Source organism: Paenibacillus monticola (genome assembly GCF_009664975.1).
GTDB lineage: Bacteria > Bacillota > Bacilli > Paenibacillales > Paenibacillaceae > Paenibacillus_AQ > Paenibacillus_AQ monticola.
In genome coordinates, this window is sequence record NZ_WJXB01000013.1 from 1 (window position 1) to 115,343 (window position 115,343).

Annotated in this window: 81 protein-coding genes, 2 pseudogenes and 1 riboswitch (1 of these 84 running past the window's edge); of the genes and pseudogenes, 16 read left to right on the forward strand and 67 right to left on the reverse strand. The window is 46.1% G+C overall.

What is annotated here, in order from left to right; all coding sequences use genetic code 11:
• Positions 1-314: 314 nt before the first annotated feature.
• The 11 genes from GJB61_RS24985 to GJB61_RS25035 form a co-directional block, all read right to left on the reverse strand.
• On the reverse strand, positions 315-3,056 hold the full coding sequence (locus tag GJB61_RS24985) for an alpha-mannosidase (RefSeq protein ID WP_154121757.1): 2,742 nt from the start codon (positions 3,054-3,056) through the stop codon (positions 315-317).
• Between the two features lie 22 nt (positions 3,057-3,078).
• Positions 3,079-6,234 (reverse strand): beta-galactosidase, encoded by a 3,156-nt coding sequence (locus tag GJB61_RS24990; RefSeq protein ID WP_338116110.1) that lies wholly within the window; start codon positions 6,232-6,234, stop codon positions 3,079-3,081.
• Complete coding sequence (locus GJB61_RS24995) at positions 6,231-7,550, reverse strand: glycoside hydrolase family 125 protein (protein ID WP_154121759.1); 1,320 nt, start codon at positions 7,548-7,550, stop codon at positions 6,231-6,233. The genes GJB61_RS24990 and GJB61_RS24995 overlap by 4 nt, the downstream gene beginning before the upstream one ends.
• Before the next feature lie 32 nt (positions 7,551-7,582).
• Positions 7,583-10,714 (reverse strand): alpha-mannosidase, encoded by a 3,132-nt coding sequence (locus GJB61_RS25000; protein WP_154121760.1) that lies wholly within the window; start codon positions 10,712-10,714, stop codon positions 7,583-7,585.
• Positions 10,701-13,016 (reverse strand): glycoside hydrolase family 3 N-terminal domain-containing protein, encoded by a 2,316-nt coding sequence (locus GJB61_RS25005; RefSeq protein WP_154121761.1) that lies wholly within the window; start codon positions 13,014-13,016, stop codon positions 10,701-10,703. Before GJB61_RS25005 ends, GJB61_RS25000 begins: the two co-directional genes overlap by 14 nt.
• Before the next feature lie 38 nt (positions 13,017-13,054).
• Positions 13,055-13,969 (reverse strand): carbohydrate ABC transporter permease, encoded by a 915-nt coding sequence (locus tag GJB61_RS25010; protein ID WP_154121762.1) that lies wholly within the window; start codon positions 13,967-13,969, stop codon positions 13,055-13,057.
• Between the two features lie 24 nt (positions 13,970-13,993).
• Entirely contained in the window at positions 13,994-14,923 is a 930-nt protein-coding gene (locus tag GJB61_RS25015) for an ABC transporter permease (protein ID WP_154121763.1), read from the reverse strand.
• Positions 14,924-15,012: 89 nt separating this feature from the next.
• Positions 15,013-16,497 (reverse strand): ABC transporter substrate-binding protein, encoded by a 1,485-nt coding sequence (locus GJB61_RS25020; RefSeq protein WP_154121764.1) that lies wholly within the window; start codon positions 16,495-16,497, stop codon positions 15,013-15,015.
• A 338-nt stretch (positions 16,498-16,835) separates the two neighbouring features.
• Complete coding sequence (locus GJB61_RS25025) at positions 16,836-18,356, reverse strand: response regulator transcription factor (RefSeq protein ID WP_154121884.1); 1,521 nt, start codon at positions 18,354-18,356, stop codon at positions 16,836-16,838.
• Complete coding sequence (locus GJB61_RS25030) at positions 18,349-20,172, reverse strand: cache domain-containing sensor histidine kinase (protein ID WP_154121765.1); 1,824 nt, start codon at positions 20,170-20,172, stop codon at positions 18,349-18,351. Before GJB61_RS25030 ends, GJB61_RS25025 begins: the two co-directional genes overlap by 8 nt.
• Positions 20,172-21,557: a purple acid phosphatase family protein gene (locus tag GJB61_RS25035; protein ID WP_154121766.1), complete on the reverse strand. Its 1,386-nt coding sequence runs from the start codon at positions 21,555-21,557 to the stop codon at positions 20,172-20,174. Before GJB61_RS25035 ends, GJB61_RS25030 begins: the two co-directional genes overlap by 1 nt.
• 133 nt (positions 21,558-21,690) lie before the next feature.
• Between GJB61_RS25035 and GJB61_RS25040 the strand changes: the two genes are divergently transcribed.
• Positions 21,691-21,819 carry a DUF4023 family protein gene (locus GJB61_RS25040; RefSeq protein WP_154121767.1) on the forward strand — a complete coding sequence of 43 codons (129 nt, stop codon included), beginning with the start codon at positions 21,691-21,693 and terminating at the stop codon, positions 21,817-21,819.
• Positions 21,820-22,006: 187 nt separating this feature from the next.
• Positions 22,007-22,372 (forward strand): S-layer homology domain-containing protein, encoded by a 366-nt coding sequence (locus tag GJB61_RS25045; RefSeq protein WP_154121768.1) that lies wholly within the window; start codon positions 22,007-22,009, stop codon positions 22,370-22,372.
• Between the two features lie 197 nt (positions 22,373-22,569).
• Here GJB61_RS25045 and GJB61_RS25050 read toward each other — a convergent pair whose 3' ends face one another.
• Both GJB61_RS25050 and GJB61_RS25055 read right to left on the reverse strand, forming a co-directional pair.
• Positions 22,570-23,697, reverse strand: a complete 1,128-nt coding sequence (locus tag GJB61_RS25050) for a hypothetical protein (protein ID WP_154121769.1) — start codon at positions 23,695-23,697, stop codon at positions 22,570-22,572.
• Positions 23,698-23,812: 115 nt separating this feature from the next.
• Positions 23,813-25,156 (reverse strand): aminotransferase-like domain-containing protein, encoded by a 1,344-nt coding sequence (locus tag GJB61_RS25055; RefSeq protein WP_154121885.1) that lies wholly within the window; start codon positions 25,154-25,156, stop codon positions 23,813-23,815.
• 136 nt (positions 25,157-25,292) lie between these two features.
• Between GJB61_RS25055 and GJB61_RS25060 the strand changes: the two genes are divergently transcribed.
• Together GJB61_RS25060 and GJB61_RS25065 are read left to right on the forward strand one after the other, a co-directional pair.
• The gene (locus GJB61_RS25060; protein ID WP_154121770.1) at positions 25,293-26,222 is read left to right on the forward strand and encodes a DMT family transporter; all 930 of its coding nucleotides are present in this window, start codon (positions 25,293-25,295) and stop codon (positions 26,220-26,222) included.
• A 92-nt stretch (positions 26,223-26,314) separates the two neighbouring features.
• A complete protein-coding gene (locus GJB61_RS25065) occupies positions 26,315-27,457 on the forward strand; it encodes a stalk domain-containing protein (protein ID WP_154121771.1) in 1,143 nt (380 codons plus the stop codon).
• 70 nt (positions 27,458-27,527) lie between these two features.
• On the opposite strand, the gene GJB61_RS25070 is transcribed toward GJB61_RS25065, so the two are convergent.
• Positions 27,528-28,049, reverse strand: a complete 522-nt coding sequence (locus GJB61_RS25070) for a GNAT family N-acetyltransferase (protein ID WP_154121772.1) — start codon at positions 28,047-28,049, stop codon at positions 27,528-27,530.
• Positions 28,050-28,548: 499 nt separating this feature from the next.
• Between GJB61_RS25070 and GJB61_RS25075 the strand changes: the two genes are divergently transcribed.
• A complete protein-coding gene (locus tag GJB61_RS25075) occupies positions 28,549-30,141 on the forward strand; it encodes an acetate--CoA ligase (RefSeq protein WP_338116123.1) in 1,593 nt (530 codons plus the stop codon).
• Positions 30,142-30,252: 111 nt separating this feature from the next.
• Here GJB61_RS25075 and GJB61_RS25080 read toward each other — a convergent pair whose 3' ends face one another.
• Positions 30,253-30,834, reverse strand: a complete 582-nt coding sequence (locus tag GJB61_RS25080; RefSeq protein WP_154121773.1) for an SMI1/KNR4 family protein — start codon at positions 30,832-30,834, stop codon at positions 30,253-30,255.
• Between the two features lie 771 nt (positions 30,835-31,605).
• On the opposite strand from GJB61_RS25080, the gene GJB61_RS25085 reads away from it, so the two are divergent.
• Positions 31,606-31,881, forward strand: coding sequence for a helix-turn-helix domain-containing protein (locus GJB61_RS25085; protein ID WP_229522442.1), 276 nt, complete (start codon positions 31,606-31,608; stop codon positions 31,879-31,881).
• 139 nt (positions 31,882-32,020) lie between these two features.
• Here the strand turns inward: GJB61_RS25085 and GJB61_RS25090 are convergent.
• The 6 genes and pseudogenes from GJB61_RS25090 to GJB61_RS25115 all read right to left on the reverse strand — a co-directional run bounded on the left by GJB61_RS25090 (position 32,021) and on the right by GJB61_RS25115 (position 42,440).
• A pseudogene (locus GJB61_RS25090) lies at positions 32,021-33,195 on the reverse strand (IS3 family transposase).
• 250 nt (positions 33,196-33,445) lie between these two features.
• Positions 33,446-35,215, reverse strand: a complete 1,770-nt coding sequence (gene thiC / locus GJB61_RS25095; RefSeq protein ID WP_154121775.1) for a phosphomethylpyrimidine synthase ThiC — start codon at positions 35,213-35,215, stop codon at positions 33,446-33,448.
• 101 nt (positions 35,216-35,316) lie between these two features.
• Positions 35,317-35,423: riboswitch (TPP riboswitch) on the reverse strand.
• Positions 35,424-35,474: 51 nt separating this feature from the next.
• A complete protein-coding gene (locus GJB61_RS25100; RefSeq protein ID WP_154121776.1) occupies positions 35,475-35,915 on the reverse strand; it encodes a HEAT repeat domain-containing protein in 441 nt (146 codons plus the stop codon).
• Between the two features lie 301 nt (positions 35,916-36,216).
• A complete protein-coding gene (locus GJB61_RS25105) occupies positions 36,217-40,584 on the reverse strand; it encodes an AAA family ATPase (protein WP_154121777.1) in 4,368 nt (1,455 codons plus the stop codon).
• Positions 40,585-41,078: 494 nt separating this feature from the next.
• Positions 41,079-41,918: an Rpn family recombination-promoting nuclease/putative transposase gene (locus GJB61_RS25110; RefSeq protein ID WP_154121887.1), complete on the reverse strand. Its 840-nt coding sequence runs from the start codon at positions 41,916-41,918 to the stop codon at positions 41,079-41,081.
• 78 nt (positions 41,919-41,996) lie between these two features.
• Positions 41,997-42,440: a hypothetical protein gene (locus GJB61_RS25115; protein WP_154121778.1), complete on the reverse strand. Its 444-nt coding sequence runs from the start codon at positions 42,438-42,440 to the stop codon at positions 41,997-41,999.
• Between the two features lie 106 nt (positions 42,441-42,546).
• Between GJB61_RS25115 and GJB61_RS25120 the strand changes: the two genes are divergently transcribed.
• Positions 42,547-42,768, forward strand: a complete 222-nt coding sequence (locus GJB61_RS25120) for a helix-turn-helix domain-containing protein (protein ID WP_154121779.1) — start codon at positions 42,547-42,549, stop codon at positions 42,766-42,768.
• Positions 42,769-42,779: 11 nt separating this feature from the next.
• Here the strand turns inward: GJB61_RS25120 and GJB61_RS25125 are convergent, their stop codons facing one another.
• The 6 genes and pseudogenes from GJB61_RS25125 to GJB61_RS25150 form a co-directional block, all read right to left on the reverse strand.
• Positions 42,780-45,212: a DEAD/DEAH box helicase family protein gene (locus GJB61_RS25125; RefSeq protein WP_154121780.1), complete on the reverse strand. Its 2,433-nt coding sequence runs from the start codon at positions 45,210-45,212 to the stop codon at positions 42,780-42,782.
• A complete protein-coding gene (locus tag GJB61_RS25130) occupies positions 45,196-45,522 on the reverse strand; it encodes a nucleoside triphosphate pyrophosphohydrolase (protein WP_154121781.1) in 327 nt (108 codons plus the stop codon). Before GJB61_RS25130 ends, GJB61_RS25125 begins: the two co-directional genes overlap by 17 nt.
• Positions 45,523-45,819: 297 nt before the next feature.
• Complete coding sequence (locus GJB61_RS25135; RefSeq protein WP_154121782.1) at positions 45,820-46,599, reverse strand: SWIM zinc finger family protein; 780 nt, start codon at positions 46,597-46,599, stop codon at positions 45,820-45,822.
• A 22-nt stretch (positions 46,600-46,621) separates the two neighbouring features.
• Positions 46,622-48,547, reverse strand: a pseudogene (locus GJB61_RS25140) (DEAD/DEAH box helicase); the annotation flags it as partial.
• A gap of 851 nt (positions 48,548-49,398) precedes the next feature.
• The gene (locus GJB61_RS25145; RefSeq protein WP_154121784.1) at positions 49,399-50,298 is read right to left on the reverse strand and encodes an aminoglycoside phosphotransferase family protein; all 900 of its coding nucleotides are present in this window, start codon (positions 50,296-50,298) and stop codon (positions 49,399-49,401) included.
• 22 nt (positions 50,299-50,320) lie between these two features.
• On the reverse strand, positions 50,321-51,583 hold the full coding sequence (locus GJB61_RS25150; RefSeq protein ID WP_338116112.1) for an MFS transporter: 1,263 nt from the start codon (positions 51,581-51,583) through the stop codon (positions 50,321-50,323).
• A gap of 139 nt (positions 51,584-51,722) precedes the next feature.
• Here GJB61_RS25150 and GJB61_RS25155 point away from each other — a divergent pair, with 139 nt between their 5' ends.
• Complete coding sequence (locus tag GJB61_RS25155) at positions 51,723-52,799, forward strand: copper amine oxidase N-terminal domain-containing protein (protein ID WP_229522444.1); 1,077 nt, start codon at positions 51,723-51,725, stop codon at positions 52,797-52,799.
• On the opposite strand, the gene GJB61_RS25160 is transcribed toward GJB61_RS25155, so the two are convergent.
• The 9 genes from GJB61_RS25160 to GJB61_RS25200 form a co-directional block, all read right to left on the reverse strand.
• Positions 52,764-53,771, reverse strand: a complete 1,008-nt coding sequence (locus GJB61_RS25160; RefSeq protein WP_154121786.1) for an HD domain-containing phosphohydrolase — start codon at positions 53,769-53,771, stop codon at positions 52,764-52,766. The genes GJB61_RS25155 and GJB61_RS25160 overlap by 36 nt on opposite strands.
• Positions 53,772-53,837: 66 nt before the next feature.
• The gene (locus GJB61_RS25165; RefSeq protein WP_154121787.1) at positions 53,838-54,314 is read right to left on the reverse strand and encodes a GNAT family protein; all 477 of its coding nucleotides are present in this window, start codon (positions 54,312-54,314) and stop codon (positions 53,838-53,840) included.
• A gap of 146 nt (positions 54,315-54,460) precedes the next feature.
• Positions 54,461-56,821, reverse strand: coding sequence for a beta-galactosidase (locus tag GJB61_RS25170; RefSeq protein WP_154121788.1), 2,361 nt, complete (start codon positions 56,819-56,821; stop codon positions 54,461-54,463).
• 85 nt (positions 56,822-56,906) lie between these two features.
• Entirely contained in the window at positions 56,907-58,487 is a 1,581-nt protein-coding gene (locus tag GJB61_RS25175) for an ABC transporter substrate-binding protein (protein WP_154121789.1), read from the reverse strand.
• Between the two features lie 63 nt (positions 58,488-58,550).
• A complete protein-coding gene (locus tag GJB61_RS25180) occupies positions 58,551-59,480 on the reverse strand; it encodes a carbohydrate ABC transporter permease (protein ID WP_154121790.1) in 930 nt (309 codons plus the stop codon).
• A gap of 17 nt (positions 59,481-59,497) precedes the next feature.
• Positions 59,498-60,418: an ABC transporter permease gene (locus tag GJB61_RS25185; RefSeq protein WP_154121791.1), complete on the reverse strand. Its 921-nt coding sequence runs from the start codon at positions 60,416-60,418 to the stop codon at positions 59,498-59,500.
• A gap of 176 nt (positions 60,419-60,594) precedes the next feature.
• Positions 60,595-62,166, reverse strand: coding sequence for a response regulator (locus GJB61_RS25190; RefSeq protein ID WP_338116113.1), 1,572 nt, complete (start codon positions 62,164-62,166; stop codon positions 60,595-60,597).
• Between the two features lie 30 nt (positions 62,167-62,196).
• The gene (locus GJB61_RS25195; RefSeq protein WP_154121792.1) at positions 62,197-63,933 is read right to left on the reverse strand and encodes a sensor histidine kinase; all 1,737 of its coding nucleotides are present in this window, start codon (positions 63,931-63,933) and stop codon (positions 62,197-62,199) included.
• A 167-nt stretch (positions 63,934-64,100) separates the two neighbouring features.
• The gene (locus GJB61_RS25200) at positions 64,101-64,784 is read right to left on the reverse strand and encodes a helix-turn-helix domain-containing protein (protein WP_154121793.1); all 684 of its coding nucleotides are present in this window, start codon (positions 64,782-64,784) and stop codon (positions 64,101-64,103) included.
• Between the two features lie 181 nt (positions 64,785-64,965).
• Between GJB61_RS25200 and GJB61_RS25205 the strand changes: the two genes are divergently transcribed.
• Entirely contained in the window at positions 64,966-65,583 is a 618-nt protein-coding gene (locus GJB61_RS25205; protein ID WP_154121794.1) for an NAD(P)H-dependent oxidoreductase, read from the forward strand.
• A gap of 75 nt (positions 65,584-65,658) precedes the next feature.
• Here GJB61_RS25205 and GJB61_RS25210 read toward each other — a convergent pair whose 3' ends face one another.
• Positions 65,659-66,198, reverse strand: a complete 540-nt coding sequence (locus GJB61_RS25210; RefSeq protein ID WP_154121890.1) for a DUF1003 domain-containing protein — start codon at positions 66,196-66,198, stop codon at positions 65,659-65,661.
• A 418-nt stretch (positions 66,199-66,616) separates the two neighbouring features.
• On the opposite strand from GJB61_RS25210, the gene GJB61_RS25220 reads away from it, so the two are divergent.
• Positions 66,617-68,341: a cellulase family glycosylhydrolase gene (locus tag GJB61_RS25220; RefSeq protein ID WP_154121795.1), complete on the forward strand. Its 1,725-nt coding sequence runs from the start codon at positions 66,617-66,619 to the stop codon at positions 68,339-68,341.
• 97 nt (positions 68,342-68,438) lie between these two features.
• Here the strand turns inward: GJB61_RS25220 and GJB61_RS25225 are convergent, their stop codons facing one another.
• Complete coding sequence (locus GJB61_RS25225; protein ID WP_154121796.1) at positions 68,439-69,155, reverse strand: DUF554 domain-containing protein; 717 nt, start codon at positions 69,153-69,155, stop codon at positions 68,439-68,441.
• 111 nt (positions 69,156-69,266) lie between these two features.
• Between GJB61_RS25225 and GJB61_RS25230 the strand changes: the two genes are divergently transcribed.
• Complete coding sequence (locus GJB61_RS25230; RefSeq protein ID WP_154121797.1) at positions 69,267-69,767, forward strand: hypothetical protein; 501 nt, start codon at positions 69,267-69,269, stop codon at positions 69,765-69,767.
• A gap of 21 nt (positions 69,768-69,788) precedes the next feature.
• On the opposite strand, the gene GJB61_RS25235 is transcribed toward GJB61_RS25230, so the two are convergent.
• Genes GJB61_RS25235 through GJB61_RS25260 form a run of 6 tightly spaced genes read right to left on the reverse strand, consistent with a single transcriptional unit; the run spans position 69,789 to position 74,375 of the window.
• Positions 69,789-70,442, reverse strand: coding sequence for a M48 family metallopeptidase (locus tag GJB61_RS25235; RefSeq protein ID WP_154121798.1), 654 nt, complete (start codon positions 70,440-70,442; stop codon positions 69,789-69,791).
• Positions 70,443-70,477: 35 nt separating this feature from the next.
• Entirely contained in the window at positions 70,478-71,275 is a 798-nt protein-coding gene (locus GJB61_RS25240) for an ABC transporter permease subunit (RefSeq protein ID WP_154121799.1), read from the reverse strand.
• A 33-nt stretch (positions 71,276-71,308) separates the two neighbouring features.
• Complete coding sequence (locus tag GJB61_RS25245) at positions 71,309-72,106, reverse strand: ABC transporter permease subunit (protein WP_154121800.1); 798 nt, start codon at positions 72,104-72,106, stop codon at positions 71,309-71,311.
• A gap of 6 nt (positions 72,107-72,112) precedes the next feature.
• Complete coding sequence (locus GJB61_RS25250) at positions 72,113-72,997, reverse strand: ABC transporter ATP-binding protein (RefSeq protein WP_154121801.1); 885 nt, start codon at positions 72,995-72,997, stop codon at positions 72,113-72,115.
• Positions 72,998-73,018: 21 nt separating this feature from the next.
• Positions 73,019-73,810: a TetR/AcrR family transcriptional regulator gene (locus GJB61_RS25255; RefSeq protein ID WP_338116115.1), complete on the reverse strand. Its 792-nt coding sequence runs from the start codon at positions 73,808-73,810 to the stop codon at positions 73,019-73,021.
• A gap of 22 nt (positions 73,811-73,832) precedes the next feature.
• The gene (locus GJB61_RS25260; protein WP_154121802.1) at positions 73,833-74,375 is read right to left on the reverse strand and encodes an STM3941 family protein; all 543 of its coding nucleotides are present in this window, start codon (positions 74,373-74,375) and stop codon (positions 73,833-73,835) included.
• Between the two features lie 162 nt (positions 74,376-74,537).
• Between GJB61_RS25260 and GJB61_RS25265 the strand changes: the two genes are divergently transcribed.
• Positions 74,538-75,719, forward strand: a complete 1,182-nt coding sequence (locus tag GJB61_RS25265; RefSeq protein WP_195724474.1) for a nucleotidyltransferase domain-containing protein — start codon at positions 74,538-74,540, stop codon at positions 75,717-75,719.
• A 451-nt stretch (positions 75,720-76,170) separates the two neighbouring features.
• On the opposite strand, the gene GJB61_RS25270 is transcribed toward GJB61_RS25265, so the two are convergent.
• The 17 genes from GJB61_RS25270 to GJB61_RS25350 form a co-directional block, all read right to left on the reverse strand.
• The gene (locus GJB61_RS25270; protein ID WP_154121804.1) at positions 76,171-77,967 is read right to left on the reverse strand and encodes an ABC transporter ATP-binding protein; all 1,797 of its coding nucleotides are present in this window, start codon (positions 77,965-77,967) and stop codon (positions 76,171-76,173) included.
• A gap of 13 nt (positions 77,968-77,980) precedes the next feature.
• Complete coding sequence (locus tag GJB61_RS25275; protein ID WP_154121805.1) at positions 77,981-78,439, reverse strand: lasso peptide biosynthesis B2 protein; 459 nt, start codon at positions 78,437-78,439, stop codon at positions 77,981-77,983.
• Positions 78,436-78,735 carry a lasso peptide biosynthesis PqqD family chaperone gene (locus tag GJB61_RS25280; RefSeq protein WP_229522445.1) on the reverse strand — a complete coding sequence of 100 codons (300 nt, stop codon included), beginning with the start codon at positions 78,733-78,735 and terminating at the stop codon, positions 78,436-78,438. The genes GJB61_RS25275 and GJB61_RS25280 overlap by 4 nt, the downstream gene beginning before the upstream one ends.
• A 4-nt stretch (positions 78,736-78,739) precedes the next feature.
• Entirely contained in the window at positions 78,740-79,672 is a 933-nt protein-coding gene (locus GJB61_RS25285) for a phosphoenolpyruvate carboxykinase (ATP) (RefSeq protein ID WP_154121806.1), read from the reverse strand.
• A 120-nt stretch (positions 79,673-79,792) separates the two neighbouring features.
• On the reverse strand, positions 79,793-79,918 hold the full coding sequence (locus GJB61_RS25290) for a paeninodin family lasso peptide (RefSeq protein WP_154121807.1): 126 nt from the start codon (positions 79,916-79,918) through the stop codon (positions 79,793-79,795).
• A gap of 29 nt (positions 79,919-79,947) precedes the next feature.
• Positions 79,948-81,873: an asparagine synthase-related protein gene (locus GJB61_RS25295; RefSeq protein WP_154121808.1), complete on the reverse strand. Its 1,926-nt coding sequence runs from the start codon at positions 81,871-81,873 to the stop codon at positions 79,948-79,950.
• A 256-nt stretch (positions 81,874-82,129) separates the two neighbouring features.
• Positions 82,130-83,152 (reverse strand): ABC transporter ATP-binding protein, encoded by a 1,023-nt coding sequence (locus GJB61_RS25300; protein ID WP_154121809.1) that lies wholly within the window; start codon positions 83,150-83,152, stop codon positions 82,130-82,132.
• Positions 83,149-84,165: an ABC transporter ATP-binding protein gene (locus GJB61_RS25305; RefSeq protein WP_154121810.1), complete on the reverse strand. Its 1,017-nt coding sequence runs from the start codon at positions 84,163-84,165 to the stop codon at positions 83,149-83,151. Before GJB61_RS25305 ends, GJB61_RS25300 begins: the two co-directional genes overlap by 4 nt.
• Positions 84,132-85,079: an ABC transporter permease gene (locus GJB61_RS25310; RefSeq protein WP_154121895.1), complete on the reverse strand. Its 948-nt coding sequence runs from the start codon at positions 85,077-85,079 to the stop codon at positions 84,132-84,134. Before GJB61_RS25310 ends, GJB61_RS25305 begins: the two co-directional genes overlap by 34 nt.
• A 68-nt stretch (positions 85,080-85,147) precedes the next feature.
• Positions 85,148-86,119: an ABC transporter permease gene (locus GJB61_RS25315; RefSeq protein ID WP_154121811.1), complete on the reverse strand. Its 972-nt coding sequence runs from the start codon at positions 86,117-86,119 to the stop codon at positions 85,148-85,150.
• Positions 86,120-86,244: 125 nt separating this feature from the next.
• Positions 86,245-87,975, reverse strand: a complete 1,731-nt coding sequence (locus GJB61_RS25320) for a peptide-binding protein (protein ID WP_154121812.1) — start codon at positions 87,973-87,975, stop codon at positions 86,245-86,247.
• A 571-nt stretch (positions 87,976-88,546) separates the two neighbouring features.
• The gene (locus tag GJB61_RS25325) at positions 88,547-94,804 is read right to left on the reverse strand and encodes a GH92 family glycosyl hydrolase (RefSeq protein ID WP_154121813.1); all 6,258 of its coding nucleotides are present in this window, start codon (positions 94,802-94,804) and stop codon (positions 88,547-88,549) included.
• 26 nt (positions 94,805-94,830) lie between these two features.
• Entirely contained in the window at positions 94,831-96,468 is a 1,638-nt protein-coding gene (locus GJB61_RS32445) for an S-layer homology domain-containing protein (RefSeq protein ID WP_154121814.1), read from the reverse strand.
• 26 nt (positions 96,469-96,494) lie between these two features.
• Entirely contained in the window at positions 96,495-99,944 is a 3,450-nt protein-coding gene (locus tag GJB61_RS25335) for a PA14 domain-containing protein (RefSeq protein WP_338116118.1), read from the reverse strand.
• A gap of 541 nt (positions 99,945-100,485) precedes the next feature.
• Entirely contained in the window at positions 100,486-101,232 is a 747-nt protein-coding gene (locus GJB61_RS25340) for a PIG-L family deacetylase (RefSeq protein WP_154121815.1), read from the reverse strand.
• Positions 101,229-101,540: a DUF1806 family protein gene (locus tag GJB61_RS25345; protein ID WP_154121816.1), complete on the reverse strand. Its 312-nt coding sequence runs from the start codon at positions 101,538-101,540 to the stop codon at positions 101,229-101,231. Before GJB61_RS25345 ends, GJB61_RS25340 begins: the two co-directional genes overlap by 4 nt.
• A gap of 18 nt (positions 101,541-101,558) precedes the next feature.
• Positions 101,559-103,946 (reverse strand): GH36-type glycosyl hydrolase domain-containing protein, encoded by a 2,388-nt coding sequence (locus tag GJB61_RS25350; RefSeq protein ID WP_154121898.1) that lies wholly within the window; start codon positions 103,944-103,946, stop codon positions 101,559-101,561.
• 108 nt (positions 103,947-104,054) lie between these two features.
• On the opposite strand from GJB61_RS25350, the gene GJB61_RS25355 reads away from it, so the two are divergent.
• The gene (locus GJB61_RS25355) at positions 104,055-104,633 is read left to right on the forward strand and encodes a class I SAM-dependent methyltransferase (RefSeq protein ID WP_154121817.1); all 579 of its coding nucleotides are present in this window, start codon (positions 104,055-104,057) and stop codon (positions 104,631-104,633) included.
• Positions 104,634-104,931: 298 nt separating this feature from the next.
• On the opposite strand, the gene GJB61_RS25360 is transcribed toward GJB61_RS25355, so the two are convergent.
• From GJB61_RS25360 to GJB61_RS25380, 5 genes are all read right to left on the reverse strand, one after another.
• Positions 104,932-105,312, reverse strand: coding sequence for a hypothetical protein (locus GJB61_RS25360; RefSeq protein ID WP_154121818.1), 381 nt, complete (start codon positions 105,310-105,312; stop codon positions 104,932-104,934).
• A gap of 100 nt (positions 105,313-105,412) precedes the next feature.
• Positions 105,413-106,402, reverse strand: coding sequence for a hypothetical protein (locus GJB61_RS25365; RefSeq protein ID WP_154121819.1), 990 nt, complete (start codon positions 106,400-106,402; stop codon positions 105,413-105,415).
• A 50-nt stretch (positions 106,403-106,452) separates the two neighbouring features.
• Complete coding sequence (locus tag GJB61_RS25370) at positions 106,453-107,082, reverse strand: hypothetical protein (protein WP_154121820.1); 630 nt, start codon at positions 107,080-107,082, stop codon at positions 106,453-106,455.
• Between the two features lie 3 nt (positions 107,083-107,085).
• Positions 107,086-108,213: a S8 family peptidase gene (locus GJB61_RS25375; RefSeq protein WP_154121821.1), complete on the reverse strand. Its 1,128-nt coding sequence runs from the start codon at positions 108,211-108,213 to the stop codon at positions 107,086-107,088.
• A 389-nt stretch (positions 108,214-108,602) separates the two neighbouring features.
• On the reverse strand, positions 108,603-109,970 hold the full coding sequence (locus tag GJB61_RS25380; RefSeq protein ID WP_154121822.1) for an amino acid permease: 1,368 nt from the start codon (positions 109,968-109,970) through the stop codon (positions 108,603-108,605).
• A gap of 184 nt (positions 109,971-110,154) precedes the next feature.
• Between GJB61_RS25380 and GJB61_RS25385 the strand changes: the two genes are divergently transcribed.
• Complete coding sequence (locus GJB61_RS25385; RefSeq protein ID WP_154121823.1) at positions 110,155-111,954, forward strand: stalk domain-containing protein; 1,800 nt, start codon at positions 110,155-110,157, stop codon at positions 111,952-111,954.
• A 190-nt stretch (positions 111,955-112,144) separates the two neighbouring features.
• Positions 112,145-112,372: a putative holin-like toxin gene (locus GJB61_RS31955; protein WP_267490846.1), complete on the forward strand. Its 228-nt coding sequence runs from the start codon at positions 112,145-112,147 to the stop codon at positions 112,370-112,372.
• On the opposite strand, the gene GJB61_RS25390 is transcribed toward GJB61_RS31955, so the two are convergent.
• Positions 112,327-114,564 (reverse strand): ATP-binding cassette domain-containing protein, encoded by a 2,238-nt coding sequence (locus GJB61_RS25390; RefSeq protein WP_154121824.1) that lies wholly within the window; start codon positions 114,562-114,564, stop codon positions 112,327-112,329. The two genes, GJB61_RS31955 and GJB61_RS25390, sit on opposite strands and share 46 nt — an antisense overlap.
• Before the next feature lie 244 nt (positions 114,565-114,808).
• Here GJB61_RS25390 and GJB61_RS25395 point away from each other — a divergent pair, with 244 nt between their 5' ends.
• On the forward strand, positions 114,809-115,343 hold the 5' portion of the coding sequence (locus GJB61_RS25395) for a DUF4003 family protein (RefSeq protein WP_154121825.1). 452 nt of this gene lie beyond the right edge of the window; only the first 535 of its 987 coding nucleotides appear in the window; the start codon lies at positions 114,809-114,811; its stop codon lies off the right edge, out of view.

Here is a 115,343-nt window from a genome sequence, read left to right on the forward strand (position 1 = left end):
TTTCGTAAAATCCCACTCACTCGTTGTTCAGTTTTCAAAGATCAAGTTCTCGTTGTCGGCGTTTAATGTCTCACCAGCAACTCTTATAATATATCATATTCATTCGTGTAATGCAAGCACTTTTTTTTATTTCATTTTCGTGCTCGGCGTTGATGTCTCTCGGCCGGACTTAGAATATATCATGATTGGAGAAGCATTGCAAGCTTTTTCTAAAATGACTTTCACTTAACTGTTGTGTACGCAAACACAAATAGAAAAGGCAGATACAAAAATGACCTTGGCATTTCTGCCAAGGTCTCTTTTGCTGCTTCTGGTTAGTCTCTTAGTTGAATACCAAACGTAGCTATTTCACAAGGACCTATCTGTATAGATTGTTTCTCCTTCTCTTCCTTCAAAGACAAAGGCATACGCTCTTCTAGAATATTCGTCTTGTATAGATGTACATGTGGAAGCTCCAGGCTCAGAGCAAGCTGTGTTGATGAGTCGCTCATGTTATACCAGCGCAACAGCAGATCATCTGTGATCTCGTTCATTTTCAAGGAAGAGAACGCGACTTCAGGACTCTCCCACTGAATAGGCGCATACCCCGAAGCCAATGTTCCAGCATGAATGCCTGTCTGGCATACCGTCCAAGATATCTGGAATTGATAAGCCTCAGCATAAGCACCGGAGGATATGCCGTCCATGCCATGTGGGATCAGCTTCAGACTTACGGTGTGCTCTCCCAAGCATTGAGCCTCTGGTGTCGGGAACCAACCCCAATCTCCAAGCTCGCCTACACTGCGCAGCAAAGTAACAGCAATGGTATTGCGTCCGTCACGCAGAACCTCGTACTCATTCAGCCCAAGATTGGCCACTGTTAGACCTACCTTGTCATTGCTGACATCAACAAAAGCCTGCTGGTGCTGGGTGTTACTTGGATTCAGCCATTCCGAGGCTGGCACGTTATCCCGCTTGGCTATTTCGAACATCGAATCCACGTGGTGAACAGTGGTTTGAAGATCAGTGGGGAACAACATCCGAACCCGGTGATCCTTCGCCTGATTATTGATGGCGGAATCGATTTGCAGCCCTTTACCGGCACGCTCCAGCGAAATAACTGTACGGAGCTTCAAGATGACGGTATTCTGGCTCCGCTGTGCCTTACGCTCCGGATAATAAACCAGTGAGCGCTGCTCTGCATCCAGTCTCTCATCCGCTGCTGCCGGAATCTCCCAATCGTGCTGTATCTCAATCGCAGCCCGGTAAGGTGTATCTTCCAGTACGCGAATAGCTGCAGCATGCCCTTTGGTAGTCAGTGCAGTTTCTCCTTCGGGCTGCTTGTACATGTATTCATTACCGATGTCTCCTGTGTTCTCATAAATACCAAGATCCTGGTATAAGACACCGTTTTGCTTATCCAGCAGGGTAAATGAACCATCAGGGTCAATTTCCACTCTGAGGCCGGCATTCTCCATTACGTATTCCCCATTAAAAAGGGAGTTGTATTCAGAAGCAGCGCTCGATGATTCAACCCAAGCATAGGTGCGAAGTCCAAGCGCAGGTACTTGCGGGGCTTCAAAGGTCAGGCGGACCTTGCGGCACATATATGACTGCCGGAATTTATCATCTGGCAGATCGTAGCCGAATTGCAGACCTAGGTCTTCTATAGAGCAAGCCAGCATCAGGCCACTTTCATCCACCAATATACGTCCAGAGAGCTTAATCTCCTGCATTCTGCGGGCGGTCTCTTCCAGCGTATGGCCTTCGCGCAGGTATAATCGGGCAACGTCCAGCTCAATAACGATGGTGCCTGTCCGGCTCCAGCCCGTTGTATTCATCACTACAAACGGCACTGCATTATCCCCATACTTGCTAAAAGCTAACGTATCAACAGCATCCGCAATGAAGCTTGCGCTATCTTCTACGATACTTTCGGCTACATGGCGGCTCTTATCGAAGCGAGTCACCATCTCGCGGTGCACTTCATCTATACTGCATCCGCAAATACTATCATGCGGATGATTCTGCATTAATGTCTTCCAAGCATAAGTGAACAGATGATGCGGGTAAGGCTTGCCCGCAAGATGAGCAATCGAGGCGAGCGGTTCTGCTACTTTCTCAAGTAATGTCTGCCCCTGCTGGTTCATCTGCTTCAGATAGATGCGGGCTGAAGCTGTATTCACCAGGGTGCCCCAGCCGTCCGTGCGCTGACTGCGCAACTCGCCAATAACAGAGGATAATTCACGCTTTTCAGAGGCTAGGTCTGTTTGCAGTGCAGCCAGATAATCAGGAAAGTTGGAATGGATAAACTCTATATCCGGGTACAACGCTTGTGCCGTGCGGATAGCCTCAGGCAAATCCAGTTGCAGCGGCTGATGATCGCACCCATTCATGAACAGTAACTCGCCCGTTGAGGCATATTTCTCCGCATCAGCCAGCTTGCGATCCCAGAATTCGCGGGCCGCCACTTCGTCTACAGGAATCTCGTTGCCGTTGGAGTACCAATTAGCAAATAAAATACCGAGTATTCGCGAGCCATCCGGTCCTTCCCAGATCAGCTCGGAGAAGGAAGACTCGTAGTCGCCGTCTGAGACGGTATTATTGAAGCCCGTTGGCTTAACGCCACGCCCGAAGAAGGCATTGGTAATACCGGATTGAACCATCAGCTGCGGTGTCTGTCCGACCAGTCCGAAGGTGTCGGGGAAATAGCCGATTTTGGAGGGTTCACCATATTTAATTGCATCCTGATGTCCGATCTGCATGTTGCGCACATTAGCCTCGCCGCTTGTAAGAAAGGCATCCTGCAAAATATACCATGGTCCGATCAAAATCCGGCCTGCACTGATATACTGTTCAAGCTTCTCTTTTTTCTCCGGCCGCACCTGAAGGTAATCCTCCAGAATAATCGTCTGTCCATCCAGATAAAAGCTGCGAAAAGCCGTGTCGCTGTCCAGCTTGTCCAGCAGTGCATCTACGAGCTGAACCAGCCGGACATGATGCTTCTCATAGGGCAAATACCATTCCCGGTCCCAGTGGGTGTGGGAAACAATATGCGCTGTTTTTTTCTTAGTCATAAGGCACTCTCTCCTCTATTATTCAGCTTCTATGAAGGGAAATAGCTACTTCTGCTGGTCTGTATACCGACACTAGCTGTCCTGCCATATCCGTCGCGAACAGTACAGAACGTTCTTGTTCCAACCTGAAGGTGTAGCTAATGCTTGTGTCGGGATCTCTGACCTCGATCTCTGCATCCCAAGCGTACTCCGATACAAAGATATAGAGCGATCCTTCCGCAAAGCTTAGCTTACGTCCGTATACTCCTGGTAAATCCCCACCGACAACCCACTCTAGCTCAGTCTCAATACCGGATGCTTCCACCGCATGGCGATACAGTTCGACAATAGGTTCGTCCCGCTCATTCAATTCCAAGGGAAGCGGGCACCAGATGAGACGTCCTTTACCCAAAGGTAATTCCACTACAGTATCACCAGGTTGAAGATTAGGAGTTTGAGTCGAAGCAGTTTGTACCGCTACTTCTTTCACCAGCTCGGCAATTCGGCGTTGTCCGTAAGACACGGCGAAGGTGCTGCCGCCAAGATTCAGCAATTCCTCCCGCCGCACATTGCGGAGTTCACGTTGTCCTAAAAGGTTATTTAAACGGTCGGACGGCTGCCAATAGGCGTTAATTCCTAATGATCCGGTTACCAGTAGTACTGCACCCGTCTGCTCGACAATGCTGATTAGCTTGTCCATAGCCTCATCATCAAGATTGTGCGCGCTTGGCAGTAGGATCAACTTAGGCGGTTGTGCCTCCAGCGCCTCAAGGCCGTATTCCGAAACAGCTCGGAACGGCAGATGTAACTGATAGGATAGGATACGCGTCAACCGTGTAGTGGCATCAAAGGCCAGCTTCCGGTTCGATAGATCATTTGAATAGGGAAAAATAACAGCAATCTCTTCGAGCTTACGCTCAGCAAACAGCTCTCCAGCTTCACCTATAAAATGACCAAATTCGTAAGAGACGTCAGCTTCCGGTTTCTCGGTACCATCTGCCCGGACAGCTCCGATCTGTGATTCATTAGCATTATCCATATAGAAGTTCGTGTTCCAGATCCACTGGATGGCACCGGCTCCACCTGAAGCAAACGCATAAGCATACTTGCGTTCCAGCATGGCCCGCAGCTCTTCTTCACTGCGTTTCGCCCGCCCGTCCGGTGTCTCCACGTACATAATTCCGGTCTCCTGCACCAGATTAGGCTTATTTGCTGTTTTGGCAAATATACCGCTCCACAGCAAGTTATCGTTCAGCCACCAGGTATGGACCGTCGTATAATCGACAGCCTCTTCATAAAAGAATGGCGACGGTCTTTGTGCGCCAAGCGCTTCATCTTGCCCTACCGTAACTAATTGGTTAGGACTCAGCTCTTTAATCGTTCCGTACAGCTCTTTGGCCCAGACGTTGTGCATATCCATTGAGAACAGGCAATAATCCAGCCAGCGTGTACCACGTTTGCCTTGATGCACATCCTGTATGCTGAAATTAATCTCTTCACGCTCAGGTGGCAGGGCTGCTGTAAAGTCCGGCAGCTCGAGTGGTGTCATATTCCAGCGTTCCTGAAGAACGGAGATGCTGCCATGACGGGTCTCCAGCCATGACGAGAAGGCCTGCCGCTCATATCTATCATTCGCCGTGCTTGGTCCATCTGAGAAAATACGCGGTGGATCAAACATGGAAGGTTCATTGATCAGATCCCAATCCACGTGGCTCGTATTGCGGTGCCGGGAAACAATGGAGCGGATGAAGCGTTTTTGCGCCTCTATACTGCGTGGATCAAGGTAAGGATTACGCCCCTCCCAAGTTTCTGGTGTAAAGGAGAAAAAGGTGAAGGTTACCTGCAGGTCATGTTTTTTGGCAGTTTGTAGAAAAGCATCAATCGCCCGCAGTACTTCCTCAGAGGCATGTCCGTCCACTTGCATCACATTCCGGTAAGCGGTCCAAATACCGGTCCGAATCCAGTTAATACCGGCCTTCTTCATCTGCGCCATATCCCGGTCCCATACCTGCGCATTCGGCAGGAATAGGAACTTACGCGCCACATCTGAAGTCATATAGGTCATGCCTACTACCGGCAGTGGCTTGCCTTCTTTTATAAAGTAGTCCCGGCCAGCGGTAATCGATTCCCCTTCCGCGAGCAGATCGGCATCATAACTCCAGAAGCCCTGACGCAGCACACGCACTTCTCCATCTTCAGCTTCGGCTTGACAGATAAGGCGGTACAATCCGGCTTGCAGTTTCACCGGCATTGAGAACCGATGGATATTATGTTCTCGGGTTACTGTCAGCTGACATCCATATTCAAAACACGCTGCGCTCTCCCCATCCTTTTGCAAAGTGAACTTGAGCTTCCACTCTACCGACGACTCTGTGGTAGGCTGACGGCTGAGGCGCTGACTTTGCAGGCTGATTAGGGGCTGTTCACCTTGTTCGTAAGAAGCGTAATTGGGCTTCATCCAGAGCTCGGTTACGCCCTTGGCGATAAACGCTGCTAAGCGGGTCAGCACTTCTGCACCACCGTTGCTCCAGAAGGCCTGCTCGAGCGGCTGGCCTACAAAAATCCAGCGCCCACCCACGAAGGGGCCGCCGACATGCTCCCACAGAACGACAGGTGCGGAAATCTCGCGTCCCTCTGCTGTAACACCTTTTAAGAGTGGATATATCCGTGTATCCATCGGACCGCTTGCGCCCATTTGCTCCGGTAAATCACTGCTCTTGGTCACATGCGGTACTAGATTCCAGGTATCCGAGGGGCTCAGCAGCTGTTCTTGACCAACGAAGAGCGGGATATCCTGTAATGCAGCATAGGTATGAACGCGGCTGCCATTCACGCGCAGCGCTTCATGGATATGCAGCTGCCGGTGATAAGCGGTCTGCTCGGTTTCTATCTGCCACGTGCCGGACTGCTGCCGCACCGGATGCTTAAAAGGTGCGCCGCCGATGCTGAGCAGGCCGCCGCCTTTTTGCAGGAAGGAGACAATGGAAACCCAAGCTTCCTTCGGGAAGTAAGGGGGATGCAGGTTGATAAATACGCCACCCGCTTCTGCAGTATCCAGCGCCTGCGCCAATTGTTCCGCGCTGACGACGTCGCCCAACCCTTTTAGGTGTGCTGATAGCAATCCACCCGTTGCATCCTCTGTTGCAGGGCCACCCGGGAATGCTGGATCGAAGAACAGAATCACTCGACCCGCGCTCACAGAATACCTTCCTTCATCGCCCGGTACACCAGTTGTGAGAACAGACTGTTCGACCACGCGAACCAGCTGCGGGTAAAAATGCTTGGATCATCCGCATGGAAACCCTCGTGCATAAATCCGGTTCCGGCATCGGTGCTCTCCAGCAGGGCAATCAGCTCCAGCTTCTCTTCCGCTGTCTGTGCTGTAATTCCCTGCATCGACAAGGCCATATGCCAAATGTAATTCTCCGGGGTATGTGGACTGCCGATACCTTTGGCAGCTTTACCTTCATAATAGAAGGGGTTCTCTGTGCTTAGCGCAAACCGTCGTGTATTCTGGTAGATTGGATCCTCCGCAGAAGCGTAGCCCAAATACGGAATAGAGATCAGTCCTGGTGTCCCAGCATCATCCATCAGACAGTAGTTGCCAAACCCGTCGGTCTCATAGGCATAGATAGGCCCAAACAGTGGATGGCGGTAGATTCCGTATAGTTTAATCCCGTGATCCACTTCAAATTCCAGTTCTTTTAGCTCGGCCAGAAATTCATAGTCGCGGAACACCCACTCGGCGAATTCCTGCATCTGGCGCAAGGCGACAACGGCGAACATATTGCCAGGAATGTTGTAGTGGAAGTCGCAGGCATCGTCGCTGGAACGGAAGCCGGACCAGATCATCCCGGTATAATTCACCGGCATCCCTAGTCCGTTATTGCGCAGCGAATCTTCAGGAATGCCGTTATTCCGCGTGAAGCGGTAAGGCGATTGCTCGAAGTGGTGTTGCTCTCTTTTGAACAGGTCAGTGATAAGTCGCAGTGCCGCTTTGAATTCAGCATCAAAGAAGTCCGTAATTCCGGTTTCTTTCCAATAGGTATAAGCCAGCCGTACAACAAAGCACAGGGAATCAATCTCAAACTTCCGCTCCCACACCCAAGGCGACATGTCCGTAATATCATTGGTACTCCAGTGCCAGTCACTAGCCCGCTCGTTAAACGCATTGGCATAAGGATCAATATGGATATAGTGAATATGACGTTTGATCAATCCACCGATGATCCGCTGCAGATCAGGGTCATTCTTCGCCAGTGGCACATATTGAATCACCTGTTCGACTGAATCACGCAGCCAGGAAGCCGGAATATCTCCGGTAATAACAAAGGTTGTTCCGTCATCAAGCAGCTTCGTTGTGGTCTCCAGCGTATTGGGAAAACAGTTCTTGAACAACTGCAGCAGCTTGGGGCGATGGGCCAACTTCTCCTCGGCTTCGGCAAGTACCTCTTGTATGGCCTGCGGCAGTTCGAGCTTCGGCATTGCTATTTTGGGTAGTCTGAATTGTTCCAAGAGAGGTCCACTCCTTTATTCATATATTGATATCATCTGATATAGATTGTTTTGATCTCATAGGGTGTAAATTGCAGTTCAAATCCGCTCTCATTGTACGTAATAGGCTCCAGTTCTTCCTCTAAGGCATTGGACAGAAAAACTTCACTCAAAGGCTGCTTCCAACTGAGCTTTACAGTTTCACGCCCGCCTGATGATTCGTAGAAACGCAGGACGGTTCCCCGGCCATTCTCAGCCGGCTTAATCGTATCTAGCACTACATGCTGACCGCTAAATCCGGCAAAAGAAGCTGCAGCTGGCAGTTGGCCGAGCTTCGCTTCAGCAGCTACTACACAAGGTTCGAGGTTCAGCTCGGCTGCCTTACGTGAAGTATGTGCAGCGCGCCAGTCTCCCTGATGCGGATACAAGGAATAGGTGAAGTCATGCTCACCTAGATCTGCAGTGATATCGGGCCATTTCGGAGCGCGCAATAAGGATAAGCGGATCACGCTACCTTGAATGTCATAACCATATTTAGAATCGTTCAACAGGCTGACCCCATATCCGTGCTCGGAGACATCTGCGAAACGATGGCCGCAGACCTCATACTGCGCCTGCTCCCAGCTCGTATTGCGGTGCGTCGAGCGCTCCAATGTGCCGAAGGGAATTTCATAGGTCGCTTTTTCCGCTACAACATCGATGGGGAACCCTACCTTTAACAGCTTATGGGCTTCATTCCAGCGAACATGTGTCTTGAAGTCAACCCTCCGGTCCTCATGGTAGAGAATCAGATCTTGGGTAATCTCGGATTGATTAAGCTTCCAGCGGAATCTCAGCACATCCTTCACAAGACCTATGTGTTGGACGCTTGCCTCCATAAGCTCGGCTTCCCCGGCAGGTTGTGCTTCATAACGGCTATCGATATCCCAAGCATCCCAAAGTGTTGGGCGGTCGTGGAAAAAGTGAAAGCGATTCGCACGTTCTCCCGGCTGCACGATTTCGCGATCCACTATTTTGTCGAACAAGCTGACGATTTCTCCCCGCTCATTAAATGTGATTCGGTAGTATTCCGTCTCCCAGCCATCTGTAAGCATATCTGTGCCAAGAGTTCTCTTAAGTACTTCTGTGTTCCGCGCAGCCACAACATCCTGACTTTTCAGCCAAATGGTCTTATAACCAAGCGCCGGAACAGCAGGCACCCGGACAGATGCTACCTTACTGCCAGAAGCTTCTACTAGAAGATCTACAGAAAGAGAAACCCCGTTCTCTTCACAGGCTGACGGAACAGTATTAGTCAACTCACTATCTGTTAAAGGAATCTCAATTACAGCATCCCGCGCCCATCCCAGACTGTTGAACACAATATAGGGTCTGCCTTCTCCCAGCGTTGTCACTTGAGCTGCCAAGGCTATAAGTCCCGGCTGCAGCCCGGAATTTCCGTATTTAAAAATCTCCTGATATTCTTTCTCCGAGGTCTCATAGGCTTCAGTAATCGCCGAGCCAGGAATAATATCATGAAACTGGTTAAGCAAAATTAACTTCCAGCCTTTATGCAATTGTTCGGCATTCTCCAGCCGCTGCTCTTGACTCATATAATTGGTGGCCATGACCTGCCACAACTCCGCTTCACGATAAAGAATTTCTGCTTTGCGGTTGTTCCATTTATTGCGGCTGTGCGTAGTATAGGTTCCTCGGTGCAGCTCAAGATATAGATCTCCCCGCCATTCTGGAAGCTGCGGCTCTTGCTGTGTAATCCCTGCAAAAAAATCTCCCGCATTACTGTACTTACTAGCTGGCTCTCCGACCATCAGATCAGCCCGCTGAATATACTCCAACATCTCGCGGGTCACCCCGCCGCCACCGTCACCGTGTCCATACAGCAGCATTTGTTCGTTATGCTTGCTCTTCTCGCGGAAGGACAACCAATGATCATGCACATCAATCGGCAGCGTGTTCTCATTAACACCGTGATTCAAATAGGACAACATCGAGGTTCCATCAATTCCAACCCAATGAAACAGATCGTACGGGAATACATTGGTATCATTCCAGCCAAGCTTGGTCGTCATAAAATAATCTACACCGCCATGCTTCAGAATCTGCGGAAGTGAAGCACAATAGCCAAAGGTATCTGGCAGCCACTCTATATTCGAAGTTCGACCGAATTCTTCAAGGTAAAAACTCTGCCCGTAGAGCATTTGCCGCATCAGCGACTCTCCACTCGGAATATTCAGATCAGGTTCAACCCACATTCCGCCAACAAGCTCCCAGCGACCTTCCCGAATTCGCTCTTTCACCTTGTCATAGAGAACCGGATCATTCTCTTTCAGATAAGCGAACAACTGCGGTTGGCTCTGGGCGTACTGATAATCCGGGTATTCGTCCATTAAGGCAGTGACGGTGGAAAAGGTGCGGCTGGTCTTGCGGACCGTTTCACGTGTCGGCCACAGCCAGGCGATATCGATATGTGATTGACCAACCATATGAATGGTGCCTTCCGAATTACTACCGATTTCCCTGATGCTAATTCTTAGCTTCTCTTCTATAGAAGAGACCAAGTTGCCCTCGCGAATCTCTGCCTCTCCTATATACAGAAACTCATCCATCGCCAGATATAGAGCTTCCAGCATCCGAGTGCGGCGCAGATCCTGCTCCGGCAGCAGAATTGCCGAGTCACGGATGACCGTAGCCGTGTACATTAAGCTCTGCACTGGCTGGTTCACCAGTACTAGCTGACTGCGAATCGCCCGGATCGGGGGTTGAATGACTGCCTGAGCGTTCAAAGGATCGACCGGCTCGGGAATGGGATCAAACAGTTCAATTTCCAGCTCCAGTGAACGTCCATCCTGATTCCCCTCCAGCGTAACGAATGTATGATTCCTATCCAGGCCTTGGCGGGATTCCCCATTTACACGCAGTAATCCCTCCCCGCCGGATTCAAAAATCAATCCAGTCTGGCCCGCCGTCCACGCAAGCGGAATCTCCAAAGAGCGGCGAAAGAAATAGGTCGTTCCCTGTACACTCGGAAATAAAGCGAAGTTTCCACCCTCTGTATACGGCTGTAAATGGTCATATTGTCCTGGCACAACATAATTGGAAGACTGAATATCCCAGTCCCCCAGCTCGCGTTGCTCCAGCCATTGATGCTCTGACAACTCGCGAATAAACCGTTTAATTCGTTCCATATGAATCCTCCCTTACGTACAAGTCCGCGCTCAGAGTGTCATTCACCTGCCGGCCCACCCGAATTTTGAAGGCTCCCGGCTCCACAACCGGCTGATAATCAGTGCCGATATATTGCAGTTGTTCCGCACCCACTTTAAACTCTACCGTCCGCGATTCTCCAGGAGCCAGTTTAATTTTGCTGAAGCCTTTCAATTCCTGGGCGGGTCTTGTCACTTTACTGGCGATGTCGGAAATATATAGTTGCACGACTTCGGAACCTTCACGCTCACCTATATTCTTCACCTCTACGGTGACCGTCGCAGTTTCGTCCGCGGCAATCACTTCAGGCTCCACGGTTACGGCGGAGTAGCTGAAGTTGGTATAACTAAGTCCGAAGCCAAAGGGATAACGGGGCTGTGAATCCTCCTCCAGATATCTTTTGCCACGGGATCGCTTGCCATTGTAATATACCGGCAGTTGCCCAACATGCTTCGGTATAGAAATCGTCAGCCGGCCCGACGGGTTCACATCGCCGAACAGAATGTCCGCAACCGCATGACCGCCTTCCTGTCCTGGATACCAGGCTTCCAGAATGGCATGAGCATGCTCATCAATCCAAGGCTCGGTGACCGGACGACCGTTAATATAGACCACGATTACGGGCTTGCCGAGTTTGTATATTTCCTGAATAAGTTCAAGCTGTACACCGGATAGCTCCAAACTCAGCCGGTCTATCCCTTCCCCACAATCCATATCACTCCATGAATGTTCTGTTACTTTGGATGCACCTGTCTTGAGGTCAATGCTGCCTTCGCCAAAATCACGCGCACTGGAGCCGCCAACAACCATCACAATGGCATCTGCCTGCTCCGCGCAGGATATAGCGGCAGCAAAACCTTCTTTTGAATCGCCTTTAATCCGGCAGCCAGGGGCATAAAGCACCCGTTCCGGTTCCTGCGCAAGCCTGCTGAGAATACCACCTAACACAGTAGTCACTTTGGAACGCTCCTGTGGAGATGTATAATCTCCGAGCTGATTATAGCCCGCATCAGCATTGGGGCCGATGACAGCAAGGGTTCCGGAAGTTGTGGACAACGGCAGAAGATTTCCTTCATTCTTCAGCAGAATGATGCTCTCCCCTGCCATCTGGCGGGCAAGCTGTTGATGCTCTTCACAGCCGATGACCTCTTGTGCTCGCTCAGGATCTGCGAACGGTTGCTCGAACAAGCCCAGCCTGAACTTCAGTGTCAGTACTCGCCGAACTGCACGGTCAATAACGCTTGTATCCAATCTGTTCATCTCTACAGCCTCTACTAAATGCTTGCTAAACATTTCGCCGGACATTTCCATATCTATCCCTGCTGAAATGGCCTGTACAGCTGCATCCAGTCCGTCCTCAGCCACATCATGACCTGCTGCCAGCATCTCAATGGCACCGCAATCGGTTATAATTAAGCCGTCGAAATCCCAAGCCTGGCGGAGAATATCCTCTAGTAACTGTGTATTCGTCGTACAGGGAACTCCGTCTATTTCGTTATAGGCGGGCATCACAGACGCTGCACCAGCCTCAATTGCTTTCTTGAACGGCAGCAGATCCACTTCATGCAGCTCGCGCCAGCCCATATGTACAGGCCCGGCGTTCCGGCCGCCCTCGGAGCTTCCATAACCGACAAAATGCTTCACTGTAGCAGCCACACTCGACTGGCTGTCTAGTGATTCTCCCTGCAAACCTTCCACTGAAGCCACGGCAAGCTCGCTGATTAAATACGCATCTTCACCGAAGCATTCCTCGGTCCGTCCCCAACGCGGGTCGCGTACGACATCAAGCACCGGAGAATAGGTTACTGCGCCGCCTTGGCTGCGCGTTTCCAACGCAACCGCCCGGCAAATTTCCCGATATAGATCTACATTCCATGAGCTGCCAAGGGATAGCGGCACCGGAAATACCGTCGCGCCGATCGCCATATGGCCGTGCGAGCACTCTTCCCCAATCAGGATCGGAATCCCGAGCCGGGAATGTTCCATCGCATACCGCTGGACTTCATTGACAGCCTCAGCGCCTTGTTTGGCAGATAGACCGTTAGCGAGCGTTACACCCGTCCAAGGATCTGCACGAAGCATGCCATACAATGAGCCAATACCTGCTTGCTCAATCTGTTGCTTAAAATTCTCAGTAAGTGTGATTACTCCGTCTCTATGCTCATAGGCCTGCCAGCCAAAAGGCTGGATCAACTGACCGACCTTCTCTTCCAAAGTCATCAGTCCGAGCAGATGATCAACCCGCTCTTCAGTTGGTTTCGTCTTGTCTTTGTAGATCAGCATCTCCACTTCTCTCCCATCATTCTAACGTGATGTTGTTGTTATTCCTTGACGGCACCTAAAGTGAGACCTTGAACAAAATAACGCTGGAAGAATGGATAAGCGAAAATAATCGGCAACGTCGCCAAAACCACCATCGCCATGCGGGTAGTATCCTGTGGTATGGTTTGAAGTGCTGCCATACTGAGCGAGCTGTTCTTTGAGTTTTGAATAAACTGGATACTCGATTCGATCCGCATCAGCATGGATTGCAGCGGCACCAGATTCGGATTATCGATGTACAGCAAGGCGCTGAACCAATCGTTCCAGTAACCGAGCGTGCTGAACAAACCGATGGTAGCAAGACCTGGCAGCGACAATGGGAGCACAATTCGCAGAAAAATAAAGAAATCGCCTGCCCCATCAATCCGGCCTGATTCGATAATTGCTTCTGGAACGCTGGTAATATAAAATGTGCGCAATATCATAATATAAAAGGCATTCATAGCCAGTGGTAGAATCAAGGCCCAAAGCGTATCTTTCAGACCCATCAGTTGGGATACTACCATGTAGGTCGGAATCATTCCGCCGTTAAATAGCATAGTCACGATCGCAAACACAGAGAAGAATCCCCGATAACGGAAGCTCTTCCGTGAAATGGCATAGGCATACAGCGACATGAGAATCAAGCTGAATATGGTTCCTATCACTGTGACCAGAATAGTCACCCCGTAAGCACGATACAGCGTATCCCCACTTTGAAATACAAAACGGTACGCCTCCAAACTCCACTTGGCCGGGAAAACCCGATATCCGTCCGTTGCCAGTGTTTTCTCATCGGTAAGGGAAATAATCACTACGAACAAAAAAGGGAAAATACATATAAAGGAAAATGCTGCCGCAATAATATTCAAAATGATATTCCAGCCACGCGAAACATGATGGAAATCTTGTATTTTTCTTTTTACCTCTGCCATAAACTGACACTCCTTTCAGCTTTTCTAGAACAAGGCGCTGTCTTTATCCATTCTGCGCACAATGAAGTTAGAAATCATAACGAGTATAAATCCTACAACCGACTGGTAAAGGCCGGCAGCCGTACTCATGCCGATTTCTCCGGTCGTTTTGAGACCACGATATACATATGTGTCAATTACGTTGGTTACGGAATAAAGTGTGCCCGAATCTCGGGGAACCTGGTAGAACAATCCGAAATCGGCGTAGAAAATCCGACCAACTGCAAGCAGTGTCATAATAATAATGATTGGAGAAAGTAGCGGGAGCGTAATGTTAAAGATTTGTTGCCTTTTGCTGGCACCATCAATCATGGCCGCTTCATAAAGCGATCTGTCGATTCCCAGAATAGAGGCCAGATAAATAACGCTGTTGTAGCCGATAGCCTTCCATAAGTTGACGAAGATCAAAATGTAAGGCCAGTATTTAGGATCGGAATACCACTGCACTCGCTCGACACCGAACCAGCCCAGGATTTGATTGACCATACCGCGGTCCATACTCAGGAAGCTAAATGCAAAGTATCCGACAATAACCCAGGAAAGAAAATAGGGAAGAAACATTCCGGTCTGATAAATCTTAGCCAGCGTTTTGCCGACCAGCTCGGACAATAAAACAGCCATCGCCACGGATAGGACTAATCCGACCACTATAAAAGCGATGTTGTACAGCAACGTATTTCGCGTAATGATATAAGCATCACTTCCGTTAAACAGGAACTTGAAATTGTCCCATCCCACCCACTTGCTAGTCACGATACTAGCCCAGAAGCCTTCTCGATTGAAGCGGTACTGCTTGAAGGCTACCACGGTGCCAATAAGAGGCAGATAAGAAAAAAAGAAAAACCAAATGGCACCAGGCAGCACCATGAATAGCATGACTTTGTTTCTGACAAGGTTTTTGAATAACGCGGCCATAGTGTTTCCCTCCTGAAATATAATGAAAAAGGATCGGGCGCAGCTATCACCCGCCCGATCCCAAGAATGGTACTTATCTCTATTATTTATTACTTGTTATTCGCAGTTCTCCATGCATCAAGTTGAGTTTGGGCTTCAGCAATTACCTTGTCGAGACCCGCCTCTTTGAATTTTTCGATCGCTTTCGGCAGATATTCATCAGGATCCACAGTTCCAGTCATCAACGATGCCCAGAATTGCTCCTTCACGTTCTGCACCGCCGCCATCTCGGTTGCTACTTTTGTGCCATCAAAGTTGAAACTCAAGATTGGGGAATCTACGCCTTCTGCATTAAATTTCTTAAATTGCTCCCATTTGTCGCTCTGGTCATTCGGGTTAAGATACAACAACATGTTGTTTCCTAAGGAATAAGAAGGCATATCATAACTTTTTGAGGCTGGCAGATTTTCCATATGGGTATCATCAATCTTCTTGTAATGTTCTCCTTCAATACCGGAGTCAACCATGTTGCGAAGTACAGGATCCGTATTGAGCAGGTTCAGAAATTCCATAGCTTTTTCTGGATGCTCGGAGTTGGCAGAAATCGCCATGATCGAACCTTGAACGGAGTTGTTATTAATGATTGAATTACTTGCAGGCGTAGATACTACTGGATATCCGTAACTTGCTGACCATAAATTATCGGCAAGCGGCTGAGTCTGCGCCATGTCAGCGAACCAATTTCCAGAGGTTGTCAGATCATTCGTCGAACCCGTTGTTGCCGCTTCAGGAGCGATATATCCGGCTTCATAATATTTATGCATTGTAGTAAGGGCTTGCTTCATTTCAGGAGTTTCGAGAATATTCACAATTTTATAATCTGTCGTGTCCAGCTTAACAGCCATTGGCAGATTTTGAATAACGTAATCATAAGGAATATTGGGAAGGAAGTTTTTGTCCATACCAAACGCAGTTACGTTAGGTTCTTTTTCTTTAATTGTCTTCAGCAAAGGCTCCAAGCTTTCCAGGGAGCGCACACTCGAAATGTCTAGATTATATTTATCGACGAAATTTTTGTTGAAGCGCCACACATTTTCCTGTGGGAGTTCCTTATTAGCCGGAATACCGTAATTGTGTCCGTCAACTTTGGAGCCTTCTAGGAAAGCAGGATCAATGGTGTCTTTGATGCCCTTTCCATATTTTTCAAGCAAGTCATCCATTTCCATGAATGCGCCTTTTCTGGCGTTCTGTACATAGTCGAATCCACCGGAGGCTGTGAAAATAATATCCATAGGTTCACCGGAGGCTACGTTAACTTGCAGCTTCTGTGGATAGTCGCCCCAGTCAACCATTTTCATCGTAATTGTGGCGTTAATTTTCTCTAGCGTATACTTGCTGACTGCTTCCATAACTTTGTCAACGTCTTGTTGCGGCGTACCAATCGTATACCAAATCAGATTAACAGGCGCTTCTACTGCTGGTTCGTTGCTGTTGCCTTCAGCATTGTTTTTACTGCCACCGCAGGCGCTAAGAACGAGCACAAAAGCCATTAGCATTGCAAGCACGAACGAAAAACTTCTTCTACTCTTAATCATGTGTGTTCCCCCTTTTAAATACCTTGACTTGCTTTACCTTCTGTTATTCTCTTGATGTTTTAACTACCTTAACCTTACCGGATGTAAGAGTTTTCAAATAGAAGATAAACTTAATAAATTGAGGTACAAATTAAAGAAAAGGATGAATGCCCTGGATGAAACAGTTAATTATTGATAAAACGTTTACATCAGTTGTTATATCCATGTTATTTGCATACCTTGCTCAGATTTATCGCTCTATATCCTTCCAAACAGCAATAGGCTAAAGACAAGAAGACTCCCTAACCCAAAGAATGGTTTTAGGAGTCTAATTCGGGTCTTTTTCTTAGTACTTCATTTCAGCAGAGCGCTTTATAATCCGTTGGGGAAATCCCCACATATTTTCTGAATTGCTTATAGAAATAACCGGTTTCCCAATAACCCACATTGCGAGCAATTTCATGTACCTTCAAGTTGGTATTCTTCAGCTGCTCTTTCGCTTTTTCAATACGATATTTGTTGATATATTCCGCAAAGGAATCTCCGGTCTCCTTATGAAACAGCTGGCCCAGATACACGGGATGAATATGATATTGTACCCCCAGTGTCTTCAGCGACAGCTCATTAGCATACTGGCTGTGAATAAAGCCAAGCACCTGATTCACAACCGGGTTCTTGATATCCTGCAGCAGCGAACCGACCGTTTCTTTCGCCACATTCTGGATAGATTCCACCAAATCGGCTATCTTTGCGCTGCTTCGAACTCTGGTGAGGCCTCTCTTGAAGATGTCCGATTCGTCCGTATATTTGATATGCTCCAATTCCATTTTGAATCTTACCACAAGCTCTAACGCCGCATTTTGCAAATCCTCAGGCTGAACGCCTTCAACCTTCTGCATCTGTTCAAAATCGTTTCGGATTCGATCCGTCAGAGCTTCCTGATCCCTGGCAAGAATCAGCTTGGCATATTCCTCCCACTGGATAGGGTATTCGTGGCCCATGCCGCCATCTGCCTCAAACGATTGATATTCGATGATTTGGCGATCCGGGTGAATCATATAGTATTCCAGGGCCCGTTTGGCTTCGCTATAGCTGAGAGAGGCTTCTTCGGGCAGTTGGCTTACACTTCCGATCCCAATTTGAACGAACCGGTTCGATTCCGCCAGCTCACGGGACAGTTGCTCAAGCAACGTAACAAATTCCCTTTTTCCTTCGGCCCAATTCTGTAATGAACTGATCATAACTATTTCTCTGTCAACATCGCGAAAGAGTGTAATCTCATGCTCGTCCCTGAGTCGCTGGCGAATCCATTCGAAGCTTTCCGTCGGGTCGCCTTCCACCCGAAGAACGGCAACCACAATATATGGCCCGTTTAACATGAGGCCAATCAGCTCTGCCCGTTCCGCAAACTCAGCTGCGGCGATCTGTCCGGTCAACCAGCGATACAACGTATTATCCTTAAGGATCTGAACGTCAAACGCGCTGTACTGCTCTTCCGACCTCACGCTGTCCAGCTTCTCCACCGTATTGCGCAGGGTGGATTCCAATTCCTCTATGTTAATGGGCTTCAGAAGATAGTTCTCAATCCCAAGCTTCATGCCTTCTTTAAGATAATCGAATTCATTGAAGCCGCTAAGGATAATGACTTTCAGCTCCTCATGTAATTTCCGAGCTTCCGAGATCAGGGTAAGTCCGTTCATGATCGGCATGGATATATCGGTTATAAGCACATCTACAGGGGTAGAGGCCAATAAATCTAACGCCTGCCGCCCATTCTCCGCGTGTCCGACAATTTCCAGACCGAGCGATGGCCAATCCAGGATATCGTATAAACCCTCAATGATAAATGGCTCATCATCAACAATAAATATTTTATACATCTTCAGCATCTGTTCCTTCCCTTAACGGATAACGTACTTTGATGGATGTTCCTTCACCAGGTCGGCTCTCTATCTCAATCCCGTAAGATGGGCCATACAAAAACCGCAACCGGCTGTGAACGCTGCGAAGTCCAAACATTTGTCCGTTCTCTTCTGGTTTCTCCAGTTCCTCACGGATTTCCGCCATTCTTTCCGGTTCAATACCTTTTCCATTATCGGTAATCACGGCCACAAGTGCATTGCCCTCTTCCGCCACATCAATCGCCAGTCGGTTGTCAAACCGCTCTGTTTCGATGCCGTGGACGATAAAATTCTCGATGAGAGGTTGGAGCGAAAGCTTTATGATCGACTTGCTGTCCAACCTTGAATCAGCCGTAATGGTGTAACTGAATTTATCCTTGTAACGGATTCTGAAGAGCTCCAGATACAACCGGCAAGCCTCCAACTCGTCTTTTAGCGTATAAATCTTTTTCTGCTGCACCAGGCTTTTAAATAACACAGACAAGCTGTAGATCATTTCGCCTACATCCTTCGCCCCTTGGGAGATTGCCCTCATCCGGATAACCTCAAGCGTGTTATATAGAAAGTGGGGACTAATCCGCGCCTGCAGCGCTACAAGCTCTGTCTGCTTCTGTTTGATTTCTGCTTTATATACCCTTTCAATATACAGATTAAGTTCGTCCAGCATATCGTTGAAGCTTTTGGAAATCTGTCCAAGCTCATCATCCCGAATATCGGTAATCCGCGCTGCTAAATCGCCGTTTCTCACCTTTCTGGTAAAGCGGATGATTCCATGCGTCCGCTTGGCGAAATTGCTGATGAACAACGAAGGAATCAGAATGGCAAATAAGATACAAATAGAGCTTATCGTCAGAATCGTATTCTGTAATCCACGATAGGTCTTAGCGAGATCCCGCTTGGGCACCGCACTCAACACCGTAAATCCCCCTTGGCTTTGCGTCAGTTTGGTAAAGGTCATCCCTTCTTCCATGACACCGTTATCATAGACGGAATTAACCTGCTCGATATACGGATATTTCCGTCCATAATAAGCGCCTGAAGAATCAAACAATACTTCACCGTCTCCCGAAAGCACGAGGATCGATCCTTTTAAGTTCTCTTTAGAACTAGCCAGGCTATTCCATATCTTCTGCGTATCAAAATAAACGACCAATTGGCCGATATTACGCAGCGACTGCTCATTGTTAATCGGCATGCGAATGGAGTACATCGGCAGATCAAGCAATCCGACCGTTTTCCGTACCCAAATGTTCGAACCGGAAACGTTGGAGCTTTCCTGCGGATACATAACGTCAGGCACAAAAGAACGAACAGCGTTGGTGGAAATGATCTTAAACTGCTTCCTGCTGTTGTAGACATACAGTTGCTGTTGATCGGCACTGTATAATATCAAGCTGCGGATATCAGGATCATCATCCACCTTATTTTGAAAATAGGTCATCGTATCGGTGGGTGAACTGTTCTCCTTATAAAAACGGTCTAATCTGTAGTTCACATAGTCTTGGTACGGATGTTCCAGGAAATAGGAGGTGTTGGCAGCGAGTTCGTTGTCCCTATAAATATCCCGCATCGTCGTCTGTACCGATTCATATTTGCCTCCGATGTAATTGCCAACACTCTCAATTGCCTGCTTCTGCACTTCCATTTGTCTCTGTACGGCCGCCTCCGACATAACCTTAAACATCAAATAGGAGAATGTAATGATCGTTACCACTGCGATGGCTGAGAACAACAGAATGATTTTCATAAATACATTGTGTTTAAGATATTTCCTGTAAATATTCCCCGGGAGCATCAGAAGCCTCCTTTCCTTGTTAGCGTAGTCTTGCGAATACTATACTGATCGTACAGCTCGGTCGTCCCTTTCAAAGTTGTTGTGTAAGCTTGAAAGGAGAGCTCTTCGTCCGTAACGGTCACACCCGTGAACATCTCCTTGTCCGGCTGCCCATATTTAGCGGCAAATGGGAAAGGCCCGTCGGCTATAGTATATCTTTTATTGCCTGCTGCATTGGTCAGTAAATACAAAGTGCCTGCGGGATTCACTACGGTCCCCATTGCATCTGGAACAATATTCGTCAACGGCTTATTATTGTACATTTGGTAGCTTCTGGAGTAGGTATGATCATGCCCGCCAATGACCATATCAATCCCCAGGTCATCAAATACCTTCGTTAATTGCGTTCGGAAAAATAATACATCGGCGTCTTGTGTATGAAGAGCGACCGAATAAGGCGATTTGTGAAGAAAAACAACCTTCCATTTCTTATCCGAGGTTGCCACTTCACGGCGGAGCCACTCCACCTGTTTCTTATAGAACGCAGCAACCTCAGCATCTGAACTGCCACCATAATATTCGGTATTCATCACCATAAAATGTGCTGGCCCATAGTCTAGCGAATATACGGAGCCAGCCGGTTTTGCGCCCGTGTTCGAATCATTCGGCAGGTTGAAATGGGCGCTGTAGTTCGTATAGCCACTGCTTTCGTGGTTGCCTACCAAGGGAACCAGCGGGATATTCGCCAATATCCCCTGTGGTTTGTTAAAGAACCACGACCACTGCTCTTCAATATCTCCGTTATCTACCAGATCACCAGCAACGAGAATGAACTTACTCTCCGGAAATTTAGCCATGCCTTGTTGAAGGGTATGATTCCAGATTTCGAAGTCCTTCTCAGTGGTTCCTTGGGAATCTGTGGTATACAGAAATTGAAAGGCTTTAGTTGCTGGACTCTCTGTTTCAAATGTACCGATGGCGCTCCAATGATCAGCTTGTCCATCACCGGCACGGTAAGCATACAACGTTCCCGGCTTCAGGTGATCCGCGATAACCTTATGGTTTCTCTGTATTATCACACGTCCGGTTACTTTATCTGCCTTTGACCTATAAACGCTTGTCGTATCTGCTGTTCCTTCGTAGGCTTGAACTCCGGCTTTCGGAAACTCAGCGTTAATTAATTTCGCCGCTTCAATGACTTCCAGCCTGGTTCCTGTAATCTTGTCCGGAGCCATCCAGGTAAAGGCCATACGGTTCTGCGGACTGCCATTAAAGGTTAACGCTATGGATTCAGGTTTCCCTTCATCTCCTGTGTGCACCCTAAATACTACAGCCAGCACAAGACCCATCACGACGAGTACCACAACTATCTTGATGGAACCAAGTTTTCGAAATAACTCAAACATGTTCTTTTCCCTTCCTGCTCATCGTTAGTTGAATTGATTATACACTTCTCAGCCGAATCATGTTTCAAGCATGCATGAATTTAAGCAGAAGTGGTTACAGTAACAACAAGGTTCTGAATCTAGGAGGTTGAACATGGATGATACTCATGAATTCGTAGAGAAACTACACGATACCCAAAAGAAAGATGATAAAAATAGACAGAAGCATGATGAACCCGCCAACGAAAAGCTCCCGACCAAGCAGCATGGGACGAATAAATAGCATAGCAATAGCTCATTATTAACTAATCAAGAAGAAATGTAAGGAAAAATACCTAAACAGCAGGCTCCCGTATAAGGGGGGGACCTGCTGTTTAGGTGTTTGTAGTTCACTAGTTGTCCCCGAATTATAAATTACTGAAGCACGAACCTCCGAAATCATTGTTGGAGTTCCGGTAACCGCAATAACGTTGAATAACGCAACACTTAGCTTAACGGTAGGCCAATCCGATACATTATCGGCAACAGTGGAATCGACAGCAACGCCAGTACCTGCTGGCAACGATAGTAATAACGTAACCCCTACAAAGCAATTCACTGACATTCCTGCAGGGTATTGGGCTGTAACTGCCATTAATGAATTGATTTCGAAAGGGATTTTGAATGGCATGAGCAGTACTTCGTTTGAACCCGGACGAAGTGTAACACGTGCTGAATTCACTGCGATGCTGGTTAGAGCCTTACAGCTTACAAAAACAAGCGATGTGGCTTTCACCGATGTGAAAGCGGGCATCGCACAAGGTAAGAGCACTACGATATTCGGCGCAACTGCATAAATTACCCGTGAAGATGGACGCGGTGAGAATACCTTCAAACCTAGTGGAATTACAACCCGTGGTGAAGCCGCTCAAGTCATCTATAATCTGTTGAATAAATAATTAAAAATCTAGATATCTAGCCTAATCACAATTAAAAACAGCTGGGCTATCCGTAATGGACACCCCAGCTGTTTTTAGGTTATTCAGAATCCTTATTAGTTACTCAATTTCGCTACACTTACAGCTACTTTCTCCAGCTGCGCTTTGCTCAAAGCCTTATCCGGCGAGCTGATCGTTACAAAACGGTCCGCCAATTTAAAGGTCAACATTGCTGTATCACCAGAAGGACTATACCATTTCGCTTCCGTTCCGTTCGAGAGTTTCACGGTATCTCCATCATAACTGTAAGAGTAATCCCGTGGTGACACGTTAACATTCATATGATTGAACAGGAAGCTTACGCCATCCTCCCCGCCAGCTACCTTCACGAAAGCATCTCCGCTAATCATTTGGACTGGAGCATAGGCTGTTTCAAACCCTTGGAAATTGGCAAAAGCTTTGGTGATCGCTTCTTTTTGTGCAGCACTGTATTGAACAGCGGCTACAGTGATAGCAGAATCAGAGCCATTACTCAATTTCGCTACACTTACAGCTACCTTCTCCAGCTGTGCTTTGCTCAAAGCCTTATCCGGCGAGCTGATCGTTACAAAACGGTCCGCCAATTTAAAGGTCAACATTGCTGTATCACCAGAAGGACTATACCATTTCGCTTCCGTTCCGTTCGAGAGTTTCACGGTATCTCCATCATAACTGTAAGAGTAATCCCGTGGTGACACGTTAACATTCATATGATTGAATAGGAAGCTTACACCATCCTCGCCACCAGCTACCTTCACGAAAGCATCTCCGCTAATCATTTGGACTGGAGCATAGGCTGTTTCAAACCCTTGGAAATTGGCAAAAGCTTTGGTGATCGCTTCTTTTTGTGCAGCGCTGTATTGAACAGCCGCTACAGTGATAGCAGAGCCAGAACCTGGAGTTGTGCTTCCTGAGTTAGTCCCGAGAATGACCTGATTAGTGGCAGCATTGAAGGTTACAGGAACCTTTAATACGTCAGCCAACGCACGAACAGGCAGGTAAGTCGTATCATGATATGTGATTGGCGCTAATGTTTTTCCATTATTGTCCACTGGCGTATATGCTGCTCCATTCACTTTGAAACCAATGCTGTGATTGAGATAAGCGCTGATTTTCTGCAGATTAGTTCCTGCATACACACCTGCTGAGCCTGTAACTGCCATTCCGAATACCATTGTTGCTATGATCATTTTTTTGCTTTTCATTATTATCTTCTCCTTGTAAGTTCATGTTTTGTTCATGCTGTAGTTCTATTTAACCATTAACTTGTTTCCAACTTATCTCCAGATTGTAAAGAACTATCTCTGTCAGGAAACAGCACTACCAGCTGCTCCCGCGCTTCACTTCTTCTACTATGGCCCTGACGCCTTCATCGATCTGTTCAAGTTGGGCCCGAGAAATGCTGATCCGCAAAAACTTATCGCGCTTCTGTTCATTAGACAAATAGAACCCCTTGCCAGTTACGACATTGACCTTCCTCAATGCAAGCCGCCTAATCAGACGCTCCAAATTGACCGTTTGTGGTAGTTTAAATTGCATATAGACACCAGAACTAACAGCAGCCACTTCGATCAAATTATCAACATTGTGCCTTTTCAAGGCTGCATACAATGCATCAATCCTTGCTGCATACAGCTCGTATATTTTGTGCTTATGGCGCTCGTACATCCCATTCTTTATATACACCTCGAGTGCAGCCTGTGACAAGAGTGAGGTGTCAGTATATCCTTTGCCGGCTTCGAAAGCCTTCAATAGCGTTTCCGGTATAACCGCAGCACCCAGCCTTAAGCCTGGAAAAATGATTTTGGAGAAGCTTTTCAAATAAACAACGTGTGCGGTCTGGTCGTAGGCATAGATGGGCTCGAACCGCCGCTCTGCACCCAAATCAGCCATATAATCATCCTCCACGATGTACACATCGTATTTGCCAGCCATTGCGGCGATTGCCTTACGATCCTCTGTATGAAGAGAGCTGCCCAGCGGATTGTGATATCTTGACATCGTGTAAAAAAATTTGATATCCCCACTTCTGAATTTCTCTTCCAGTTCCTGCAAATCAAGCCCTGCGCTCGAGCGGGTGATGCCGCAAACGGGTATGCCCTCTGCCTCCAAAAAACGCAAATAAATATCGTAGCTTGGCTGTTCAACCAATATGACAGCGTGCCCGTTCGGAAAGGGCATCTTCGCCAAAATCCTGAGCGCCTGCTGAATACCCGAAGTGATGATGACCTGCTCCACCTTGGCAAACACCTGATCACCAGCCAAATGAGAAACCAATGTTCTCCGCAGCGTATCCAACCCCAGTGCATCACCATATGTAAACAGATTGTACTTATAGGTATCAATCGCTTTATTCAAGCAATGCTGGAAATCTAAATATGGAAACACATTCAAATCCGGCGATGCCGAAGCGAAATCAATCGTTTGGTTGTCCGTATCCTTACGCCAGTCCTCCGGCCTCTCGACCGTATAAAATCCACTTTGCGGAATGGAATAAATGGCATGGTTTTTTTCGAGTTCTCCATAGGCACGTATGATTGTACTGACACTGCACCCGTAGAACTCCGCAGCACGACGAACGGAAGGGAGCTTCTGACCCGCCTTATATTGACCTTCCCGGATTTTATGCTCCATATCAGATAAAATCGTATAATACTTTTTCATCATATCCCCCTGTTCTGTTCTTTGTTCAGTATACAGGATTCGAGAACTGTATCGGTACAGTATAAATAAACAGACGTTGTTAGTATTCGCATTTCCCCCTAAATTTAAAGTAACAGAAAGAGAGGAAGATGAACCTATGCTGCCTAAAGGAATAAAGCTTGCCTATATATTTGCCGTGTCTAATGCGGTGATTATCGGATTTTCATTCTTATTCACCAAAATAGCGCTCGGCTATGCCGAACCGCTCGATACACTGACCTACCGCTTTGCCGCTTCATTTATCATGATCTCAGTCCCGGTCGCCTTCGGCTGGGTCAAGCTGTCCTATCGTGGTAAGCCACTGTATAAATTGCTGCTATTAGCAACAATGTATCCACTTGGGTTCTTCACGCTTCAAGCATTTGGACTACAGCGCTCCACCTCTGCCGAAGGCGGCATTTTATATGCATTCACGCCTGTCGTGACATTGCTCCTCGCCTCCCTTTTTTTGAAAGAAAGAACAACCCTACCGCAGAAATTATCCATCTTCCTGTCCGTATTCGGCGTTGTGTTCATTTTTATCATGAAGAAAAGCAGCTTCGATCTGTCGAACATTATGGGGATCTTGCTGCTGTTCCTGACATGTGTAGCTTTTGCCGGATATAGTGTATTAGCCCGTTCACTAGTGCAGCAGTTTAGCCCGGCTGAAATCAGTTATTTCATGATGACTGTCGGATTCGCGACTTTTCTGGTGGTCTCAATGATCAGCCATGCTACCCGTGGAACACTCGGTGATTTGCTCCATCCATTATCCAGCGGTACATTTATCACAGCTATACTATACCTTGGCGTAGTAGCTTCACTTGTCACAACACTGATGACCAACTATATTTTGACCCAAATTGAAGCTTCCGTAATGAGTGTGTTCACCAATCTGGCGGTCATTGTCTCCATCGCAGCCGGGGCAATCTTCCTCGGAGAGGGAGTTACCCTCTATCATTGGATCGGATCGCTGCTCATTATAGCAGGGGTTATTGGTACGAATCGTTTGGGACAAAAGAGGAATAGGACCTGCAATAAACTCTGATCTGGGGGCGTCTATAATACTGGTAAACGATTACCGCTAGGCGTGAAAGTGTAATGATCTACTCAAATATGTAACAACAGGAGCGAACGCACATGACTACATTTATTCACAAAACAAATAGAATCACAGCCCTGGCTGCGGCAAGCATGATTATTCTGGCAGGTACGCAGGGTTCACAGGTACAGGCCGCCCCGCCTGATAATGTACCCGCAGCAAATGTTCCAATCAGCATTGTATCCCGAACCCCTGTATTAGAACCTGCAACGATCACGATCAAGAAAGTAACAGCCAGAGACGACACTTATCAAGCAGATCTGAACCTGCCAGTCATTTCTGGGATGCTGGATACGCAAGCTCAGGAAGAATGGAATACCTTAATTGAAGCAAATGCCACAAAAGAGCTGGAGGTATTGAAGGCAACCGCTGCAGAAAACAAAAAGAATGCTACAGCACAGGGATTTCCTTTTCACGCCTCCGAGCTGACCAAGACCTTTGATGTGACCTCAAATGGAGTAGCTGGCACAGGCGGTATTCTTTCCCTTCACATCACCACTTACACCTTCAGCGGGGGAGCAAACGGGTTCACTAGAATAGATACTTATAATATAAAAAACGAAGCTACAGCAACACGCGTAACGCTGAAGACACTATTCGGCGACAAGTACCAGAAGATTATTAATACGCAGATTAGTGCGGCTATGGCTAAAGATGCCGCTAATTATTTTGCAGAGGATTTCAAAGGGGTAAACGAAGAGAGTTCCTTCTATATAAAAGGTAGCTCTATTTATGTAATCTTCCAGCAGAACGAAATCGCTCCACATTCTACAGGCAACCCGGAATTCAAAATTGCGCTGCCCACTAATTCTACAGCTGGGGACCTCAGCTCCATGGGCCTGGTAGTGAATGGCAAAGCTCTTTCAGGAGTAAAGCTTAGTCTCAATGACTCTGGAGTCGTATTGGCACCGATACGCGCGATTAGTGAAGCCTTGGGCTATGAACTAGCCTGGAACAAAGAGACAAGCTCGCTCGAACTCAACATGGGTGCTCACTGGACGCTTGTCACTAAGAATAAAGACAGTTATATTTACAACCGGATGGCCCCGATCACACTTGGCACTGCTCCCGTTATTAATCACGAGGGTAGCATGTATGTGCCGATGTCCTTCTTTACCGAAATTCTAAAAGCCAGCGTCCAATATGAATCCGGCAGAGTCAGCATTTCTTCAGAGTCTTGAGCTGAATGGTTCCTGAACAAATACAACAGCCCGCTATATCCGTAATGGATTAAGCGGGCTATTCTTTAAATTAACTCTTATATGGCACGTTGACCTTATATACTTCTGTGTACAATATCTCCCTGAAAAGATGAAACTCCTGCTCCTGCAACAGTCTTGGGTAAGTCATGATAAGCAGCGGCAAATCAGCTTGTCCTTCACGCAAAGGGGGCTGCACATAGGGAAACGAATGAAGATGGAAGCCCAGCCGCTCATAAAATCCGACTCTACGTTGTTCCAATACACCACTAGGCGGTTCTACCTCCAACAGAACAGGCTTGTCCGACTGCTTGAGATAATCCTCCATTAACTTTTTTCCAATGCCGCTTCCCCTAATGCTCGGATCGACCGCAATGTGCTCCACGAACCGGAATAAAGAAAACTCCCAACAGGCCAGAAAGGCTATTGTTCTGTCACTGGAGTCCTTCTCCACAATTAGTCGATAATGCGGAATTTCCAGTAGCCCACGCTGTCCGGTATAGGTCCGAATCTCAGAAACTGGAAAAGAAGCTTCCATTAGAGTAAATACTTCATTAAAGGTTGTATCGTTCATAACTTGCTTCTCACTTTCTTGAATAACTTATTGAAGATTGAACAAAAGATTAGCCGTACTGGCTATATGCTCGAAAGCGCAACTTAATTCCTACAAGGGCTGTGGGTAACCAAACACCTCTACGAATCTTTTTTTCAGAGCAGTATAATATTCGGCTGAGACGACCGGCTCTGCGCCACGCAAAATTTCCTTCATATAATGTGTGGGAGGCGCCAGCTCACTTTCTTTCTTTATTTACAACCACAAAGATTACGGCTTCTCTATGAATTCCGTCCATACAGCTGCCATAAGCAGCTTCGTACAAAGCTGGCTGCGAGGGCATACTAAGCTTCCTGCCGTTGCTTCCCCCTCTATTCTTAGCATAATACCAAAATAGTCACAGAACATTCTCTAAAGTGGAGGGGTCCACTTAGCATCTGGTACTAGGAGAACGTGCTATACTATACTAAGCTAAGTAAGATAAGCAGCTACACTCATCTTGATCATATAGGAGAGGTTCATTTTGGATAATCAGCATTGGATCGCACCTGAATACTACAATCTCACTTCGGAAATGGAACATCATCCTTCCGGTAAGGTTGCGCTTAAATTTGTGAATGAACAGGATCATTGCGAGGAGATCAGCTACGGCGAACTCCTGCAGCAGGCTAACCGGCTGGCTGGAGGGCTCCACAATCTTGGACTTCAGCAAGGGGACAAGGTTCTAGTCATGGTTCCACGCAGAATTACGGCATATGCCATCTATCTAGCTTGTCTGAAGCTTGGACTAGCTGTTATTCCTTCATCAGAGATGCTTCGTGCCAAGGATCTATCCTATCGTCTTCGCCATTCCGAGGCACGGGCGGTCATTGCCTGGTCTAAGGTTGTTAATGAAGTAGATAAAATCAGCGACGACCTGCCCTCTTTGGATTTCCGCATTGCCGTTTCTGAAGATGGTTCTGCAAGTGCAGGTTGGCTTGACCTGGAGGACCTTATGATTGGACAGCCGGATCATCGAACGGCGGTAAACACCCACCGCGATGATATCGCGATCCTGGCTTATACCTCGGGAACAACTGGTAATCCAAAGGCCGTCGTGCATAGTCACGGTTGGGCTTATGCTCACCTGCGGATCGTTTCTTCCCTTTGGCTGGATATCCGCGAAACGGATATCGTCTGGGCGACCGCTGCTCCAGGTTGGCAAAAGTGGATCTGGAGCCCGTTCTTAACCGTTCTTGGAAACGGAGCCACCGGCTTCGTCTATACGGGCGCCTTCCATCCTGATCGATTTCTGCAGCTGTTGCAGGATCATTCCGTTCAGGTCTTGTGCTGCACACCTACGGAATATCGCCTAATGGCCAAGACCGAAGGATTACATCAGCATGACTTGTCCAAACTACGGTGTGCAGTTTCCGCCGGAGAACCTTTGAACCAGGAAGTTATTGACACCTTCCAACGCAATTTCGATATCACCATTCGGGATGGCTACGGACAGACAGAAAGTACACTGATCATCGGTACGCTTAAGGATACTCCTATCCGGGTCGGCTCCATGGGTAAATCCATTGCTCCAGGACTTGTAGAAGTCGTAGACGAAGACGGCATTCCGGTCCCTCCGGGCGTGGTTGGAGATATTGCTGTACATTTGAGCATGCCAGCCTTGTTCCATGCCTATTACAAAGACCCTGAGCGCAAAGAAAATGGCTCACATGGAGAATTCTTCGTAACTGGTGACCGGGCACGCAAGGATGAGGATGGCTATTTCTGGTTTGAAGGGCGCGGCGATGATATCATCATCAGCTCAGGCTATACTATTGGCCCCTTTGAAGTAGAAGAAGCACTTATGAAACATGCTTCCGTTAAGGAATGCGCAGTTGTAGCAAGCCCGGATGAAATCCGCGGCCATGTCGTTAAAGCATTTATCGTGCTTAAAGATGAAATAGCCGGATCTCCCGAACTTGTGAAGGAACTGCAAGCCCATGTCAAAGAATGGACAGCGCCTTATAAATACCCGCGCAAAATCGAGTTTATCAGCGATCTCCCGAAGACAACCTCGGGCAAAATTCGCAGAATAGAGCTGCGCGAGCAGGAAGATAGAGCTGCGCAGGAATAGACGGCTGAGTGCTGCTGTAATTTAAAAGATATCGAAAAAGAGCAGCTCCAAATGGAGCTGCTCTTTCCGCGTTATAGGACTGTTACATCCCTTATTCTCAATCAGATGATTTCACTCCGCCCAATATTTCGCATCCGGGTTCAGGGCCGTACCCACTTCGCCCTCCAGCACTAAATCACAATCCAGATACCCCTCTTCATCGAGAAAATAAACATCCTGCTTATAGAATTCACACAACGTCTCCAGAAATTTCTCCGGTGAATGATACATAACAACCAGGTCACCATAATCATGCAGCAAATCGCAAATCTGCTCTACACCATCCGCTGAACGATAATAACATATAAAATCACTGCCATAATTCGTTAGAATCGGTAAAACAATGCCCCCAGCACTATAACCCTTCTCTTCCAAGATCCCTGTTAGTATCTTCATTTCCTGTTCATATTCATTAATATGGATCAAGCGATACCCCGGTATGAACTCTATCAAACTCGGTTCTTCTTCATCACTGCCTGTTCCAGAAACCGTACTATAAATAGCGTGTAGGAGCTCTGGCGCTTCAGGCAAAATTTCGCGAAGGCGCGTGCTCCCGTCGCCAACTGTACCTAGACTAGCAATATAATCGGGGCGTAAGTTGGCAGACAGCATGAGATATTCCTGGAATTTACTTATTAAACTATGAGTTAGCATGTTTTCATCCTTTGTATTTCTAATATTTAAGCTCTATGCCGATCATACCACTCTTTACCGTCAGTACCAATGGGTCTATACTGTAGAAGTCTTCAAGAAGTAATGATTAACGAAGCAGAGTAAAGAAATCGAAAGCAGCTGCCGGGTATCGGCAGCTGCTTTTTCATGGTTCCTTTTAGCTAAATTTAAAATATAGAATGGTAGACTTCTTCCCGCGAAATATACAACCTTGGGGATAGCAGGCAAAGTAGATCATCTACTTTGTGAATCAGAACGCAAAGTTGCGTTATTTTCATATAGCGGAATAGCGAGAAGTCTGTGTGATGTACAAAGAAATGAATTGAAGAGACGAACAGCGCAAGAGCTAATTCAGATGTGCCCTCGGTACTCAGCAGCAGAATTAATTCTTCTAACGTCAAAACTTGCGGAGGAAACAACGAGTTATGGTCTTGGAGGGAGATGTCTTGGAGGGAGATGTCTTGGAGGGATAGTGCGCGGATCATGCAGGTTATAGTTCTATCACTTAGGATCAGGCAAGGAATGAAATTCCCCTCATCTAGGAACAACGGAATAAAGTCCGTATAGATTTGACAGAGCTTATGCGATTTCGGGCTTTCGATTTCGTGCTGATTATTCCTATTAGACACGTTATCAGCCTCCATGATGTAATAATTCCTCTTTGAAAATGTATATTTTTCTCTATTTGTTGAGTACTTTATCTGTAGTGGTTAGTATAACAGATTGATAATGGTCCTAAAAGGAGATTTTCCGTTGAGCCAGCAGCCAATTATCATCAAACAGATCATCGGAAAGACAGTTAAGGCTCTACGTATCAGACAAGGTTTAACTCAAGAAGATTTGGCCTATGAATGTAATGTAGATCGTTCCTACATCTCGATGATCGAGGTTGGCAGAAATGAGCCTTCGGTGAGCAAAATCTTCGAGCTTTGTATTGGCCTAAGAATCAGGCCTTCTGACTTTTTCACCCTTATCGCTATAGAGTATGACAATATATTGCAAGACAGCAACAAACTAAGAGCAGAGTAATAAGGTCTTAACCTTATCGCTCTGCTCTTTAATTTAACTTACATCAGTGAGCTACACTCACACAAAGCCTGAATAGTTGAAGTTCAACCTTGGCGGACTGTATTGACCTTCTGTCAATAGAGTGGACACGGTAAAAGGGTCAGTTGGCAAACTTTAGGTTCTTGTAATATAGCGATTCAAAACGATCCGGTGAGAGGTAGTCCAATTTACTGTGTATTCTTTTCCGGTTGTAGAAAAACTCGATATACCTAAACAAGTGATTCTTTGCTTCTTCTTTCGTTAAGAACCTTCTGCGGTAAACGAGTTCTCGTTTGAGAATGCTGTGGAACGATTCAATGCAGGCATTGTCATAGCAATTCCCTCGGCGACTCATGCTTCGGATCATATGGTATTCTTTTAGTTTTTTTCGGTAGTCTGTGGAGGCATATTGACTGCCTCGGTCCGAATGGTGAATGAGCCCTTTTTCAGGTTGCTGCGACTTGTAGGCCTTTTCCAGAGCTGCTGAAACGAGGTCTACCTTCATACGGTTTCCAAGCTCCCAACCGACAATCTTACGTGTGTACAAATCCAAAACGCTCGCTAAATACAACACACCTTGGCGTGTGTGTATGTAGGTAATGTCCGTTACCCATACTTGATTCGGCTTCGTACACACGTCGAAATGCTGGTTTAGCCAGTTGGGGGCAATAGGAAAGTCGTGGTTAGAATCGGTCGTTTGGACTTTGAATTTGCCGGTTGCTTGTGAGCGAAGCTTGTTCTCACGCATGATTCGGCCTACCGTTTTCTCACCGACGACGAATCCTTCTTCCTGCAATTTCTTTGTGATTTTGGGGCTACCGTAAATTTCATCATTGTCGTAAAAGTGATATTCAATGCGCTTTAAGAGCCGTTCACGATGCATTTTCCGGTCACTGGGAGGGGAGAGTCGCCACTTGTAATAGCCACTTCTAGATACTTCTAATAGGCTGCACATCTTCTCAATCCGGAATTCGGAGCGATGCTCCTCAATAAATCGGAACTTTAACTCCGGTCTTTGCTGAAGATGTGCATCGCTTTTTTTAGAATAGCGACCTCCTCTTCCAGATCCTTATTCTTTTGTTCCAAATCGTGGATCTGCTGTTCCTGGATACGTAGCTTTCCACTGCCTACAAACGGTTCGTTGGGAAACTGCCGGTACTTCACCATCCAATTTTTCAAAGTTCCTTTAGGAATGTTCAATTCTTCCGCAATGTCGGTAATGGACTTCTGCTGTTCTTGAACATATTTTACTGTCTGTTCTATAAATTCTTTGTTATAACGTTGACGCTCGGTCACGGCGATCACCTCTTCTGGAGTATTATTCTATTATCCATGGGTTCTACTTTCCGTGTCCACTTCTTAGTCTAGGTCATATAGCTGCTATTTCACTTTGGAGGGGTTGTTGGGAACATAAAGCGGACTCAGGAGACGTTATTGAAGCAAAAACCAGTTCTTCTGGGAAGAAAATTGGTCAATAGTGTCTCTGGAGTCCGTCAAACTCTTCAATCGCCTGATTTCGAGCAAATAGGAGCCTCTGAGTCCGGTTTTACTTATAAATCACCCCTCCACCCTCCTTAAACTCCGCCGCCTTCTCCCGCATCCCAGCAGCGATAGCCTCCTGCCCCACCGTATCCTGCCGCCGTGCCGTATCCCGGATATCATGCGAGATGCGCATACTGCAGAACTTCGGACCGCACATCGAACAGAAGTGCGCCATTTTGGCCCCTTCTGCCGGGAGAGTCTCATCGTGATATTCGAGCGCCCGTTCCGGATCTAGCGACAAATGGAATTGATCCCGCCAGCGAAACTCGAAACGCGCCTTGGAGAGGGCATTATCCCGATCTTGGGCACCTTTATGGCCTTTGGCCAAATCAGCGGCATGGGCAGCAATTTTGTAGGTAATGACACCTTCGCGCACATCCTCTTTATTCGGCAAGCCTAGGTGTTCCTTCGGCGTCACGTAACAAAGCATAGCAGTACCGAACCAACCGATCATCGCCGCCCCAATGGCCGAAGTGATATGATCATAGCCGGGTGCAATGTCCGTAGTCAGAGGACCCAATGTGTAAAAAGGCGCTTCATGGCACAGCTCCAGCTGCTTATCCATATTCTCCTTGATCAGATGCATCGGCACATGGCCCGGGCCTTCTACCATCACCTGAACATCATGTTTCCAGGCAAGCGTTGTTAGTTCCCCAAGTGTCTCCAGTTCAGCGAACTGAGCTTCATCGTTGGCATCGGCAATGGAACCTGGGCGCAGTCCGTCACCTAAGGAGAATGCCACATCGTAAGTCTTCATAATCTCGCAAATATCCTCGAAGTGCGTATAGAGAAAGTTCTCCTGATGATGCGCGAGGCACCATGCTGCCATAATGGAGCCGCCACGCGAGACGATACCCGTCATCCGACCTGCAGTCAGAGGAATATAACGCAGCAAGACACCGGCATGAATGGTAAAATAGTCCACACCTTGCTCCGCCTGCTCGATCAACGTGTCACGGTATACCTCCCACGTCAGATCTTCGGCTTTCCCGTTCACCTTTTCCAGCGCCTGATAGATCGGCACCGTACCGATGGGTACTGGGGAATTACGCACAATCCATTCCCGTGTCGTGTGAATATGGTTGCCCGTCGAAAGATCCATAATATTATCCGCGCCCCAGCGTGTGGCCCATCTCATCTTCTCTACTTCCTCTTCAATTGATGAAGAGACGGCGGAGTTGCCAATATTCGCATTGATCTTCACCAGAAAGTTCCGCCCGATAATCATCGGCTCGCTTTCTGGATGGTTAATATTTGCCGGAATAATGGCGCGGCCGCTGGCCACTTCTGCTCGCACAAACTCAGGGGTGACGTTTTCGCGAATCGCAATATATTCCATCTCCGAAGTAATGACGCCTTGGCGGGCATAATGCAGCTGAGTGACATTCCTACCCTTCCGGGCCCTTAACGGACGCCGCTCTAAGCGTGGAAATACTTCCACAGCGTTTTTGCCTAGGGACTTCCCATTATCCTCCGGTTTAATCCCTCTTCCTTCATAAGCTTCGGAGTCCCCACGCGCTGCGATCCAGCATAAACGGTGAGGCAGTAGACCCTGACGAATATCCGTATACGCTTCAATATCAGTATAGGCACCGCTCGTATCATAGACACGCAGAGGTGCATTCTCTTCTTCTCCCGCCATTCCTGAGGTCTTGCTCAAAGTGATCTCTCGCATGGGAACCCTAATATCGGGACGCGAGCCCTCTACATACACTTTACGACTTGCTGGAAAAGCAGACAGATTCACGTTCCCCTTCTTCTCTGAACTTGGCATCTTGATTCCTCCTAAATTTGAATGTAAACAAGAGCGCAGCAAAAAAGCCGCTCCACAATGGAGCGGCTTTATCTATGAACAGCCAAGAAGGCTATACTTGAAAAAGTCCGACTCCACTTTCCTACGCTGGTATGATCCAGATCAGGTTCAAGGGTCCAGGAATTTAATTTTCCCGTCTCAGCCAATTCAGGCTCCCCTAGTGGGTATCTTATTTAGTTAGTTATTAAGCTACAGGTATTGGATTCTTTTGTCAACCTGTTTACTTCTTCTCAGCAGTCCACATTTTTGACAACCAGCTGTCAAATTCAGGACCTTTTTCACCTTCGTAAGCATCGTAGATATCCACTCGCATCTTCTTCAGCTTTTCTTTGAACTCTTCAAACGAATGATCTTGGGGCAGACTCTTCTTGATTCGGATAAGAATCTTGGATACACCCTTCACCAATTCCGGTTTGTTCTTGGAAGGTGCTTTCACATCCTCGCCGAAGGCCTTGAGCTTCAGGTAAGCGGCCTCTTGTACGGTGTAGACAGGATCGCTGGTCATTAAGCGTGTCAGAATGTCAATGATCTTGGAGTGTTTCGTTTGACCCAGCTCTTCAACAGCAGCAAGACGTGCTCTCCAATCTCCGGAGCGGTTCGCCTCTCTTTTTAATTCCTCATAGTTCTCTGGCAATTCATTTACGATTTCTTCGTTACTCAAATGACACAATCCCTTTCTTTGTTCAATCTATTGTAAACAACCGATCAATTCATTCAACACCTCAAGACGAGCCTTAGAACCGATAAGTCAATTTTACCGTACTGTTCTCCTTCATTTCAATCTTTTCCGCAAAACAACTGATAAGTTGCAGACATTTCTCCATTCCCGTCTTTATTCTGACAAGAAGACACGGCTTCGCGTCCTCTGAACGAGGCGGCATCCGTCTCTTCCAGAAAGAAAAGGGTCTACCCCTTAACAGTTTTTCCGACTGCCTGCAGGATAAACCCTTATGAAATGAATTCTATTCCACTAATTGCAGCTCGCGCGCACGGGAGATCGCTTGTGAACGGCGCTTGACCCCAAGCTTCCCGTACAGACGGAAAACATGACTTTTAACGGTTCCCTCTGTAATCCCAAATCGATCAGCGATTTCCTTGTTGGATAACCCATCGGACAGGGAGTATAATATCTCGGTTTCACGTAGAGTGAGCGGATCGACGAGCAGCTTGGAAGTCTCGGTAGTGGCTGTCAGTTCATCAGAAATCATTCCTATGCGGGATTCCTGAAGCGATTTCAGGTATACCATACGAGTAATCATGAAATCCAACACTTCCAGACCTTCCTTGGTAAACGCTCCAGATATAAGGTTATTCTCCAAATAAAGCACCGAAGGCAGCACACTACCTGGAAAAAGTACTGGCATACACAGAATCGATTTCGACAGATTGCGTTGAATAGCAGGATCAGCTGCAAAAGAACTGTGTGAAGCATTGGCAAGTAAGATCGGCTCGCCAGTCATTATGACAGATCTAACAATCGATTCCGCAAACCCTAGCTCTTCTGGCAGAACCTTGTTACTCATACTTTGAGCTTCAATGCGAAATACTTCTTCATGACCATTCAGCACATACCCCTGTACTGCCCCTGAATAACGAAGTGCGGATTCCAGGAAAGGAGTGAACATATCTTGATCGCCAACTGAACCCGCCCACTCGGAAATTCGTCTTAAGAATACTTTTCCATCATCCATAAAAGCTACTCTGTCGGGATTGGCTTGAGCCGGCTTCGCTTCGAGTGCTGCTTCAGCTACTTTTCGTTCTTCCTTCAGCTCTGTTGTGGATACAGGCAGATTAGGATACTGTTTCTTAAGCTGCTCCACTTTGACAGTTGCCCCCCATTGCGAATAAGCATTACAGGCATCTGCCATTAATATCTCTGCTCCGCCAACACTTCCTGCAGCCTGATAGAACATCGAAGCCAGTTCGTAGGCTATAGCCTCCATCATGCCATAACCTTCTTTTCGTGCAGCATTAATAGCAACTTCATAACCTTTTGCTGCTCCTGCCCATTTTCCATCGATCCGTTGTAATTCAGCCAAGAGGAGTAAATAAGCCGATGAGCCATGCCCAAAATAGCCAGACCAGTGCTGCATGGAACGCAGTTGCTTGCTAAGCTTCTTACGAATACTTTTGCGTTCTTCTTGCGGTGCCTCCGCATAAAGGGCAGCAAGTGATAGCGAATGGTAGACATGTTGTTTACGAACTTGCATCCGTGTCTGTCGAAACGTATTAAATTTCCCTTGCTCTACCCATTCAAGCGCTTCACGATATCGCCCAGCTAGATAAGCAATTTCGATCTGACAGGTACAGATATAATAAACTTCATTATTCAGCGTCCCTTGGGAACGGTTGCTCTGAAGTGGAATAATAACTTCATCGTTGTCACCAACCTCGCCCTGTAATTGAGCCACATACCCTCTCGCAATGCGAAAGATGTTAAGCGTCACATCATCCACAAGCTTCTGTGATCTAGCTTCATAATCTGTAATCCGTGCAGATAATGCATATAAATTCCCGATATGAGTGGTCGTACTTGTGAGCATCGCAATACTAACAAAGGTCAAATTGGCGGATTCCATCCCATAGTGTATCGATTGCTCCAAATGCTCCAATCCTTCTTTTGGATTCTGCTGCAATCTGGCGAGGCCCCGGATATAGTACAGCCGACAGTGTAGGTCCACGCTTTCAAAAGAGGCTGCGAGTAGAAAAGCTGTTTCGATATATTGAAGCCCTAAATGAGTGAAAGACCATTTATTTCTTAGAATCACCAAGCCATAACCTGCAAGGATATATGCAAATGCTTCGTTATTGCCATGCTTTAGACCGAAACGTACGAACCTCGAGAACAATATAGCAGACAGTTCTAGACTTAAAGTAAATACCGAGGTCGCTATCGCCATGACCAGATCTGACAAGGCTTTATAGTGGGGATCGTTATTTAAGGGTAAGTACGGAAGCTCATGGCGCATTTTGTACAAAGCTGTTTGCGTCATGGCTACTTCCTTCAAGATACCTGCCTTAGAATACTTCACTGGCAGCTTCCAGCCAAATTCCGCGAGTGCCTGTCGTCCGACGTTCACGGCCAGTTCATCTTTTGTTAAATAGGTATACATCGAAATCCGAATAAGGTAAATACGGGAACGCTCGACAAGATCTGTAGTACGGGCCATCAATCGTTCGAGTAGTGCTGACGCACGTTCCGTATATCCGCACATGTACTCGCATTCGGGCAGCTCCAGCATCAGTTGATACGCCAGCGAGCCGGGTACCGCTTCATTCTCCCCAATCAAATGCAGTCCCGTTTCCAGAAAGTACATTGCTGCCGCAAATGCTGTAGTTGCTTTCGATTTCAAACCGGCCTGTAGATTCAATTTGGCGAGCTCGATTCTTTCAGCCTGGTCTGTCATCAACATATAGCCCAAATTCAAGTGATATACCTTGTCAAAAATGGAATATTTCTGCGCGTCCTCGCGTTCATTCTGGTACATCGCACGCCCAATCGCTAAGTGCAAGCTTGCTTGCTCGTCGTCAGAAACGGTCTGATAAGCAGCCTGCTGCACCCGATCATGCAAAAAAGCATATCCAATATCCTCTGATTCCCCTTCGACAATACCATCCTCGCGGCTTATCAATCCTTGATCCTCAGCTGGACGTAAGAGATCCAGCATATCCGGTATGGATTGACCACTTACAAGAGCAACCGTTGCCACATGGAAGTGGTGTCCGAGGGCAGCAGCTATCCCAAGCAGACTAACCGTTTTCTCTGGAAGCAGCCGAATTCTCCGCTCGATGAAATGAAGGATGTCGGGATCTTCAGGCAGCTCGGTGACTGCTGCCATGTCCCATGTCCAAATGGCTTGCTCCTGATCAAAGACAAGCTTATGCTCACGGTACAAGCTGTCCAGAAACCGATGCAGGAATAGCGGATTCCCTTCCGTTCGGTGGTATAGCGATTCTGCCAGCAGCCGGACACGGGCCGTATTCTCGTTAAGAATATGCGATAGAAAGCGTCTTACATCGACGTAAGTCAGAGAATTCAGCGTAATATGCTGAACCCGCAGCGCCATATCTGCCTGCTGAAGAGATAACATCTGCTTAAACCATAAAGCTGCAGCCGCGTATTCATCCCCGCTGTCCATTCGCTCCTGTGTCGTTTCCAACCGGAACGCACCTATCACTAGTAGGCCGTGCAGCGCCCTATCCGTGGCTAATACATGCAGAACATCCAGCGTATCCGGGTCAGCCCATTGCAGATCATCCAGAAATAATACAAGCGGATGTTCCCTACCGGCAAAAGTCTTAATGAAAATGGGCAGCAGCCGACGAAAACGCACAGCCGCTTCAGCTGGAGGCAACGGCTCCACCGAAGGTGAAGCACCGAGCAGCTTGGCTGCCTCTGGTAGAAACTCTGTGATTACACCCGCTCCAAGCCCTAAGGCTTCTACCATTTGAAGCCTCAACTGGGCAAGTCTTTCTGGCGATTCACTCCATACCTGCCGAAGCAGTCGGCGAAGCGCCTGCAGAATCGGCGAGAAGGGTATCTCCCGATTCATCAGGTCGCATTTGCCGGCAATGAACTGACCGCCTTCTCTTCGGGTAGGCAGTTTTAGTTCACTAATTAACGCCGTCTTACCACTCCCAGCATGGCCCGCGACCAGTACAAATGCCGAAGCACCCACACAAGCCAGCTCAAAGGCTTCACGCAGAGCTTCCGCTTCCTGTTCGCGTCCAAATAGCATCTGTGGCAGGCGAAACCGACTGTTCCTATCTGTAGAAGCAATCTCAAAAGGGAGTATCTCTCCCGCTTCATTCCAGGACAAAACGCAGCGCTGTAAGTCAGCTAATAACCCATAGGCGCTCTGATAGCGCTCTTCGGGTGATTTTGACAGCAGCTTTAGTAACATGTTATCCAAGGGTCCAGCCAGTTCCGGACGCTGTTCGCGTATAGGCTTTGGCAATACGGCCATATGTACATGTATCCATTCTTCAGCGCTCTCTGCCTGAAACGGTAGCCGACCGGCAAGCATTTCGTAGAAAATGATACCTAGTGCATACAGATCACTGCGCTCATCCGGCGCACGATTGAGCCTGCCCAATTGCTCAGGTGATAAATAGGCATAATCCATTTTGCGATCTTCTGTAAGAATCGCCAGCTGCAAATCCTGTTGAAATCGAACACTAGCCGGACTTAAATTTCCAATGATTGTATTCCCTTTATGGGCAGACTGAACCAGTTTTGTCAACGCTATCGCTCTATGTAAAAAGGCTGCCAGCTCCATATGCGTTCCATTCAGCAATCCCTTCAGCTTAATACTGTCTGCTAGTGACATGTTGTCATACCTCCATGTGATTCTATCAGCTACCCATCATGGCTCAGAAAGATCTTTGATTATTCCTTTATTCTACCACTATTCCAATATGATTGAGACAAATTTAATTGACACAATGGTACTCTAAAGATAAGGGCGGCTTTGTGAGAGATTTTAGAGTTCGGGACATAGGAAATAGGAAACTGCTTGATCGCAGCTTCCTGTGAATAATAACGTTACACTAATACTTACACTTCAAAAAAACTATTGGCAATCCAGCCTCTACGCTTTAGATAGCACTCGTTGAGAAGCTCAGCGATCACTCATTATTTTCACAACACATCATTTACATTCTCGACCACATTGTCATCAGCCACAGTAAACTCTAACTGAAAAAGGGAAATGATATTCCAGAAATAGAACACAAAAATAGCCGTTTCTCCAAAACAAACAAAGACTTGGATAAGCCCCAAGTCTTTGTTCTTTAATATAGTCAATTCAAGCAGTATGAATTATTACAACTTTATAAACTTGATTTCATCCTCACTCAGGCCAGTTGCTTTAGCCACTGCAGCATAATCCATACCCATTTCCAACAAATTCTTAGCCACTTCTCTTTTTCCTTTGTTTACACCTTCTGCAATTCCCGCCGACTTCGCTCCTTCAATCATAGATGCTTCATCATGCAGATACTTCTGTCTGGCCTCATACAATCGTCTGGCGTCCAAATCCTGACTCAAATATTGCAGGGTATCCATCGCCTTCTCCAAATCCGGCTCATTCATCTTCAGCACCTCCCAATGTGATGTATCGGCACCTTTCAGAAACAACAACCAATTGATTAGCCCACCCTCTGACGGAATGCTACACTCATCTAGTTTCGGTAACTCCAGGAAATGGACCTCAATATCATCAATTAAAGATATTCCTGTCCGGTCCTCCCGTAGGTGAAAAACGTTATGATATTGATCGTTCTTCAGAAATGAATAATTTAAAATATTGATCGTCACGCATTTCTTCAACTCGGGATACTTGTCACCCTCACTGAGCTGACCAGCGTACCGTTTACTCCAATAAAACAACGTTCGTTTCTCTATATCGTACTTATTGAAAAGCTGCATCTCAATATCAATCAGCTTGCCTTCAGAGGTCTTAGCATATACATCAAAGATGGACTGTTTGTCGAGAGGATCGTCTTTATCTGTGTAAGGGTTCATAAGAATGATTTGGGTCAATAAGGGCTCGCCAGCTTCAGTAAAAATACGATTAAGAAACGCTAGCAGCACATCCTTGTTGTTCTCGCTGCCAAATATCCGTTTGAACACAAAATCCACACGAGGGTCCAGCAAATCCATCGGCATCAGCTCCATTCCTTATTATTATATCATCTTTCCATTCATCATGAACCTTGCAAATACGTTGCACTGGTTAGACTAGTCCTCTTTGAAAACAGCTTGATAAATCCCGCCACTATCGGGAATTAACTTGAGGGATAATTGTAACAATAAGTTGTCAGCTCTATGTATTAAGCGTTGCAGTTGGAGGCTCGTTATATTTTGGATAAGCTGTAAATGGGCAGGTTGTAAAGAAAGGTAATGGATGGACTCTAGAAAAGAGATATCTTCCAAGGCTGCATCAGACTCTTTAAAAAGATCATACGTTTCTTCCAATGTCCGTGTGTAAGAGGGAATTAATACTGCTCCTCTCTTCATTAAGAGTGCTTTAAGCATAGTTTCTATAGCTTGATTTATAAAGATAAGACAAAAGAACGGGGAGTTGTATTGCAGGAATTGAACGGACATATCCATTAGAAACTGCGAACGATTATGAAGCTCTTGAATTGTATCCCCACCATCCTCATAGCGATTTGATGACATCACATTATCCCCCTAAATCCTATCGTATACGCTAATGCGTACCAGCACAAAATATATTATATGGTACGTTATTGCGTATAGTCAAACCGAATAGGAGCCTACTTCTATGCCCAAAAAAATCATTATTAAAATACCGAACCTGCTTCACAGCCGTGGTATCTCCCTTAGGGAACTTTCCCGCCTTTCCGATGTCCGCCACGCTGCTTTAAGCGAGCTTTCCAATGGCAAACGAGGGAATATTAACTTCTCTCATATAGAAAAAATCGCCGATGCCTTAGGCATCAGCGATATTCGCGAGATTATTGATTTGGTGGAGGGTGGGGAGTGAGTGTGAGCACTTCATGCTCTCCGCTCAAAATGAACATGCAGACGGTATGAACACACCTCTTTCGTCCAATGGTACAATATTTCCCTATCCTCTTCTGCGATCTCAACATTAAGACAAAAAAGTCCGTCCTCAAATTTCGTTTGACTGCCTTTCGCATTTGCCCATTTAGACATTGGCATTTCTGCAATTAACGAGGTTACTTTAACTTCCGTTTTATCGTTCCATTCCCACAATCTAAGGGACTCCTTGTCGGAGAAATCACTCTGGCGGCGATACTCCTTGCTATTAATATATTGATGAAAAAAACCTGCCATCTCATGGGGTGTTACAGGCTGATGCCATCTTTCTACGCCACGTTCCAGCATATAGAGCAACACTATCATTTTGTAACTCTTGGTCATAACTGTCTTCTCTACATCCTGCAACCAAGTCGCATAACGGTTGTAGACTTCAATCTCGCGTCCTTCAAGCAGTTCAGCCCAATACAGAAACCCAACGTACGAGCCAAATTCATTTCGGTAAGCTTGACTAGTAGAGTGACCATTTAAGTGCAATTCAAGATAACTAGGGACACGCCCCAATTCCCACTTCAACTCCATAAAATCATGCTTCAGCTTTTCTCGATGAGGAAGTCGTTTACGACTCAGTTCTCTCAGTAAATTCACCACTCGAGTGTCCAACTGGATAACACAGCCGACGGGTGTCGTAGGTATGATGTCCTCCTGCTGTTTGCGATGATCCTTCTCCATGTTGTCTGAGAACAGACGTAGCTTAAAGTCGGCATTCCGATAGTTTCCGATCAGGTCAATAATGGTACAGTATGATTTACCTTCAAATAGCCGGAGGCCCCGTCCTACTTGCTGAGTAAATATCGTCAAAGATTCTGTAGGACGCACGAAGAGTAAGGTATCCACACTGGGGATATCCGTACCTTCATTAAATAAGTCCACCGTAAAAATAATCTCCAATTCTCCGTTACTAATTCGATTAATCGCCTCGAAACGAGACATCTCCACAGTACGAGAATGCAAACTCAAAGCGGTTACTCCGCGTTTTCGAAACTCATCGGCCAAAAAATCAGCTTGCCTTATAGAGGAGCAGAAACCGATTGTACGGCTCTGTTTATGTTGGCACCAAGCTTCATAAATCTTCTGTGCCTGGGATTCCTGAAGTTGCAGATGAAGAAGCTGTTCTTCATCATAACGAGTGCCGAGCCAGCGTATTTTCGAATAATCAGTTTCATCATATATCCCATAATATTGAAAAGGCGATAGCCATTGCAGACGTATAGCTTCAATAAAATGAATCTGATACGCTACATTACCATCGCATAGGGCGTACACATCCTTGCCATCCATCCGATCAGGCGTGGCCGTAATTCCAAGTAAAAAAGAAGGTTTAAAATAGTTTATTACCGATAAATAAGAAGAGGAAGCCGCGTGATGAAATTCATCCACAATAATGAGATCAAAGGCATCGACAGGGAAGGATTCCCGATGTTTTCTCATACCAAGGGTGAAAATGGAAGCAAAAACGACATCGGCATCGCCTTCTTTATGCTGACCGTTGTACAACCCCAACGAGCGTCCCGGCAAGGTTCTTGCAAAAGACTGACGCGCCTGCACTAAAATCTCTTCTCGATGCGCGATAAACAACACTCTTGCAAATCGGCGGGCAAAAAATGCGGCAAGATAGGTCTTTCCGAGTCCTGTTGCCATGACGACCATTGCCTTATCGTATTGCTCTTCCAGAATTCGTTCAAGCGCATCAAGTGCAGCTTCCTGGGCAGGGCGAGGCAATAGCTTGTGCACTTGCTCTATATCATCCGCTTCGGAAGTTCCTGGCACCCGTCTTGTTTCAATCTCTGCTTCTTCCATCTCCGTGATTTGACGAATCAACTCCGGGTTGCTTTGATGATACCTCTGATATTCCTCTTCATACATGCTAATAGAATCGCTGTTCACTCTTAGCGTTGTTTCATTGTAGAAATTCTCCAAGAACTTCTCAAGAGCCATCTGAAACGTATAAGGCTCCGCCTGTGCATTCATGGCCAAATTCCATTCGTATCCGGTACGCAATGCTGAAAATGAAAAATTGGAAGATCCAACAATAAGCAGCCCTTCACCGTTATCATAATCGAACATATATGCCTTTGGATGAAAGGAGGTCCCTAAACTCCGCCATAGCCTTGCCTCAATCCGGTCATCTAATCCAATTAATTTCCTTAGCCCTTCGGGCTGAGTGATGTACAAATAATCACCGGCAAGCATTTTCACCTCTGCCCCACGTTCCACCGCAGCCTGCAAATGAGGAGCCAGAAGTCGGACACCAGATTGCATCAAAAAGGAGGTCATAATATAAATACCGGAAGCGTTGCGCATTCCAGCAATAAGCTCGTCAGCCAGGTTATCCGTAATAAGCTTTATATTAAGCTTCGACGACATCGATTAGGAACACCCGATCAGAGAATCCTCCCCGTTTATTCGCCTTTTTCACACGAAGTTGTTCCAGATCGACAGGAGTAGAACCGTGCGTTTCCGAAAGCGCATGAATAACTTCAAGCATATCTGCCAGTTCTTCTAGAGCTTGCTCCTTATTCTCAGCGGAAAGATATTCCTCGGTCTCTTCGCGCAGCTTAATACGCAATTCTTTAATATATTCCTGCTCATCTAGTATTCTGGAACGGAAAGTCTTGCCGTCTGCAGCAATAATACTAGGAATTCCATCTCGAACCAACTTGTTATATGTAGGCATTTCAACACTCCTTATAATTGGAATTCTTTAGAACATACTGCCATAGTACTATTCTGCGGAAGAAAATAATATCCATTTATGCAAATAATAACACGGACAGAGAATCCGCTATTTCCCTAAAATAACCCTATTACAAGCTCCTCGCGGACTGAGGTTCCGCTATTCGTGGATATTACCTCTTATTTGCCCAGATTTGGCTCAATAGTGGATTCTGTGTCCGCCAAACTACGAAAAGAGGCTATTTCTAATAAATAGCGTCAGCTGTGTCCGCCTAATCTATTGAACTCCCTACTCTCCCTACTTATCCTTCTTACCCTTCTTGTCCGCATCTACCGCTTCCACGGCACCCATCTCTATCCCAAACACATCCGCAAGATCGGCATCTACCATGACCCGACGGCCTCTGCCCTTGGACGATGATTTCGTAAGCATGGACTGTGATTTCTGCATCAGCGATACGGAGATCAACTCTTCGAGCTTGACGCCCCGCAGGACAAAGAATAAGGCAGAGTCCTCATCAAATCGCGCACCAACGCCATATAGCGCTGCAGCCACATGCTTGCACATCTTCGCCGAATCGGGACAGTTACACGTAAGCTTAATCTCCTTCGGAGCAGGGAATAAGCCTTTGCCCTTCACTGTAAACAGCTCCGATAAGCCCTTCGGAAATTGGCCTGTCATCAGCTCCTGCAGCGAATCGATTTTTCCGGCACATTCCTTGACTAGCGTATCCCATGTTTTCGGTGAGAGTGGATCAATGGTAATTTCAATCTTATAAGGTTTGGAAGTGCTGCCTTGCACAAGAGCCGTAACCTTGCCCGGCGTAATCTGTAGGTCGAGCACTGCGCCATGGCGAACATAGCTGCGTCCGCGCGCGATCCGATTCACATAGTCGGAATAACTCTCCAGATTCTGACTCCATGCCTTGCCCCACCAGGTATTTGTTATCGTTCTGCCGGTAATTACAACAGGTGCGACAGCCGGATTGTTCTTGCGCAGCTTCTCCACAGCTTTCTCTGCGTTTCGCTTCTTCTGCGCCACCGGAACATATTCCGGAAATTCATTATAAAAGGCCATGCTCGTTCCCTCCTCCCGAAGATTATATGGTCAGCCTCATCAAATCCATGATCTGCTCGTTATTCATTTCCGTAATCCAGCTCTCTTGAATATCCGGTACAATTTCACTGGAAAGCTTCATCTTATCTTCAATCATTTGATCGATCTTCTCCTCAACCGTACCCTGCGTGATGAACTTGTGTACAATCACATTCTTCTGCTGCCCGATTCGGAAGGCGCGGTCCGTGGCCTGATTCTCCACAGCGGGATTCCACCAGCGATCAAAATGGATCACATGATTAGCCGACGTCAGATTGAGGCCGACCCCACCCGCTTTGATGGACAGTACCATAAACGGCACATATTCCTTCCCCTGAAATTCAGCGACTAGCTCCTTGCGTTTGCTTACCGCTGTCCCTCCATGCAGCACCAATCCCTTATGCTGAAAGATCTGTTCCAGAAACGTCCGCAGTGATTCTGTAATTTCCTTGAACTGTGTAAAAATAATCACCCGTTCCCGCTTCTCATAGATTGTCTCGCAAATTTCCCGCAGTCTGGCATATTTCCCGCTTTCTTCCTCGGCGTATACCTGCTGGCCCAAATACTGGTCCGGATGATTGCAGATTTGTTTGAATTTCATGAGCGCCGCCAGCACAAGCCCTTTGCGCTGAATACCTTCCTCGGCCGACTCAATCTTCAGCTTCAGATCCATTACGAGCTTATTGTACAATACGACTTGTTTTTTAGTCAGCGTCGCATAGGTTTTCATTTCGATTTTATCCGGCAGGTCGGTAATGATCGATTTGTCCGTCTTCAGTCTTCTGAGAATGAATGGACTTACTACCTGCTTCAAGCGTGTATAACCATCCACCGATTCGCGCATGCTCTTCGTAAATTGGGTGAATTCCTTGGCCGTTCCTAGCAGGCCCTTGTTCAGAAAATCGAATAGAGACCATAAATCGGACAAGCGGTTCTCAATAGGCGTCCCCGTCATGGCGATTCGGTAAGAAGCCTTGATCTGCTTCACCAGCTTCGTCTGCTTGGTACCCGGATTCTTGATCGCCTGCGCCTCATCCAGAATCAACGTATCCCAGACCCGGTTCGTGATCCACTCATATTTGGCTAACATGCCGTAGGTCGTAATAAATAACTCATTCGCTTCCAGACTTCCGTCATCCTCGGTGATTTCTTTATTCTCCGAAGGGTGATAGACCACATATTTCAATGATGGAGCGAATTTGCCCAGCTCGCTCATCCAGTTTCCGATCAGGGAAGCTGGCACAACCAGCAATGCCTTCTCCCGCTTCCGGGTGCGCATCACATTCAACAGCGCGATGACCTGTATGGTTTTGCCGAGACCCATATCATCAGCCAGACATGCGCCGAGACCCAGCGACTTCATCTGATGCAGCCAATCTAGCCCCCGCTCCTGATAGACCCTCAAGCTGGCATGGAAATCCTCACCTGCTGAAGCAAGCGGTTCGACCTCCTCCGGGTGGGTCAGGGAGTGCAGCACCGCTGCAAGCCATTGCCCATTCGTGACCTCCAGCTGAACATTCTCCTCCGAAATATCGAGCATGGTCCGCGCGTTAAGTTGCAGCCGCATCGCATCCACCAAGCTGAGTCCTGATTCATCCATTAACGCATGGGCTTGTTCATACGCTTGAAGCGCTTGCTGCAGCCGTTTATGGTTAACCTCGACCCATTTGCCTTTAAGGAAAGCCAGGCCTTCCTCTTCTGCCAGCAGTTGCCTAAGCTCCTCAGCAGAAATGGCCTCACCGCCCAGCCATAGCTCGGCATCAAACCCTAATAATGCATCCGCATTCATATGGGAAGGCTGCTTATCGCCTACGTTGACCGTTAATTTAAGGGCATTCGCTTTATTGCTCCACCACTTCGGGATACGGCAGATCACACCCGCTTCCTCATACAGCTCTATTTCTTTAAGGAACGTGTACGCCTCGCCCGCAGTCAATCCAATGGGATAGAAAATATCTCCCGACTCTACCAACTCAGCGATGAATCCACTTTTCTCCGATGCTTGGTTAACGGTAGAGAGCAAATCCAACAGCTTCATGCTATTCTCACCGTACTCCAGCAGTGCGTTCTTAAGTGGCAAATGACGCGATTTCCCTTCCGCAGATAGCTCAGCCGCATAGGTTGACATGAACGAGAAGGGGTACTCCTCTCCCTCTTTTTTGTTCTCTACCAGATGAAAATAGACCCGTCCCACCAAATGAACAGGATAACCACCAGCCCTAAATAACTCGACAATATTGCCCTCGTACTGCAGCACTGTAAGTTCAAAAGCTTCATGCAACCTGTTCCAGGCCAGCTCTATCCAGTCGTGGTCCAAATACTGCGAGCCTGCCAAATAAGGTGCATTGTCCAACAGCATCTGTATTTCCTCATCTTCAAGCTCTGCCTTGGCTTCTCCCCGCAACACTTCTATGTCCGGATTCCGGGCCAGCTTCCTCACAAAAGTAGCTGCTATATGCATGAGATAACGAAGCGAGTCCGACGTCGCCTCAGAATCTCCTATAAGTCCCAATCCGAACCAAAATGAATCAGCATGCTGCTCATACTGCTTAAATATATCTGTTAGTGCAACAAGGTCATTGCTATCCAGCAATTGCTCACTTGCCTGCCAATCCAGCTCAAACAGCCCATCTGGGTGAAGAATCGCCATGAGCTGTTTATTGCGGCTATCGCCCCGCCCGTCTGCTTCCGTGATCATCTAGCATCCACTCCATGTATACGTATAGTATGCTCATTGAATTATTAACTTCGATTATAGCATACCGTCCTTCTTCCAATCCCTCACACATACCAGCCCGGAACAACCCTCTTAAACCCACCGTAGTCCGCAAGCGCCACTTCACAACGCTCCCTCATGCCTTCGATGTCAGCTGCTCCGTACGGAATCGCCCATACAATAGAGAATAGCGAGGAATAGGCCACATAAAGTGCCAATCTTGCCCAGAATTCCTTAGGCGGTTCCCCGTCGAAATAGCCATGGATTCTCCCTCTGGCAAAAGGAACACTCCGCTCTCTATCGAAGGCCTGCAGCTTATAGAATTCCTCCACATAGTCGCCGCTGTCGCTGCGGTTGAAATCAATGACCCCGATTTGGCCCTGAATCGTATAGATTAAATTGCCAATATGGAAATCTCCGTGCTGATAAACCTTTTCGATATGGCTGAGCAGGCCAATATTTTCTCTAACGTAGGTAATGGCCGTCTCATCACCCTCTACTCGATAAGGGCAGCTTTCGTAGTTCATGACCCGGGTGAGTATTTTGGCCTGCATATTCGCTTCCCAGTTAGACAAGATGTTGTCATTCGGAATGGAATGTATCTTCTTCAGCACCCTTCCGGCTTGAACACCCAACTGGTATTGTACTGCTTCAGAAAACAACAACACACACTCTTCCAAGGGACGCCCTTCCACCCAAGAGAGCAGCATATAGGTGTTCTGTTCATCATTACATACTCCACAATCAATCACCCGTGACATAGGAAAATCGAGCTGATTCACCCGTTTAATGAGTTCGTATTCAATCTGCTTGCGCTCCAAGTCCTCCCGACTCGACAGCCGCAACAGCAGTTTCTGACCAACCCCAGTCTCAATATAGAATTTCTTATCACTCGACCAGCCCTTAAGCACCGGCTCGATCCTCATCCATGCTTCACTATTCGGAATTCCGGTTATGGTGTCCAACTTAAGTTTCCCCTTCTTTCAGCTAACTTTCCAACTTAGCCACAGGCTTTCCGGCCTCAACCAATACTTTATTACCCAATAGGAAAAACCCTTGAATAAACATCAGTAGGCCAGTTCCTATAAGCAACCATTCGATCTTCATCACGTCAGCCATCGGCCCGAACATTAGCATGCCGAGTGGCATCATGGAGCTTGAAATCATCCCTAATACGCCAAACACTCTGCCCAGGAAATCCGGTTCTACTTTCTCCTGGAGCAGCACAGTGGATGGGGTATTAAAGAACGGCATCACCAGACCAACCAGCCCCATGACGATCAAATAGATCCAAAAGACGGGAATGAGACCCAAGGCTACTGTGCATGCACCAATGACAAGACAGGACATCGTCATGGTATGCACTTTGTTCCGGAATCCAGACCAGGTCGCCATCACCAGGCCCCCGGTCATCATCCCGATAGAGAAGCTGATCTCTATGGCGGTAAGCCTCCATATATCGCCGCCAAACGTACGGGTAACCTGCAGTGGTGTCAGAAAAGCAACAGGCCCAACCAGGACAAAAAAGAAGGCGCAGAAGATGAAGAAGCTTCTGATATACGCGTGATTTCTAATATAAGTGAAGCCCAGACGCAGATCATTAACATAGCTTAAGGTCTGCTTCTGCGCAGCCTTGGCATGAACCGGCACATGCAGGAACAAGAACAGCGTCAACACCGCCAACGCCGCGGTAATCACATCTATGAAAAATATCGTCTCAATAGAGGTTATGCTCAGCAAGGCACCGCTGAGCATGGGTGATAGGAGCATTACCAACGCCTGAATGCTGCCATTCGCACCATTGACCTTGGTGAGCTTATCCTCCGGCACTAGCTGCGGCAGAAAAGCACCGACAGCCGGTGTTTGAACTCCAGTTCCAAGTGCCCGCACAGCAGAAACGACAAAGAGCAGCCATAGACTGTCATAGCCCATAAGAAACAGCACAGCCAGAATAAGTGTTGAGACTGCTATGATCGAGTCGGACAGAATAATGAGCATTTTGCGGTTATAACGGTCGGCCCACACTCCCGCAAACGGAGACAGGAAAAACGTTGGCACAAAGCCACAAATAATCGATATCGTCATCATTACACCGGATTGTGTATTCAGTGTGATATACCAGAGAATCGCGTACTGAACCAATGAAGAACCAAACAGCGAGAGGGTCTGACTGGTCAGGAAGAGTATAATGTTCTTTTTCCAGTTCGAATTCGTTGTCAGAAGATCACTCCTATTCTCAGCAAGTTTCACGGATATCGTAGCACAGATTGGGTCGAAATTGGAAAAAGAGTACTCTTTAAGCCTATATGCAACCTTTGCCTCTCTCCACTCGTTTGAGGACTGAATCCCATTATTGAAAGGTTGATGACCTCTTATGACCCATAAACCTATGATCACTGCCGTCCTCGGTACGATGCTGCTTGCGGCTGCAGTATTTCCTAATCCGGCTGCACTAGCGGCTGATACATTGAGTAGCCAACCTATAACAGCTTTTACCCTTGCGCACAAAAATTCCACAGCCCTGATAGTTAAGGGCTATGCTACTGTTCCACTAAAGGATCTGGCTTCCAGCCTCGGCTGGCAGATCACTTTAAAGCCCAACGGGTTCTATGAGCTTAAAAAAGGAACTACAGTGTTGACCCTTAAGCCAAATGAAACGCAGATCCTTCAAGGAAAACAAGCAACAGTACTGCCTGTACCGGTACGATTGGTCAATCAGAGATTATACGTCCCCGTTCGGGCTGTAACCCAGCTACTGGGTGCCGAAACGATTTGGGAAGCTAGCACCAAAACAATTAAAATTGTCGCTAAGAATAGCGGATCGATCGCTCCTCAAGTGCAGTATACCTTTACTAAAGATACGGAAGGCTGGACCTCCGGCTTCGCCGATCTGCCCGTGGACCATGGTCAGGCCGATTATCAGCTCAACAGCGGAGTCGGAGTTATCCCGTTAGCAGCAGGGGCCACAACGAGAGGATTTATGCTCAGTGGCATGAACCGCAGTGATGACTTGTTTATGTTTATCACTCGTACATTGAGTTCAACCGAAGGCGTCAAACCCAATACGAACTATACAGTCTCTTTAAGCTTTGATATGGCTACCAGCGAAGGTGGGGAGCAGATGGGTGTCGGTGGCTCACCAGCCCAATCCGTATATGTAAAAGCAGGAATTGTGAATACAGCGCCTAAAGTAATCGCGGATGACGTCAGTTCTACAGGAACGCCACACCTGGCCTTGAACCTCGACAAGGGTATCCAATCTGTAGGCGGCAAAGATCTGCTGTTGCTGGGGAACGTCGAAAAGCCCACACCAGAAGCAGCGGGCTATGAGCTAAAACATTTTGAGCAGGAATTCACAGTGCGCAGCAATGCGAGCGGTAAGCTTTACGTTATTATAGGCACTGACTCAGGTTATGAAGGTTTGACGAGTCTATACTATACCAATATCGACATCAGCTTCCACTGAGAATTCTTCGATAAATGACTCAACTAATTCCTCATTAAACTTAGTACCCTTTTGAGTCTGTAAATAAGCTAACGCATCCTCATGTGTCCAAGCTTCTTTATAGGCTCTTCTACTGATTAAAGCGTCATACACATCTACTAGGGAGACTACTTGGGCTTCAAGTGGAATTTCATTTGCTTTTAATCGATGAGGATAACCCGTACCGTCCCAGTTCTCATGATGAAACTCGACAATGGTTTTAGATATCTGCAATTCCTGTTGGAACAGCTCGTCATCTAATTCATGAGAAATCTTGTTTAAGATATCGACACCAATCAGCGGATGAGTCTCAATAATGATTCGTTCATAGTAGGTCAGCTTCCCCGGCTTGTACAATATACCTTCGGGTATCCCCGATTTACCTATGTCGTGCATAATGCTTGCATTGGTAACATGCTGCATATATTCTTCTGTCAACTGCAGATTCCATTTGTTATTGTGGACTCTGATCAGACGAGAGGTGAACTGCTGTACTCGAACAAAATGCTCTTCAATAGAAGGATCACGAATCTCGCAGGATATGGCCAAGACTCTAAATATTTCCGTTTGAATTCTTAATTTCCTTGATTCAGATACGTATATCCCCTCAGAGATATGTTCCAAGTTACGAAATACGCCGACATAATATTTAGTATTCTCTATCTCTATGGGGCTTATCGTACAATAAGAATGCCAGAGCGACTGATCCTTGGTAAGATTAATAAAAACACCTGACCATGATTGACCTTCTGCCAGCAATTTCCTCATACACTCATACGTCTTCAGTGGAGTATACCCTGATTTCAATATTCTTGTAGGTAAACCAATGATATCATCCCGAAGGTAACCCGTTTCCTGTTCAAACTTTTGGTTAATATCCAATACCATATGATCCTCATTCGTTACGACGACTGCATCTCCCAAGAGGAGAAAATAGCTGATTCCACTTAACATAGACACCTACCTTAATAAACATAGACTATGGTATGATACCTAAATTAATGTAGATATACCAGTAAACTAATTATATGACATCCACAATGTATTTCCTACTACCTCAAACTCCTGTTTATACCAAAAATTCTTGGATCTTCCTATAGTATATACATACATTTTCTGTTTGGGATGTTGGGCTTTGAGCCAATCTATAAAGTAAGCGGCATAACCCTGGCGTTCATATTCTTTTAGAACATCCAAAGCTTCGATAAATATAATATTTGTTTTGTTCTTAATATCAATATAGAAGTCTTTCTCTAGATGTTTCTCACCTTGAGTGAAATAATCTTGTTCCGCTTTTTGAATTAACGACTTCCCGCTAGCGTATTCCCAAATCACGGCATACCCAACCATTGTATCTTCAGCTTCAATTGCATATATTTCTTCAGGCAGCTCCGATTGATCCTTTTCACTTAACTCCCTGGCATGATACCCGGATTTCAATACACTCAATTGTGCTTTCATTTCTTGATCGAAGCGTTTGGTCGTAATTGTAGTCATTATTTATCTCCTTTTGGCTTTTCTACATCCTCCGAATACGATACAGCATTCAGCGGCTTCTGGGTACTTATTATTCACCGGACACAGCAAAATAGCCGACCTTTGTGTAAATGAACACAACAGGCGGCTATTGTTCAAGCTACTAATTATTCTGAGATTACACTCGTTAGCGCTACCCGATAAACCGTTTCAGCCGTTATACTGTGGAACATAGCTGTCTGTTCTCCCTCAAAACGCTGCTCCATCGCCATACCCGCATCAGCCACCACACTCATGATACCTTTGCGCAGCGGAGTTGTTTCCAGTACAATTTCACCCTGCTGCAGCACCTCTCGGAACCGTGACAGACCGATCTCCCAAGGCTGTCCGTTATAGAAATGGTCATGAAATAATTGTCCACTCGCGAAAGCATATCCTACATTACCTGTGTAATCGATCTTGAGAATAACTTCTTCGATATCTTCCAAAACGTCCCTATCAAAATCGAGTACGATTTTGTGATCATGAATACGGTCAAGCTTCAATTCAAGTTCCTGCTTCGGAACATGAACATGATAGCTGCTGAACATGCCGCCTTGACTCTGCTCCACAGAACAGGTAGTGGATGCCGCAGTCCATGCGGACACAGACTCTACTCCACCCGTATATTCTCGGAATGAGAAATCGTTAAATCCGGCACTGAATAGTTCAACACCAGTACTTGTTCCGACGAGTGGGGTTTCCGAGAAAAGAATCCGTGTTGCGCCGCCGGTCTCCAATTCCCATAGGGTGGAGGCTTCACTGAAGGTCATCACGTAGAGGCGAACCTCTATGCCTGCCCTTTGCTTAATCCGGATCAGCGCGGAGTGGTCATGCGGTATACTCACACAGTATCCACCGTTCTCTTCCCTGTCCACTACCCCTGTATCCGTCTCGATATCGGCTATACCCTGCGCATCCAACAGGAATTCTCCGTCAATCCCTTCCGGCATCCGAAAGAAATAAGTAATCTGACTCGTCGATTCCATGACTGTAACGGGTTGTGCCGTAGCATAACGGAGGTTCAAGTCACCCAGCGCAAAATTAAAGGGAAACAGGATTGAGGCATTCTTAGGGATGCTCATGGATTGCTTCTGCGGGAATTTGATAGTCTCATCTGTAAGCTGAATTACGAAGCAGACATCATCATGTGCACCCATTTCCACGTGATCCTGATAGTTATTGATGAACACAAAACCGGATTTCCCATCCGTACGTACTGCATAACGCAGTGTTTCTATATTCTCAGGAGTGATGCTCTCCGCTCCCTCAGGCAGCACAGTCGCCAGGGGAGCCAGACGTGCACCGAACTGCCGCAGAAAATAATGCAATGGACGCAGGAAGCCATTCGATTCACGAATCTGACCGAACTCTCCAATAGGCGCCTGGAAATCATAGGTGATACGTGGTGTCGTGCTTTCATTCAGGTAGCCTGTTGCACCTACTGGATTCGTCCCCCCATGGAACATATAATAGCCAATAAAGTTGCAGCCACCGCCGATTTTCATTAGGCTCATTGCGGCTACACTTTCCGGCTCCACCTGAAACCGGGACAGATACCAGGTCTGCATTCCACCACCCATTTCACAGCAGGCAAAGGGGTATTTGGTTCTAGGATACGGTGGAGCGAAATCTCCAGTACAAGCCACATCATCATGATAACTGACAAAAAGGTACTCCTGAGTCGGCTGCTGCTGAGGACTTTGCTCCGTAACACTCCAAGGGGTATAGGCGTAGCCGCCATACAACGGCAATACCTCATCCTCTAGAAATGGCGCATCGCCCCAACCTGTACTCGTATAGAAAGGGGCGATCATACCGGCCTCTTCAGCGTATTGCTTGAGTAGACGCATATGCTCGGACCCTCCGCTGCCTCCACTCAGGTATTCATCGCCTTGCTTCGCAGTCAGCTCCCATAGAGCGGCAGCCGCATTAAACTCGTTCTCCAGCTGGATGCCGATGACAGGTCCCCCATCCTTGAACATCTGGCCTGCGGCTTGCTTGCCGATCTCTTCATACAGGCGACGCACATAATGCAGATAACCCGCGTCATTGGAGCGGACATCAAATGAACGGCCGAACAACCAATCCGGAAGCCCACCGTTACGAACCTCCCCATGACAAAAGGGGCCCACGCGCAGAATGACATAAAGTCCATTACGAGCGCATAGCTCAACGAACTTGCGCAAGTTACGATTTCCTTGCCAGTCGAACTCTGCCTCGATCTCCTCATGATGGTTCCAGAAGATATAGGTAGCCATAATATTAATTCCCGACATTTTCATTTTCCTGATTTCCGTCTCCCAATCCGCTTCTGGATAACGGGAATAATGAAATTCGCCGCACATCGCGAAGTAAGGTTGCCCGTTTAGCTCCATGTAATAATTAGTGAAGCTAAAGTGATCTCCTTGTGGATTACTTCCGCCCAGTCTTAATGACGAGGGATAAATGTCTTTAGATGAACCGCCTGCATGAATGGAATATTCCATGTCTGATGCTCCTTTTCGATCAAATTGAATGCAAGAAAGCTGCCCCAAAGTCATGCTTTGGAACAGCTCGTTTGTGGTTAATCTTTTATTTATGGGTGGTCAGGAAGGCATCTACCTGAGTTTGCAGTTCGGTCTGAACCTTTTCAATACCCGCAGCTTTCAACTGTTTGATCAGGTCAGCTTGACCCTTATCAACATCTGGAATCAATCCGTATTCCAACGGAATTGCATATCTAAGCATTACGTTGCCGATATTGGCTACTTCATTCTTCACATTAGTATCATTGAAGACGAAAGTTTCCAGAGGGAAGTGATAGATGCTGGACTGCCAGCTGTTGAACATATCGTCAGCTTCTACCGGATAAGAAGCATCCTGACGATTAAGTGGTGAGTTCCAGCCCCAGTTCGAGAAGCCCGTGTAGCCAGCGGCATTCGGACCTGCAGTATACTTGTCGTCACCTTGTGGAACGTAGTTGGTGCCAGAGATACCATACATCGTCAAATCATGAATTTCCTTGTCATTCTGCAGAAGGTCAATCAGCATTAAAGAACGTTCAGCATTCTTGGATGTTGCATGGATCGCCATACCATTCTGTGTAGAAATGGCTGCGATTTTTTTCTTGTCCGGTGTGATATCGGCAATAGCCAGCTCAATTTCTGGTTTATCCCGACGCATTTCGGCTAAGTTAGCGGCAACTGTACCCAAGTTCTGTGCATAAGAAGACACTTTGCCTGCTTTAATATCCTGCCATACATCGTTTTTGTTGCTGACTACATTCTTGGACCATACACCGTTGTCTGCGAGATCCTTGTAGTAGGTGAGCAATTGTTTGAATTCAGGAGTATCGTAGATGTTGAATATTTTACCTGTTGTATCATCCAGATCATAAGCTAGTGGAAGCAGGTTAGCGTCAACCAGATTCCAGTTATTGTTCTGTTCCAGAGTTGCTTGGTCAAGCTCATGCCATTTCCAGCCGTCTGCTGCTTTGGCACCATAAGCGGTAATTCCTTTTTCACTCTTAGCAACCGTTTTCAAATAATTACCGTAGGATTCCAGGTTGGTAATCTCAGGAAGATTGTATTTCTTGCGAAGATCTTCGCGGTACAGAATTACTTTGTCGGTAACTTCAACATTGTTATTAGGAACCATGAACAACTTGCCATCCACTTTTGCTTGTTCCCAAGAAACCTTTGGCATAGCTTCCCAAGTCAGCGGCATGTATTTCGACAGCATATCATCGGTCAATTCCATGAATCCACCTTTCAAAGCCTGGTCATTATAGAATGCCCAGTTAGCGGTGTAGGCGATATCGAAATCTTCATTTGCGGCAAACTTCAGTGGGTATTTCTGTGAATAGTCGGACCAGTCAAGGAACTCCACTTCAACGGTCGCATTGATCTTTGCTTTCAGTTTCGTATTCAGTTCAGCGAATACTTTGTCGTAGTCAGCAGGCTGACCACCGATCATCAGCATTTTTAATTTAACTTCTTTAGATGTGTCTACAGCTCCGGGAACTTCCGTAGCTGCCACATTTTCTGTCTTTGTGTTGGTCTCGGCAGCCGTATTATTCGCATTATTGTTCCCCCCACCGCAAGCACTAAGCAGTGTTGATAACATAAGAACGAATGCCAGCGAAAACGTTAACTTCTTTTTCTTGTTGATCATGACGAGTGTTCCCCCTAATCAAGTATTTTTTTAGTTTCTATTGATAACCAGGTTTCCCTGAGATCATCCTTTTACTGAGCCAAGCGTAAGTCCTGATACAAAATATTTTTGAATAAACGGATAAGCGACCAAGACAGGTCCAGTAGCCACGAGCGTCATCGCCATCTTCAAGCTTTCGGTAGGCAGATCCATATTCACCACGACGCCGGTCTCCATCATTGCCTTACGCATGCCATCCATATTACCTAGCATTTTGTATAAATAGTATTGTAACGGCATGAGATCGGAATTAGAAATAAAGAGCAACGCGTTATACCAATCATTCCAGTAGGCCAGAGCTATAAATAGTCCGATGGTAGCCAGTGCAGGCTTGGACAGCGGAACGATAAGCTTGCGGAAAATCAGGAAGTCACTGGCTCCATCGATCTTCGCCGATTCGTTAATGGCATCTGGAATGCTGCTCATAAACGACTTCATGACGATGATGTAGAACACATTCATCAGTAGCGGCAGAATCAGCACCAGAATCGTATCCTTTAGGTGCAGATTATTCACAATCATCAAATACCACGGCACTAGTCCTCCACTGAACAAGGTGGTGAAGAAGAAGAAGAAGGAGAAATGATTGCGCCATTTAAAATCTCTACGGGATAAGACATAACCCGTCATAGCTGTCAGAAACAATCCACACGATGTGCCGACAACGGTGACGAATATTGTCACGCTGTAGGCTTTTAGCATATCAGCAGGATACTTGAACAGCAGACTGTAGGCTTCGGTGGAAAATGCTTTCGGGAAGATCTGAAACCCATATTGGATAATCGAGCTTTCCTCAGTTAGAGAGGAGGAAAGAATCAGCACAAATGGGAAAAGACAGAATAGGGCAAGCAGCGTAAGTGTTACATATCCGATAACAGAGAGCAGGACACGGTCCGCATGTTTGCGTTTGGCACCCGCTGGCTTAACTTCTAAATTCGCAACCGTTGAACTCATAGTATGACCTCCCTTTCCTAGAATAAAGCTCGATCTTTGTCGTATTTACGCACTGCATAGTTAGCAAATATAATCGTTCCGAACCCGAGCAGCGACTGGTAGAAACCTGCCGCAGCAGACATCCCAATTTCATTTGAAGTCGTAAGTGACCGGAATACGAAGGTATCAATGACGTCTGTCGATGAGAATAGCAGGCCGTTATTGCCGACCATGTTATAGAACATTCCGAAGTCTCCCCGGAAGATGTTTCCAATTGCTAGCAGAACCAGAATGATAACGGTAGGCATCAGATTCGGCACGGTAATTTTCATGATACGTTGGAAGATGTTCGCCCCATCGATCTCGGCGGCTTCGTACATTTCGGTATCAATACCGGTTATAGCTGCCAGATACATGATCGAACCATAACCTAGCGCTTTCCAAGCGGATACTACAACCAGAATGAAAGGCCAATACGAAGGTGTGTTGTACACATCAATGGGAGTCATGCCTAGCCCTTTGAGCAGCACATTTAATGTACCAACATCATAGTTGAAAAGGTTATACGCAATCGCCCCAACCACAACCCAAGAGATGAAATACGGAAGAAATATTGCAGTCTGAGCTAGCTTGCGGAACCATTTACCCACTGCCTCAAACAATAGAATGGCGGCGAAAATCTGCAGCACATTATTAACAACGATAAATGCGATATTGTATAATGCTGTATTTCGCGTTACACGCCAAGCATCACCTGAATTAAAGAAAAACCGGAAATTATCAAGTCCGTTCCAGGGACTCCCAAAGACACCACCGGTGTAGCTGTATTGCTTAAAAGCCAGTATGATACCTGCCATAGGTAAGTACGCAAACACCAGAAAGAATATAACAGCAGGTGTTAGCATGAGTAGCAGCGTTTTATATTTTTTTACATCACTCCAGAAGCCGTGTCGGTTCATCTCTACTCCCCTTTCTTTGTCTCTACATGCTTCATTATAAAGGGGTGTGCAGTTCCTGTGGATTCAGCCAAGCAACTAAAAGCAATACTAATTCACCGATCGCAAATTTTTTTGAGGTTTATTTACAAAAAAAAGACCTGCGGTCTGCATACGACCGAAAGCCAGCTTTGCTGTTTCTATATTTTGTTCTTCTTCCGAAACTCCCCGGGTGTCATGCCTGTTGTCTGCTTAAACTGCCGGTTGAAGTAAATCATGTTCTTATAGCCCATCCGCTCGGCAATCTCATAAATCTTCAGGGTCGGATCTGTAAGCAGCTCGCATACGGAGTTCGTCTTGCGCTCATTCACGTAATCGCTAAACGGCACCTTGGTTTCTTCTTTAAACAGAAAGCCCAAATAATTCGGTGTGAAATCGAAATGTGCCGCGACCTCTTTGAGCGTAATCTTCTTCTCCAGGTTCTCTTCTACGTACCGCATGATCTCATCAATCAGCTTGCGCTTTTGCCGCTGCCGCTTCACATACAGCAGTTCTGACAGCTCGAAGAATCTCCGTCTTAGCCAAGAAAGGATGTCATGAATCGTCTCGAATTGGAATAAAATATCCGGCTGGTGCAACTCCCACTGCAAGATCTCGTACAGGTTCTCGTTCTGCTGCTGGAGCGCCGCATGCAGATTGGAGGTGATACGAACGATTAACTCATACACATCTTTCTTCCGGGCCACAGGCATATCCCCGTTAAACAGCTCTAGCAAATGATCGTCAATGGCTACCAGATCATATTCGATGATCGCTTCCAGCAAGTGTCCCACTGTTGTGTCGATACGGCCCCCCCGAGTATCCCGTGGAGACGACTCCATCGTGTCGCGAATCAGCCGGTTCTTGCCAAGCAGCCATTTGGCGCTAAGCGCCGCCTCTGCTAATCGATAAGACTCATGTAATGCCGCATCATCATAAGCGTACCGCCCTACTCCGACAGTAACAGTATAAGCTGAGGCCTTCGCAACCTTCTGGATGAGTTCCTCCAGCTGATTCAGGAAGGGCTCCTTCGGTATGGCTGAAAGGATGACAAACCGGGTCGGGTAGGCCGCGATCAGCGTCCCAAGCTTCGCCTCTGTAGCAAAGGACTTAATAATTAAAGCAATTTGCCGGGTCTTAATCCGCGATTCCTCCTCAGAGAGATCCCGCAGCTTCCATTCCAGATCATCGATTTCCACGATAGCAACAGCAGAACCGCCCAGCAGGAGCGGATCGAGCACACTTCGAAGATGTGACTCTGCCGGGCCCGGTGCCTCGTCATCGAACCAACGAAGCAGCAGCTCTTCATTCACCAGCGACAACGCCTCCGTGAAGGAGCGGTCCTTTTCCCGTTCCTGCTCCATTTTCTCGCAGAGCGAACGTAACATCTCATATAGATCCTTATCTTCGACAGGCTTGAGTAAATAACCGGAGGCATTGATCTGGATCGCTTCTTTAGCATAGCTAAAGTCCTCATGACCACTGATAAACACAATCTTCACGTTCGGGTTCACAGCCTTCGCCTTGCGGGCAAATTCGATTCCCGTCATAATCGGCATGCGGATATCCGACAGAATAATATCGATCCGTTCTTCCTCCATGACCTTGAGGGCAAGGAAGCCGCTATTCGCCGTACCCGCTACCTGGATGTCCAATTCGCTTGCAAGCACCCGGCGGCGCAGCCACTCCAAGTCTACGGCTTCATCGTCTACCAGCAATACATTAATGCTCACCCTAAGACCCCCTTCTCTTGATGTATTTCATTATGTGGCGCTCTCGTCAGCATCGTTACGATCCCGAACATCCGCCGGAAAAAGCAGCTGTACCGTCGTACCCGCTCCATAAATACTTGCGATATTCACACCATACGCATCGCCGTACCTTAGCTTTATCCGCTCATCTACATTCTTCACACCATAGCCGCCAGCCTGAGTAGGCCCTGTCATCAATTTTCTAACGGTCTCTGGACGCATGCCAATCCCATTATCGATTACCTTCAGCTCGATGCGGTCGCCTATCCGTTTGCCGGTCAAGCGGATCGCAATCGTCTCTCCAAACCAAGCATGCTTAAAGACATTCTCCACAAAGGGCTGTAGAACCAGCTTAATAATCTGCATGTCCAGAATATCCGGATCAACATCGACATAGATGGTAAATGCATCGGCGTATTTTACCCGCTGAATTTCAAGATAGGTCTCTACCTGCTCCAGTTCTTTTTCCAGCAGGATATACACGTTCCCTTGATTTAGCGTCAGCCGGTAGAAACGGGAAAGACCCTGTACCATGCCCGTTACTTTTTCTATCTCACCAAGGTTTGCCAAGCTGTTGATCGTCGAAAGTGTATTATACAGGAAGTGGGGGTTAATCTGCGCTTGCAACGCCTCCAGCTCCGCCTGTTTCTTCTGAATACCCTGCACATATACGCTGTTGATCAGCTCCTGGATATTGATCGCCATGACATTAAATGCAGCGGCAATTTGCACGAATTCATCGTTGCCAGAGAAACGTATCCGTTTCTGAAAGTTGCCCTCCTGGAAGGATCGGACGAGACCTACAATCCGCGACATTTTCCGTCCAGACAGGCGTGCAACGATGAAACCGATAAATGTCATGACGATAAAGCTGATTGCGCACACTCCGAGAATGACCTTTTGCAGCTTGCCAGCATCCCTTGTCAAATAAGTGTGAGGCACCAAGGTTTCAATTACAAAATCCGACCCGGGGATCTTCTCATGGAGACTTAAATAAGAATCTTGAGTGTCTCCCTGTTCAGCCGTGCCGCTCTGGTATATGGGATTCCCTGTCTTCTGATCTACCAACCGAAGTGTCACCCCATCTTCAACCGGAAAGGCGGAGAACCCGCCGAGCAAGTCTCCCAAGGACGCCGTTATCCGGACATAGCCGATCACCGTTTTATAGTCGCTGAAAGAGACCAGCCGGCGAATATGCGAGATGTTGCCCAGCAACTGATCCGTATCAATCTGAATCCAGATATTGTCCCGTTCCGAATCCTTTAGGGCCTGGTACCATTCGGTGTCAGCGATATCTTCAAAGGGCAGAATGTAATAATCACTGTCCTTAATGGGTTCCTCCAGGTTATCACCCGACACGATGTTCAAGTCACTATTCAGCGTATAGAGCATGAAGCGGATATTGTTTCCAAAGAGCTGTAAGGGCGATTTCAGTTGGGGAACGATCTCATCCAGCATGGTTAGATAGATATCGAGTCGATCTCCCTTCTTCTGGAGCGCACGCTGAAACGGCAGGCTGCCGAACAACGTATCCGACATCCGCTGGATTTCATCCATCTGATAGCGGATATTGTTCCTGGCCTGCTCCATTCCAGTGCGGATATTCGTTTCGGCCATTTCAGTCCGTGACTCGGTCAGCATGGAATAAGAAATGTATCCAATAAGCACGTCCGTCAGCAGTACAAGAAGTAAATAGGGAATCATCATTTTATAGGTGAACGGCATAAACCGCTGCTTCTTGATCGCCATTATTGCTTACTTCCTCTATGTCGAATTTGGTATGTTTATATTGTATTTGATAATAGTCTAAAATAGTTAGCACAATGCTAGGAATCGATAGCACTATATGAACATAGGGCTAAATCCGAGTAAAAAAGAACAAAGTCCAGGCCTATATTTCGGCTCGGACTTTACTCTTACACATCAAAGGAGGTGAAAAAAACATCCTTGAGAATCGTCTTCGCTTTCTTTAAATCACGTTGATCCAACTGTTGAAGCATCTCTACGATTTCATTCATTCCCACAGTTTCAATGGTTTCAGAATCTTCCTCTACGGAATGGCTTAAACGTTCTGCTTCAGCTTGCGCAGCTGTGGACTCTGGATTAATCCAGGATGCTTGCAGGGTATCCTCAAGTCCTCCGATCACAAACAATAATTCCTCCACATTGTATTTCTGCAAAAATTGATTTATCCCCACATTCATACGCCTATGTAGCGCTTCATGCAAATGAAAAATTTCTTTACCCAAGAGAGTTGTACGAAAATACACTTCTTTTTTATTATCTGGCAGAAACTCTATGCTTATAATTTGTTTAAGTAACAATTTCCGGGTAACTTTGGACACACTGCCCTTAGGAATTCCAAATTTCTTCGAAATGGTCGTTCCATTTACCGGCTCCAGCTGCCCAATAGCATCTATGACATGAAGCATCATGACTGTAGAATCCTCAAGAAAATTAAGAATAGCAGGATTACTGCAGTTCTGTCGCAACCACTGCTTCTCTTCGTCATCCTCCATTTGAAACCGTTTCTGTAGCATAGGTATAGTATCCATCACTTTTTTTATTAAACTATCTTTGTCATCTGAAGAATGAATCATAGAACGGTCTCCTTATAAGCTCAACTTATTCATACACATATGCCTATCCAGTTTAACAAGAAACAAAAGATAAATAAAGTTTCCCGGAAACAATATTGACAAAATGGAGACGTCAGGATTATTATATCCGTAGAAACTATTTAGTATCCAAGAAACAATAAATTGAAGAGGAGCTTTTTATATGAAATTCTTAATTGTCTTCGACCATCCGTACGGGGCTTCCTCCTCTGAGAATACTCCACACCATAGAAGTTATTCGGCCGCCCTATTGGCCGCTGTTATGCGTGGACTCAGCACTAAGGGTCACACATCTGATCTCATTGATCTGCATGCCGACGGATTTAATCCGGTTACCTCAGCCGAAGAGCTTGCCGCATGGCGGCAACAGAAGACCAAAGACCCGCTCGTAGTTTCTTACCAAGAGCGTCTTATAGCTGCCGATCATATTGTCTTCATATTTCCGATCTGGTGGGAATCCATGCCCGCGCTTACCAAAGGCTTCCTCGATAAGGTATTTGTAAAAGGTACGATTTACGACGAGCCTAAACCAGGACGTCCCTTCGTCCACATGCTTCCGAATAACAAGGGGGTTTCCCTGTTGACGGTAATGAGTACGCCAGACTTCATCTATCGCTGGGTCTTCGGCAACCCCATTACCAAGATGTTATTCCGTGGCACCTTTCGCAAGATGGGTATCCATAAGCTTCGCTGGTACAATTATACGGGGATGTCGAGACGCAGTTTAGAACAACGAGTGCAGTATCTTAACAAAACAGAGCAACGCTTCGCACGCTTATAACTCCTCTAAACAAGAAGAAACGGCTTCGCCTCCTTAACATAGACGGCAACCGTTTCTTCGAAAAATATAGTCCATTCAACTCGGTGAGTTGCTGGAGCTATTAGTTCCTGCTTGAGCATCAAGTTTATTTTCAATTTCGGCAAGGCGATGATCAATTTTGTGCAATAATTTCTGAATGGCTAAATTCTCTTGCTCTGCCTTGAAATTAATTGCAAAATCCATAATCGATTCTTGCTTATCTCTCGCAGCCTGGCGATTCTGACTCATTAGAATGACCGGAGCTTGTAAGGCGGCCAAACAAGAAAGAATCAGATTCAACAGAATAAACGGCGATTTATCAAAATGAACGGTAAAACCAATGATATTCCAAACCATCCATAACAATAAGAAGGAAATAAAAATAATAATAAACGGCCAGCTGCCACCAAACGAAGCTATATTATCCGCAAGTCGCCCCGACCAGCTCGTCCCCTTCGCTTGCTCTTCATCCAAATGCGCTTCAATATCACCCTTGTATTCCTTCACCATTTTGGTAACCCGTCTAATGTGTACTTCACTCAGTTTTTTTCCCGGAGCCACATTTAGATCTTCAACTACGTTTTGCTCATCTTTCATTGACATTTCCTCACCTCGTGCTTCTAGTTTATCATTATTTGTTTCAATATCTACCTACTGTGTTTAAGAGTTATTACCAGATGCTAATCACACATGAATTAAAAAGGAGCGACTTACTATGAACCTATTACTTATCATCATAATAGTTATACTATTATTTGGTGGCGGCGGATTCTTCTACAGCAGAAGAAGATAAATAACGATTTGAGTATCAAAAAGTAAGCATAAAGCATTCCTCACAGTTTTAGTAGGTGAAGGATGTTTTATGCTTGTTTTTTTGTTTATATTAGATTTTTTTAGATATAACCACTAATTATTACCTGATTTTTCCGCTAATTATTAAGGTATTCTCTGAAGAAGCTCTGTGATATCTTATAAAAAGTAAACGCTTTCAAATATACTCGAAAAGGAGATTACAATGACCAAGCGAACGCTCAAATCCTTATTTTCACTGGCCCTAGTCGCTGCCCTTCTATTCTCATTGTTCCCATCCAGTATTGCTGCCGCTGCCTCAACCCCTGAGCAACAACCGAAAGTAGCTTCTAAGAGCAAAATCCAGTCCTATGTTGATGATATGCAGCCCGGCTGGAACCTCGGCAATACGTTCGATGCCACAGGTGCTGACGAAACCTCGTGGGGAAATCCGCGTGTTACCAAAGAGCTCATTAAACAGATTGCCAAGCAAGGTTACAAAAGCATCCGGATTCCAATCACTTGGGATCTGCATATGAGTGCTGCACCTGAGTATACGATAGATCCGGCGTACCTGAAACGTGTAGAAGAGGTTGTTGGTTGGGCGCTGGATGCCAATCTTTATGTGATGATTAACCTCCATCATGACTCTTGGCTATGGGTAAGCTCTATGGAGAAGCAGCATGATGAAGTGCTGGCGCGTTATAATGCGGCCTGGATCCAGATTGCCAACCACTTCAAACAGCAGTCCAACAAGCTGATGTTTGAGAGCATCAATGAACCCCGTTTCTCTGAAGGGGGAACTGTAGATGAAGCGACAATGGAGCAGTTGCTGAAGGAGCTTAATACGTCCTTTTATCAGATTGTGAGAAAGTCCGGAGGGAATAATGCGGTGCGTCCGCTCGTCCTGCCGACACTTCAGACCTCACCTACGCAAGACAGAATGAACAGTCTTTATAACACCATCACAGAGCTGAACGATCCCAACCTGATCGCCACCGTCCATTACTATGGCTTCTGGCCGTTTAGTGTCAACATTGCGGGCTATACCAAGTTTGAAAAAGATACCCAAAACGATATCACCCAAACCTTTGATAATGTCTACAATACATTTGTCGCCAAGGGTATTCCTGTCATTGTAGGCGAATACGGACTGCTAGGCTTCGATAAGAGTACAGGCGTCATCGAACAGGGTGAGAAGCTGAAGTTCTTCGAATTTCTGACCCACTATCTCAAAGAAAAGAACATTACCTCCATGCTGTGGGATAACGGCCAGCATTTCAACCGACTGAGCTTCAAATGGTCAGATCCTGAGCTGTATAACGTAATGAAAGCAGGCCTGAAGACTCGTTCCTCCAATGCGGAAAGCGATCTGATCTATCTGGCTAAAGGTACCCCTATCCAGGATACCAAGATCAATCTGAGCTTAAACGGAAACAAACTGACGTCCCTCAGTGTAAGTGGTAAAGCACTGAAAAAGGGCTCGGACTATGAGCTGAACGGTGAAGTCTTAACGCTTAAAGCCAGCGCACTAACCAAGCTGACGGCAACAGGTACGTTAGGCATCAACGCCGTTCTGACGGCGAAGTTCAACAAAGGTGTAGACTGGAATTTCAAAGTTATCCTATTTAACACACCCACACTAAGCAATAGCGAAGGTACGACAGATGCCTTTACCATTCCAACAGCCTTTAACGGTGATCAGCTTGCTACTATGGAGGCTGTGTATGCCGCTGGAGGCAATGCCGGCCCACAGGACTGGACTTCCTTCAAGGAATTCGGCAATACCTTCAATCCTTCCTATGACACTAATGAGATTAAGCTGCTGCCAGCCTTCTTTAATGAGGTGAAGGACGGCGAAGTGATTCTCAAATTCCACTTCTGGAGCGGCGAGATTGTTACGTACACGATCACGAAGAGCGGAGCGAGTATTGTAGGCAAAACTTCCTAACAACAGGCAACTGATAAGCTGAAAAACAGCAAAAGGCATTTTCTAAGGGGAATACTTAGAGAATGCCTTTTTGGGCGGTAATATAATAGGTCTAGGGTTACCCGAAATACAGGTTATACCCGTAGCTCAGCACAACCAGTAGTATTGCAACGAGTATACCTGGAAGAAGATTGGCCACCTTCACTTTGGTGATCCCCAGCAAGTTCAACCCTATAGCCATGATCATAATACCGCCGACCGCGGTCATTTCGGTGATGCAATCATTCATTAATACATCGGGCACGAACCGGGTGATCTGTGTCGCCATGAGCGCGATAGCCCCTTCATAGACAAAGACGGGTATGGCTGAGAACAATACCCCCATCCCAAGCGTGGAGGTCAAGAGAATGGATATGAAACCATCCATGATCGCCTTGGTGTACAGGATATCATGATTCCCCTTAATCCCACTGTCCAAAGCACCAAGAAACCCCATTGCGCCAACTACAAATACCAGACTGGCCGTAACAAATCCCTGAGCGATACTCCCCGGCTCATTGGAGCCCACTCGCCGCTCCAGCCACTGGCCCGCGCGGTTGAACTTATCTTCGAGATCAATCCACTCCCCCACTACGGCCCCAATGACCAGACTCAGAATAACAATCAGGAAATTCCCGCTTTTGAAGCCCATTTGTATGCCGAGCACGATAATAGCCAAGCCAATTCCATTCATGACCGTGTTCTTCATGCTTTCAGGTATCCGGCGCAGCAGCCGGCCGAGTAAAGTCCCCAAGATAATCGCAATTCCGTTAACTAAAGCCCCCAGTAGAACCATTGACTCTTACTACCCCCATTTTATCTGTATAACTAAATAACTACATTAATTCCACACATCTCTCTTATAAGATAGGTTTGAATAATAAAACACGAGGAGTATGTGGAACCTATGAAAAACGTGATTTACAAGTACCTGGTTTATGTTATTTACTTTCTAGGTATAGGAATGACTTCTAGCGGAATCGTTCTTATGCCTTTTAATGCCGTAAGATACTCAATAATCCTTATTATTGGATTAGGCTTGTTTCTTGCTGGATCCGTATTTAATGAAATAGTTATTAATCATCATAAAATGACAGCTTCAGAAAGCGTTAAATTGATTACTTTATCCTTAACCTTAGCCTTAGGTATTGGCATGATTAGCGGAGGTATCTCTCATTTTAAAGAAAGCCCCAGATATGTCTCCTATTTGATCCCTATGGGTACTATTATTTCATTTATTAGCTTTGTGCTGAAGAATAATTTCAAGCTAGTAAAAAAAGAAAAACTAATGCTGTATACAGGTGTAGTTGTAGTAGCACTAATTCTCTTTATCTCACTTACTTTGGCGGTCAATAGTATAAGCATGAATATGACTCCGGGTGGAGATATCTTCAAAATGGCCCATTAACAGTAACCACAGCCTTCATTGCTAAAGTGTCATCGCTTCCCCATGTCTGGCTAGAAAGTCTTGCTTCTCTTTATAATCCGGCATAATACTTCCCAACCGTCTCCAGAACGAGCGATCATGATTCATATGCAGCAGATGACAGAGTTCATGGATGATCACATAATCAATCACTTCAACAGGGGCCATCGCCAAACGGTAATTGAAAGTGAGCTTCTTATCTGAGCTGCAGCTTCCCCATTTAGTCCTAGATTCGACGACCTCAATGGATTTGGGTTTGACTCTTAGTTCTGCTTGATAATCTTTGATGCGTTCGCCTACAATCTTCTTACACTTGGCAAAATAGAATTTCTTGAGCTCTTTCTTCAGTTCCTCTTCCGATAACTCCCCCGTCTGGATTAACTCCTGCAGCAGATACTCTTTGCCCAGATACAGAAACTTTCCCTCATCCTGATATTCTTTGGCTTCTGGGGTTGCGCGGGCGGCCTCAAGGATCTGGGATTGCTCCAGTATCCATTTTCCGTGCTTTCCTACCACGCTCATAATCATCTCTTCACTTGCTTCTTTGGGAGCTTTAACCGTGATATGCCCTACTGTATCCAATTGAATGGAAATCTTCTTGGCATTCCCGTACTGAACATTAAAGCTTATCATATGATTCTCAAATTCAATCTTCATGCACACCATCGTTTCTATAACGTTATGTCTAACATTTACACATTCAAATCTCTTTTGCGGAAAAAAGTATAGGTCACCCAGAACAGCACCACTATCATCGCGGCGGACAACAAGACAAAGCCAACATCCAACCCCCCACCGTACATCACATTTTTCGCTTCAAAATATTTGAAGGGCGTAATATATTTCAAGTTGGCTAGCTTATCATTCAAATCGATGGCCATCGACAACACGAACGTAAGCAGCAATATTCCTGTAGCTAAGGAGGCCGCTGAGTTGGGTTTCTTTTTGACCGCTGCAAGGGCCGTCCCAATCCCCATAAACAAGATCTGCACAATAAACATGCCCAGCATCGTCATCGCGATATCTCTAACAACCGCTTCACCCTTGCTATATTGCCCTACTATGATTATGGACGAAACCAGTGTAACCACATTGAAAATGACGATATTCACGAATGCAGCCAGCAACTTGGCAGTGATGATGTTATTTCGGGAGACTGGCTTTACGAATAAAAACTCCGAGGTCTTATCCCGCTCTTCCTTGGAGATGATATTCGCTCCCAACATAGCCGCATGAATAGTAGCCATTAATAACAGATAGAGGTAGAGAATTCCATAATAACCGCTGGCTTTGTCCAGGTCCAGGTTGCCAATACCCAGTATAGCTTGCAAGGACTTCGGCATCTCTGACATCATACCACTCATGGATTGACCAGATGACGATAACCCGGCATATTTACTCATTCCAGATACAACCATCAGGAACACACCGATACTCCAAAATAGTAGTGATTTACGATTAGCTCTCATTTCTCTCCAAAATATATTCATTCCTTAACCCCTCCTCTTCCCCCACAGCATGAGCTAAACCGCATGAATATCCTTTTTAGAATAGATTATATAACTAACTGCAATCGCGATCACAATAAGGGCCGCCGCTACAATCAAATAAGTTGTCTCATAGCTCGAATTCTGCAGGATATAGGCTGTATCCACATATTTAAAGGGAGAAAAGTAGCGCAGGCTCTCCTGATCTGCTGTTCCGCCAATCATCCCGATAAAGTAGAACGTAAAGACCGTGGCCAGCGAAACCGTCAAGACGGATTTAATCTTTCTAACGACGACAGAGATCACTATTCCTAAAGCTAGAAAGATAAGCTGAACGAACAACAGCGACAGGCTAAGCAATACGAATGTTTGCAGACTATAATCTTCCAACTTAACTTGGGAGGCCATCATTAGCGCAGCAGCACCGTACACCATATTAGTTAGGATCAAGGATACAAATGCGGCTGAGAGCTTAGCAGTAACAATGGTTGTACGTGTGACAGGTTTGGTTAAGAGGAAATCTGCCGTTTTTTCCCGAATCTCCTTAGAGACAATCGAAACTCCTATATTCATCGCCTGAATGGCTCCGATCAGCACGATAAACGTTAAACTATAGGAATAGAACCCGAGCAGTGTAAATAAATTATCCAAGTTCATGCCTAATGCTGTTCTTAGAGATTCCGGGTAGCCTTCCAGTAGTTTAGTGAAATCCGCCGCATCCTTAGCAAACGTAGGGAAAATAGACATAAATAATACCATCATCGCGATTAGTGATATTGACCATGTGATCGTGGATTTACGGTAGGCCTTTAACTCATGCCAAAAGATATTCATAACGTTCTAGGCCTCCTTTACATAGTAGTGCATAAAGATCTCCTCAAGATCCGGCTCTTCGATCCATACGTTGGCGATTTCAGTTTCAGCAATCTTTTTCAACACGATATTGAGGTTGCCTTTAAATAGGAAGCTGACGTTGTTACCCTCCACCTCTAATTTACTCACGCCTGCTACATCAAAGTAACTCTTATCCAGGTTGGCTTTCGTGTGAATCTTGAATTTCTTATAGTTGTTTTCTTGCAGGGTACTAATTTTCTCAACCGTAACGATCTTACCTTCTTTAATAATTGCCACCCGACTACATAACCGCTGAACCTCACTTAAGATATGGGAGGAAAATAACACCGTAACGCCCTTTTGATGCTCGATCTCCAGCAATTCAAAAAATTTCTGCTGCATCAGCGGATCTAACCCGCTAGTGGGTTCATCCAAGATAATGAGCTTCGGCTCATGGAGCAGCCCTTGGACAATTCCGACCTTCTTTTTGTTTCCCAAGGATAAATCATCAATTTTCTTCGTAAGATCCAGATCCATGATTTCCGCGAGTTCCTTGATTCGTTTCGTACAGTCCTTTTTATAGAAGCTGGCTGAATATTTCAACAGGTCGATTACCTTCATATTGTCGTAATAGAATACTTCAGAAGGCAAATAACCGATCTGCTTTTTGATTTCGGGAGCGAATGCAATACAATCCTTGCCAAAGATCTTCGCACTTCCGCTGGTTGGATAAATTAATGACAATAAGGTTCTGATGGTCGTCGATTTCCCGGCACCATTGGGGCCAATGAAGCCAAAGATCTCACCCTCTTCGACATTAAAGCTAATGTCTGTAATCCCTCTGGACTTGCCATAGGTTTTGGTCAGGTTATTAATTTCGATTACATTCATGATCCGTTCCTCCCTTGATTCCTATTTATAAAAAGCATTCTTTAGGATCTCGCTATAACTGTCCATTTCCGCTAAGATTTCCTCTAGCTTCATTTGATCCAACGGAGTAGTTGCCACTTTAGCCTGCAGCTGAGAAGCGAAGCCTTCCATGGTCCAAAAAATAATCTGCATCGTCTTCGTGATGTTGGTTCCGTCTTTAAATTTAGAATAATCCAGATTCGCAAAAAAATCGGTGTATCCCTTATCCAATAATTCCTTTATCCTGCGCTCCAAATCCACTTTGACTTCATCAGCATCTTCGGGATAAGCGGCCTTGATGAAATCGAAGGCATCAGGATATTTTTGAAAAAGACCAAACTTAAGGATGGCCACCTGCCTGTATCGGATGAAAATATCATTTTCGATCCAATCAATCTTGGCATGTATTTCCTCCAGCAGCATCTCCATAAAATGATCGTACAGAAATAAGTACAGGTCCTTCTTATTATTAAAATAGTGAAACAATAAGCCCTTTGATATTTCAGCTTCCTTCACAATTTCATTCGTAGATGCAATTTGATACCCTTTTTTGGCGAATTCCTTCAGGGCTGCATTTAATATTCGATCCTGCTTCTCCGTGTTCAGATTTAGAAATTTCGCAAACAATGGATTCACCTCGCGATAGCATTGACTACTCTGGTCAATCTGATTGTAGACTCCTTGACCCCTGCGGTCAATATGTTTACTGGCAACAACGAAAACCAGCCAGTCTCCAATAACCCGGAGACTGGCTAGTTTATCTGCTGATTCTGTTGCACATAGTAATGAAGGCAAACCGAGTAATCCCTATTGGTTCTTATCTAGATTCTTTCTCGTGTGCCGTTTGTTTTTCCGTAATCATCTCTATTAATTCTTCTATGGAGCAAGCTAATGTTTTGACCGGTATATTCACCTGAGTATCAATCAACTTCTTGTTGATTTTATATAACATTCGCTTAAACCCTTGGGTACGATCAATAATTAGATTTGCATCGTATGTTGTTATTCCTAACAAAATTTGTTTCTGATAATTGATTAGAGCAATCTCATCAATCTCTTCCCATTTAATTAATCCTGCTGCCAAATAGCTTGAGTTGTCAAAAATACCCTCATTCGAGATGACGACTGCTGGTTTTCCAGCTATCAAGGTTTTTACGTAGTACAATAAACACAATAAAAAAATGAGAACAACAACAACCCCCACAACTCCGACGATATATACATTAATATCACTATTCCCACTGCCTACAGCAATAACAGTGAATAAAATGAAGACCGCGCCGAGCAAGAGAAATACAACGGAAAGCAAAGTAACAAACATAATCCTTTTTCGTGAGGCTAATATCGTGTAATTTTCCATTTTCAACCCTCTCCAATTATCATTCGGAATTCAATCTAGTTATATCACTTGAACATTGGAATTGACAGTTTTCTGTTAGCGATGTTACGCTCACAGTACGTTCGAGCGTTCTCTAAACAGAACGAATTCTATCTTGTTTGGATAATAAGAAGGAGAGTTCCTATGACTGACCGGTATGCCCTAGATAAAGGGCGCTTATCTTCGGAATTATTGCTTCTACTTACGCTTCTTGCCACGGACAACATCGACGAGACGGCGGATCGAGAGCCGGAACTATTCGCAGATATAGACTGGGAGCTGTTTATCCGGCTAAACTTGCATCATCGCATATATCCCTTCTTATATCCCAAGCTTAGCCGTATGCGTGAAGAGTGTGTGCCTACCCTGGTTATCCAGCGGTTGAAGAATGAATACCGCCGCAATACTGTGCAAATGCTGCAGCTTAGTGGCGAAATGGGGCGAATTGGCGATGAACTGGCTCGCTTGAATATACGCTCTTTGTTTCTGAAGGGGCCTGTACTTGCCTTGGATTTATACGGTGACGTCTCGCTTCGCACCTCGCGTGACCTCGATTTCATCGTGCCCTTGGAACAACTGGCTGAAACGGAAGCCCTGCTGGTCCAGCTCGGGTATGTAAAGGAAGAGGAATTCGAGTCTATCTTGGGAGATTGGAAATGGAGACAGCATCATACGACCTTCAATCACTCCGTCACTTCGATCAAAGTCGAAGTCCACTGGAGATTGAACCCCGCTCCTTCGAAAGAGCCTGATTTCGATGAGCTATGGACGCGCGCGCGAGCAAGCAGTCTCGGACGGAATGTCTATTATTTAGGCAAAGAGGATCTATTCCTGTTCCTGAGCGCTCACGGATCCAGACACGGCTGGTCAAGACTGCGCTGGCTGCTCGATATTAAGCAGCTGTTAGCGCAACAGCCAGCGCCCGGCGCGTTGATTCAGCTCCTTCAGCGGTATCATTATAGCAATATGGGGGGGCAGGCCCTGCTATTGGCGGCCGCTTTACTAGAGGCACCCATAGATCCCGCCCTGTCAGGTTTGACAGACAGCCCTAAGGCCCACCGGTTAGCAGAACTTTCCATGTTCTACATAGAGCGATTGGTCAACCTGAATAATCCTCCGCTCGCGCCGGAAGTGGAGCGGCATTACAAATATTATCAACCAGCGATTCTAACGCGTCCGCAGCAGCTCCTGTACGTACTGGGATTCCTGTATCCTTATGCGGCAGACGCCAAGACACTTCCGCTGCCTAAGCCGCTGCACTTTCTGTATTTCCCTTTGCGTCCCTTTTTATGGGGCTGGAGAAAAGCGGTCGGCGCGGACAAGTGAGGCTTGTTCCACTATCTTTGGATAAGTTCGATCCACAAGAAGAAATGGCTTCGCCGTCCTTGGCTGCAGACCTCCATCTTTGCAAGCAAAAAAGAATCATCCGGACTGAAAAGCCCCTATTTACTCGGAATCAGGCAATTTGGGAGTTTGGCGGACTCAAGGGACGCTATTGATTGAATTTCTTCCCAAAAGAACCTGTTTTTGATTCAATAGCGTTTCCTGAGTCCGCTTCCTATTCCGTTCACCCCCTCAAAAGGGAAATAGCGGCTCTACAGTCCGCCTGGGTCGAACTGCAAAACTATTTTTATAAGAAGATATTGTCTCAACGTGGTGAGATTATCTTTCAAGTGAAAAAGCCCCTTCTCTTTTCGGACGATTCCGAAAAGAGAAGGGGCTTTTTATGCTACTCGGCATTTGTGTTTTTCATTAGTTAAATTAGTGGTTCGCCCATCTACATAGCCTCATCTTGGCTGCTTAACAATCGGCTAAACATCCCGCCCTTTTCTAAGGCTAGTCCTGAATACAGCCCCTGCTGGACAACATGACCATCGTCAATAACCAAAATCTGATCCGCTCCACGGATTGTAGACAGACGGTGGGCAATCACGATAATCGTTACGGAGTGCTTCAAACGATCCAATGCTTCCTGAATTTTCTTCTCGTTCTCCGTATCCAGCGCACTCGTCGCCTCATCCAAAACCAATATGGAGGGTTTGCGGATAATCGCCCGCGCCAGCACAAGACGCTGCCGTTCCCCACCAGACAAGCGAATGCCGCGGTCACCAATAAGCGTATCTATTCCCTGCGGCAGTGCACGGACAAATTCGGCTGAAGAAGCAAACTCCAAAGCTTCCCACAGTTCTTCCTCGCTCGCATCCGGTTTAATCATCGTGAGATTCTCCCGAATGGTAGCATTATAGAGGAATGGGTCCTGTGCGACATAACCGATCGACCTTCTGTACGGCAGAAGCTGTTCTCCTGAGATCGGTTTGCCGTCGGCCAGAATCTCCCCTGATTCCGGCTGCATCAGACCCATGAGCAGATCAACAAGTGTGCTCTTCCCTGCCCCCGAACGTCCAACCACAGCTGTCATGCGATTGGCGGGAATAAAGACATTTACCTGCTGCAGTGAATAATGCGACTCCTGCGGATGATAACGAAAATCGACATTCCGCGCTTCCAGACCCAACTTCAACGTCAAAGGTACGATGTGCTGCTTGCCTTCTTCCTCACTACGTTCAGCGGCCTGCAGGCATTCCTCCTGCAATTGCTGCAACTGTTTAAACGAAGGAAGAACAGAAGAAAGCTGTTCCATCAAGGATTGCAGCGTAGCAAATGTCGGCCATAGCCGAGCAAAGATCAGAATGACCAACAGCAGATTTGGACCCTCTGCGTGCATAAACTTGAAAGACACGAAGATAAATACGGCGATCAGCAGTGTGGATGACATTTTGTACAACAGCTGAGAATTCGAGCGCATCCGTGTATAATCAAGCTGCTCCTGCTTGACCTCCCCAGTGAAATCATGAAGCCAGTTCAGCCGAGAAAGCTCCAGATTGTTGCTTTTGATATCTTTGATACCGTTCAATTGGTCCGTGATTCCACCCAAATAGATTTTACCGAGTAAGGAACTGCGACTTCCCAGCATTCTGGCCTTACGGATAAATCGACGGGAGAACACGGATAACAGGACCGCGCATACCAATACGGAGAGAGTCATCTTGGGGGACAGCCAAAAAGCGAAGCCAATTTGGACAAGGGTGAACAGAAGCGAAGTAATAAACTGCAAGAAACTGCTTATGCCTGCGAGCACTCTTGCCAGTTCCGTTGTCATCATGTTGATCAGGTCCGAAGTCCTTTTTTTGAGAAAAAAAGACCACTCGGCCCGCAATAATGCGCCATATACTTCATACCTCAGCTTCCGGCCATAATTCTGCTGAATTTCTACATTGCGGATTGCGACCGACCGTGAGATTACATTCTGACAAAGGGCGATCAGAATGTAGACGCCGAGCACAAGCAGAAGCGCCGTGGACTGTGGCAGCTCGGTGATAAAACCAAACATAGGTAGATTATAGCCCGCTCCTGTACCCCCAAGCTGAATGCCAGCCATCGCCAACATAGGTACAAGCAGCAGAATGGCGGAACTCTCCAGCAGCCCACTGATGACCATGCCGAACATATTAAGGTACAGTTTGATTCCAGATAAATGAAGTAGCTGGCGGACGTAATAGATAATTACTTGCATGGGCACACCTCGATTACTCGGCTGGTAACACTTTTGCAAACTTCTCCACAACGACAAAACCCTGCATCATATCGTCGCCAGAGACATAATAAGCCCCACTGCGCAGCCAAGCATGCGCAATCATTTGGCCTTTCACGTCTTTTGCGACCCCCAGATACAGTGTGCTTTCGATTCCGCGCTTCTCCAGCATGTTCAGTCCGGCAACCGCTCTGACCATACAAGTACTCTTCCAAGGTGTATATCTACTGATTAGACGAATGGCGCTAGTAATATGCTTAATACTAGGAGTATCGCTATCTTTGGAGAGCGGAGAGGTTTCATTAGATTGTAGACCGAGCCTCGACGCGGTCTTAGAGAACGGAAACAACAGTTGAAGTCTCGCCTGGGTCAACCTTAGCAAAGCTTCTGGAATTAGCTCCAAAACGGCTTTGTCATACGTCAGCAGTCGGCGCATGCGGCGCATGGTAATCATGGCTGGTCAACGAATTCGATGAGATCCTCATCCAGCAAATGCTGCAGAAAAGAGAGCACATCCTTCTGCGCAAGCTCAGCTGGGACTTCGAAATTCTCTTTAATAGTATCCACAACGAAGCTTACAGGACCTGGTGAGGCCAAGGCCGTCCAGATCTCTCCACCGACTTCTCCAAGGTTATAGTACTTTCCATTCTTCACATTCAACATGACCTTCTCACCATCCATGTCGCTAGCGATATTGCCTGGCTGCTGCACAAGGATCGATTCGAGCGACAACATATTTGTATTGTTCATCAGTTTATCTCTCCTCTACTTGATTATGGATCGTTTCAAGAATAAGGGCAGCTTGCTCCGGAGCGCTAAAGCCCTTCTCAGGTCGGGTAAGCCGATATATCGGCAGACGGTTGACGAATGAGGCGATCAAGCCGAAATGCCATTCCATGATCCCGAGATAACTCAAGACATGCTTCTGATACGTATGATTAAATATCGTATGGAATCGTTCCATTCCATGGATAGGCTGTACAGTTATTGGGCTGTCAGGCGATACTGCTAATTCGAATATACCGGCGAGCGGCAACGGTTCGGCGTGAAAGCGATCATGCACCGGAACGGCGAATTTAGCTTCTCTTTGGAAAAGCGGACGATAAGAGGACGAATTCATTCCCAAATAGTCCAAGCTTTGCTGCCATAATTTCTGCTGCGGATAGCCTGGAACTGCTAACGGATGTCCATTTTGCACCATAACGGGAATAACGTCGTCGCTGATAAGCCGGTAGTTCTGATCCATTAAATAGGAAGCGAGTGTCGATTTGCCTGCTCCGGAACGTCCCACCAAGGCGTAGGCCTTGTTATTGATTACGAGCGCACTGCCGTGAAGAGGGAGAACTCGTCTTTGCATAAGCAGAATACCCATGCAAGTTCCCAGAATAAACAAACGAATACAATCCTCGTCGGCATGGGCAGCGGGTGACACTACTATGGTATTGCCGTCTTGAACAGAGAAAATAGCTGTATCCTTTATCTCGAACATAACTTCGTTCTCCAGCATACCTAGACTGCGGCTGACCTTTGGTATATATTCCCACTTCTCCACCAGATCTGCTTGAATGACCGATATGCTACCGATGAGCCCTGGCTGATCAGTTTGAGAAAGTTCCGGCAAAGGTAATTCACTATAAATTTGCAGACCAAATGCTTTATAGGCAAGGCGTTGAACTGTATTGACCATACTGTTCACTCCATATTGTCAATTTCACCCGATGTTTCACAGATGATTAAAAAGAGAAAACCCTCATCCCCCTCCCAACATGCTTAGGGGGATGAGGGCGGAGCCGGACGAACGGCCATTTTAGGAGTAGTGTACAACTTCAGTCGGATCAGCCTGGAAAGAGTCAGCAATTCTTTCTCCTGGTCCAGCCATAGTCATTTTGATATCAAGAACTTCCAAAGAAGGCGTGTTATATTCTTTTTTCATTATTTTCACCTCCCTTCAAGTATCATCTGTCAGGACATACGCTTCAGAAAACGATAAAATACAAGTCCTCGCGATAGAAGGCGGAAGTCTGTACTATAAATCATAGTAGGATCGGGCTTGCTGCCAAGCCGCTCTAGACATCTGGCAAGATCAACATGGTTCAAATAGGACGATGCACGGGGATCTCTAATCATTTCTTGAAGCTCCCTAAGGAAAGTGGGCCACTCCGGCATCATACGGTGAATCCCATCCGCCCCCTGCAACCCGCGCCGTTTACGATTCATTCTGACCTTGTCCGGAAGTCGTCCCTTCATCGCCCTGCGAATTAAGGAACGGTCTACTCCGTTCTGAACATATTGTTCTTCTGGCACAGACATACAGAAACGGATCACACGCAAATCATTTGTAGGATCGCGATCCCATACTCGATACTTCAACGACAGCTTGGTGGCGACGGTTCCGTTCACATTCCAAATATGCGGCTGCTCAAAATGATCTTTCCGAATACCATAGATCGTCTGCGAATGCTCACTATCCATGTTAAATTCCTTTAGTCGTTGATTCACGTCCGTTCGCTTAGCGAAGTCGGGATGAATTAGTTCGGGCAACGGATTTGGCCTCTTAGACAACAGCCGAGTAAGAGATGGGAAAACTTTCTTACTGACAATTTGCAGCACCTTTTTTCTGTCCGCATTCATGGACTGATTATATTGCCTGTACTCCTGATAAAAGGAGGGCCAATGTAGCTCACGAATCAGCTTGGCTTGATAATCTAGCGCGGTACCCCAGGAAATGCTCCAATTACCTCTTTGTCCGCTAAGCAGAACACCGATCCCCTTCATTTGCGCCTGCTCGAAGATCCCTTTAAGCCAATAGGAGTTCTCAATGAATTTGTAAGGCATCTCCATGATATCCAACCATTCATCAATCTCGGAATAAGGGCTTAGCTCGGGAAAGTTCAGAAAGTTCGGCTCAATATTCCCCACATGATCGATGGTCTCTTGGATAAAGGGTCGTTCGTCGGCCACTCGATTGGATAGATTGAAATCGGTGAAAGTGTCTACTGGATAGGAACTGAAAGTATGTAATGGTTGCCTGCGACGGTGAAGCTCTTCGGCAGCGAAGCTGACGACCGAACCAGAGTCCAGTCCACCGCTTAAATTGGCACCAACTGCAAGGTGAGTACGAAGCCTATCTCGCACGGCTTGCCCAACAACTTCACGGAAAGCTTCCTCGTATTCACCGTTAGAACTTAGACGAAGTTTTGGCGTATGCAGTGTGTAATATTGGGAGAAAACAATCTTCTCATTGGTGATAGAAACCCAATGCCCAGGAGGAAGCTGTTCGATCGATTGATAAGCGCTCGAGAAGCAATTCAGGGTATCCATTCGACCTTCGATCGCCAGAAACTCGGATGCCCACTGTTCATTAAGCTGTTTGCTTACACCCTGCAGGGTCAGTAACGGATGAATGACCGTACAGAACGAGAACAATCCAGCGGATCGGTGAAAGTAGAGTGTCCGGCTGCCGGAGAAATCTCTGGCTCCGAAGAGAGTACCTTTTCTTTCATCCCAGATCATAAAGGCAAAGTCACCTACCAAATGAACCGGTGTCTGATCTCCCCATTTCTCATAGGCCAGCAGGATAAGCAAACTGTCCGGTATGGATTCCCTATCTTCATAAGGTACCTGAAGCTGCTGAAACAACTCACCCCGGTTATCGATGATAGCATCGGCCGTAATGGCCAACCCCCGTTCGGCATCATAGAAGGGCAATGACTCGTTCAGAGACTGTGGTGTGATCCACTGGGCATGGCAGCCGAAGAAGATGCCTTTCTTCTGCCAGACACTCGTCTCATCGGCCGGATAACGCTTCAACTCCTGCATAAGCTGCAGCCCCTGCTCGGGATCAAGGATATGCTGCTGTAAATGAAAGACACCGGCGATTGCGCTCATTTCAGACCCCCACCTTATATGCAAAGCTGCCTGTGGCAGCTTCTTCGAAAAGGCCCCAATGTGGACTTCCTAAGTTCTTGATTAAGAACATTACTTAATATATAAGATAACGTTCTTAGTAATAAATGTGAATTCTACCTAAGACTACTTTTATGTATCCTTTTGCGTATTGCCTTAAGTATGTAAATGTGGTATAGGCTAAAAAAACCCAAGCCCTCTTGCTGTGACAGCAAGAGGACTCGGGTTGAAGACAACACTACGTAGAGAGAAGTGGAAAATGGCAAGCCACCCTGCGGCCGGGCGCTGCTTCCTCAAGCAAAGGCTCTTGCTGGCGGCACTTCTCCTCTGCAATCGGACAACGGGTGTGGAAGCGGCAGCCGGATGGGGGATTAGCCGGTGAAGGTACATCACCCTGCAGTACAATTCGATCCTGTATGCGTCTTGGCGTCGGTTTGGGAATAGCCGAGAGCAAGGCTGCTGTATAAGGATGTAGTGGAGCTGCGAATAACGCCTCGGTCTCTGCGACCTCAACCAGTTTGCCCAAATACATGACCCCCACGCGGTCCGAAATATGCCGAACGACGTTCAAACCATGCGCAATGAAGAGAAACGTCAGTCCAAGCTCCTTCTGCAGCTTCATGAGCAGGTTGATCACCTGAGACTGGACAGATACGTCGAGTGCTGATACCGCTTCATCGGCTACGATGAATTGTGGATTCAAGGCGATCGCTCGGGCAATGCCGATCCGCTGGCGCTGTCCACCCGAGAATTCATGTGGATAACGATTTCTCCGGTTAGCATCGAGTCCAACCAGCTCCATGAGCTCCACAACTTTGGCATCAATTTCCCTTGCAGACATGCTTCGGTGAATACGCAACGGCTCTCCAATAATATCTTTGACGAGAAAACGCGGGTTCAGCGAACCGAAAGGGTCCTGGAAAATAATCTGCATCTCTTCGCGCAGTTTCCGCATCTCCTGATTGCCCAGAGAATGAATATCTCGTCCCTTGAACAGCACCTCTCCTTCGGTTGCGCTCTGTAACCGAAGCAGTACCCTTCCAAATGTAGATTTGCCGCAGCCAGATTCGCCGACTAGACCAAAGGTCTCTCCTTTTCGAATAGACAACGTAACACCATCAACAGCCTTCACCTGACCGACAGTTCGATTAAGCAAACCTTTAGTAATCGGGAAGTACTTCTTAATATTCTTCACTTCTACCAGTACCTCGGCGGAAGCAGCGTCTTCAATAGCCAGTTTGCTGGCCGCTTCATTAATCATGCGCGTCTCACCTCGTCTCTATCGTCAGCTTCGGCCGGGTGGTCTTTGAACAGCCAGCAGGCGGTACGGTGATCGTCAGATACCATAAAATTAGGCGGCTCCTGCTGTCTGCAGACCTCCATAGCCTGAGGGCAGCGCGGATGGAAGCGACAGCCCGCAGGTAGCTGGCCGATCGGCGGAATCGTTCCCCGAATGGTATACAGCTCGCCTCCCCGTCCCCCTTCAAAACCTGGAATGGACAACATCAGTCCATTTGTATAAGGATGACTTGGATGGTTGAATATCTCCTCGACAGTTCCTTCTTCCACGATAGCTCCGGCATACATCACAGCGATACGGTCCGCCATTTCCGCAGCCACGCCCATATCATGCGTAATCAGCAGAATGGACATGCCGAGCTCCGCCTGAAGCTTTCGCAGGAGATCCAGAATCTGTGCCTGTACGGTAACATCAAGGGCCGTCGTAGGTTCATCGGCAATCAACAGCTCGGGATTGCAGGCGAGGGCAATGGCGATTACGACACGCTGGCACATCCCGCCGGATAACTCATGTGGATACTGCTTGGCACGAATCTCCGGTGCAGGGATACCAACCAACTTGAGCAGCTCTATAGCTATTTTCATGGCTTCCTTGCCACTCTTGTTCTGATGCAGTTGCAGACTCTCGGCAATTTGTTCCCCTATCGTAAATACCGGATTGAGCGAAGTCATGGGATCCTGAAAAATCATAGCGATCTGGTTGCCGCGGATGTGCCGCATCTCTTCTTGTTTTTTAGTGGCAAGATCCTGACCGTGGAAATTAATATTCCCTTCGAGAATCATTCCGCCCGCATAATCAATCAAACGCATTATTGCGAGTGAGGTCACACTTTTTCCGCTTCCTGACTCACCAACAAGACAAACGGTCTGACCTTTGTCAACCGAAATGGAGATTTGATCCGTCGCTCTGACCAACCCCTTCTCTGTTACAAAACCCGCGGTCAGTTTTCGGACTTCGAGTAGTTTTTCCGCCATTGGTCCAGCCTCCTCCGGGATTTGGTTGCTTGCTGTCTGGGATCAAGAGCATCCCGTATTCCATCACCGATAAAGTTAACAGCCAGCACAACCAGCAGGATGCATAAGCCTGGATATAAGGCCTGCTTCGGATCGACCAGCATGAATTCCTGAGCATTACTGAGCATGAGCCCCCAACTTGTGGCCGGTGCCTGGATGCCTAGACCAAGATAGGACAGTGCAGATTCACTTAAGATTGCTCCACCAACCATCAGGGTCGCATTTACGATAATCGGAAAACTCGCATTACGGAGTAAATGACGGAATATAATACCCCAGCTGGATACCCCAATCGCCCTAGCAGCCTCTACATACTGCATTTCCCGCAACTGCAGAAAGGTTCCCCGAACCAGACGGGCAATACTCATCCAACTCGTCAGGGCCAAGATTAGAATCATATACTTAATCTGGGAACCAAAAATCGCCAGTACCAGAATATTAAGAAACAAGGTAGGTACGGAGTTCATAACGTCAACTATGCGCATGGAAATCGTATCTGCCCATCCACCGAAATAACCCGAAACAGCGCCGATAACCGTTCCGATGGCTACTGAAGAAAGGGCTACGGAGAATCCGATAAGCAGCGAGATTCGGGTACTGAATAGCAATCTGCTCAGGATGTCGCGGCCAAGCTCGTCTGTTCCCAAGAGATGCCCCCCAGCTCCAGGCTGCAGGTTGGCGAACATCAGGTCAATCGCGGCAGGGTCGTATTTTGTAATAAAAGGCGCCAGCAATCCAACAACTACGAAAAAGAGCAAAACCACCAGCCCGATCATCGCATACGGATTGTGCGAAAATTTCTTCCACAGGATCTGCCAAGGACCTGGAGGTCGCTTGGAGTCAGTTATCGGTGTCTGCGGATCAAGAGAAGGCATTGGAATAGTATTCGATAGTCCAAGCGGTTCAGTTGCATGGGAAGTATGGAGCTGTGACTTGTCTGCACTCATGCTGTTCCTCCCCCTTGCTTCCCGAGCTTCACTCGAGGATCTACTACGGCATATAGAATGTCAGCCAGTAGGTTACCGATTACAACCATAACCGCCGTTACAATAGTAACTGCCATCAGCACCGAGTATTCACGCGCAGACGCCATCTCCACAAACCAGCGGCCCATACCCGGCCAATTGAATACATTCTCCGTCAACGCGGCTCCTGCTACCAATATAGGAAGATCAAGTCCTAGAATCGTAATAATTGGAATCAGTGCATTGCGCAGCGCATGATGGAAAACAACCTTGCGTTCTTTGACGCCTTTGGCCCGTGCGGTTCGGATATAATCCTGATCCAATACCTCCAGCATACTTGCCCTCGCATATTTCATGTAAGACGCAAGAAAACCGAGTGACAGGACCGTTACCGGCAGTACAAGGTGCATGAACAAATCACCTATATCTCCCTCGTGCCCTCTTGAATACATGTCTGACAAGGGAAACCAATTCAGCTTTAAAGAAAACCACTGCTGGAGCAAAATCCCGAACCAGAACGTCGGCAGTGCAAACCCGAGATAAGAGATAAAGGATGCCGTCTGGTCAGATAATCCATATACCTTGGTACTGTTATAGATCCCCCAAGGAATTGCGATCAGCAGAGACACCAACCAAGCTGCTCCCATGAGTATGAAGGTGTTGCCGATCCGGGGCCACAACAGGCCCGACACCGCAAGATGATTCTTAAAAGTATAGCCCAGATCTCCCTGCACCATGTCGCCTATCCAGCGGACATACTGTACAGGTATCGGTTGATCGAGTCCAAGGTTCTTAGCTTGCTGCTTAAAGATTTCTGGGGATAGGCCCGGGGATAGCATGACTTGAGTTGGCCCTCCCGGGGCAGCATGGATCAAGAGAAAGGTAAGTACGGTAATAAGAAAGATTACCAATACCGATTGCAATACGCGACGGATCAGATATTCTGTCATCAACTGTCCTCCTATAGATGGTAAAGGCATGGAATCCGGAATTCATACTCCCTTCATACAAAAGGAGAAGAGGAAAGAGAATTTCTCTTTCCTCTCCCGGAATTCCATTTCCTGTGTCCGTTTGTTTAGTCGGTTACCCACCATTTAATAGCATGGAAGTATTGTCCATAGCCAAGCGATGGTTCTGGGGCATCTTCCTCAGCCCAATGAACTCTAGGCCCGGTGCCAATCGCTTGACCATATTGATACAGGAATACGTAAGGCAGATCGGTGGAAATCTCTTTACCTACTTCTTTGTAAATCTCTTTGCGCTTGGCTTGATCTACCGTAGAGTATCCATCAACCCACAGCTGATCCAGCTTCTCATTCTTATACCAGCCGCTGTTCTGGCCAGCAGGCGGGAAGTACTTGGAGGAGAATATGCTCTCACCATCCGGATCAGGGTTATTCAGGGACCATGCCAGAAGCAGTGCTTGGAATTTACCAGGCGTGACATTCTGGTCAATCCAGGCCGCAAAGTCAATAGCTTTAGGCGTTACTTCTATCCCTACTTCCTTCAGGTTCTGTTGAATAACAGCGGCTACTTGCTCACGGCGGCTGTTGCCTGCATTGTACTGCAGTTCAAAAGAGAAACGATGTCCGTCTTTAGCGAGAATGCCGTCACTACCGGCAACCCATCCGTCATCCGCCAGGAGTTGCTTCGCTGTTTCCGGGTTGTAATCATAATTAACAGCGGCATCACCCGGATCAGCCCATGTATCAGGCAGGAACGGTGCGTTCATCAGAGCGCCAACACCTTTAAGAATGTTGTCGACCATCCCTTGACGGTTCAATGCGTGGGCGATGGCCTGTCTAGTCTTCTGTCCATCAAACAATCCGTAATCGTCTTTAAAGTTACTGGAATCAAAGTTGAACATCACATATTCATATTGAGCGCCCGGCTTTTGAATTACACTTATAGTATCGTTAGCTTTGACCGCTTCGACCTGTGTAACTGGGATGGCACTGGTTTGGTCCGTGTCGCCCTTCAGAAGAGCCTGAACCTCGGTATTCTGGTCTGCGTAGATTTTGTACACCAGTTGAGAGATGTGAGGTTTAACTTCGCCCCAGTAATTAGGATCAGCATCGAGCGTGTGGCTGTCTCCTTGTTTCCATGAGGTCCATTTCCACGGTCCGCTTGTAACTGTTTTGGCCGGGTCGGTACCAAAGGCATTGGTTTGAAGTTCAGTCGGCTTCACATCCTTCAGAACATGCGCTGGTACGATCGCCTGACATAGTGCATATAAGAAGGGTGCATATACTTGGGTCATTGTAAATTTCACTGTCCGGTCATCAATTTTCTCAACCGTCTTTACCTTATCGAATGCGCTGGTTAGCGGTGATCCGGTTTCCGGATTCTTAGCGGTCTCGACTGTATACACTACATCATCCGCAGTGATTGGCTGTCCATCACTCCATTTAATCGTTTCTTTCAATTTCACAGTGTAAGTCAAGCCATCCGTTGAGATCACTGGAAGTTCTGCCGCCAGAGACCAAGGCTGAGCCGTTACATTGCCTTCACGATCTAGATCAAACAGGCTGGCGAATACGAATTGGGCTATATCGCCTGAAGCGGTATCATTAACTAGGAGCGGGTTAATATTCACGACATCGGAGAATGTGCTCATTACCAGAGTTCCGCCGTCAACAGGTCCGTCAGCGACCGCTTCGGTGGCTTCTGGCACTGCGCTCTCAGTAGGGGCGGTGCTCTCTGCCGGTGCATTATTGGCAGTATTATTAGTACTGCAACCTGTGAACAAAATCCCTAGAAGCGATACGATAAGTAAAACAGACCACCAATTCCTCTTCTTAATCATTCGATATACTCCTCCTTAGTTTAGATACGGGTAGTCGATGAATCCCAACAATTTCTCTCAATCTATTTAGTGCTTCTCGGAAAACTCAGCCTATCTGGATGTTGTCGATCCAGCACTAGAATTGGATGACTATATTCCAATTTATGGAATGTAGTCTCACATTATGCGCTACATTAAATTAATAAAGCAATAATGCCTTAAATAGACCATTGGTCAATTAAGGTCAACAACATATATATCCTATGGGCAACTTAATCTTCTAAATTATGGTTTATACTACATGTGAATTTATATTACGTCAATATATTAATTCACTCTTTTTCTAACTTCATTATTTGAAAATAAGTTAATATATTTGGAATTAAAGCAAGTATCAGTATATCCATTCATTAATTAGCATCAATTCATAGCCTTTATGTTATATTAAATAACACAAAGGCTGCATACATAACTCAAGCAGATCCCTTTGCTATAACTTACTGAAGCACGCTGCTATGGATCAAAAACAAAAAAAGTCAGTCTCCAATAATCTAGAGACTGACTTTTTGCAACTTTTACATCTACATACTGCTTATTCCACCTTGGAAAATTTCATCTTATCAAGGTTTCCTACATACATAAGGCTTGCTGTAGTAGAACCCTTAAATACGACACAAATGGTTTGTTTGCCGGTCAACAATTGACCAAGAGATGCGGCGGCGGTTTTGTAGGTTCCCCAGCCACTGCCCGTATTCGGCAGGTTAACCGTGCTGATGAGATCCCCATCTTTATTGTTCAATCTGATTTCTGCTACGACGTTTGCAGGTGCTTTTTGGGAAGGTGCATCATATACAAACTCAACGTAATTTTTACCTTGAGTTCCGAAATCAACATCTTTGTAGGTAATCCACATTCCAGTAAAGGTGTTCTTGACTACTATTCCCGTCCCGTTGTTAGTTTCGGTGGCTAAAGGGTTGTTATTAAACGTATTAACAGCCAATGTCCACTCGGTTTTGTTCTCCAGCTCCACAGTCACATCCGGTTCCGGCACCAACGCGCTTAATGAGAAGCTGGCATTATCATAGTTACCGAGGTATTTATATGCCGGACTGGTAGTTCCGGTAAACACGAGATAGACATCTTGGATGCCAGTAAGTGTCTCGGTCAAGTTGCCGGTTACTGTATTATAAGTACTCCATCCACTTGCAGTCGGAGGTGTGGCGATCTTGCCGATCAAGGTACCGTCTATTCCACCCAGCCGAACTTCAACTGCCGCATCGGCGGCGCAGTTCCCGCTGTTGCTTGCATATTCGATGGACAATTGATTTACACCAAGGCTGCCGAAGTCCATTCGCTTGAAAGCAAGCCATGCTCCGTTGAATGTATTCGCCACCTGTAATCCGCTTTTTCCAGCTTCCGTTTTGAGCGGTGTATTGTTATTGTACGTATTTAGAGCCTTCGACCAATCATCTTTGGTTTCCAGTTCCAGCTTGGCAAAGTCACTTCTGACCGCCTGGTATCCCAACGTAAAGCTGTCAAGGTTGCCGACGTACAGACGGGTGCTATCCGTACTGCCTTTCACAACAATATACAGATCCTGCAAGCCAGTTACCGTTGTAGTTAAGTGCGCTGTAGCTGACTTGTAGGTCCCCCAAGTACTGCCCGTATTTAGCAGGTTGACCGTACCTACAAGCTCACCAGCAATACCACCCAATCTAACTTCGGCTACAATATTTGCTGGTGCTTTTCCCGAAGGTGCGTCGTATACCATTTCAATATGATTTTTGCCTTGTGTGCCGAAATCGACATCTTTGTAGGACAGCCATGCGCCATCAAACGTGTTCTTAACAACCGTCCCCCCGTTATTTGCTTCGGTATTTAACGGATTGTTATTGAACGTGTTCTTAGCTGCCGACCACTCGCTCTTGTTCTCAAATTCAAGAGTCAGTTTGTCTTGCACAGGCAACTCAGTAGGTGCATCCGGCACCTCTGCTTGTAAAGAGAAGCCGGCGTTATCGAAGTTGCCGATGTATTTGAAAGTGGAGCTGGTAGTGCCAGTTAATACGAGATACACATCCTGAATACCGGTAAGTTTCTCAGTCAAGTCACCGATGGCCGTTTTGTAGGTGCCCCAGCCACTAGCTGTTGGTGGTGTGGCGATCTTGCCGACTAACTTACCGTCTACACTGCCGAGCCGAACTTCAACAGCCGAATCTGCAGCACAGTTTCCGCTATTGCCTGCGTACTCCATCGACAAACGATTGACGCCTTCGCTGCCGAAGTCCATTCCTTTGTAGGCAAGCCAAGCTCCGTTGAATGTATTCGCAACCTGCTTACCACTCTTTCCGGCTTCTGTTTTCAGCGGAGTATTGCCGTTGTACGTATTTAGATCGGTTGACCACTCATCGTAGGCTTCCAGTTCCAAAGCCGCAAAGTCATTTCTAATCTTTTGGTATCCGAATGTAAGACGGTCGAAGTTGCCGATGTAAGGAAGCGTGCTGGTCGTGCTGCCCTTCATGACCACATACAGATTTTGCATACCGGTTACGGTTCTATTCAATTGGGCTTCTGTTGTGATATACGTCCCCCAAGTGCTGCCCGTATTCGACAGTTTGACCGTACCGACAAGTTCACCAGTGATACTTCCCAATCTGACTTCGAGCGTGCTGCCTGCCGGTACTTTATTCGTAGGCGCATCATATTCAACCGTAATGCGGTTTGCACCGGTGGTGCCGAAATCATAATTAGTAAAGGCAATCCATGCGCCATCAAACGTGTTCTTGACAACTGTTCCGCCATTGTTTGGTTCGATGCCTAACGGATTATTATTAAACGTATTGTTAGCCAATGACCACTCGCTTCGGTTCTCAAACTGAAGCGTCAGTCCGTCATCCACAGGCTCCTCACCACCAGGCGCATCCGGTTTTTCTACCGGCAACGGCAGCGGCTCCGGTAGCTGCTCCGGATCGGGTTGTGGTTCTTCAACCGGTGGCTTCGGCGTTGGAGCCAATACTGGCTCCGGCTGCAATTCAATCGGTTCCGCCAGCCATAATGAATCGTAAATGTTGCCGTTATAAGCATCTACCAGGTAGATATTCACCTGATATTTTTCCGCATTCACGTTAAAGATCTGTGGAAGCTCGAAACTGCCCGTTTCTACGGATACAGCACTGGACATCACGGCCTGTTTATTGCCATCCATCAATTGGAAGACCGCAACTGCCGAATCGACATAGTCGCCTTTCAAGGTGCCAGTGACATCCACTACCATGTTGCTGGTCCGGTCAACCTCAGCCTTGAGATCATAAACATCCCATTGTATATCCGAAGTATAGGCAGCATTCGACACTAACACTTGACCAGTCAAAGTGTTCTCGCTCTTATTGGCCTTGACTCTCACCTGTACTTTTCCTGTCTCGTAATCCAGCGGACCCACGGTCTGCGGATTCACGGTTGCTGGCTTCCAGTTCAGACCTCCATCTGTGCTGTATTCATAATCGGCTGCTTGATCGAAGCCCTGCACCGTCGTCCAGCCGAAGGTATTGGCTTTATCATTCACAATCGGTTCAGTAGGAGCAGCTGGTTCAGTCATTTGCTTCACCAGTTCGAGGCTGAAATCGAAGGCGATATCCGAGCTGTTTGCATTCGCCTGATGAACCTCTGCGGACAAGACATTAGTACCTTTGACCAGATAGGCCGGATCAATTATATATCCATTCCGATCCCGCTCATCATTTACGGTTGCATTCGCATAGGTGTCGTATTTCACTTCACCAGACGCCATGTTGCTACGGATAATCTCATGGCCGTTCAAGTACACTACGGCACCGTCATCACGAATCAGATTAGCATCCAGTTCGAGAATACCCTCCACATCAGCTACTTCGAACGTTTTCCTGAAATAGGTGGTTGGGTACTTTTTACTTCCATCTGGTCCATAGCTGACTTTTGTCTTCACCTTGCCAAGATTGTCATACCCCAGCATTGCCGGTCCGGAAGCCCAAGTGCTGTCATCATATTCCGAAGTTGTCCAGCCATTGCCTGCATACACGCCCTTGTCTAGATATTTCCAGTTCGATTGTTCAGCAATTAATTGCTGGCGTGACAATGTGTTATCGATATCTGCTGTATAATCCTTTGTTGGCGGTGCTGCGCTTGGAGCTGCACCCCAACTGGTATTTGGCACTGCATCCATATCGAATTCCAAAGTACCGCCTGCCATAATATCATCATAATTGATCCAGGCTTGATTGAAGTCCTTACCATTCAGCTTCGCCGATTGAATAAAACGATTGTCACTGGACACATGATCAGCCTTGATTGTAAAGGTCTTGCCGTTGTCCAAATGCAGCTTCATCTCTGAGAAAATAGGGGACCCGATTACGTAATACGGACTTCCCGGGTTCCCGGGGAACAAGCCCATGGCACTGTAAACAAACCAGGAGGACATTCCGCCAGCGTCGTCATCCATGGATTGCAGATATCCTTCCGGATCATCACGGTATATGCGGGATTCCATCGGATAGGCATAAGGCCCATGGTTATGGTATTTCTGCGTTACTACTTCAGTCGTATACTCTCGTGCATAATACTGGGTCAAATAAGGAAAGCCCAGATAATCAAATAGATAAGGTGCATTCAAATCCGGTTCATTGATCGCCATATATTCGTCAATAGCGAAGAAATGCTGCAGCTCTTTCGCCATTTCTCTTGGGCCGCCCATCAATTCCGCCAGTCCGTAAACATCCTGAGGCACTGACCAGCGATACGTCCACAGGTTCCCCTGATAGGCATACTTGTCTACCGCTGTAACATCTCCCTTGGCTACTGTAGTTGCATTGGGCGTAAAGAAACCACGTTTGTCGCCGTTCTCATCCACTTGATCCGGATTCCACAGATCTTTATAGGACAAGGTAAGATCCTTGTATTTCTCATACGTTTCTTTATCTCCGATCATTTCGGCAAGCTTCATTGGAAAATAAGCACTGTCTGCTTTTTCCAGCTTTCCAGAAATATCTGTCTCACTTATCGAGAAATTGTCTGCATCCACAGCCATTCCTTTAAGTGCTGCATACACATCGAAATCAGTAAACCCTTTCGCATAGGCATCGAGGATTACTGCCCCGTTAAACTCATTTCTTACAGTCGGACTCGGCCAGTAACCTGCCCCCCACTGCGTATACGACCCTCTGGTATCGTACAAGTCTACCAATGACTTCACCATATTCTCATATTTCTGCGGCTCCAGCAGCGAGAACAAGGAATATTTACGGAAATCATCCCAGGTTGTCCAGCCATTGTAATACTCAAAGTCATCACCGAGCTCTGCAGCCTGGCGAATCGTAGTCTCATCTCTTCCTGCCTTAAACGTACCATTGGAGCTGGTAACATTATTTGGATGAAGGAAAGAATGATACAGCTGTGTATAAAAAACGGTCTTGTTCTCTTCATCAGCATCCGTAATCTCAACCTTGTTCAGCAGCTGACTCCAAGTGTCTCTCGACTTACTGTGCTGCGCATCGAAATCCCAGCCTTTAATATCGTTATTACGTTCGATTTTGGCCTGATCCACACTAATCGTGGAGAGACCAACCTTGGCTTGAATCACTTTATTGTCTTTCGTATTGAAGTTTACCCACACTCCGCTGTTAGAGCCAGTGCGGCTTGCTTCCGTTCCTACCGCATCGCCCTGCCAAGAGGAATAGGAGTCAAAGTCATGATCGAATTGAATGGAATAATACATGGTGTAATAACCATTTCCGCATACATTTTTCGATTGGATCATGCCTGTAATTTCATTATTGCTCTCCACTTTCAGGTTGGCATCTACCATGCCCGCGTAAGAGTTGGACAGATCAATCAGCACAGAGCCGGTATCCGACTCAGGGAAGGTGTAGCGATGAAAGCCAACATTGGCTGATGAAGTAAGTTCAACCCCAATGCCAGATGCGAGCTTCACGCCATAATAACCTGGAGAGGCTTGTTCGGTACTTTTGTCGTACTTTTGCTTATACTCACTGCTATTCTTCGTAAAGGAGCTGGTTTCCGGCATCATCAGGATGTTGCCGCCTGCGCCGCTGCAGCCGACACCGCTAAAACGCAGATGCGAGAATCCTTTTAAATACTTATCTTGGTAGTAGTATCCACTAAAGGCTCCTCCATCACTATCCGGGCCAAGTGAAACCAAACCGAATGGAGTGGTTGGACCCGGATTCGTCTGTCCGTTATCGCCTAGCGTGTTAATGAACGGGTCCACATAATCCACAGGCTGAAGATTAGTTGCTGGATACGCGGGAGTCTGCGTAGATTCCACCCCGTACACTTCCAGTTCATACAAGCGAGCCGTATTACTGTCGTATGCCGCCTTATCGATATATAACCTGATGTACTGGGTAGAGAACACCGGTATATGCCGGTCAACGATCGTCTGCACATTGTTCGTTACCACATCGACATCTACCCAGGTTTCGCCATCAACACTCTTCTGCAGACGGAAATCCTTGGTATTCCAGAATGGGCTATTGCCGGATTCGCCGATTGCAGCATTCTTCATAACCCATTCGTTAATATTAAAAACTTGACCTAAATCCAGCACTAACCACTTCTTCTTAGCACTGGTATTGTCGCTCCACTTCGTATCGTTCTTGCCATCAACAGCGAAGTTTGCAGCTTCGTTATTGTTCGTCTGCCCCGAAGCTGTTGCACTCGCATTCAAAGCCACATTTCGAGTTGCCACATCCTGTATAGAGGAGTCAGAAGCCGCCGAAATGGTATCCAAAGCTAACGGATTCAACATGCTGCTATATAGGAAGATTACTGTCATCACTATAGAAATAAGCTGTTTCCTCATTACGATTGGGTCCTCCTTCTTTTGTTTTATAATGAAACGTTTGGCAACAGCCGATTGATCATGGCCGCAACTTCAGCCCGGGTTAGCATTTTCTGCGGATTGAAATGAGTGCCGTCTCCCTGAATCAACCCCTGCGACCAGGCTTTATTTACAGATGCTGTGGCCCAGGTAGCGATCTCTTTCCCATCCGAAAAAGAAGGCTCGCCTTGACCCGACTCCGTAAGGTTAAAGTATTGTACTGCACGAACAAGCGCTACCACAGCTTCTTCACGCGTAATCTTATCAGCCGGTCTGAATGCACCATCATATCCCGAAACAATGTTTAGCGATGCGGCTTCTGCTACCTGTTCGGTATAGTACTGATTAGCCGCCACATCCGAGAATGGATTTACTGCGGCTTCAGTTGAAACCTTGCCTGTCCAGCCGATCGTCCGCATAAGCATGGTGGTGAACTCGGCGCGGGTTATACTCCGATTTGGCTCATAATGCTGTTCATCCACACCGCTCACAATATGTTTGGCTGCCAGAGACTTCACAGATTCTTCTGCCCAATGTCCTGCCAAATCTATAAAGGTCTTGTTAAACTCAAGAATCGTATAATAGGAAAAGTGCTCAGCCGTGAAAGTAAAAGTACCGCTGTTAAGGGTGCCTCCTACATACTCAACTTTATTACCATCCGCATAATAGACACCGGCAAGATCAGCAGAGAGTAATTTCGCCTGCTCCTCCGTCAACTTCATAGTTACTATAGCGGGCTTGACCAAGTTATGAATATCTAGGGTCTTGTCACCAGAGATAACCTGGATCACAACAGAGAGGATAACGCCTGTTGAGGTATAATCAGAGTTCGCTTGAAGTGATTGTTGAACTACACTCTTCGCTTCATCCGTCCAGGCTGTGTTTAGAACAAGGCGAATCCGGGATTGCAGTTCGTCCGTTGCAGAGATGGAGCCTGCCGGGAAACGAACTGTTCGATTTCCAGATGTAATGATTAATTCCAAATTCTTATCCTTAAGATCTACTAATGATTTCGTTGGAAACTCCAGTGCACTGCCAGAGTCACTGGCCGCTGCAGGCAGCTCGATGGTTACTGAAGTGCTTGCTTCCAGTATGGCTTTGGCCATTGTTTCACTGCCAATGAGGTAACGTCCATCCTTGGCCAATTCTGGCTGAAGGATAGAGTCGACAGCTTTACCTGCATCAGAAGGAATTGCTGCGCTCGCAGGAGCAGTTACGATTCCATCGTTCGAGCCAGTATCCGGCGGTGTTGGTGTTGGTGTTGGTGTTGCCGGTGGATCTACCGGTACATTTCCATTCGGATCGACCACTGTGAACGTTTCTGTTTCTGTTAAGGTTCCGTTGCCAGCAACCACCTTATAAACACCAAACGGAGAAAGATCTGCATCTTTCGAAATCGCTATCTTTGTAGAATAACTGCCATTGGATGGAGCTAGAGCATCAATATAAAGAAGTGTCTTATTGGGCCTTACAATCTTGATTACAACATCGTCGGCATCGCTCGCAACCGTCCCGGAAATCTGGATTACATCGCCGCGAAGGACTTCCTTCGCACTCAAATTGAGTGTGAAGGAAGCTGCTGCGTAGCCGGAAATTGGTGAGAGCACGAACAATAACGCCAGAATGGCTGCTACATATTTTTTCACCTTATTCAGTCCTCTCTTTCTTTCCGTTATTGGAGTAGGATGGGTTTTGCCAGTTGGACTGGTGTAATAAGATCATTATTAAATTGATTAAGTACAAATACTTTAACCTTGTAATCCGTTTCTGTTTCGTTGAAATATTGAGAGATTGTTAATTTACCTTGCTTAAGAGGAACTGCATTCATGAGAATGGGAGTATCTCCCTTTAACAGTTCAAACACCACATAAGCAACACCACTATATTCGGCCAATTGTTCTACCGTAACATCGACCTGTATTTGATTAGTTCTCTTTATTTGGCCTGTAAGTGAATAAGCGCTGTTAATATTGTTTACGGTGAAAGGCTTATCCGAAACAAGCGGTAAGCCGGCGGCTATTCCTGAAGCTTCATCTGCTGTAACGCGCACCATTACTGAGCCCACTGGATAGTCGTAATCTTCAAGCGGCTGTGGATTCTTAGTTACAGGCAGCCACTTCTCTCCACCGTCTACACTATATTCGTAATCGGATAACTTGGAATATCCAGGGACATTCGTCCAACCGAATATGTTATGTCCATCGTCCACTACCGGTCCAGTCGGGGCCACCGGTATAGTACCTACGATACTGGCAGCCGAATTATCCCGCTTGTCGACGGCTTTGACGGCAAACTCGTAATTCTCAGCAACGGTCGTCTCCACATGATATTGATAGTTCTCCTGACCCTCTGCTGCCGGAACATATACGCTCCAGTTCGCGCCCATTTTCCCGTTGACCTCATAAATTCTAAACCCTCTGACCCCATCCTCTGTGCTAATATCCTGCGGTTTGTTCCAGGATAGAACTGTCTTGCCATCAGTGGCCTTGTTTGCCACCAATTGCTCAACAGGCTGCGGCTTATCGTCATTTCTGACAATGGAATAGGTATCAAATGGTGTAGCCTGACCCGATTTATAAGAATCAATGGTGAAGCTGTTTTCCGTCATCCGGATGCCCGAGTAGATCGGAACTTTCGGCTGCTCATATACCGCCGCATAATACCTATCTACATTTTCTTGTAGATCATAATACTTGGTACCCGCTGAATTGTTTATCATATACAGCGTTCCAGCAGGATTGAGCGCATTGCCACTCTCATCTGTTTTGACATCCGCAACCGGCTTATTGTTATACATCTGAAAAGATCTCATGAAGGTATGGTCATGCCCCTGCAGCACCACATCGATCCCCAGTTCATCAAAAACAGGGTAAAGTGTTTGTCTCATCTCCAGAATGTCGCTATCCTTCGCATGGTTGCCGAGTGAATAGATCGCTTTATGGAAAGCCACAACCTTCCACTTCTTATCCGTTTTGGCTACTTCCTTCTTCAGCCATTCAATTTGCTGTCTAAACGACTCCTTCTGACGATCATCCCAGCCGATATCCATCGTATTCAGAACCATAATATGGGCATCGCCGTAGTCATACGAATACACACTGCCTGGAGGTAGCGGATTCTGGATGGAATCATTCGGATAATTAAAATGATAGTAATAGTTATCATTGTACGGTCCCTCGTGATTGCCTACGGCTGCCATCAAAGGCAGATTCATCAGCATATCTTGCGGTTTACCGAAATAATCAAGCCATTGGGATTCCAGGGAACCGGCATCCACCTGATCACCGGTCATCACCAAAAACTTGGAATTCGGGTAATGCTCCAGCCCTTGCTTAAGCGTATTGGCCCAGACTATATAGTCCTGTGTGTTGGAGCCTTGCGAATCCGTCATATATAGAAATTCATAATTCTTCTCATTATCCGCTTCCGTCGTAAAGCTACCTGCCTTACTCCAGTTTCCCTCGTTGCCTACCCGGTACTTGTAGGCTGTTCCCGGGGTCAGGCCATCTACCAATACCTTGTGGCTGATAAATGATCCTTTGGTTGAACTCGTGATGTTGAGATTTAACACCTTGGTTTCTTCCGGCTTTCCTGTGAAACGGATCGTCCCTGAGGAACCGAATTCCTGATCTGCTGGCACAACCTCTACAATGCTTTCTATTATATTGGTCGGTGCATTTTCCGGCTTCTCATAAGCTGTATACCAGGCAAATGAACGGTTCGTTTTCGCACTTCCATTGAATGACATCGCAATGGCGATCGGCGAATAATCCGCTACATCATTAACCGGATTAATTCTGAAGCTACCTATAGCTGTTTCATTGGCAAATTGCAGTCCGGCTTGTCCATCATACGAGACATGCACATTCTGACTCGACGTTATCGGAGTTGCCAAATTTAATATAAGGACAGATGGATCTACACCTAACTCCACACTTTGAACCTGAATGGGCTGATTATCCGCTGTAACGGTCAGGTGATCCTGCAAAGTGGCTGGCAATTCCTTCAACGGAGAAGCCATTGCAAGCATTATGCTCGATCCCCTTTGGAGAACACTGCCGGCTACGGGTCCGGTATACTCCTTCGGCAAGTAGAAAGCGGTGCTTGGCACGATTTCCTTAGTCATACTTGGTGTAGACCAACGTAGATATAAATTGGAACCCCCCATATCTTCAAAGTATTCAATTTTAAAATTGTATTTCTTCCCACCTTCTAGTGAGATAGAGTTACTCGCCAACTCCTTATCCCAGTCGTTCACCCAGTGGTCAATGACGAGCTTATCATCGATCCACAGACGAAATCCGTTGTCACCAATGATATGAAACGTATACGCATCTGTTTGCGGCGCCATAATCTGCCCGGTCCAGCGGGCATTGGCATGATCTTGTGAACCCGTCCAGCTCTGCAGCACCGGGTCCAGATTAGTGAAATTAATCTGTGGATCTATCGTCGTCGCTTTATAGTCACCAAATCCAAAATCACTATTTCCAGTGTAATATTCACCAAGCAAGCCCTGACCTTGCACCGCTATATCTGTATTCTCAGGCTCTGAGTATCCGTAAGCCTGAAATTCGTAGATATTGGCAGCATACAAACCTGTCGATGAATCTACAGCTCCTGGATTCGTGATATTAAGTTTGAAATATCTCGCTGTAACTGGTGCCTCCAGATCATGAGTTGTTGTGCCATAAGTATTATTGGTAACAGTAACTACAGGTGTCCATGACACATCGTCATTGCTGGTTTCAATGGTGAAATCCCGGGTATTGTTACTATCTGGCGCTCCCGCCGCACCCGCATGAGCTAGTACAAACTGGTGTACCGTAGCTTCGGCACCCGTATCAATCTTCAACCAATAGGGGTTCTCTTCAGTAGGCATATTCGAATTTCCCTCGTAGGCCCATTTACTACTTGCTATATTACCGTCAATGGCTTGGGATGGGGCATAGGTCTCAGACACGTAACCATTCGCAGTTGCAGTTACGCCAGCCGCAGCAAAAACGTTCGTATACACAGTCTCTGCATTAGCCGGCTGGGCCGGAACATAACCTGCAGAGAACAACGACGTCAAAAGTACGACTGTTGCCAGCACACGGGTTGTCAGTGCGTTACTCCTTTTCACCTCTTTATTCCTCCTAATGAATGTATTGATTTCATTAGAACAATATAGGGTTTAAACCGAATTCATTCAATTCATGCACTGTAAATTCAAATCAATTCTATGTTAATTCGTGAGAGGGATTCTCGTCTTCGCTGTAGATTTCTTTTAGTTTGAAGCCCCTTCATAATCTCATATCTGATTATATATGTAAGAAGATGTAGAATTTTAGGGGGATGTTCCTGCCTTGCATTAACTCTTGAATATTCAATAAAAGTCGGTCATGCCAACAATGATATCGCTTAACCAAGATTCTCAAGTGAACAATCTACTAGCAAAAAGTTGAGCCTTGTTCATTTGTTAGCTCAGTGTATAAATCAGTCGTTTATTCCCTATTAATGGATGAATAAATATTCATAAAAATGATATTATTTTTGTGTTTTCAATGTTTTAAAATGAATTTTCGCTAATTTGTCAGTAAAATAAGTAAAAAAAGAAAGGGTATGAAGAAAAAGGATTTCTCCTTCTCCTCAGACACTTTCTTCATATGGATCTATTTACTTCGCTAGTGCTGCGCGACGCAGGTCGCCACAAACAAATCATCCTGCTCCTGCTCCTGCTCCTGTACCCTAGCCGCTTCACTGCCTTTCAAGAAATACTCATATCTCCCGAATCTCGCCAACGCTTCCTGATCATTCTGCCATACCCACTCATCAATTTCAGTCTGGCAACGGTGATCCCGAAACGCAGCCAGTTTGGCTTCCAAATGGGCAAACACATCAACTTTGACAACATCCTGCCGAGTATAACCGAATCCTTCCGGGTGCTCCATCGTATCGCCATAACTGATGAAATATAAAGACTCTCTGCGTCCAGTGATCTCCGCAGCGGCAGTCGTCGCTTTTCCAATCGCGCAATGATCCGGATGTCCGCCGAGCAACTCATGAAAAGTAAGGATAACATCGGGATTCACTTCGTTGATAAGGTCTGCAATCCTGTTGGTTAATTGGATTTCATCTACAAACTCCACGGTTTTATCGCGGATATCGAAAAAAATAAGTTGCTGGATGCCCAAGCTATCACAGGCGCGGCGTAATTCCTGTTCGCGAATGGCCGGCATCGTTTCCCGGTTGATGTAAACCGGATTACCCATGCGGCGTCCCATTTCACCCCGAGTCGCGCTCACCAGCGTAATGTCGACCCCTTCGCTGGCATATTTCGCAAGTGTGCCTCCGCAGATAAAAGTCTCATCATCCGGGTGGGCAAACACGGCCAGCAGCTTCCGTGAGGGTTCTTTATTGGTCTTATTCATTCCGGAAACGGCTCCTTTCCCAAGTGCAGGGCGACGTTCATCCGTCCCTTATCGTCATACCCTGCTAACAACAGGCGAGCATGACCATCCTTTTCATAATGCGTGAGAGCTTCCATCCGCAGCCAGCCCAACTCATCGAACCGCAGAGCTACCCGAAATGAATCTTCCCCGGCAATAAAGGCTTCGGTAACCTTAACCTTGAAATTGCGGACGAAGACAAAGGAAGTCGCCTCGCTGTGAATATAGACTTCCTCCCCAACAAAGGCCTGTAGTTCAGCCTCCACTTGGTTCCTGATTATTAAGTTCATCGTGGTTGATTTCCTTTCTTATGCGTTCAGGGACGGAATTTTGACCAGTACGCTATATTCTGCACCTGCTGTCAAATCCTTGATGATGCCATCCTCAATAAGATTGCCATTGAGATAAACTTCAGTTTTTTCAACGCCTGATTCCCGTTTAATATCGATATGCAGTTCAGCACCTCTGAAGGTACGTTTGACCGTAACCTCTTGCCATTCCGAAGGAAGCTGTGGATGGACCTGGATGCCTGCTTCATTCCCTTTTAATCCAAATAAACCATCGATCAGACAGCGGTACACCCACGGAACCGTGCCTGTGTTGAACAAATGACTGGACCGTCCGGCTGTATTTGGATATTGTCTATAAGCACCACGATAATAATTGGGGATAAACACAGGTAACTGGCCCCGTCTGAGAATATCCGCAGCGTCTGGTCCTGGAAGCATTTTGCGCAGTAAACGATACGCATCGTCCTGCTCGCCCACTTGGTACAATGCATAGATATAAAAGGCTGCAGCGTGATTATAGACAGCTCCATTTTCAGCCGTTCCCGGGAACTTCTGCGTGACACGGCCCACATCCTCCCGCATCGCTGTGTAGGCTGGTGCCAGTTTCTCAACACCATAAGGTGTTTCTAATTGCTCCTCAACCGCCTGCATTAATTTCTTCTGCTTCACTGGATCGGCCGCACCACACAATAGTGCCCAACCCTGCGGATTAATGAAGATACGACCTTCCTTATCGGTGCTAATGCCAAAGACGACATTGTCATCCGTTATTCCGCGCGCGTACCATTCGCCATCCCATAAATATTTGTTGATGACCACATTCGTCTCATCCGCGGCCAAGCGAAACTTCTTGCTGGTTTCCAGTTGTTCACTTTTCCCACAAATATCTGCCCAGATGATAAAGGCATAGGCCGAAGCCATCGTCAGCCAACCGGAAACGCCTTTTCCCTTGTAGCCAACCATATTCATCGGGTCACACCAGTCACCTTGATCGATAAAGTTCAAACCCCGTGCATCGCGCGCGCCCATAAGCCAGTCCATCGCCCGATTGATATGTTCAAATACGGAGGCCACTTCCTCACCATCCGCAAACGGAACTTTTTCATCCAGAATGCTATAGTCATTCGTCTCATCCAAATAGGTACTAAGACAAATAGGCAGCCAAACGCAATGATCCGTATGAGGAACCTGATTAATATATTTCAACTCCGCCGCCTCATGCAAAATAATACCATCCGGCATGGCACCGCTTGCATTTTGTTGGCTTAACGCCGTCAGGAATGCTGCTCTAGCCATCTGTGGCTTAATATAGCTCATGCCCATATTATCTTGCAGGTAGTTCCGGGTTTGGGGATCGGTGGTAAGACGGTTGGTTTGACCATGATAATACATTTGCCGCGGCAGCCAATGGTTCACAAAATTGTCCAGGTCAGCATCCGGAGTCTTGATCTCAATACATCCTCTGCCTTCCTTTATGTATTCTGCATATTCCCGTTCAGCTTGGACAAAACCATCTTCACCATTGGCATTTCGATCTACGAACAAACTCTGGCGGATCTGCGCAATCTCTGTCTCGTCTTTAGCTGGACCAAATATAAATCGATAGGCCTGCTCTTCACCTGGCTCCATCTCTAATCTATATTGCAGAACCGCAACCGGAGATTCATAACGGGATTCCCCTTTGGACAACACTTCGTTCTGGATCGATGACGGTGAGGTAATGCCACCTTCTCCTTCAAAAGCCTCTTGGTTAACTTCCCAGGCGAAAGGTTCTTGATCTGCTAATAGGAAAGTCTTGTCTTTCAATAGCTTAATCTTAGCGTAGTCCTGATATTTCTGATAAGGCGTAATCGCAGAAGCTACAATTCCCTGTAACTCTTGCTTATATTCACCCGATTGATTCATCCAAGACATATAACCAATGGTAAAATAGGGATAGATACTTATCTTCCGTTTCGTTTGCGAAAGATTTGTCACTTTAACCCGCCATAGTTCCATGGCATCCTCTTTAGGCAGACTCAGACTCATTTCTATACCAATACCATCGTTTTCGATCTTCCAGACTATATTATTTTTGCCTACAGCGAAGGTATATTTATCAGGAAGCGTGCGAACCGGCTCATAGGGGGCAGAGAACACTTTCCCATTCTCTTCATCCTTCACATATACAAAACGGCCGGGATGATGCGCATAATAAGGCTGTTCCGGTTGCATAAATGTCTTTGCTTCCAAATTCGGCGCATACGAATATTTGGCAGGTTCCGGCTGCATAAACTGAGCTACAGCATAGCCGCGACAATTCATATGAATCATCATCTTCTCATTCCATAGAAACCCCGAAGCCTTGGGAAGACTGGTTGGACTCAACAGTTCATAATACTCATTGTCATCAGTTGCTCTTATCATCATCGTGCCTCTCTTTCTTCATTTAACTAATCATCTTTGAATTATACCTTATCTCCACTATGACTGTCATAGCCAAGGTAGATAATTCATCGAAAAGGAGTGACAAATATGATCATCATCCCCATCATTCCGTGGCTGATCTCCAGTGTGTTCTTCTTATCTATGCTGTCCATTGTGGCTGTCAGTTGGAAGAATGGAATATCGCCGATGCCCACATCAAGACCTGTACGGAAGGCGGTTATACAAGAGGTGAACCGGATTCCCGGATACGTAAACGTTGTAGAGGCCGGCTCCGGCTGGGGAACGCTGGGTCTGGATGTCATTCGCCATTGTTCAGGAAAAAGGCTGATTGGTATTGAGAATTCCACCATCCCCTTATGGTCTTCCCAACTGCTAGCTATGTTTAGTACACGTTGGCTGCAAGCAGCGAATGGTAAGGATAAGCTCCACGGAAGGCTTCGTTACCTACGTGGGAATATCTACAGCAGCTCATACAGTCATGCAGATATCGTCCTCTGTTATTTGTTCCCTGGAGCGATGAAGCAGCTGGTGGACAAGTTCAAGCATGAACTGCTGCCGGGCGCGGTAGTCATCAGCGTCTGCTTTACCCTTCCCGGCATGACGCCTGTCCGCACAGTAACTTGTAAAGATACCCTGCGGACCAAGGTGTATGTGTACGCTTTTTAGAAGGCCCTACACCAAAGTATGTAGTTGACAAATGGAATCGGATTTAGGGCACGGTAAATATTAAAAAACACTTGCGTATCCCGTATGCTGAAAAGCGCCACCCCTTCAGCAAAGCGAGGATACTCAAGTGCAAAGTGATTATATCAATTTATTGTTAGGTCTCTTTATTCTGTACAGTGCACTACATAATAATATAAAAAAGTCGCTTCTCAGCGACTATTGTTGAGCGTGAATATTAATAATGGCTAGTGGTTGTACGTATATCCTGTTTCGAGTATCAATTCACCCTAAGCTTCTTCTACCTCAAACGGTACTGTTCAAGAATGGAAGGAATATCGGTTACATGATCCGCTTTGTAGAGATCATAGGTTGACATTAAAACATCGTAATATTCGATAATCCATTCATCTGAGCTATACCCTTGCAATATAAAAACCTGGTCACGCTCGTCTCCATCCACAATACCTATCTGTCGGCCTTTCAATTCTCCAACCTCTGAACCAAACAATGAATAAGTAACCTCGCCTCTTTTAAGTATAACAGTAGATTGCGCAATATTCGTTATTCGCGAAAAACGTTCATAAGGCTCCGAATGAGAATCCGTCAAAAATAAAGATTTAATCATAAAGAATCCCATCACTATTACAATAACAGAGAGAGCAATGAGCATTTTTTTCATTTCATGTCCCCTTTGCCTAAAAGGTATGGCTAGTGCAACAAAGCAATGAGCCGTGTTAGTTCCTTGGCTCATTGCTTGATCTTTAGGCTCACATAAAAAATTAATTGTGCGTGTGTGCTTCTTCTGTATGCCCAATCCCAGTAAACCAGGAGCAGCTGATGTGGCCGCCTTTACTATTCCCATTACGCATGGTGGACTGCCCATTACAGTATATATTTCCAGAAGTACTATTATCCTCAGATCCTATAGCTTCATCAACACAATAAATACTATTTTTATACATTGAGAGTTGGCTATTTTGAATAGCCATTACACCAAGTTTCACTGATACAGAGCAGTCGGAGTTTTGAAGAGCAAACTGAACTTGTGTAACTGAATTCAAGTTCATGTCATGCTTATTGCAGCCAACAATATTTTTATTTTTGAAAACCTTGGATCTGCCAACACCTGCTCCAAAATATCCGCCGACAGGTATTTGGGAGTAAGTAGTTATCCCTTGTGCCTCTGCCTGCATGTCTGTCCCCATCTGTTGAATTCCTTGAGCAAACTCTTCAAAGCTTTTTACAATTTTAATATCAGTGCTTTGTGAATCCTGACTTTGTAGATTTACATCAACACTAGTAATCTCGGTATTTTCTCTTGTCAATTGGACGTTAACTTGTTTTTGAGACTGTATAGGGATTGCATAATATCCATCCTGATCGGTACTGTACTCTACACCGTCAACGACAACTTCTGCATTTCGATGAGGCATATTTAAATCATATGTTCCGTCAGGCTGTAGTATAAAGTAACTATCTGTATCCTCAGCCTCAGCAGTTTGAAGCATAGAAATAAGGTATTCTGTCTTGTCACTATCGCTGGATTCACTAATTAAGCCTTTAATGTATTCGGCTCCTATTCTTTTAGCATCTCTTAAGGAATTTTTGTATGAATCCGCCTCTTCAGGAGTAAACTTAACCGTTAGAACCACTTGTCCTTTTACGGATGTATTATTAGTTCCGGCTGCAGAAGCATATGGGGCAATTGCGAGGCTTAGAATAACAGAAAGAGTACAAAAATATTTTATGAGAGCTTTTGATTTACTCATTTGAATTTCCTCCTTGGTTTTATATTACTACATCATTTGTACATTATTTGCTACATAATTTGCTTCATTAATTCATGTCCTATCTTCCATGTCGTTTGAGTACCAGACTCCAATAGAAAACAATATCCATTCGATTCATCGTGTAACAGATATAATATAAAATATATGCCTGGGTAGTCCTCAGAATACAAATTCACCTGTTTTATAGAAGAAATTTGTTCGGTGTCCGGCGTTTTTACAAGATTCTCATCCTTCATATCAGACAATATACGTTCGATTATATCTTTCTGTGAAATGATAACTTGCTTACCGCCTAAAGCCCCCTCATCCTTTATAAGTAACTTATTGGCTTTAAATTTCTCTGGTATTAGATAGGGAGTCTTTGTTTCACGGAATACGGACTCGATGCCATCAGTGCGTGAGCAGATCCAACTGTCAGAGTCTAACCCAGTGATTTCGTATACTTGTTGTTTTTCATCTGTGACACCTATCTGTTTCCCAAGATTAATTGCAGCCAGATTATTGGTCTGTCTTATGTATCTTTTATCTCCCTGATACAAACCCTCATCAATGACAAAGTACTTAAGCGATCTATCATGATTAGAAAAGTATAGTACAGACCCAGTTGTTACAAGAATTATTGCTGCTAATACAAGCCAAACGTAGACTTTCTTTGACATTTCTTATCTTCCCTTCAAATGCAGATAACGGTAACCTTCTTTAAGATTAATGCAATTTAAAAACACCTCCTTTCTGATCTCATGTAATGACATTTCCGGATGCTCAGTCATCAATAATGCTACTGCTCCAGAAACTACAGCTGCAGACATAGATGTTCCGGAAAATGGTGAATAAAGGAGTGAACTTGAATATCCACCCTCTCCCTTATAGTAAATATCGCTTTGAAGCGAGAGGATGTGATAACCAGGTGCAACTAAATCTGGCTTTGCTACACCTTCAGGAGATGTCCATGAACTAGAAAAACTCGCTACACTATAGTTGGAATCGTTCCTATATTCCGACTCCTGAATAGCTCCTACAGCGACAACTGATGGGCTGATTGCCGGAGAATACATCGTTTGAGACATCTCTTCTTTTCCATTACCAACAGATGTAACAATGAATATTCCTGACTCATACGCTTTATCTGCTAATGCTGCGATATCATCATAGCCATCTGTCGGCAATCCGATAGAGATATTTAAAATCTTGATATTATATCGCTCCTTATTTTCAATCACCCAGTTTATTCCGTCCAGCAAGGCTTTTTTAGAGGCCTTGCCTTCAAAATTTAAAACTTTAATAGCAACAAAGTGCACGAAAGGAGCAATACCACTATATGTACCTGATGATTGTGAGCCGTTACCCCCAATAATTCCAGCAATGGCCGTCCCATGACCGTTATCATCATATGGCTCTTCTAACCCATTTACCATATCTTTAAAGGCAACTATCCGGTTATTCGGGCTGGTTAAATCCTGATGTGGGTAGATTCCACTATCCAAAATTGCGACCGTAATAGGATTCTGTTTCTTTTGTTTATCTTCTAAAATATTACCAACTCCGACCATTTTCTTAACATTATTAAGTGTTAAAAATCCAATGTTATCCGAAGTTTGTTTAGACTCAGCTTCTTTCTCGTCCATTTCTCTCTCAACGCAGTTGATATTTTTACTAGAAACAAATGCATTGTCTGATACAAGTATTTCCTCGTCCGCAGGTTCAAGATATGGATGATAGGAGTATGATATAATAAAAAGTAGAACGAACAGGCATATCAAAAAAAACATTCGAAAAAGTGAATTCTTCATAACTTCATTCCTTAACTCCAATAATATAAAAATTTACAATAAATTTTAAATTTTAATCTAATACCATAATTTAACTTTTTTTGCTTTTTATACCATTATATTCGAACATTCCCAAATTGGCAACCCAATATATTACTTTTTTTATTAGGATACACTTACTAGGATTATTGGTAACGAGGAATTCTATCGAAACCTGCTGCTTTCAAGAGAAAATTATATTGCCTTAAAAATAAAGCTTCGTCGTTTTCTCGAAGGAACAGGTACCCTCTATAAAAGGACGGCGAAACCGTTTCTTCTTGGACCAGCACCCACACAAAAACAAGCAAGATCAGGAATTAACCTGAATCTTGCTTGATGGGCTCACTATATTTCAACTTGTTGTTCTTCCTCTACTCTTCAACCTTCTGCCGTTTCCCTATGCCAAAGACATAATAACCCACAATCACAATCAGGAGGAACGTAGCCCCGACAATTAATGACGTATGCGTATCCGGGTTGAACCACATTCCAACCAACACCAGCGACAAGAAAATGATCGTGATGTAGTTGCTGACAGGGAAGAACAAAGACTTAAAGGGATGATCCTTCATCTCATCCTTCCGTGCCTTCCTGAATCTAAATTGACTGAAGGCCAAGGCTAGCCACGGCACCATCCCCGGAAGGATACTGGCACTGTAAATATACAGAAACAGCTTGGAGTCAGGCGCGATGTAATTAAATAAGACGCCCAATAACAGCAAGGATATGGTGGTAATGATACTATTTCGGGGGACACCGCTCTTCGATACTTTCCCGAAAAACTTAGGGGCTTGTCCATTTTTGGCCAAAGTATAGAGCATTCTCCCCGCACTGTAAATCCCGCTGTTGCAGCCCGACATCGCAGCCGTGAGCACCACAAAATTGATGATGCCTGCAGCGGCAACAATACCTACCTTGGCAAAGGTCAGCACGAAGGGACTGCCGGTCTCGCCCACTTGGTTCCACGGATAAATGGTGACAATGATAAAGATAGCACCCACGTAGAAAATTAATATGCGCCAGATAATATTTTTGATCGCTTTTTGCAAAGTGACTTTAGGATTCTCCGCTTCACCAGCTGTAATCCCAACTAACTCTATTCCCTGATAGGCAGCCGTCACGATACAGAGGGCAAACAGAAACCCCTTCAAACCACCCGCGAAAAAACCGCCATGGCTATACAGGTTCGAGAGACCAATCGGCACCCCGCCATTCCCTAAGCCGAAGAAAATCATCCCTGTTCCCACAACCAGCATAACGCCAATGGCGACAACCTTGATCATGGCAAACCAAAACTCAAATTCCCCATAAAATTTCACTGCCGCTAAATTAGCTGCCGCAATAATTCCCACACCCGCCAGAGCAGGCAGCCATTGCGGAATGTTCGGGAACCAATAGCCCACATAGATTCCAATCGCCGTAACTTCCGCCATCCCTACCGTAACCCACAGAAACCAATAGCTCCAAGCAGTCAAGAAACCGGCCAATGGATGAATATACTTATGAGCAAACGTTGCAAAGGAGCCCGTCACTGGTTCAAGAACCAGCATTTCTCCCATGATTCTCATTACAAAAAACATAATAATCCCAGCCAACAGATACGCCAGCAGCACAGAAGGTCCAGCCCATTGGATGGTACTTGCCGAGCCCATGAACAAGCCTACACCGATGGTGCCTCCAAGTGCGATCAGTTCAATATGCCGCGCCTTAAGTCCTCTAGTTAGTTGTTTTTCTTCCAAAAAAACGCTCCCTTTCGTATGTGTAACACCTATCATAATATGTAAGTATATCAGACTGCTGTGACATTCATTAACGCATTGCAGAATTACTCCATGGAATCAGGTATAAGTTTACTTTATTTGCAACTTTTTGGAAAATAAAACGTCTATATTGAAACAAGCAGCCCTAAGGAGGACAACTGAAATGTTACATATATTCAAAGTCAGCAGATGGGTCAGTCTGACCGTTGCAGCATTTATATTGACAACCCCCATCACACTTTACGCCGCGGGTACGGAACCTGCCCAGCCTGTCAACACGAGCACTGTGCTGCCGGTCAGCGCGAGCGAGCGTCTGGTGCTTGATCCCGGGTTTGGCTATCAGAGCATTTGGGAACCGCTTGCCAAACAGCTGTACGCCAAAAGTCCGGTGAAGGCATATCTGCCGACCCGCTTGCCAGACTCTGATTGGAATTATTACGCAATAACAAGCAACTTTCTGGAGGACGGATACAAAATTGATGTTCATAAAAGTGCTCTGCTTCCTTCTGCGGGAAGCACTTTGCCTTCCTCCACTACGTCAACTAATTTCGGCCCTCTTCTATTCAGTCTCTCTGCCGGGAAAGCATCGACACAAGGAACCGGCACTATTCTTCTACAGCAAAAGGGAGGCTGGAATTTCTATGCCGACGCAGCGGCCGCTGGGAAAGAGACTGACAAGCAGCAGCTAATTCAGGCTTTTGCTGGCGCAACCAAATTCAGCGTTCCGTTCACTGATGCCAAAGGCACGGTCCAGGTAACCGGCTCTGGTACAGACAGAGTTTACTCCGCCTATTGGACTTATGACAACAAGACAGGGTATACATTCGAGAGCAGAACTTCCCTAGCCGACTTTATCTCCCTGTTATACAGCTTCAGACCTGTTATTAATCTACTGAACAGCACCGATGTGATATTGCTTCCACTGGAGCAAGAGTGGCTTATGGGCATAGGTCGGACCACCGCCTTCCATTCCAAAATGAACCAAAGAACCACGCTGAGCAGTGCACCTGCAATCATCAAAGGTTCCGTTTACCTGCCGCTTAAGAATATCGTGCAGTTTATACAAGGGAATATGCAGTATGTTCCCGCCGAGAACACCATTTACTTCTCGGAGAACGGATATGTCAATCCATTGAAGCTGAATTTGAAGACGGGTGCCGTCTATAGCCAATCCAAGAAGGTAGCCACTATCTCTGTTCAAAATAAAGGCGGTACTGTTATGGTTCCGTTAAGCTTGTTACGAGATCAGTTCGGTTTGAAGCTTAGCTACAACAGTAGTGACAAGAAGGTGCTTCTACAATATAGTAGCTGGTTCGCAAATTATCGTGCTCAGGAAAAAGCGACCAAATCTGAAGCTACCCTTACTGTACTAAGTCAAGGAGGACCCCCGTTTATATATGAGAACAGCAGACTCGGTTCGACAGACTCATGGACCTATCTGGGAAATAAGCCTCCACAAGGGTATAATTCGTTAAAATATACACTTTATGAGGTTACCATCCCGTTGCTTCCCGGAGCTAACGCATTCGTATATCGAGATCATGCGAATAAAACTATGATTGATTCCATCCCAATTACTGCTGAATTGTCTCCAGCAGATATTCCCTTTGCCCGCAGTGGCAATGTGCTATACGATGCACTGAAGATGGATCTTAAGCTGACTTCGAATGACAGCAAAGTCTGGCCGTCCGGTTATGCCGAAGCCTCTTCCTACGTCGATCTCAGTGGTACTATTCTGCCGGGCAGCTCCGATTTCGCTTCACTGCGTTTAACTTACCATAAGGTTAATGGCGTAGAGAGCGCCCCGGTCTCGTTTCCCGTGGCTGATAATGGCAGCTTCGCCTACCGTTTCAAGCCGGATAAAGGCCCCGGTACGTATGTGGCTACCGTCTACAACCCGCCGAAATCGCTACCCAAAGGCGATCTGGCCGGAATTGCTTCCTTTATCGTTGAAATTAAATAGATCTCTGAAGCATAAGAACCCGAACAATTGAAATCTTAATTGTTTGGGATCTTTGCTTGAAGCTGGACTATAATATTTGTATTTTCTACATACCATTGTCTGATATATTGTACTTATTGGACGCTGTGAAGCGCTTGTAATACTCGTCTATTCAAGCGTCGGCTAATCTCCCGGAAGGGAGGTGAGGCCAATGGAGGTTTATCAAGCGTTGTCATTGATGTTCATGTTCGGCAAGTTCATTATTGCTTTGCTGAATTACTCAAAAAGAAATAGACCGCCCTGTCGCAAGGATTCGGTCTATCTCTTGACTGCTATTCCGAAAGCCGCCGCCCTTAAAAGCGGCTATTCTTCTGACACTATACCAAAAAACCATTACAAGTACTTTGCAGTAATTGACTCCTTGCAGTCTCTCAAGTGATACGGTGTTCCTTCAAAAAGAATTTGACCCCCTCGACTACCTCCCTCAACACCCACATCGATGATCCAATCGGCGTTACGAATGACATCAAGGTTGTGTTCTATAACAATAACCGTGTTACCCTTATCCACAAGATGGTTAATGATTGTCAATATGCTCGTAATATCAGACATATGCAATCCGGTTGTAGGCTCGTCCATGATATAGATGTTGCCCTTTTTACTTAATTCCTTAGCCAACTTTAAACGTTGACATTCTCCACCGGATAAGGTGTCTAAGGGTTGTCCCAGCGTCATATAATATAGGCCGACATCTACAATATGCGTTAGTTTTTTGATTATTTCTTTTTGTGTAAAAAAATCAACAGCTTCAGCAACTGTCATTGCAAGCACATCTACGATCGACTTACCATTAAACTTATACTCTAATACCTCAACCTTAAACCTTTTGCCACTGCATTCTTCACAAACCGTTTCAACCGAATCCATAAAGGAAAGATCTGTTTCGATGTAACCGCGCCCTTTACATGCCTCACATGCTCCTTCTGAATTATAGCTGAACAACCCGGCACTCACCTTATTTTCACCCGCAAACAATTTGCGAATTTCATCCATAATTCCAGTAAAGGTCGCTGGATTAGAGCGTAAATTTGCGCTTACAGCCGACTGGTCGATAATAATTGCATCTTTATATTCCTTAGCAAAGACACTATTAACAAGTGAAGATTTACCAGATCCGGCAACGCCTGTGACAACCGTAAATATGCCTTTAGGTATTCTTAAACTTACGTTTTTTAAATTGTGCAAGCTGCTTTTTTGAGTTTCAAAAAAATCATTGCTTGTCCTTGTTTTACTCTTGATTGGCAAGCTCCTGCCTATATATTCTCCTGTTAACGTCTTGGTGTTTAAAAGGTCGTTATAGGAGCCCTCAAACATAATTCTTCCACCGTCAGTTCCTGCCTTTGGACCCACGTCAACGATATGATCAGCAATCTTTATAACATCAGGGTCATGCTCAACTACAATTACCGTGTTGCCTTTATCCCTTAACTTGCACAACAATTCATTAAGCCTATGAACATCTCTGGGGTGTAACCCGATACTGGGTTCATCAAATATATACACAACATCCGTTAAGCTGCTTGTGAGGTGTTTAACCATTTTCACACGTTGCGACTCTCCGCCAGATAAGGTTGAAGTTTCCCTGTCCAGACTCACATAATCAAGCCCTATATGAATTAGATCATTCAATCGCTCAGAAAGGTTATCAACAATAGGTTTTAAGTTCTGGTCCTTGATTTTCCCCACTAGTTCTAGGAGCGAATCAACCTGCATAGAAGTTAAATCTGCAATGGAGTAACCCATGATTTTTGAAGATAATACCGTTTCATTATATCGTTTGCCACAGCAATCATTGCATTGTTTTTCAGTTACAAATGGGGCTATTTTCTTTTTGGACGCCTCTGATTTTTCGCCCTCCGTTTTGATGTTTTGTCTGATAAATCTCTCGACAAGGCCCTCATAAGTCGAATTCATACCCTCAACAATAGCTGATTTCACTTTTTCTGGTTTACAATACACAAGCTTATCGTATTCCTCTTTCGAATAGGCCTTGATTTTTTTATCACCATCAAAATAACCGGTAGCTGCATACATCTTCCACTGCCAAGTACCCACTGAAAAACCCGGCAACAAAATCGCACCTTCATTTAATGATTTTTCATGATCCAGCGCTTTGTTCAAATCCAATGTAACCATCCTGCCAATACCTTCGCAAGTCTTACACATTCCGTTGGGGTCATTAAAGGAGAAATAATGGGAAGGTCCTATATGTGGTTGCCCGTTCCGTGAAAATAATAGTCTGATTATTGGATTGATATCCGTGATTGTACCCAGTGTCGAGCGTGAGTTACCGCCTATTCTCTTTTGAGCCACAATAATTGCCAAGGATAGGTTCTCAATGGTGTCAACTTCCGCATGACTATATTTAGGCATAAACCCTTGTATAAATTTGCTAAAGGTTTCATTCAACTGCCTTCCTGATTCTTGGGCAATGGTATCAAACACGATCGATGATTTACCAGACCCGGACACTCCAGTGAAAATTGTGATCTTCTTTTTAGGTATTTTCAAACTGATATTCTTTAAGTTATTCGCACGTGCACCTACTATTTCAATATATGCATGTTCCATATTTGTCTCCTTCTTCAATTTATTCAAGCTCTATCTCTATAGATTAAACTTAGGATCTACTCTTCGGGTTTACTGTTATCATAACCATCTGCCACCCTGAATTCAAACGACATCACACTGGCCGATGACGAGGTGGATTCATATCATTTCGGCGGTGAAGAAATGTAGTATTCATGAAACCTCTAGCGTTGTAGAAAGTATAATAGTCTATGAAATAAAACAAATTAGGTAAGAGGTGTATCCGATGAAGGAGCAGTATACAGCAAGGCTTGAATTGTTTGCTGATAACGCGCAGAGGATTAAAAAGGCGTTTGTCTGGCAAAATGCCATGGTCAATCGATTGGCTGCATTACTGTACACGGCAGAGAACAAAATCGCGGATGATGGGGCGATTCGCGAGAGCTTTGAGCTTATTAAGGAGAATACCGGACTTTTTTCTTCCTTTAGGGGGACTTCGGCAATCAGCATCGCTACCCTGCTGTCTCTTTCTACGGATAGACAAACGCAGCTAGCACACACGCTTGCCGTCTATGACATGATGAAGAATGCCAAATTCAGAGCCTCTGATTATCTCGTCGTTTCCGCCTATCAGATCGCCGCTAATACTGGACCAGATCAATATCTGCTTACTGTAGAGCGGGCAAAAGCATTCTATGACGGCATGAAAGCTCACCACCGTTTCCTTACGGGACAGGACGACTATATCTTTGCCGCAATGCTTGGCCTTTCCGATGTCGATATTCATAGCGGTGTGGAGAGCATGGAGCAGCTCTATGTGG

Excerpts from the sequence above, each read along its gene's own strand:
- GJB61_RS25350 (WP_154121898.1), bottom strand. The coding sequence starts at position 103,946 with ATGATAAGAGCAACTGATGACAATGAGTATTATGAACTGTTGAGTCCA.
- GJB61_RS25135 (WP_154121782.1), bottom strand. The coding sequence starts at position 46,599 with ATGGCCTTTTATAATGAATTTCCGGAATATGTTCCGGTGGCGCAGAAG.
- GJB61_RS25065 (WP_154121771.1), top strand. The coding sequence starts at position 26,315 with ATGACTACATTTATTCACAAAACAAATAGAATCACAGCCCTGGCTGCG.
- GJB61_RS25230 (WP_154121797.1), top strand. The coding sequence starts at position 69,267 with ATGAAAAACGTGATTTACAAGTACCTGGTTTATGTTATTTACTTTCTA.
- GJB61_RS25275 (WP_154121805.1), bottom strand. The coding sequence starts at position 78,439 with ATGATTACCATGCGCCGCATGCGCCGACTGCTGACGTATGACAAAGCC.
- GJB61_RS25195 (WP_154121792.1), bottom strand. The coding sequence starts at position 63,933 with ATGGCGATCAAGAAGCAGCGGTTTATGCCGTTCACCTATAAAATGATG.
- thiC (WP_154121775.1), bottom strand. The coding sequence starts at position 35,215 with ATGCCAAGTTCAGAGAAGAAGGGGAACGTGAATCTGTCTGCTTTTCCA.
- GJB61_RS25305 (WP_154121810.1), bottom strand. The coding sequence starts at position 84,165 with ATGGCGGAAAAACTACTCGAAGTCCGAAAACTGACCGCGGGTTTTGTA.
- GJB61_RS25270 (WP_154121804.1), bottom strand. The coding sequence starts at position 77,967 with ATGCAAGTAATTATCTATTACGTCCGCCAGCTACTTCATTTATCTGGA.
- GJB61_RS25130 (WP_154121781.1), bottom strand. The coding sequence starts at position 45,522 with ATGCCTACATATAACAAGTTGGTTCGAGATGGAATTCCTAGTATTATT.
- GJB61_RS25000 (WP_154121760.1), bottom strand. The coding sequence starts at position 10,714 with ATGGAACGAATTAAACGGTTTATTCGCGAGTTGTCAGAGCATCAATGG.
- GJB61_RS25390 (WP_154121824.1), bottom strand. The coding sequence starts at position 114,564 with ATGGAACATGCATATATTGAAATAGTAGGTGCACGTGCGAATAACTTA.
- GJB61_RS25060 (WP_154121770.1), top strand. The coding sequence starts at position 25,293 with ATGCTGCCTAAAGGAATAAAGCTTGCCTATATATTTGCCGTGTCTAAT.
- GJB61_RS25160 (WP_154121786.1), bottom strand. The coding sequence starts at position 53,771 with ATGTTAAGTGGAATCAGCTATTTTCTCCTCTTGGGAGATGCAGTCGTC.
- GJB61_RS31955 (WP_267490846.1), top strand. The coding sequence starts at position 112,145 with ATGGAGGTTTATCAAGCGTTGTCATTGATGTTCATGTTCGGCAAGTTC.
- GJB61_RS25125 (WP_154121780.1), bottom strand. The coding sequence starts at position 45,212 with ATGTCGTCGAAGCTTAATATAAAGCTTATTACGGATAACCTGGCTGAC.
- GJB61_RS25360 (WP_154121818.1), bottom strand. The coding sequence starts at position 105,312 with ATGAAAAAAATGCTCATTGCTCTCTCTGTTATTGTAATAGTGATGGGA.
- GJB61_RS25175 (WP_154121789.1), bottom strand. The coding sequence starts at position 58,487 with ATGATCAACAAGAAAAAGAAGTTAACGTTTTCGCTGGCATTCGTTCTT.
- GJB61_RS25205 (WP_154121794.1), top strand. The coding sequence starts at position 64,966 with ATGAAATTCTTAATTGTCTTCGACCATCCGTACGGGGCTTCCTCCTCT.
- GJB61_RS25120 (WP_154121779.1), top strand. The coding sequence starts at position 42,547 with ATGCCCAAAAAAATCATTATTAAAATACCGAACCTGCTTCACAGCCGT.
- GJB61_RS25280 (WP_229522445.1), bottom strand. The coding sequence starts at position 78,735 with ATGAACAATACAAATATGTTGTCGCTCGAATCGATCCTTGTGCAGCAG.
- GJB61_RS25290 (WP_154121807.1), bottom strand. The coding sequence starts at position 79,918 with ATGAAAAAAGAATATAACACGCCTTCTTTGGAAGTTCTTGATATCAAA.
- GJB61_RS25250 (WP_154121801.1), bottom strand. The coding sequence starts at position 72,997 with ATGAATGTAATCGAAATTAATAACCTGACCAAAACCTATGGCAAGTCC.
- GJB61_RS25370 (WP_154121820.1), bottom strand. The coding sequence starts at position 107,082 with ATGTCAAAGAAAGTCTACGTTTGGCTTGTATTAGCAGCAATAATTCTT.
- GJB61_RS25025 (WP_154121884.1), bottom strand. The coding sequence starts at position 18,356 with ATGTATAAAATATTTATTGTTGATGATGAGCCATTTATCATTGAGGGT.
- GJB61_RS25320 (WP_154121812.1), bottom strand. The coding sequence starts at position 87,975 with ATGATTAAGAAGAGGAATTGGTGGTCTGTTTTACTTATCGTATCGCTT.
- GJB61_RS25245 (WP_154121800.1), bottom strand. The coding sequence starts at position 72,106 with ATGAATATCTTTTGGCATGAGTTAAAGGCCTACCGTAAATCCACGATC.
- GJB61_RS25385 (WP_154121823.1), top strand. The coding sequence starts at position 110,155 with ATGTTACATATATTCAAAGTCAGCAGATGGGTCAGTCTGACCGTTGCA.
- GJB61_RS25155 (WP_229522444.1), top strand. The coding sequence starts at position 51,723 with ATGATCACTGCCGTCCTCGGTACGATGCTGCTTGCGGCTGCAGTATTT.
- GJB61_RS25180 (WP_154121790.1), bottom strand. The coding sequence starts at position 59,480 with ATGAGTTCAACGGTTGCGAATTTAGAAGTTAAGCCAGCGGGTGCCAAA.
- GJB61_RS25035 (WP_154121766.1), bottom strand. The coding sequence starts at position 21,557 with ATGTTTGAGTTATTTCGAAAACTTGGTTCCATCAAGATAGTTGTGGTA.
- GJB61_RS25220 (WP_154121795.1), top strand. The coding sequence starts at position 66,617 with ATGACCAAGCGAACGCTCAAATCCTTATTTTCACTGGCCCTAGTCGCT.
- GJB61_RS25235 (WP_154121798.1), bottom strand. The coding sequence starts at position 70,442 with ATGAAGATTGAATTTGAGAATCATATGATAAGCTTTAATGTTCAGTAC.
- GJB61_RS25365 (WP_154121819.1), bottom strand. The coding sequence starts at position 106,402 with ATGAGTAAATCAAAAGCTCTCATAAAATATTTTTGTACTCTTTCTGTT.
- GJB61_RS25110 (WP_154121887.1), bottom strand. The coding sequence starts at position 41,918 with ATGGATTTGCTGGACCCTCGTGTGGATTTTGTGTTCAAACGGATATTT.
- GJB61_RS25170 (WP_154121788.1), bottom strand. The coding sequence starts at position 56,821 with ATGGAATATTCCATTCATGCAGGCGGTTCATCTAAAGACATTTATCCC.
- GJB61_RS25055 (WP_154121885.1), bottom strand. The coding sequence starts at position 25,156 with ATGAAAAAGTATTATACGATTTTATCTGATATGGAGCATAAAATCCGG.
- GJB61_RS25165 (WP_154121787.1), bottom strand. The coding sequence starts at position 54,314 with ATGACTACAATTACGACCAAACGCTTCGATCAAGAAATGAAAGCACAA.
- GJB61_RS25040 (WP_154121767.1), top strand. The coding sequence starts at position 21,691 with ATGGATGATACTCATGAATTCGTAGAGAAACTACACGATACCCAAAAG.
- GJB61_RS25030 (WP_154121765.1), bottom strand. The coding sequence starts at position 20,172 with ATGCTCCCGGGGAATATTTACAGGAAATATCTTAAACACAATGTATTT.
- GJB61_RS25265 (WP_195724474.1), top strand. The coding sequence starts at position 74,538 with ATGACTGACCGGTATGCCCTAGATAAAGGGCGCTTATCTTCGGAATTA.
- GJB61_RS25010 (WP_154121762.1), bottom strand. The coding sequence starts at position 13,969 with ATGGCAGAGGTAAAAAGAAAAATACAAGATTTCCATCATGTTTCGCGT.
- GJB61_RS25285 (WP_154121806.1), bottom strand. The coding sequence starts at position 79,672 with ATGGTCAATACAGTTCAACGCCTTGCCTATAAAGCATTTGGTCTGCAA.
- GJB61_RS25005 (WP_154121761.1), bottom strand. The coding sequence starts at position 13,016 with ATGCTGATCTACAAAGACAAGACGAAACCAACTGAAGAGCGGGTTGAT.
- GJB61_RS25210 (WP_154121890.1), bottom strand. The coding sequence starts at position 66,198 with ATGAAAGATGAGCAAAACGTAGTTGAAGATCTAAATGTGGCTCCGGGA.
- GJB61_RS25050 (WP_154121769.1), bottom strand. The coding sequence starts at position 23,697 with ATGAAAAGCAAAAAAATGATCATAGCAACAATGGTATTCGGAATGGCA.
- GJB61_RS24985 (WP_154121757.1), bottom strand. The coding sequence starts at position 3,056 with ATGACTAAGAAAAAAACAGCGCATATTGTTTCCCACACCCACTGGGAC.
- GJB61_RS25115 (WP_154121778.1), bottom strand. The coding sequence starts at position 42,440 with ATGTCATCAAATCGCTATGAGGATGGTGGGGATACAATTCAAGAGCTT.
- GJB61_RS25345 (WP_154121816.1), bottom strand. The coding sequence starts at position 101,540 with ATGAACTTAATAATCAGGAACCAAGTGGAGGCTGAACTACAGGCCTTT.
- GJB61_RS25375 (WP_154121821.1), bottom strand. The coding sequence starts at position 108,213 with ATGAAGAATTCACTTTTTCGAATGTTTTTTTTGATATGCCTGTTCGTT.
- GJB61_RS25080 (WP_154121773.1), bottom strand. The coding sequence starts at position 30,834 with ATGCTAACTCATAGTTTAATAAGTAAATTCCAGGAATATCTCATGCTG.
- GJB61_RS25240 (WP_154121799.1), bottom strand. The coding sequence starts at position 71,275 with ATGAATATATTTTGGAGAGAAATGAGAGCTAATCGTAAATCACTACTA.
- GJB61_RS25340 (WP_154121815.1), bottom strand. The coding sequence starts at position 101,232 with ATGAATAAGACCAATAAAGAACCCTCACGGAAGCTGCTGGCCGTGTTT.
- GJB61_RS25225 (WP_154121796.1), bottom strand. The coding sequence starts at position 69,155 with ATGGTTCTACTGGGGGCTTTAGTTAACGGAATTGCGATTATCTTGGGG.
- GJB61_RS25260 (WP_154121802.1), bottom strand. The coding sequence starts at position 74,375 with ATGGAAAATTACACGATATTAGCCTCACGAAAAAGGATTATGTTTGTT.
- GJB61_RS25295 (WP_154121808.1), bottom strand. The coding sequence starts at position 81,873 with ATGAGCGCAATCGCCGGTGTCTTTCATTTACAGCAGCATATCCTTGAT.
- GJB61_RS25105 (WP_154121777.1), bottom strand. The coding sequence starts at position 40,584 with ATGTCACTAGCAGACAGTATTAAGCTGAAGGGATTGCTGAATGGAACG.
- GJB61_RS25070 (WP_154121772.1), bottom strand. The coding sequence starts at position 28,049 with ATGAACGATACAACCTTTAATGAAGTATTTACTCTAATGGAAGCTTCT.
- GJB61_RS25315 (WP_154121811.1), bottom strand. The coding sequence starts at position 86,119 with ATGACAGAATATCTGATCCGTCGCGTATTGCAATCGGTATTGGTAATC.
- GJB61_RS25310 (WP_154121895.1), bottom strand. The coding sequence starts at position 85,079 with ATGCCTTCTCTTGATCCGCAGACACCGATAACTGACTCCAAGCGACCT.
- GJB61_RS25325 (WP_154121813.1), bottom strand. The coding sequence starts at position 94,804 with ATGAGGAAACAGCTTATTTCTATAGTGATGACAGTAATCTTCCTATAT.
- GJB61_RS25200 (WP_154121793.1), bottom strand. The coding sequence starts at position 64,784 with ATGATTCATTCTTCAGATGACAAAGATAGTTTAATAAAAAAAGTGATG.
- GJB61_RS25300 (WP_154121809.1), bottom strand. The coding sequence starts at position 83,152 with ATGATTAATGAAGCGGCCAGCAAACTGGCTATTGAAGACGCTGCTTCC.
- GJB61_RS25020 (WP_154121764.1), bottom strand. The coding sequence starts at position 16,497 with ATGATTAAGAGTAGAAGAAGTTTTTCGTTCGTGCTTGCAATGCTAATG.
- GJB61_RS25015 (WP_154121763.1), bottom strand. The coding sequence starts at position 14,923 with ATGGCCGCGTTATTCAAAAACCTTGTCAGAAACAAAGTCATGCTATTC.
- GJB61_RS25355 (WP_154121817.1), top strand. The coding sequence starts at position 104,055 with ATGATCATCATCCCCATCATTCCGTGGCTGATCTCCAGTGTGTTCTTC.
- GJB61_RS25185 (WP_154121791.1), bottom strand. The coding sequence starts at position 60,418 with ATGAACCGACACGGCTTCTGGAGTGATGTAAAAAAATATAAAACGCTG.